The sequence below is a fragment of the Viridibacillus sp. FSL R5-0888 genome, assembly GCF_038009105.1.
GTDB lineage: Bacteria > Bacillota > Bacilli > Bacillales_A > Planococcaceae > Viridibacillus > Viridibacillus arenosi.
In genome coordinates this window covers 2,364,534-2,479,876 of sequence record NZ_JBBPAU010000001.1, presented here as the reverse complement: position 1 = coordinate 2,479,876, position 115,343 = coordinate 2,364,534, and the positions used below count along the sequence as shown (strand labels likewise).

106 protein-coding genes and 1 pseudogene (2 of these 107 cut by a window edge) are annotated in these 115,343 nt (G+C 33.8%); 83 read left to right on the top strand and 24 right to left on the bottom strand.

Annotated elements, in window-relative coordinates:
* The 17 genes from MKY02_RS12245 to MKY02_RS12170 all read left to right on the top strand — a co-directional run.
* Positions 1-858, top strand: partial view of an ammonium transporter gene (locus MKY02_RS12245; protein WP_038181111.1) — the 3' portion only. Its footprint begins 423 nt before the window's first position; the window shows 858 of its 1,281 coding nt (coding positions 424-1,281); its start codon lies off the left edge, out of view; its stop codon occupies positions 856-858.
* A gap of 59 nt (positions 859-917) precedes the next feature.
* On the top strand, positions 918-1,892 hold the full coding sequence (locus MKY02_RS12240) for a DUF294 nucleotidyltransferase-like domain-containing protein (RefSeq protein WP_038181113.1): 975 nt from the start codon (positions 918-920) through the stop codon (positions 1,890-1,892).
* A gap of 2 nt (positions 1,893-1,894) precedes the next feature.
* A complete protein-coding gene (locus tag MKY02_RS12235; protein WP_038181116.1) occupies positions 1,895-2,617 on the top strand; it encodes an exonuclease domain-containing protein in 723 nt (240 codons plus the stop codon).
* A gap of 659 nt (positions 2,618-3,276) precedes the next feature.
* Positions 3,277-3,993 (top strand): purine-nucleoside phosphorylase, encoded by a 717-nt coding sequence (gene deoD / locus MKY02_RS12230; protein WP_038181119.1) that lies wholly within the window; start codon positions 3,277-3,279, stop codon positions 3,991-3,993.
* Between the two features lie 151 nt (positions 3,994-4,144).
* The gene (locus MKY02_RS12225; protein ID WP_038181121.1) at positions 4,145-5,482 is read left to right on the top strand and encodes an MFS transporter; all 1,338 of its coding nucleotides are present in this window, start codon (positions 4,145-4,147) and stop codon (positions 5,480-5,482) included.
* 150 nt (positions 5,483-5,632) lie between these two features.
* Complete coding sequence (locus tag MKY02_RS12220; RefSeq protein WP_038181124.1) at positions 5,633-6,373, top strand: GntR family transcriptional regulator; 741 nt, start codon at positions 5,633-5,635, stop codon at positions 6,371-6,373.
* Between the two features lie 423 nt (positions 6,374-6,796).
* Positions 6,797-7,276 (top strand): metal-dependent hydrolase, encoded by a 480-nt coding sequence (locus MKY02_RS12215; RefSeq protein WP_038181128.1) that lies wholly within the window; start codon positions 6,797-6,799, stop codon positions 7,274-7,276.
* Between the two features lie 178 nt (positions 7,277-7,454).
* Entirely contained in the window at positions 7,455-7,799 is a 345-nt protein-coding gene (locus MKY02_RS12210; protein ID WP_076065111.1) for a hypothetical protein, read from the top strand.
* A gap of 46 nt (positions 7,800-7,845) precedes the next feature.
* Positions 7,846-8,154 (top strand): transglutaminase-like domain-containing protein, encoded by a 309-nt coding sequence (locus tag MKY02_RS22020; RefSeq protein ID WP_445329620.1) that lies wholly within the window; start codon positions 7,846-7,848, stop codon positions 8,152-8,154.
* The gene (locus MKY02_RS12205) at positions 8,093-8,674 is read left to right on the top strand and encodes a hypothetical protein (RefSeq protein WP_340711256.1); all 582 of its coding nucleotides are present in this window, start codon (positions 8,093-8,095) and stop codon (positions 8,672-8,674) included. Before MKY02_RS22020 ends, MKY02_RS12205 begins: the two co-directional genes overlap by 62 nt.
* Before the next feature lie 327 nt (positions 8,675-9,001).
* Positions 9,002-10,465, top strand: a complete 1,464-nt coding sequence (locus tag MKY02_RS12200) for a protein adenylyltransferase SelO (protein WP_340711254.1) — start codon at positions 9,002-9,004, stop codon at positions 10,463-10,465.
* Positions 10,466-11,088: 623 nt separating this feature from the next.
* Positions 11,089-11,763 carry a response regulator transcription factor gene (locus MKY02_RS12195; RefSeq protein ID WP_340711252.1) on the top strand — a complete coding sequence of 225 codons (675 nt, stop codon included), beginning with the start codon at positions 11,089-11,091 and terminating at the stop codon, positions 11,761-11,763.
* Positions 11,760-13,127 carry a sensor histidine kinase gene (locus MKY02_RS12190; protein WP_076065107.1) on the top strand — a complete coding sequence of 456 codons (1,368 nt, stop codon included), beginning with the start codon at positions 11,760-11,762 and terminating at the stop codon, positions 13,125-13,127. The genes MKY02_RS12195 and MKY02_RS12190 overlap by 4 nt, the downstream gene beginning before the upstream one ends.
* A 217-nt stretch (positions 13,128-13,344) precedes the next feature.
* Positions 13,345-14,331, top strand: coding sequence for an alpha/beta fold hydrolase (locus tag MKY02_RS12185; RefSeq protein WP_445329610.1), 987 nt, complete (start codon positions 13,345-13,347; stop codon positions 14,329-14,331).
* Positions 14,332-15,447: 1,116 nt separating this feature from the next.
* The gene (locus tag MKY02_RS12180; RefSeq protein ID WP_076034887.1) at positions 15,448-18,054 is read left to right on the top strand and encodes a cation-translocating P-type ATPase; all 2,607 of its coding nucleotides are present in this window, start codon (positions 15,448-15,450) and stop codon (positions 18,052-18,054) included.
* 297 nt (positions 18,055-18,351) lie between these two features.
* Positions 18,352-19,653 (top strand): NCS2 family permease, encoded by a 1,302-nt coding sequence (locus tag MKY02_RS12175; RefSeq protein WP_076034888.1) that lies wholly within the window; start codon positions 18,352-18,354, stop codon positions 19,651-19,653.
* A 257-nt stretch (positions 19,654-19,910) separates the two neighbouring features.
* Positions 19,911-20,816, top strand: coding sequence for an HNH endonuclease (locus tag MKY02_RS12170; RefSeq protein WP_076065105.1), 906 nt, complete (start codon positions 19,911-19,913; stop codon positions 20,814-20,816).
* Between the two features lie 48 nt (positions 20,817-20,864).
* Here MKY02_RS12170 and MKY02_RS12165 read toward each other — a convergent pair whose 3' ends face one another.
* Complete coding sequence (locus tag MKY02_RS12165; protein ID WP_340711249.1) at positions 20,865-23,750, bottom strand: DEAD/DEAH box helicase; 2,886 nt, start codon at positions 23,748-23,750, stop codon at positions 20,865-20,867.
* Positions 23,751-23,771: 21 nt separating this feature from the next.
* The gene (gene mutT, locus MKY02_RS12160; protein WP_340711247.1) at positions 23,772-24,167 is read right to left on the bottom strand and encodes an 8-oxo-dGTP diphosphatase MutT; all 396 of its coding nucleotides are present in this window, start codon (positions 24,165-24,167) and stop codon (positions 23,772-23,774) included.
* 175 nt (positions 24,168-24,342) lie between these two features.
* On the opposite strand from mutT, the gene MKY02_RS12155 reads away from it, so the two are divergent.
* Together MKY02_RS12155 and MKY02_RS12150 are read left to right on the top strand one after the other, a co-directional pair.
* Positions 24,343-24,930, top strand: coding sequence for a Maf family protein (locus tag MKY02_RS12155; RefSeq protein WP_076034892.1), 588 nt, complete (start codon positions 24,343-24,345; stop codon positions 24,928-24,930).
* Between the two features lie 450 nt (positions 24,931-25,380).
* A complete protein-coding gene (locus MKY02_RS12150) occupies positions 25,381-26,271 on the top strand; it encodes a patatin-like phospholipase family protein (RefSeq protein ID WP_038181160.1) in 891 nt (296 codons plus the stop codon).
* 74 nt (positions 26,272-26,345) lie between these two features.
* Here the strand turns inward: MKY02_RS12150 and MKY02_RS12145 are convergent, their stop codons facing one another.
* Positions 26,346-28,139 (bottom strand): S9 family peptidase, encoded by a 1,794-nt coding sequence (locus tag MKY02_RS12145; protein WP_076034893.1) that lies wholly within the window; start codon positions 28,137-28,139, stop codon positions 26,346-26,348.
* A 352-nt stretch (positions 28,140-28,491) separates the two neighbouring features.
* On the opposite strand from MKY02_RS12145, the gene MKY02_RS12140 reads away from it, so the two are divergent.
* Positions 28,492-29,073 carry a M15 family metallopeptidase gene (locus tag MKY02_RS12140; RefSeq protein ID WP_340711245.1) on the top strand — a complete coding sequence of 194 codons (582 nt, stop codon included), beginning with the start codon at positions 28,492-28,494 and terminating at the stop codon, positions 29,071-29,073.
* A gap of 200 nt (positions 29,074-29,273) precedes the next feature.
* Here MKY02_RS12140 and MKY02_RS12135 read toward each other — a convergent pair whose 3' ends face one another.
* Positions 29,274-30,248, bottom strand: a complete 975-nt coding sequence (locus MKY02_RS12135) for a hypothetical protein (RefSeq protein ID WP_340711243.1) — start codon at positions 30,246-30,248, stop codon at positions 29,274-29,276.
* 361 nt (positions 30,249-30,609) lie between these two features.
* On the opposite strand from MKY02_RS12135, the gene MKY02_RS12130 reads away from it, so the two are divergent.
* The 13 genes from MKY02_RS12130 (at position 30,610) to MKY02_RS12070 (ending at position 45,925) form a co-directional block, all read left to right on the top strand.
* Positions 30,610-32,262: a MutS-related protein gene (locus MKY02_RS12130; RefSeq protein ID WP_340711241.1), complete on the top strand. Its 1,653-nt coding sequence runs from the start codon at positions 30,610-30,612 to the stop codon at positions 32,260-32,262.
* A 372-nt stretch (positions 32,263-32,634) separates the two neighbouring features.
* Positions 32,635-33,111 (top strand): sigma-70 family RNA polymerase sigma factor, encoded by a 477-nt coding sequence (locus MKY02_RS12125; protein WP_038181170.1) that lies wholly within the window; start codon positions 32,635-32,637, stop codon positions 33,109-33,111.
* A 2-nt stretch (positions 33,112-33,113) separates the two neighbouring features.
* Positions 33,114-34,094 (top strand): anti-sigma factor, encoded by a 981-nt coding sequence (locus MKY02_RS12120; protein ID WP_038181172.1) that lies wholly within the window; start codon positions 33,114-33,116, stop codon positions 34,092-34,094.
* Positions 34,076-34,369 (top strand): hypothetical protein, encoded by a 294-nt coding sequence (locus tag MKY02_RS12115; RefSeq protein ID WP_038181174.1) that lies wholly within the window; start codon positions 34,076-34,078, stop codon positions 34,367-34,369. Before MKY02_RS12120 ends, MKY02_RS12115 begins: the two co-directional genes overlap by 19 nt.
* A gap of 631 nt (positions 34,370-35,000) precedes the next feature.
* A complete protein-coding gene (locus tag MKY02_RS12110) occupies positions 35,001-36,257 on the top strand; it encodes a glycosyltransferase family 4 protein (protein ID WP_340711238.1) in 1,257 nt (418 codons plus the stop codon).
* Positions 36,251-37,576: a glycosyltransferase gene (locus MKY02_RS12105; RefSeq protein ID WP_164491922.1), complete on the top strand. Its 1,326-nt coding sequence runs from the start codon at positions 36,251-36,253 to the stop codon at positions 37,574-37,576. Before MKY02_RS12110 ends, MKY02_RS12105 begins: the two co-directional genes overlap by 7 nt.
* 20 nt (positions 37,577-37,596) lie before the next feature.
* Positions 37,597-37,854, top strand: coding sequence for a hypothetical protein (locus MKY02_RS12100; protein ID WP_038181180.1), 258 nt, complete (start codon positions 37,597-37,599; stop codon positions 37,852-37,854).
* Positions 37,841-40,558 carry a glycosyltransferase gene (locus MKY02_RS12095; RefSeq protein WP_340709066.1) on the top strand — a complete coding sequence of 906 codons (2,718 nt, stop codon included), beginning with the start codon at positions 37,841-37,843 and terminating at the stop codon, positions 40,556-40,558. The genes MKY02_RS12100 and MKY02_RS12095 overlap by 14 nt, the downstream gene beginning before the upstream one ends.
* A 164-nt stretch (positions 40,559-40,722) precedes the next feature.
* Positions 40,723-42,000, top strand: coding sequence for a nucleotide sugar dehydrogenase (locus MKY02_RS12090; RefSeq protein WP_038182954.1), 1,278 nt, complete (start codon positions 40,723-40,725; stop codon positions 41,998-42,000).
* The gene (locus MKY02_RS12085; RefSeq protein ID WP_038181186.1) at positions 41,997-42,800 is read left to right on the top strand and encodes an ABC transporter permease; all 804 of its coding nucleotides are present in this window, start codon (positions 41,997-41,999) and stop codon (positions 42,798-42,800) included. Before MKY02_RS12090 ends, MKY02_RS12085 begins: the two co-directional genes overlap by 4 nt.
* 14 nt (positions 42,801-42,814) lie before the next feature.
* Positions 42,815-43,723, top strand: coding sequence for an ABC transporter ATP-binding protein (locus MKY02_RS12080; protein WP_038181189.1), 909 nt, complete (start codon positions 42,815-42,817; stop codon positions 43,721-43,723).
* 402 nt (positions 43,724-44,125) lie between these two features.
* Positions 44,126-44,926 carry an alpha/beta fold hydrolase gene (locus tag MKY02_RS12075; protein ID WP_038181191.1) on the top strand — a complete coding sequence of 267 codons (801 nt, stop codon included), beginning with the start codon at positions 44,126-44,128 and terminating at the stop codon, positions 44,924-44,926.
* 21 nt (positions 44,927-44,947) lie between these two features.
* On the top strand, positions 44,948-45,925 hold the full coding sequence (locus tag MKY02_RS12070; protein WP_076065092.1) for a sensor domain-containing diguanylate cyclase: 978 nt from the start codon (positions 44,948-44,950) through the stop codon (positions 45,923-45,925).
* Between the two features lie 161 nt (positions 45,926-46,086).
* On the opposite strand, the gene MKY02_RS12065 is transcribed toward MKY02_RS12070, so the two are convergent.
* The gene (locus MKY02_RS12065) at positions 46,087-46,518 is read right to left on the bottom strand and encodes a MarR family winged helix-turn-helix transcriptional regulator (protein WP_076065091.1); all 432 of its coding nucleotides are present in this window, start codon (positions 46,516-46,518) and stop codon (positions 46,087-46,089) included.
* Positions 46,519-46,636: 118 nt separating this feature from the next.
* Here MKY02_RS12065 and MKY02_RS12060 point away from each other — a divergent pair, with 118 nt between their 5' ends.
* On the top strand, positions 46,637-47,224 hold the full coding sequence (locus MKY02_RS12060) for an NAD(P)H-dependent oxidoreductase (RefSeq protein WP_076065090.1): 588 nt from the start codon (positions 46,637-46,639) through the stop codon (positions 47,222-47,224).
* A gap of 86 nt (positions 47,225-47,310) precedes the next feature.
* Here MKY02_RS12060 and pgeF read toward each other — a convergent pair whose 3' ends face one another.
* A complete protein-coding gene (pgeF, locus tag MKY02_RS12055) occupies positions 47,311-48,075 on the bottom strand; it encodes a peptidoglycan editing factor PgeF (RefSeq protein ID WP_038181204.1) in 765 nt (254 codons plus the stop codon).
* Positions 48,076-48,403: 328 nt separating this feature from the next.
* Between pgeF and MKY02_RS12050 the strand changes: the two genes are divergently transcribed.
* From MKY02_RS12050 to MKY02_RS12030, 5 genes are all read left to right on the top strand, one after another.
* Positions 48,404-48,982 carry a TetR/AcrR family transcriptional regulator gene (locus MKY02_RS12050; protein ID WP_076034902.1) on the top strand — a complete coding sequence of 193 codons (579 nt, stop codon included), beginning with the start codon at positions 48,404-48,406 and terminating at the stop codon, positions 48,980-48,982.
* Between the two features lie 56 nt (positions 48,983-49,038).
* The gene (locus MKY02_RS12045; protein WP_445329609.1) at positions 49,039-50,469 is read left to right on the top strand and encodes a DHA2 family efflux MFS transporter permease subunit; all 1,431 of its coding nucleotides are present in this window, start codon (positions 49,039-49,041) and stop codon (positions 50,467-50,469) included.
* A 307-nt stretch (positions 50,470-50,776) separates the two neighbouring features.
* Positions 50,777-51,988 (top strand): sensor histidine kinase, encoded by a 1,212-nt coding sequence (locus MKY02_RS12040; protein ID WP_038181211.1) that lies wholly within the window; start codon positions 50,777-50,779, stop codon positions 51,986-51,988.
* Positions 51,989-52,425: 437 nt separating this feature from the next.
* Positions 52,426-53,088 (top strand): formylglycine-generating enzyme family protein, encoded by a 663-nt coding sequence (locus MKY02_RS12035; protein ID WP_210402657.1) that lies wholly within the window; start codon positions 52,426-52,428, stop codon positions 53,086-53,088.
* Between the two features lie 290 nt (positions 53,089-53,378).
* On the top strand, positions 53,379-56,543 hold the full coding sequence (locus MKY02_RS12030) for a DEAD/DEAH box helicase (protein ID WP_076065087.1): 3,165 nt from the start codon (positions 53,379-53,381) through the stop codon (positions 56,541-56,543).
* 154 nt (positions 56,544-56,697) lie between these two features.
* Here MKY02_RS12030 and MKY02_RS12025 read toward each other — a convergent pair whose 3' ends face one another.
* Positions 56,698-57,324, bottom strand: coding sequence for a class I SAM-dependent methyltransferase (locus tag MKY02_RS12025; protein WP_038181217.1), 627 nt, complete (start codon positions 57,322-57,324; stop codon positions 56,698-56,700).
* A 374-nt stretch (positions 57,325-57,698) separates the two neighbouring features.
* Here MKY02_RS12025 and MKY02_RS12020 point away from each other — a divergent pair, with 374 nt between their 5' ends.
* Positions 57,699-57,899 carry a hypothetical protein gene (locus MKY02_RS12020; RefSeq protein WP_051448608.1) on the top strand — a complete coding sequence of 67 codons (201 nt, stop codon included), beginning with the start codon at positions 57,699-57,701 and terminating at the stop codon, positions 57,897-57,899.
* Positions 57,900-58,123: 224 nt separating this feature from the next.
* Here MKY02_RS12020 and MKY02_RS12015 read toward each other — a convergent pair whose 3' ends face one another.
* Both MKY02_RS12015 and MKY02_RS12010 read right to left on the bottom strand, forming a co-directional pair.
* Positions 58,124-58,282: a DUF1540 domain-containing protein gene (locus MKY02_RS12015; protein WP_076034905.1), complete on the bottom strand. Its 159-nt coding sequence runs from the start codon at positions 58,280-58,282 to the stop codon at positions 58,124-58,126.
* Positions 58,283-58,523: 241 nt separating this feature from the next.
* Complete coding sequence (locus MKY02_RS12010; RefSeq protein WP_038181222.1) at positions 58,524-58,853, bottom strand: DUF3889 domain-containing protein; 330 nt, start codon at positions 58,851-58,853, stop codon at positions 58,524-58,526.
* A gap of 227 nt (positions 58,854-59,080) precedes the next feature.
* On the opposite strand from MKY02_RS12010, the gene MKY02_RS12005 reads away from it, so the two are divergent.
* Genes MKY02_RS12005 through MKY02_RS11985 form a run of 5 tightly spaced genes read left to right on the top strand, consistent with a single transcriptional unit; the run spans position 59,081 to position 62,427 of the window.
* Complete coding sequence (locus MKY02_RS12005; RefSeq protein WP_038181225.1) at positions 59,081-59,728, top strand: TetR/AcrR family transcriptional regulator; 648 nt, start codon at positions 59,081-59,083, stop codon at positions 59,726-59,728.
* An 18-nt stretch (positions 59,729-59,746) separates the two neighbouring features.
* Complete coding sequence (locus MKY02_RS12000) at positions 59,747-60,571, top strand: substrate-binding periplasmic protein (RefSeq protein WP_038181228.1); 825 nt, start codon at positions 59,747-59,749, stop codon at positions 60,569-60,571.
* A gap of 9 nt (positions 60,572-60,580) precedes the next feature.
* A complete protein-coding gene (locus tag MKY02_RS11995) occupies positions 60,581-61,222 on the top strand; it encodes an amino acid ABC transporter permease (protein ID WP_038181230.1) in 642 nt (213 codons plus the stop codon).
* Between the two features lie 12 nt (positions 61,223-61,234).
* Complete coding sequence (locus tag MKY02_RS11990) at positions 61,235-61,981, top strand: amino acid ABC transporter ATP-binding protein (RefSeq protein WP_038181234.1); 747 nt, start codon at positions 61,235-61,237, stop codon at positions 61,979-61,981.
* A 20-nt stretch (positions 61,982-62,001) separates the two neighbouring features.
* Positions 62,002-62,427, top strand: a complete 426-nt coding sequence (locus MKY02_RS11985; protein ID WP_038181238.1) for an OsmC family protein — start codon at positions 62,002-62,004, stop codon at positions 62,425-62,427.
* An 80-nt stretch (positions 62,428-62,507) separates the two neighbouring features.
* Here the strand turns inward: MKY02_RS11985 and MKY02_RS11980 are convergent, their stop codons facing one another.
* Positions 62,508-63,851 carry a TldD/PmbA family protein gene (locus MKY02_RS11980; protein ID WP_038181249.1) on the bottom strand — a complete coding sequence of 448 codons (1,344 nt, stop codon included), beginning with the start codon at positions 63,849-63,851 and terminating at the stop codon, positions 62,508-62,510.
* Between the two features lie 3 nt (positions 63,852-63,854).
* Positions 63,855-65,243 carry a TldD/PmbA family protein gene (locus tag MKY02_RS11975; RefSeq protein WP_038181252.1) on the bottom strand — a complete coding sequence of 463 codons (1,389 nt, stop codon included), beginning with the start codon at positions 65,241-65,243 and terminating at the stop codon, positions 63,855-63,857.
* A 278-nt stretch (positions 65,244-65,521) separates the two neighbouring features.
* Here MKY02_RS11975 and MKY02_RS11970 point away from each other — a divergent pair.
* Together MKY02_RS11970 and MKY02_RS11965 are read left to right on the top strand one after the other, a co-directional pair.
* Positions 65,522-65,989: pseudogene (locus tag MKY02_RS11970) on the top strand (AraC family transcriptional regulator); the annotation flags it as partial.
* Positions 65,969-66,502 carry a DinB family protein gene (locus MKY02_RS11965; protein WP_244898243.1) on the top strand — a complete coding sequence of 178 codons (534 nt, stop codon included), beginning with the start codon at positions 65,969-65,971 and terminating at the stop codon, positions 66,500-66,502. The pseudogene MKY02_RS11970 and the gene MKY02_RS11965, both read left to right, overlap by 21 nt.
* Before the next feature lie 53 nt (positions 66,503-66,555).
* Here the strand turns inward: MKY02_RS11965 and MKY02_RS11960 are convergent, their stop codons facing one another.
* A complete protein-coding gene (locus MKY02_RS11960; RefSeq protein ID WP_038181254.1) occupies positions 66,556-67,509 on the bottom strand; it encodes an alpha/beta hydrolase in 954 nt (317 codons plus the stop codon).
* Positions 67,510-67,808: 299 nt separating this feature from the next.
* Between MKY02_RS11960 and MKY02_RS11955 the strand changes: the two genes are divergently transcribed.
* Positions 67,809-68,639, top strand: a complete 831-nt coding sequence (locus tag MKY02_RS11955) for a hypothetical protein (protein ID WP_340711236.1) — start codon at positions 67,809-67,811, stop codon at positions 68,637-68,639.
* A 119-nt stretch (positions 68,640-68,758) separates the two neighbouring features.
* On the opposite strand, the gene MKY02_RS11950 is transcribed toward MKY02_RS11955, so the two are convergent.
* Complete coding sequence (locus MKY02_RS11950; RefSeq protein ID WP_038181263.1) at positions 68,759-69,292, bottom strand: GNAT family N-acetyltransferase; 534 nt, start codon at positions 69,290-69,292, stop codon at positions 68,759-68,761.
* A gap of 322 nt (positions 69,293-69,614) precedes the next feature.
* Here MKY02_RS11950 and MKY02_RS11945 point away from each other — a divergent pair, with 322 nt between their 5' ends.
* Positions 69,615-70,229, top strand: a complete 615-nt coding sequence (locus MKY02_RS11945) for a histidine phosphatase family protein (protein WP_038181265.1) — start codon at positions 69,615-69,617, stop codon at positions 70,227-70,229.
* 93 nt (positions 70,230-70,322) lie between these two features.
* On the opposite strand, the gene MKY02_RS11940 is transcribed toward MKY02_RS11945, so the two are convergent.
* The 3 genes from MKY02_RS11940 to MKY02_RS11930 all read right to left on the bottom strand — a co-directional run bounded on the left by MKY02_RS11940 (position 70,323) and on the right by MKY02_RS11930 (position 74,022).
* A complete protein-coding gene (locus MKY02_RS11940) occupies positions 70,323-70,748 on the bottom strand; it encodes a ferritin-like domain-containing protein (RefSeq protein WP_038181268.1) in 426 nt (141 codons plus the stop codon).
* Between the two features lie 1,031 nt (positions 70,749-71,779).
* Positions 71,780-73,009 (bottom strand): MFS transporter, encoded by a 1,230-nt coding sequence (locus MKY02_RS11935; RefSeq protein ID WP_076065085.1) that lies wholly within the window; start codon positions 73,007-73,009, stop codon positions 71,780-71,782.
* Positions 73,010-73,161: 152 nt separating this feature from the next.
* Entirely contained in the window at positions 73,162-74,022 is an 861-nt protein-coding gene (locus MKY02_RS11930; protein ID WP_076065084.1) for a metallophosphoesterase family protein, read from the bottom strand.
* Between the two features lie 1,146 nt (positions 74,023-75,168).
* On the opposite strand from MKY02_RS11930, the gene MKY02_RS11925 reads away from it, so the two are divergent.
* The 8 genes from MKY02_RS11925 to MKY02_RS11890 all read left to right on the top strand — a co-directional run bounded on the left by MKY02_RS11925 (position 75,169) and on the right by MKY02_RS11890 (position 84,052).
* Positions 75,169-76,785, top strand: coding sequence for an extracellular solute-binding protein (locus MKY02_RS11925; protein WP_076065083.1), 1,617 nt, complete (start codon positions 75,169-75,171; stop codon positions 76,783-76,785).
* Positions 76,786-77,219: 434 nt separating this feature from the next.
* Positions 77,220-77,765 (top strand): helix-turn-helix domain-containing protein, encoded by a 546-nt coding sequence (locus MKY02_RS11920; RefSeq protein ID WP_076065082.1) that lies wholly within the window; start codon positions 77,220-77,222, stop codon positions 77,763-77,765.
* 363 nt (positions 77,766-78,128) lie between these two features.
* Entirely contained in the window at positions 78,129-79,127 is a 999-nt protein-coding gene (locus tag MKY02_RS11915; RefSeq protein WP_038181280.1) for an ABC transporter ATP-binding protein, read from the top strand.
* Positions 79,114-80,118 carry an ABC transporter ATP-binding protein gene (locus MKY02_RS11910; protein ID WP_076065081.1) on the top strand — a complete coding sequence of 335 codons (1,005 nt, stop codon included), beginning with the start codon at positions 79,114-79,116 and terminating at the stop codon, positions 80,116-80,118. The genes MKY02_RS11915 and MKY02_RS11910 overlap by 14 nt, the downstream gene beginning before the upstream one ends.
* A gap of 33 nt (positions 80,119-80,151) precedes the next feature.
* Entirely contained in the window at positions 80,152-81,750 is a 1,599-nt protein-coding gene (locus MKY02_RS11905; protein WP_076065080.1) for an ABC transporter substrate-binding protein, read from the top strand.
* A 103-nt stretch (positions 81,751-81,853) separates the two neighbouring features.
* Positions 81,854-82,867: an ABC transporter permease gene (locus MKY02_RS11900; RefSeq protein WP_076065079.1), complete on the top strand. Its 1,014-nt coding sequence runs from the start codon at positions 81,854-81,856 to the stop codon at positions 82,865-82,867.
* Positions 82,867-83,700, top strand: coding sequence for an ABC transporter permease (locus MKY02_RS11895; protein ID WP_076065078.1), 834 nt, complete (start codon positions 82,867-82,869; stop codon positions 83,698-83,700). Before MKY02_RS11900 ends, MKY02_RS11895 begins: the two co-directional genes overlap by 1 nt.
* 13 nt (positions 83,701-83,713) lie before the next feature.
* Positions 83,714-84,052 (top strand): cupin domain-containing protein, encoded by a 339-nt coding sequence (locus MKY02_RS11890; protein WP_083669554.1) that lies wholly within the window; start codon positions 83,714-83,716, stop codon positions 84,050-84,052.
* A 493-nt stretch (positions 84,053-84,545) separates the two neighbouring features.
* Here MKY02_RS11890 and MKY02_RS11885 read toward each other — a convergent pair whose 3' ends face one another.
* Positions 84,546-85,079 carry a GNAT family N-acetyltransferase gene (locus MKY02_RS11885; RefSeq protein WP_076065077.1) on the bottom strand — a complete coding sequence of 178 codons (534 nt, stop codon included), beginning with the start codon at positions 85,077-85,079 and terminating at the stop codon, positions 84,546-84,548.
* Between the two features lie 287 nt (positions 85,080-85,366).
* Here MKY02_RS11885 and MKY02_RS11880 point away from each other — a divergent pair, with 287 nt between their 5' ends.
* The 3 genes from MKY02_RS11880 to MKY02_RS11870 all read left to right on the top strand — a co-directional run bounded on the left by MKY02_RS11880 (position 85,367) and on the right by MKY02_RS11870 (position 87,215).
* On the top strand, positions 85,367-86,194 hold the full coding sequence (locus tag MKY02_RS11880; protein ID WP_038181305.1) for a DNA alkylation repair protein: 828 nt from the start codon (positions 85,367-85,369) through the stop codon (positions 86,192-86,194).
* 437 nt (positions 86,195-86,631) lie between these two features.
* Positions 86,632-86,853, top strand: coding sequence for a transcriptional regulator (locus MKY02_RS11875; RefSeq protein WP_340711233.1), 222 nt, complete (start codon positions 86,632-86,634; stop codon positions 86,851-86,853).
* Positions 86,850-87,215, top strand: a complete 366-nt coding sequence (locus MKY02_RS11870; RefSeq protein ID WP_038181312.1) for a hypothetical protein — start codon at positions 86,850-86,852, stop codon at positions 87,213-87,215. Before MKY02_RS11875 ends, MKY02_RS11870 begins: the two co-directional genes overlap by 4 nt.
* Before the next feature lie 214 nt (positions 87,216-87,429).
* Here MKY02_RS11870 and MKY02_RS11865 read toward each other — a convergent pair whose 3' ends face one another.
* The gene (locus MKY02_RS11865) at positions 87,430-87,651 is read right to left on the bottom strand and encodes a hypothetical protein (protein ID WP_038181315.1); all 222 of its coding nucleotides are present in this window, start codon (positions 87,649-87,651) and stop codon (positions 87,430-87,432) included.
* Positions 87,652-88,069: 418 nt separating this feature from the next.
* Positions 88,070-88,345, bottom strand: coding sequence for a hypothetical protein (locus MKY02_RS11860; protein WP_235175687.1), 276 nt, complete (start codon positions 88,343-88,345; stop codon positions 88,070-88,072).
* Between the two features lie 244 nt (positions 88,346-88,589).
* On the opposite strand from MKY02_RS11860, the gene MKY02_RS11855 reads away from it, so the two are divergent.
* The 18 genes from MKY02_RS11855 (at position 88,590) to MKY02_RS11770 (ending at position 105,092) form a co-directional block, all read left to right on the top strand.
* Positions 88,590-88,892, top strand: coding sequence for a hypothetical protein (locus tag MKY02_RS11855; RefSeq protein WP_038181316.1), 303 nt, complete (start codon positions 88,590-88,592; stop codon positions 88,890-88,892).
* A gap of 45 nt (positions 88,893-88,937) precedes the next feature.
* Positions 88,938-89,099 (top strand): terminase small subunit, encoded by a 162-nt coding sequence (locus MKY02_RS11850; RefSeq protein ID WP_143691032.1) that lies wholly within the window; start codon positions 88,938-88,940, stop codon positions 89,097-89,099.
* 539 nt (positions 89,100-89,638) lie between these two features.
* The gene (locus MKY02_RS11845; RefSeq protein WP_038181317.1) at positions 89,639-90,022 is read left to right on the top strand and encodes a GntR family transcriptional regulator; all 384 of its coding nucleotides are present in this window, start codon (positions 89,639-89,641) and stop codon (positions 90,020-90,022) included.
* Entirely contained in the window at positions 90,015-90,863 is an 849-nt protein-coding gene (locus MKY02_RS11840) for an ABC transporter ATP-binding protein (RefSeq protein WP_340709051.1), read from the top strand. The genes MKY02_RS11845 and MKY02_RS11840 overlap by 8 nt, the downstream gene beginning before the upstream one ends.
* On the top strand, positions 90,860-91,480 hold the full coding sequence (locus MKY02_RS11835) for an ABC-2 transporter permease (RefSeq protein WP_076065075.1): 621 nt from the start codon (positions 90,860-90,862) through the stop codon (positions 91,478-91,480). Before MKY02_RS11840 ends, MKY02_RS11835 begins: the two co-directional genes overlap by 4 nt.
* Before the next feature lie 9 nt (positions 91,481-91,489).
* Positions 91,490-92,113 (top strand): ABC-2 transporter permease, encoded by a 624-nt coding sequence (locus MKY02_RS11830; RefSeq protein WP_340709050.1) that lies wholly within the window; start codon positions 91,490-91,492, stop codon positions 92,111-92,113.
* Between the two features lie 610 nt (positions 92,114-92,723).
* Positions 92,724-93,746: a LacI family DNA-binding transcriptional regulator gene (locus MKY02_RS11825; protein WP_038181329.1), complete on the top strand. Its 1,023-nt coding sequence runs from the start codon at positions 92,724-92,726 to the stop codon at positions 93,744-93,746.
* A 104-nt stretch (positions 93,747-93,850) separates the two neighbouring features.
* Positions 93,851-95,002: a Gfo/Idh/MocA family protein gene (locus MKY02_RS11820; protein WP_340711232.1), complete on the top strand. Its 1,152-nt coding sequence runs from the start codon at positions 93,851-93,853 to the stop codon at positions 95,000-95,002.
* A gap of 27 nt (positions 95,003-95,029) precedes the next feature.
* The gene (locus tag MKY02_RS11815) at positions 95,030-96,031 is read left to right on the top strand and encodes an ABC transporter permease (protein WP_038181333.1); all 1,002 of its coding nucleotides are present in this window, start codon (positions 95,030-95,032) and stop codon (positions 96,029-96,031) included.
* Between the two features lie 12 nt (positions 96,032-96,043).
* Positions 96,044-96,922: a carbohydrate ABC transporter permease gene (locus MKY02_RS11810; RefSeq protein WP_038181336.1), complete on the top strand. Its 879-nt coding sequence runs from the start codon at positions 96,044-96,046 to the stop codon at positions 96,920-96,922.
* Positions 96,923-96,955: 33 nt separating this feature from the next.
* Complete coding sequence (locus MKY02_RS11805; protein ID WP_076065072.1) at positions 96,956-98,572, top strand: extracellular solute-binding protein; 1,617 nt, start codon at positions 96,956-96,958, stop codon at positions 98,570-98,572.
* A 70-nt stretch (positions 98,573-98,642) separates the two neighbouring features.
* Entirely contained in the window at positions 98,643-99,317 is a 675-nt protein-coding gene (locus MKY02_RS11800) for a YesL family protein (RefSeq protein ID WP_340711688.1), read from the top strand.
* Positions 99,314-100,507, top strand: coding sequence for an N-acetylglucosamine-6-phosphate deacetylase (gene nagA / locus MKY02_RS11795; protein ID WP_038181342.1), 1,194 nt, complete (start codon positions 99,314-99,316; stop codon positions 100,505-100,507). Before MKY02_RS11800 ends, nagA begins: the two co-directional genes overlap by 4 nt.
* Positions 100,508-100,572: 65 nt before the next feature.
* Positions 100,573-101,304 carry a GntR family transcriptional regulator gene (locus MKY02_RS11790; protein WP_038181344.1) on the top strand — a complete coding sequence of 244 codons (732 nt, stop codon included), beginning with the start codon at positions 100,573-100,575 and terminating at the stop codon, positions 101,302-101,304.
* Between the two features lie 75 nt (positions 101,305-101,379).
* Positions 101,380-102,222 carry a class II fructose-bisphosphate aldolase gene (locus MKY02_RS11785; RefSeq protein WP_038181347.1) on the top strand — a complete coding sequence of 281 codons (843 nt, stop codon included), beginning with the start codon at positions 101,380-101,382 and terminating at the stop codon, positions 102,220-102,222.
* The gene (gene pfkB / locus MKY02_RS11780) at positions 102,219-103,148 is read left to right on the top strand and encodes a 1-phosphofructokinase (RefSeq protein ID WP_038181350.1); all 930 of its coding nucleotides are present in this window, start codon (positions 102,219-102,221) and stop codon (positions 103,146-103,148) included. Before MKY02_RS11785 ends, pfkB begins: the two co-directional genes overlap by 4 nt.
* Positions 103,149-103,164: 16 nt before the next feature.
* Positions 103,165-104,181 carry an SIS domain-containing protein gene (locus MKY02_RS11775; RefSeq protein WP_038181352.1) on the top strand — a complete coding sequence of 339 codons (1,017 nt, stop codon included), beginning with the start codon at positions 103,165-103,167 and terminating at the stop codon, positions 104,179-104,181.
* A gap of 17 nt (positions 104,182-104,198) precedes the next feature.
* Complete coding sequence (locus tag MKY02_RS11770) at positions 104,199-105,092, top strand: ROK family protein (RefSeq protein ID WP_143691031.1); 894 nt, start codon at positions 104,199-104,201, stop codon at positions 105,090-105,092.
* Between the two features lie 40 nt (positions 105,093-105,132).
* On the opposite strand, the gene MKY02_RS11765 is transcribed toward MKY02_RS11770, so the two are convergent.
* Positions 105,133-106,230, bottom strand: a complete 1,098-nt coding sequence (locus tag MKY02_RS11765) for an ABC transporter ATP-binding protein (RefSeq protein WP_038181355.1) — start codon at positions 106,228-106,230, stop codon at positions 105,133-105,135.
* 92 nt (positions 106,231-106,322) lie between these two features.
* Complete coding sequence (locus tag MKY02_RS11760; RefSeq protein ID WP_038181358.1) at positions 106,323-107,237, bottom strand: PucR family transcriptional regulator; 915 nt, start codon at positions 107,235-107,237, stop codon at positions 106,323-106,325.
* A 323-nt stretch (positions 107,238-107,560) separates the two neighbouring features.
* On the opposite strand from MKY02_RS11760, the gene MKY02_RS11755 reads away from it, so the two are divergent.
* The 5 genes from MKY02_RS11755 to MKY02_RS11735 all read left to right on the top strand — a co-directional run bounded on the left by MKY02_RS11755 (position 107,561) and on the right by MKY02_RS11735 (position 112,327).
* Complete coding sequence (locus MKY02_RS11755; protein WP_038181362.1) at positions 107,561-108,598, top strand: hypothetical protein; 1,038 nt, start codon at positions 107,561-107,563, stop codon at positions 108,596-108,598.
* A gap of 276 nt (positions 108,599-108,874) precedes the next feature.
* On the top strand, positions 108,875-109,783 hold the full coding sequence (locus MKY02_RS11750; RefSeq protein ID WP_038181365.1) for a metal ABC transporter solute-binding protein, Zn/Mn family: 909 nt from the start codon (positions 108,875-108,877) through the stop codon (positions 109,781-109,783).
* A gap of 12 nt (positions 109,784-109,795) precedes the next feature.
* The gene (locus tag MKY02_RS11745; protein WP_038181368.1) at positions 109,796-110,569 is read left to right on the top strand and encodes a metal ABC transporter ATP-binding protein; all 774 of its coding nucleotides are present in this window, start codon (positions 109,796-109,798) and stop codon (positions 110,567-110,569) included.
* Complete coding sequence (locus MKY02_RS11740; protein WP_038181370.1) at positions 110,556-111,446, top strand: metal ABC transporter permease; 891 nt, start codon at positions 110,556-110,558, stop codon at positions 111,444-111,446. The genes MKY02_RS11745 and MKY02_RS11740 overlap by 14 nt, the downstream gene beginning before the upstream one ends.
* Positions 111,443-112,327 carry a metal ABC transporter permease gene (locus MKY02_RS11735; RefSeq protein ID WP_076065066.1) on the top strand — a complete coding sequence of 295 codons (885 nt, stop codon included), beginning with the start codon at positions 111,443-111,445 and terminating at the stop codon, positions 112,325-112,327. Before MKY02_RS11740 ends, MKY02_RS11735 begins: the two co-directional genes overlap by 4 nt.
* 276 nt (positions 112,328-112,603) lie before the next feature.
* Here the strand turns inward: MKY02_RS11735 and MKY02_RS11730 are convergent, their stop codons facing one another.
* The 3 genes from MKY02_RS11730 to MKY02_RS11720 form a co-directional block, all read right to left on the bottom strand.
* Positions 112,604-113,212 carry a hypothetical protein gene (locus MKY02_RS11730; RefSeq protein WP_340709048.1) on the bottom strand — a complete coding sequence of 203 codons (609 nt, stop codon included), beginning with the start codon at positions 113,210-113,212 and terminating at the stop codon, positions 112,604-112,606.
* A gap of 388 nt (positions 113,213-113,600) precedes the next feature.
* A complete protein-coding gene (locus MKY02_RS11725) occupies positions 113,601-114,425 on the bottom strand; it encodes a dihydrodipicolinate synthase family protein (RefSeq protein WP_076065064.1) in 825 nt (274 codons plus the stop codon).
* Between the two features lie 152 nt (positions 114,426-114,577).
* A protein-coding gene (locus tag MKY02_RS11720) for a sigma-54 interaction domain-containing protein (RefSeq protein WP_051448614.1) crosses the window boundary here: on the bottom strand, positions 114,578-115,343 show its 3' portion. Its footprint extends 641 nt past the window's final position; 766 of the gene's 1,407 nt are visible here — the last part of the coding sequence; its start codon lies beyond the right edge, outside the window; it ends in the stop codon at positions 114,578-114,580.

Here is a 115,343-nt window from a genome sequence, read left to right as displayed (position 1 = left end):
TGGATTTGGGGTGGTGGCTGGCTAGCTGAGCATGGAAAACAAGATTTTGCAGGATCAACAGTTGTACATTTAACGGGTGCAATGGCAGCTCTTGCAGCGACTATCTTGCTGAAACCAAGAATTGGAAAATATAATAAGGATGGTTCAGCGAATAATCTTGCCGGTCATAACCAAGTTTATACTGCTTTAGCTGTATTAATCCTGTGGGTTGGTTGGTTTGGATTTAATGCGGGTAGTACTGTTTCAGTTGATGGTGCTTTCTTCGGATTTGTTGCTTTAAATACCAATCTTGCTGCAGCAGCTGGTGCGGTGGCAGCGACTCTAATTTCGTGGGTAGTGTTAGGTAAACCTGATATTACAACAATTTTAAATGGTGCACTAGCAGGTTTAGTAGCAATTACAGCATCATGTGCGTTCGTAGATGTTTGGGCATCTGTAGTCATTGGGTTTGTAGCTGGTGTCATAGTATTCTATAGTACTAGATTTTTTGAAAAGAAAAAAATTGATGATCCAATCTTCGCATTATCCGTACACGGAACAGCAGGTATATGGGGTACATTATCAACAGGTCTCTTTGCTACACCTGAACTTGCGACAGTCGGTAAACCGGGCTTACTTTATGGCGGTGGTTTTGAACAGTTAGGTGTACAGATAATGGGGGTTGCAACATCGGGTGCTTATGCATTTGCTGTATCATTTGTCATCTTATATATCATGAAAAAAGTGATGGGTGGTATTCGTGTTAGCGAGGAAGAGGAAATCATGGGACTTGATATGAGTGAACATGGTAACTACGGCTATCCTGAGCAAATGTTGTTAGAAGAGTCGAACTTATGTCCAGTAGTAGAAACTAAGTAACGTTAATATGTCAAAAGCCCCTTTTAAGGGGCTTTTGGTGTAAAAAGGGAAGTGTTGCTGTGGAAACAGATGTTGAAACATATGAATCTATAAAGGAATGGAGGGATAAAAATATTACCGCCTACCTAGCTGATTCTGTTTCTCTCAATAAGTTTCATGATCAAGTAATGTGCAAAGTATTTGATTTAGCTATCAGTCGCGTGAAGAAGGGTAGCCCCCCCTGTGAATTCTCATGGTTTATAACAGGGAGTGGCGGCAGGTTTGAGCAAGGAGTTATCAGTGACCAAGATCATGGATTGATATATGAAATATCGAATGTAGATAATGATACTTATTTTAAGAAACTCGGTGAAGAAGTATCTTATGGTCTCTACATCGTTGGTTATCCATATTGTCAAGGTAATGTCATGAGCTCAAATCCACTTTGGCGTAAGTCGATGCATGAATGGAAAGAACAGCTTCTAAAATGGATGGATGATGAAAGCTGGGATGCCATTCGTTACTTGCAAATATTTTATGATGCAAGGGTTCTAATAGGAAAAAAATCGTATGTAAAAGAGTTGAAAATGGTTATTTACCAATATCAATTAAAAAATCAGACCGTGTTAAAGCGTTTTATGGCGAACGTCACACATGTAAAGAATGTCATTGGTCCACTTGGTCAAATTTTAGTAGAACAACATGGTATGTACCAAGGTAGTGTGAATCTAAAATATGCAGCATTTTTACCTTATGTGAATGCCATTCGAGTATTGTCTATAAAAGAAGGAATTTATGACACTTCTACATTAGATAGAATGAAATGCTTGAAGGAAACAAAAGAATATTCAAAGGCAATAAAGGATTGTGAAGACAATTTCTTAATGCTATTAAGATATCGCCTGACATTATTTCAAGTGGAATCCTATACAGATACACATTACTTGCATATCGAAAGTCTTCAAAAAGAACAACGCAAAGAAATAAAAAGAATTCTAAAAGATGGTAAGAAGCTGCATGATTATGTGATAGCACTTATCGAAAAAGGGTGTTAACAATGGTTTTTGAACCGTTTATTCAACTATTAAGAGGAATTCAAGGGAAAAGAAACACTGGTAGAATAGGTGATATTCAAAACTCACAGCAAATGGCTTATTTAAGGCATTTGCAAAAAGAGGTGAATCAAGATAAAGCATTAAATACGCCCTTACACGAACTAAATGTAGTAGTTTTTGATATTGAAACAACAGGCTTCTCTCCTGAAAAAGGAGACGGAATACTTTCGATTGGTGCAATAAAAATGAGTGGGGAAATTATTAAGGAAGAAGAGGCATTTTACTCGCTTGTTCATTTTGATCGGAACATTCCCCAGGAAATTATTCAGCTAACTGGTATCACAAATGAGCAATTAATAGAAGCGCCAAGTTTATCCGAAGTTCTCATCCATTTTCTTCAATTTAAAGGAGATTGTACGCTTGTGGCACATCACGCTAATCATGAACGCAATTTTATGCAACATGCTAGCTCAAAGTTATTTCGCACACCTTTCAAGCACCGGATTGTAGATACTTCCTTCCTATATAAAATTGTTGAACCAAAATCAAAAAATGTGAAACTAGAGGATTTATGTGAACAAAATGGTATTTCAGTGGTGAATCGTCATCATGCATTAGGAGATGCAAAGTTAACTGCAGAACTGTGGAGCTTATATGTAGCGGAAATTCAACAATTGGGTTGTAAGACGTTGAATGATGTTTATGAACGGTTTTCGAGGATATAAAAAATACGGTTCAAAAATAAAAAGAAAATAATATGCTATGGAGAGTACATTAGAAGATTTATTAATAACAACAGTGAAAAAATACAATATTTATTGTAATATAATGATGTTTTCATAAATGTTTTGCTTTAGGAAAGTTGATAGGTTTGAGCTAAGATCTACGAATATTCAACTTTTAAATAGTATGACTATTTATGTGAATAAAGTGAATTAGGTAGATAGTTATTAGAAATATGAAAAAGAGTAAATCATATAAAAAGGGGTGTCAGTAAGTTGTAGTTGGACTTATTTGGCAGCCCTTTTTTCATATTGTTGAAACAGGGCCAAAAAACTAAGTGCCATTAGTTGAAGGTGCTTATATATTTTTTAAGAAGAACTAGTCTATTTCTTTATAAATTAGGTGTTTCAATCAAATCTAGTATAAAAACCGAAAATCTTTTAATATTAAAATGTTAAATGTAAAAAATATATTGAAAAAAGAAATGAATATGTGGTATTTTTATATAATATCAATTAGACAACTTATTATACAAGTTGTTCGTTAGATATATAAGTTGTCTATTTTTTCTTGAAAAGTAAGCGCATTCAGATTTCTAAAGAAATAGAGTACTTTAATGTATAAACGACTTTATAAAACAATTACAAAGGAGACTTATTTGATGAGTACAAATCACAAAGAAACACCACACATTAAGCCTAATGGAGTAGAAATTGCAGAGACAATTCTATTACCAGGTGATCCATTACGAGCTAAATTTATTGCGGAAACTTATTTAGAAGATGTAGTACAGTTCAATGAAGTGCGTGGCATGCTTGGATATACAGGTACTTTTAAAGGGAAAAAAATCTCAGTAATGGGTACAGGTATGGGAACAGCTAGCATGGGAATCTATTCATGGGAATTAATCAACGTGTTCGGCGTTAAAAACTTAATCCGTATTGGATCAGCAGGTTCAATTCAAGATGATTTGAACTTGTATGATATCGTATTTGCAATGGGATCTGCGACAGATTCTAATTACGCACACCAATTTAATTTACCAGGTCATTATTCAATTACTGCATCATATGAGTTACTTGAGAAAGCTAAGAAGGTCGCTGATGAAAAAGGATCTCCTGTTCGTGTAGGGAATGTTCTTGCTAGTGATGTCTTCTATAATGCTGATCCTACAGCATTGGAAAGATGGAGTAAAATGGGCATTTTATGCGCAGAAATGGAGTCAGCTGCACTTTACATGAATGCTGCGCAAGCAGGTGTAAATGCTCTTTGTATCTTAACAATTAGTGATCATATCTTCAAACATGAGCAAACAACGCAATTAGAAAGACAAACAGCGTTTACAAAAATGATGGAAATTGCATTAGAGCTAGCTTAATAATTATTTAAGTGGAATATAACGAGTGTGAGTTAGAGGAAACAGTTAAAGAGTATTTAACTGCTTCACAATTTCGAAGTAGATTCCATGTCTTGAATATTATATTAAATAGTAGATTAAATTAAATTTTCTTAAGACAGGGAGCCATAAAATGGTCGCAATTAGTGAAAAATCATCAGCATCACAAAACCATAATGTAAAAAAGGCAGTACCTATAATTTTACTTTTCTTTGTATTCGCATTGACTATTGATAATTCGTTTAAATTAGTTTCAGTAGCAATAGCAGATGACCTTGGAATTTCAGTAACAACTGTTAGTTGGCAAGCTACTCTTGCAGGTCTTGTAATTGGTATTGGAGCGGTTGTATACGCTTCCTTAGCTGATTCAATCAATATCAGAACGCTTTTAATTGCTGGTGTTATTATGATTTGTGCTGGTTCTGTGATGGGTTACGTTTTTAAAGATTCGTATGCGATGATTCTTTTTTCGAGAATTATTCAAACAGCTGGTTTAGCATCTGCTGAAACATTATATGTGATTTACGTTACAAAGCATTTGCCAAAAGCAGAGCAAAAAAAGTTTTTAGGGTTTAGTACAAGTAGTTATTCTCTGTCACTTGTAATTGGTTCTGTAACAGGTGGATATGTTTCAACATATTTACATTGGACAACTCTATTTATAATTCCTTTAGTAACAATAGCTCTTGTTCCATTTATCATGAAATATCTACCGAAAGAAAAGTCTACAAAAAGCTATGTTGATGTAATTGGTTTATTTTTGATTGCAGCAATTGCTACATCGGTTATTCTCTTTATTTCAAACTTTAATTGGCTGTATCTAATTGGTTTTATCATTGCTATGACGTTATTCTTAGTGTATATAAGCAAAAGCCCTAAAGCTCTAATTGATATCTCTTTCTTTAAAAATAAGAATTTCATTAGAACTTTATCAGTTGCATTTGTCATTTATACAGTTCAATTAGGCTATATTTTCACTTTCCCATTTATTCTTGAAGGAGTATATGGCTTAAAACTAGATGTTATCTCATTATTATTAATCCCTGGGTACATTACAGCAATAATCGTTGGTATGCTTTCTGGGAAAATTGCAAAATATTTAAGCAGTAAACAGGCAATCTCTATTGCACTTATTGGTATTGCTGCAAGCTTGTTAATTCCAGGCTTATTTGTTGGAAGCACTGTTGTCATTTTTGTTATTTCTATGATGCTATTCTCAGGTTCATTTGCTTTCATGTATGCACCTATGCTTGAAACATGTATTAGAACAATACCAAAAGATAAATCGGGAACAGCAATCGGTTTCTACAATTTAACATTGAATGTGGCTGCTTCTATCGGTATCACATACACTGCAGCGATGCTTGATAAAGTAGAAATTTCAACTATCCTAATTGTTCTTTCAATTATTGCGTTTGTTAGTTTAGGATTGTTTGTGACTCTATTAAGTAAATTAGAAAAAACTAATTAACGGAAGTTAGTTCAGGTAAATGTGTCACAGATAATAAGCTGTGACACATTTTTTATGAAATAGATGTAATGATTTACTAACTTTATAATACATATTAATGAAATAAATTGATGAGGATCCTTAATCTAAAAATAGTATAGGTGTGTGAAGATGGAATTCAAAATTGCAAATATGGAAGAAAGAAAAAAACCATTGTATATAACTGTGTATGATGAATTATATAAACTCATCATGAATGGAACGTTTATGTTAGATAGCAAATTACCGGCAGAACCTGAATTAGCAAAAATGTTCGGAGTTAGTAGAATGACATTAAGACAGTCCCTTTCCCTTTTACAAGATGATGGACTGGTGAAAAGGGTACATGGAAAAGGGAATTTTATTACGAAGATAGCAATAAATAATGAAAAAATAGGTATAGAAAAAATAGGGAATCCTCTGTATAAATCTCATACGAAACAAATAGATGATGTTGAGATGAGTTTCAGAATTGATTTGGATAGTGAATATACCCAGCAAGTATTATGTAGGAAGTCCGCCGCCGTTGTTGCGTTTGAGAGGTGGTATAAAAGTGCAGGGGAAGTTGTTGCCTATGCCTTTACGAATATCGCAATTGAAGCAGTAGCTGAATTGAATTTAGATTTACAAGATAATGATCAATTATTAGAAATGCTTGAAACTAGAATTTATAAGCTTGCAAATAGATCTACGATTGACATAAAGCGTTCAGCTTCTGTTAATTCTTCTTCACAGAAACATAAAGTAGATGGTGGAGAAGACTGTGATTTATTATTAGAGAGTATTTTTATTCATGAGGATTATCCATTAGTTTACAATAAATTCTATATACCTAAAGAATATAGTTGCATAAAAGTAAATGCGGTGAAGTAGAGGTTGTTGATATAACTGCATGTTTTCAAGTTGCTAAGTAATACATAGATAAACCTATTATTATTTCTGATAATTCGAGGTAATTTTAATAAGTTAAATTGTATTTTAGAGATAATAAGATGTAATAGATAAGCTTATGGAAGAAGTAAAGACAACTTAATATAGAAATGCACCCTAATTGTTATACAAAAATAACATTTAGGGTGCATTTTTATTGTAGGGCTTACTATTTTCACTAAATTATAGCTATGCTAGCGTTGATTCAAAGAATATGATTCTTATTAGGAGATGATGAACTTAGGTAAAATAACACAAAACATTTGTTTGTTTATCAAAAAAACACTATTATATATATAATTATGACTACGATTAGTGTAATGTAAAAGGGCACACATATTAATAGAATTAAGGAGAATTACAAGCATGACAGGAAATACTCACATCTTAGGCGGCATTACAGCAGGTCTTGCTTTTGCACAAATTTCAAATTACGATCCATTAATACTCGTTGGTTCAAGTGTAATAGGAGCATTGATACCAGATATTTGCCACAGTGGCAGTAAAATAGGACGGACGTTCCGTATCACATCAAAAGTCGTCAATAAGATATTTGGGCATCGATCGTTCACGCATAGTTTACTATTTTTATTATTAATGTTCGTTGTTATGAATACATATATTTCGAATGAATCAATCACAGCAGGCGTATTACTTGGAATGGTCAGCCATTATCTGCTTGATATGGCTACAAAAAATGGTATTAAGTTATTCTTTCCACTAAAAATCACAGTGCGATTACCGTTTACAACTCGAACTGGAAGTAAGGTAGAGAATATTGTTGCTACTGTATTAACAATTATTAGCGTGTATTTTGCATTTCAAACAATTGTTCATTTACTCTAAAACAGAAATTTCCTCTTAAGTCTTTATTGACTTAAGGGGATTTTTTAATAAAAGGTAATTAATTAACTAAAATTACAAAAATGTTATAATATGGATTTGAGTGAAGGCGATCGAGTGAATTGAAAATATGTGTTGATTAATAGTTATCTTTAAAACAAAAAGTATAGGGGTGTGATGTATGAGGAAGCAAAATTTTAAATTGAAATATCAGTACGAAAATATTACTAAGGGAAATGTTGAAGTATGGTTTTCAGAACCAAAAGAATCTTCCACACAACAATATATCGTGACAAAACCTAATCTTATACCAGAAAAAATTTCTGAGCATTCCTTTTTGAATAATCTATGGTATTACAAGTTAGAGCCAGGTCAAAAATTAGAAATAACAATTGATTATCAAGGTAGCAGAAGAGGTAAAACTTATACATCTAACATAACAAAAGAAGAAAAGGAGTTCTTTTTGCGTTCTACAAATCTAATACCTGTAAGTGAAGAGATAAAAAAGAAGCACAAAGGATTGTAGAAGGAGTAAGTACAGATATTGAAAAGGCTGAAAATTATTTCTATATATTATAAAAACATACAAGTACTCCTCACATCTTTCTGGAAGAGGGGTTGCAGTTTTTAAAGAAAGGAAGAAGGGTGACTGCGGAGAGTTTGGTGCAATCTTCTGTTCGTATTGTAGAGCTATCGATATTCCAGCAAGAATGTTATATGGAACTTGGATACTTAAGAAATTTTCACCTCATGCATGGAGTGAAATTTATATTGAAAATGAAGGATGGATTCCAGTTGATCCGTATGGGGAGGATGAAAATGTATTTACACCCATTTATAAATATATCATCAGCTATACATTATGGAGTTTTCCCAAATAAAAAAAGATATTTTGGCGATCACGAAGGGAAAAGATTAGCATTTTCTATTGACCCGGAAAGATTATTGGATCCGAAATACATTGATAACCTAGAATATTCACAAGGTGTAACAAAAGAATGCATTGATGGAAATGAAATAGCATGGGGGTATGAATCAATAGAAGGTAAGGCTCCTTTTTTACAGCCTATTTATCCAAAATTACATAGTAAAGAAGATCGAATATCAATTAAAGCATTATTTGGAGAGTGGACTGGACAACACACCTCTATTCTGAAGAATTTAACTTATAAAGTAAAATTGGCAAGTTTCAATATTGGTTTTCTTCTCATAATTATAGAAATGATCAATGATTTCATTATGAAAAACGAAATGTTGCTTAATTTACTACCACTCTTAGCATATCCATTTCTATTATTAGGCACGATTCTATCCATTGTAAGGAATGAGGGGAATCTCCTTCTGTATGTATTAGGCTTTTTCTTAACGTTGTCATGTTTAAGTATACTTACTAATATATAAGGGAACCAGGCACCGATATTATATTTTATTTCAATAATACTAATAATCATGACAATTCATAATATGAGGTAATTCTAAAGTTATATAAATTTATGAGCATTGTCTAACCCATTGGAGTTGAAGTGAAGATAGATGGCTCTTAAATTCCGCAACACTGAAAATAAAAAACACTTAAAACTGTGCAAACGGTATAATTAATAAGCAGAAGTAAACATTAAAAGAAATGCATTGTGTTTTTATAGAAAGAAGATAACGAAAAAATATAAAGTGTTTTTCGTTATTACTTCATTTAAGAGAAAGTATATATAAAGACCAAAAGGAGAAACTATGACAAAAAATAATGAAGTAGGTTGGAACTTTGACAATAGCTATAGCCGTTTGCCAAAGTCATTTTTTTCAAGCATCAATCCAACCCCGGCCATTTCGCCGGAGTTGATAATTTTTAATAGTGAGTTGGCAACATCTTTGGGTTTAAACGTTCAAGAATTACAAAAAGAAGACGGTATTGAAATATTTGCAGGAAATCAGATTCCTGAAGGCGCTTCGCCACTTGCTCAAGCTTATGCAGGGCATCAATTCGGCCATTTTAATATGCTTGGAGATGGCCGAGCAATATTGTTAGGTGAGCACATTTCACCAAATGGTAAGCGAATTGATATTCAGCTTAAAGGTTCAGGTAGAACACCATACTCCCGCGGGGGGGATGGTCGTGCAACACTAGGACCAATGCTACGAGAATATATCATTAGCGAAGCAATGCATGCCTTTGAAATCCCTACTACCCGTAGTCTTGCAGTAGTAACAACAGGTGAACCTGTTTTACGCGAAACGGAACTACCGGGTGCTGTATTGACTCGTGTGGCAGCTAGTCATATACGTGTCGGAACCTTTCAATATGCTGCAAACTTCGGCACAATAGAGGAACTCCAGACTCTTGCTGATTATACAATTGAGCGTCATTTTCCTAATATTGAAGCTAATGAAGACAAATATCTTTCTCTTCTTCAAGAAGTGATTGAACATCAAGCAAAGCTTATTGCCAAATGGCAACTCGTTGGTTTTATTCATGGAGTGATGAACACAGATAACATGTCCATTAGTGGTGAAACCATTGATTATGGTCCTTGTGCTTTTATGGATGTCTATGATCCAGAAACAGTATTCAGTTCCATTGATACTCAAGGGCGCTACTCTTATGGCAATCAGCCGTTTCTAGCGGGTTGGAATCTTGCGCGATTTGCTGAAACCCTATTGCCTTTACTGCATGATAATCTGGAGCAGGCTATCGAATTGGCCCAAGATCAGCTATCAGGTTTTAATGAGTTGTATCAAACCAATTGGCTCGAAGGAATGAGAGCTAAGCTTGGGATATTTAATGAAGAGGCCGAAGATGAAGCTCTTATTAACGGACTCTTAAGTATGATGAAGAAGTATCGTGTAGATTATACTAATACTTTTCGCGCTTTAACTTTAGACGCGATGGATGAAACTGCCCTTTATGGGACTCAAGAATTCTCTCAGTGGTATGAACTCTGGCAAGCTAGGCTAAGCCGACAACAGCAATCTCAAGCATCATCGAATCAGTTGATGCGGGATAGTAATCCGGCGGTAATCCCACGAAACCATCGGGTTGAAGCTGCACTAGAAGCAGCAGTGAAGCAAGGTGACTATAGTGTGATGAAGCAACTTTTGACTGTGCTTTCAAATCCTTATGAGTATTCAGCAGAACAAACAGAATATGCCAAGGTACCTACATCAACAGTACCATACCGTACGTATTGCGGTACTTGATATATAGTCAAACAGTTGTTTAGCATTTAATGACGAGAAAATCCCGCTGGATACTTATCCAGTGGGATTATTTGTTTATTGTACTTGAAATTCTTCTTATTCTATTTATGAAATCAATTTGAATTCGTCATCTAATGATCGTTTAAAATGGACGATTGCTGTTTTGCAATTTCTATAACTGGAGATGATTTTGATGGCACGATAAATGTTGGGCAAAAGAAAAAATCGAAGCCTAATTTATCTATCTAAAGAGTTTTTGTATTTACTACAACTAAAAGTATAGATGTAATAGTTTCTACTTTTAGAGATTGGTTTTTTTGATTTAGAATGTACCTTATAGAAGAGTAGTGTATGAATTGACCATACTATTTGCTTAGGTGAGCAAAAATTATTATGGATGTAAAGGATGAGGGGGAAGATGAAAAAACAATTGTATATTTCAAATGCATAGAAGGCAGCATTTGAAAATCATAATATTCTTATACCTGATTGCTAAAGTCTAATAATTTATCCTTAAGTAAGGGACTTCTATTTACTCTCGCAAATAAAGGGAGAATAGGAGTAAATCAATTTTAATTATAGTATAATAGTTACTTCAATATGAGATGGAAAAGAGGGAACGGATGCCTACTATACTAGTTGCTGACGACGATGCGGTTATTCGCGAACTCGTTTGTTTATTTTTACGCAACGATGGATTCGAAACACTTGAAGCTGTGGATGGTAAGGAAGCACTGACTGTCTACGCCTCGAAGCATGCGGATCTTGTAGTACTTGATATTATGATGCCGATTATGGATGGTTGGACGTTATGCAAGGAGCTTCGAAGAGCCAATCCGGATCTTCCTTTACTTATGCTCACTGCGAGAGGTGAAACATGGGAGAAAGTGAAAGGATTCGAACTTGGAACAGATGATTATTTGACGAAACCATTCGATCCGTTGGAGTTGACGGCTCGTGTTAAGGCACTATTGAAACGATACCGCATTGGCTCCACACAAACGATCCAGTTTGGGAACATCATCCTTGATCGGCAGACATATAAGGTGATGAGTGGGGCAGATTCGCTTACTTTACCACTCAAGGAGTTCGAGTTGCTGTATAAGCTCGCTGGAACACCGGGGCAGGTCTATACTCGCGCGCAGTTGATAGATCAGATTTGGGGGATCGATTACGCTGGGGATGATCGAACGATAGACGTACATATAAAACGTTTGCGTGAACGGTTCTCTACTACAACAGATTTTCGTATCGAAACTGTGCGTGGACTTGGATACAGGCTTGAGGTGGACAAATGACCAAATCCTTATATACACGTGTTGTATTGACATTTCTGGTCTCCGTAATCGGTGGCACTATCATTGCTTTTTTTATGTCAACTTGGGTATTTAAAGATAAATTGAACGAAAACTTAAAATTCCCTTTACTTCACTTTGGTCAGGACATTGTCCGGATTTATGAAACACTTCCGTTACGTGAAGCGGAGTCATTCGTAAGTGGAATGAAGCAACTTGATTCATATCATATTCGAATTTATGATGAAACGGGGCAATTCCAGTCATATGGATCGCTTAACGGACACAATCCGGTGACTGTAACTAATGAACAACTAAAGGAAGTGCTTGATGGAAAAGTTGTTCAAGTCAATCCGAATGGTGTTGCTAGTTTTTTCTTAGGGTTACCGCTGAAAACGGAAATGGGAACGAAAGCAATGTTTGTAGAGCCGCTAGCACCACCTTCCACCGCATTCACTAGAAAGTGGGCACTAACTTTTTTGACTTATTCGTTGATTGCAGGAAGCTTATTAATTCTAGTCGCAGCCATGTTTCTAATAATGCCGATTAAAAAGCTGACGCAAGCAACCAGGCGTATAGCAGTTGGAGATTTCAACGTTAAGCTGAATATTAAACAAAAGGGTGAGCTTGGTACTTTAGCTCGCAGTTTCGAAGAAATGACTCATGATCTACATCAACTGGAGCAGATGCGTAGGGATTTCGTATCGAACGTGTCGCATGAAGTTCAATCGCCGCTTACCTCGATATCCGGTTATGCTTTAGCGCTCAAGCAAGTAGAACTCACAGATAACGAGAGAAGCCGTTATCTCGATATTATCATCGCTGAAGCAGATCGGATGTCTAAGATGAGTGATAGCCTGCTCAAGCTGAGTTTACTTGAATCACAGTCACAGCAACTGCAGTTGGTCACGTTTAACCTTGATGAACAGATTAGAAGAGTCATCGTTGCGATCCAGCCACAATGGTTCGCTCGTAACATTCATTTCGAGCTCAATTTAAAAGCCGTTCGTCTAATGGCTGATTATGATCAATTAAATCAAGTATGGACGAATATACTCGGCAATAGCATCAAATTTTCCGAGGATGGTGGAGTTATTAATGTCAGCATCGACCAAGATAACAAAAACGTGATGGTACGAATAACCGACACTGGCATTGGTATTTCACTCGCGGATCAGAAGCGTATGTTCGAGCGGTTTTTTAAGGCCGATCGTTCTCATAGTCGTAAGTATGACGGTAGCGGTATGGGGCTTGCCATAGTCAAACAAATTGTATCGCTTCATCAAGGGGACATTCGAGTGGAAAGTGAGCTGGGCAGAGGAACGACCATCATTGTCACCTTGCCAATAACAACGTCAACAGATTAGTTAAATTGATAAGTTATCAAATGGATTGTTTAAAAGTGGTTTCTGTATTCACCATACTACGACATTATTGCAAGTTTTCTTGCAAATAATGTCGTAGTATTTTTTTGCTTGTTCATATTCAGTTCATATTGTCGTCATAAGGAGTACATCTTCGTCATATAAGCTTTCCTAAACGGCTTGTTAAGGTAGCCCAATAAACAGATGAAGACAGGAGAAGATGAAAGTGAAACTAATAGAGACAATGAAAATGAGAATGGGTAAGAGAACAAGTAAAGCAACATCCATTCTACTTAAAATAATAGGAGCAATAATTATAGTGTTCGGAATTTTTTTGGTAACGGTTTATATAGTTAATATTGTCTGTAATAAATCGGAGCAAGGAAAAGTAGTACCCTATGGCCAGTCTGTAACAGTCGATGGGAAAAATATGAATGTTTTGATTCAAGGAAAAGGCGAAGAGACTGTCGTGCTACTACCTGGATATGGAACAGCTGCACCTGCACTTGATTTTAAACCACTAGTGGATGAGCTATCTCCATATTATAGAGTCGTCGTGGTTGAGCCTTTTGGTTATGGATTAAGTGACAATACCGAAAAAGAACGAAGCACAGAGAATATTGTAAGTGAACTTCATGAAGCATTGCAGAACCTGAATATTAATCAATATATTTTAATGGGTCATTCCATTGCAGGCATTTACGGGTTGGATTATGTGAACAAATATGAAAATGAAGTAAGTGCATTTGTCGGAATCGATAGCAGTGTTCCAACACAAGGCGGTATGGATACTAAATTCCCAATAAAAACGTTTCAATTTCTCAAAAAATCTGGTTTAGCTAGATTGGTAGTAAAAGTAATTGATGATCCATATGCTGGACTACCATATGATGACAAAACAAAAGAACAAATGAGAATTCTTTCTCTCAAAAATATGTATAATTCCAGTACCTCAAATGAAATGGAAAATTTTAATACTAATTTTATAGCTGCTGAAAATTTAACATTCCCCAAAAATCTTCCCCTGATTTTCTTTATACAGGCGAATAATACAGGTGTGAAAAGATGGATACCATTGCATGAAGAGCAAGTAAAAGATTCGGTACATGGAAAAGTGATGACACTTGAAGGAGAACATTATTTACACCATACCAAATCAAAAGAAATCGTTGAAAACTTTAGAAGATTTATGGAAGAAATAAAATAAGTGCACTGAAAAAGGTTCCTCCATGATTTAGTGCATATGGATAATAGATAAGTGATATAAAGAGGCTGTTCCAAAAGTCGATGAAAACCGCCTTTTGAGGAAAGCCTTTTTTAATAGAAAGTAAAGATATTTAAATAAGAAGAATAATTGTGAGTGGAATATAGTTGCAAACCAATCTTATCAAAAGAATAAGGATTTATTCTCGGAAAGAAATTGAAGAGCAGGGCGAATGTCGAATTTTGGAGTTAGAATGCAACTGACAAGGGACATATAGTAAAAAACCTCACCAAATTGTATGTTGGTGAGGTTTTCTCACGTTTAAATGTGTCACTTTAGGATTTTTTTGATTCAATTATACGTGACTGCCCAAAGAAATACGCAATTTTGCAGTAGGTAGATTAGAAGCTAATGAACGATAATCGGCTCTTATCGAATGTTTCTACTCTTCCACTAGGTATGATGTTTTGAATAAAATAGCCAATTGAAAAGTTGATATTATTAATGTCCATACAAGTGTACCGCTACTTCGACTTCGAAATTCCGCTAATTTTCAAGATGGCGTTCATTTGCTTTATGTTGGATAGAACGAGCAAGTTACTAAGTACAAAATAAAGGTGAATCTATTTTATATTTTACAATTAAATTAATTTCTATATCGATTATTATCATACTGGAAAGTAAATAGGAATAGTATTGTTAAAGTAAAAATATTATTGAGGTTGAGAAGATAGAGAACAAAATTGACATGCATTTCATTAAATTCTATTTCCAGGGGATATATGTAATTGAATTTACTAACTGTTTAAGAATGGGCATTCCAAAAGGGGGAAAGGGGTTGAAATCTAGAGTTTTTTCTACTGAATATAGATAGGGCTACTACAAACGATACAGATTTTTTAAGTAACACTAGCATACAAATTTGTACTGACAGGTTATACATTCGTTAACTACTGACACATAGTCCCGCCGTTTTTAAACTAACTAATTTCTATTCTGTTTTTCACAATAAATTGATTTATTCAAGTTTTGCGAGCCTCTAAGTTAAATAGGATAATAGTTTAAAGTTTCTTTAATTAGCATGATAGTCTAATAACTTCATACTGGAAGGAGAATCAGATGTCAGAATATCATCAACAATCATCAACTGAAGTCATGGATATGTTGGACGTAACAAAACAAGGGTTAAGTGATTATGACGTCGAAAAGAGACAAGAGGAATACGGCTATAATGAATTGGTGGCAGGAAAAAGAACAAGCGCAATTGCCGTTTTCTTCGGACAGTTTAAAGATTTATTAGTCATTATTTTAATGATTGCCGCTTTCATTTCATATCTATTAGGTGAAGTAGGAAGTACTATTGTGATTTTGATTGTAGTTATTTTAAACGCAATCCTGGGCACTGTACAGCATGTGAAGGCAGAAAAGTCTTTGGACAATCTGAAAGAACTGACTTCTCCAGTTGCAAAAGTGATGAGAGATAATCAGATTGTTGAAATTTATTCAGAAGATATTGTGGTTGGTGATCTTCTCTATTTGGAAGCCGGTGACTATGTAAGTGCTGACGGGAGATTATTAGAAAACTATAATCTTCGTATAAATGAAAGCTCGCTGACAGGGGAATCGTTGGCTGTAGAGAAAAGCACAGTACCCATTGTAGATGATCAAATTACTATTGGTGATAAAAAAAATATGGTTTTCACTGGGAGCTTTGTCACTAATGGACGTGGTATTGTAATTGTTACAGCTATTGGAATGGAAACAGAAATCGGGAAAATTGCCAATTTACTAGATACTGCAAAGGAGAAGAAAACACCTCTACAAGTAAGTCTAGATCAATTTGGAGAAAAATTAGCATTAGGTATTACGCTAATCTGTTTAGCTATTTTCACTATCGATCTTTTTAGAGGCCGTGAAATAGTGGAATCTTTTATGTTTGCTGTTTCACTTGCAGTTGCTGCAATACCAGAGGCATTAAGTTCAATTGTTACTATTGTGTTGGCTTTTGGGACACAAAAAATGGCAAAGGAAAATGCCATTATACGCAAGTTATATGCAGTTGAAAGTCTAGGTAGTGTTTCTGTTATTTGTTCAGACAAAACGGGAACCCTCACTCAAAATAAAATGATTGTTCAACAAGTATATGTTGATCAAAAAGTTATTTCACATAATCAACTCCATACAGAGAATGAAATCGAGAAGGATCTTATCTTAAAGGCGATCTTATGTAATAATGCCTTGGAGAGAGATCAAAAAGAAATTGGAGACCCTACTGAAATTGCACTAGTAAAATTAGGGAAGCAATACAATCTTGACGAATTAATCGTAAGAGATAAATTTCCAAGAACGGCGGAAATCCCTTTTGATTCAGACAGAAAGCTTATGAGTACAGTGAATCATATTAATCAACAAAATGTCTTGATTACCAAGGGAGCATTAGATGTTCTTCTAGCTAAAATTGTGAAGATCAAAACATCTCAAGGCATCATTGATATTACTGCAGCACATCGTAAAAAAATAGAAGAAGTAAATCGTTCCTTTTCCATGAATGGTTTACGGGTACTAGCGATTGCTTACAAAGAAATTAGAAAAAATCAAACGATTCATGCCTCAGTCGAAAATGATTTAACCTTTTTAGGATTAGTGGCGATGATGGATCCTCCTAGAGAAGAGTCAAAAGAGGCGGTAGAAAACTGTATAAAGGCTGGTATTAAACCAGTTATGATTACAGGGGATCATAAAATAACAGCAACAGCTATTGCCAAACAAATTGGTATTTTAAATGATCCTTCAGAAGCGATTGAAGGATATGAAATTGAAGAGTTAACTGACCAACAACTACAAGAAAAAGTTCCAGATATTTCTGTCTACGCCCGAGTAACACCAGAGCATAAGATACGTATCGTTAAAGCTTGGCAGGAGAAAGGGAATGTCGTTGCGATGACGGGAGATGGAGTCAATGATGGCCCTGCCCTAAAACAAGCAGATATCGGTGTAGCGATGGGGATAACCGGTACCGAAGTAGCAAAAGATGCATCCTCTATGATTTTAACGGATGATAATTTTTCAACGATTGTCAAGGCTATTTCGAATGGTAGAAGCATGTATACCAATATAAAAAACGCCATTCTATTCTTATTGTCGGGTAATGCAGGTGCTATTTTTGTTGTTTTATATGCAACAGTATTAGGTTTACCAGTTCCATTTGCCCCTGTTCATCTGTTATTTATCAACTTACTTACAGATAGTTTACCAGCTATTGCAATAGGTTTAGAGCCACATAATAAGAAAACAATGAAGGACAAGCCTAGAAATATTAACACTCCATTATTAAATAAAAAATTTACTACTCAAGTGGTGCTCGAAGGATTATTAATTGGTATTTCAACCATCATTGCTTTTCAAATGGGATTGTCAACGGGAGATACCCTAACAGCAAGCACAATGGCATTTACAACATTATGTTTGTCAAGGTTAGTACATGGCTTCAACTCGAGGTCAAAAGAATCGATCTTCACAATCGGTATATTCTCGAATAAATATACTTGGCTAGCATTTTTAATCGGATTTATAAGTTTACATTTAGTACTATTTGTTCCATCACTTACGGGTGTATTTGAAGTTGCAAAACTAAGTGGGGTACAATTAGGTATTATTTATAGCTTGTCTATTATGCCGTTTTTAGTGAATCAGTGGTATAAGCTTTTGTTCGTGAGAAATAAATAATATCATAAAGATTCAACAGACACTCTTAGCAGTGTCTGTTTTTTTGCGCTCAAATATTTGAATATTGGGATTCTTGATTTTTTGTCGAAAACTAGAATTAATTCCTATCATTAAAGAATTTATTCTATAGATATATTGCATAATAAGAAAATCATTGGAATAGCAAATAATTATATAAATATAATCAAAACATTTAGAGAATAATGACTTTGAGAAAAGGGGTTGCATTTCGCCTCATAAGCGAATATTATATTTAATGTTGCAAAAAATGTTCGTGTTTAAGAAGGAGGAATATTAATGTTTCGTTTAAAAGAACATGGTACGAATGTTAAGACTGAACTTATTGCAGGAATGACTACATTCCTTACTATGATATATATCGTTGTTGTAAACCCGATAATATTATCGGATGCAGGTGTACCACTTGATCAAGTATTTATGGCAACTATTATTTCTGCTGTAATAGGTACATTATGGATGGCACTTTGTGCGAATTATCCAATCGCAATTGCTCCTGGTATGGGGTTGAATGCATATTTCACTTATGCGGTCGTATTATCCTCTGATGGTAAAATTGATTATTTAACGGCTTTTGCTGCTGTTTTCGTGGCAGGGATAATTTTCATTCTTTTATCTCTGACTCCATTACGTGAAAAACTAATAACGACGATCCCGCAAAATTTAAAACATGCAATTACTGCAGGGATTGGTTTATTTATCGCATTCCTTGGCTTACGTATGGCCAAAGTGGTTGTCGCAAGTGATAGTAACTTAGTGATGCTAGGTGATTTAACTTCTCCTGGTGTACTCTTAACGTTGTTTGGTTTATTCATCACTGTTATTTTAATGGTACGTAATGTAAAAGGTGCATTATTTATCGGTATGATTGTTACTGGTATTGTAGCAGTGCTAACTAATCAATTACATATTGAAAAAGTGTTAGCTCTTCCTCATTTACCAGAAGGAATTTTAATCTGGAATCCAATTGAAGCATTTAGCCAAGTCTTTTCATTTGGATTATATGGCGTTGTATTCTCATTCATTTTAGTTACACTCTTTGATACAACAGGTACAATGGTTGGTGTCGCAAAGCAAGCAGGTTTGATGAAGGGCGATAAATTACCTCGTGCACGACAGGCGTTATTAGCTGACTCAGTTGCCACAACTGTGGGTTCTATGTTTGGTACAAGTCCAACAACAGCGTTTGTTGAATCTTCATCTGGTGTTGCTGCTGGTGGCCGTACAGGTTTAACTAGCTTAACTGTTGCTATTCTATTCATCGTTGCTTCATTCTTTGGTCCATTGGTGGGCGCTGTTTCTGGTGTTGCTGCTATTACTTCTCCAACTTTAATCATTGTTGGTACCTTAATGATTGGATCTGTAAAAGATATTGAGTGGAGTAAATTTGAAGAAGCGTTCCCAGCATTCTTAATCATTTTGATTATGCCACTAACTTCAAGCATATCAACAGGGATTGCTTTTGGTTTTATCACTTACCCAGTTTTGAAAATTGTTAAAGGTGAAGCGAAAGAAGTACATCCAATGCTTTATGTTTTTGCTATTCTATTTGCATTCCAATTACTATTCTTACCTCACTAATATAGGAAATGCTCACGGCACATTTAGATGCAGTGGGCATTTTTTTCTCGTTTTAGAATGATTGGTATTTCGTATGATATTACAGAAGGGTATTATGATACAGTAAAACTTTCTTTCAAATGGCTTAAGTCGTTTATTTCGGAAACCTAGTAGAGGAGAGACTGTCATATTAGAAATGTAGAGTAAAGCATGATTCTACAGTATACAGGTTCAATAGTGGTATTATTGTATTAGAATAATGTAAGAGGTGTATTGGTGTGAATTTTTATATAGTTATGCAAGGACAAACGTATGAAGAAGAGAAAAAAAATAATATTATTTGGTCTCACAAGTTAGATAAGAGTGGTCAAACTCCGCATTTCTGGGGCCGAATGAAAGAAGTAGAAGCAGGGGACTGTATTTTTCACTATGTTAAAGGTGATATTGTAGCAGTAAGTATCACTAAAACAGATTTCAGTGAATCGATAAATCCATATAAAAGTGAGAATAGTGTTGATGGTTTTACAGTTGAGACAGTCTATGAAGAATTAGAGAAGCCACTAAATATTAAAATGCATTTTGAAGAAATTCAGCCGCTCCTTCCTTTAAAGTATTCAGCTTTTCAGGAAAATGGTGATGGAAATCAGGGGTATCTATTTCCATGTAACGAGCTATTAGCAATAAAAATTCTGGAACTCATAAGTGATTTAAATATATATGAGGATGATCAGGAGCAGCTAGAGTTTGCGATCGGGCCAATAGTAAGTAACGAGCGCAATAGTTTAATTCCGATAATTGCAGAAACAGAAGCAGAAGCGAAAGTGAAAATCCGTAAAGGTAAGCAAAAGCATACAGAATCTTTAGCTCCATTATGGAATCATCAATGTGCATTATGTGGTATTGATTTACCAGCCATGCTTCTTGCAAGTTATTCAAAACCTTGGAAAGACAGCACGAATGAAGAGCGGTTAGATCCATACAATGGTTTGTTACTATGCTGTAATCATGATGCTTTATACGATAAAGGCTATATTGCTTTTGATGGTACAGGTAAAATTCATATATCAGACAGATTGAATGAAGGCGATTATGAGAAATACGGTGTTAATCCTAAAATGCGTGTAGTTCGAAGCGAACCAAATAAAAAGTATTTTAAGTGGCATAAGAAGAATGTGTTTAAATAGAGTGTTGAATAAAAAACTCGAAGCAGCGATTTGCTTCGAGTCTTTTTATTATTCTTCTACCAAGTAATGATAAATATCGTACTGTACAGGTTGTTCAAGAACCATATTCATAGTTACGACAGGAATTTCCTTCCCATCTTTGTCTACCATAGATTCTTCTTTAGGGGAGCTTTCAACAACAGAAATTTCACCTAAATAGTAGAAGTCAAATCCTTCACCATCATCTTTTTTTGTAAATAGATGAATAGCAGTATTTGTTTCTTTTGCAGATAATATTGCTTTAACTTCTTTTGAATCTAACGTTAACTTACTACGAGTGAACCAGCGGAATAAATCAGGAGCAATAAATTCATCACCATAATTCACACTTGAATCAACTTCATCCTTTTTATGATATGTTACAAAAATTGGAACAGTGTTATGTTTTACACGGTAACCATAAATTGTAGAAGAATCATCCTTCGCCCAATTTAATAAACGACATGCATCACGTCTTGAATATTTTTTTAAAAGGGTCAGTGGTTTTGAGATATCATATTGTTGATTTTTAATTTTAGCGCAATCAACAATATCTTCAAAAAAGGCTTTATAATAAGAATCCTTTAAGCTGTCTTGAATTTCTTCATTGAATTGATATACGTTATTTTTTAATTCAATAATAGGTTTTATTCCATATTTTTTCTGATCATTTGCAATATGGAATGATAGTGAAAATATATTCTCAACTGAGTGAAGTGTTGCAGCATCAAAATAAGTACCAAATTGCTTTAATAGTTCAATAAAATCAGGTTTAGTAATATATTCTTTTTTTAGCAAGGCGTCAATTAACAAAACTTCATGAATTCTTTTTCCGTTTAAAAATTCACGTGAAATCATAGATAAAACTTTAAATTCATATTCAGTCAATGAAGGAAGTTCTTCCTTCATTTTAAATAGAAATGAATAATAGTTATCAGAATAATTTACTATTACTTCTGGATCAAGAGATTCTTGATGCATGAAATCTAGCATTAAAGGAATTTTCCCTAAACGATTTTTAAGTTCATTGTATGTCTCTTTTAATATTTTTAAAGTAGATAAATTTGTATTATCAATTGCATCAAAAATACGTTTTTTAGCAATTTCTTCAAAGCTTATTGTTGAAACACCTTGTATATAATCTGTATTAACAGTTCTTCGGCGCACATTATCTTTATTCATTGAACGATCACCTGAAAGAGCAATTGGAATTAGATAGTTGTTTTTATAGTTACCTATAAAATCGATAATCGTAACATAATCTTTTGAATCATGTTTACGCAAGCCTCTTCCTAATTGCTGGATAAAAATAATGCTAGATTGTGTTTGACGTAGCATCACGATTTGATTTAGGAAGGGGATATCTATACCTTCGTTGAATATATCGACAGTTAGTATATATTCAAGTTCACCAAAGTTCAGTTTTTTTATGGCTTCTTCACGTTCGTTTTGTGAATGCTCCCCTGTTAAAGCACATGTTTTCAATCCTTGCTCATTTAATGTAGCTGATAATTGGCGTGCTTCCTCCTTAGAACTGCAAAATATTAAGCCACGAACTTTATCTCCAGAAAAACCATAATAGTTAATTTTTTTAATAATATGTTGTACGCGCTCATGTGATACAAGCTTCTGTAGCTCAGTAACTTCATCAATAATTACACCGTCTTTTTCATACTCTGTAACACCAAAGTAATGGAAGGGGCAAAGCATATCTTCTTCAAGTGCTGCTTGTAAGCGAATTTCATACGCAATATTGTAATCAAAAAGTTCATATATATTAAAGTTATCTGTTCTTTCAGGTGTAGCGGTCATCCCTAGTAAAAATTCAGGTTCAAAATAATCAAAGATCGTTTGATAAGATTTCGCTCCAGCACGATGCACTTCATCTATTAAAATATAATCAAACTCGTTGCTTTCAAATTGTTGAAGATATCGTTCAGACGAGATGGTTTGAATCGTTGCAAATAGATACCGAGCTTTCACTTCTTTGAAGTTACCCGATAAAATACCATAATCTTCTTTGTTTCCACCTAATATTTTACGATAATCTGACATTGCTTTTTTTAAGATTTGCTCTCGATGTACAATAAAGAGCATTTTTTTAGGCTGGTAATTGCGAACATCGAATGCAGATAGATACGTTTTACCAGTTCCAGTAGCAGAAATGATCAGTCCTTTTTTTGCTCCGTTTGCACGTAATGCTTTAATTTGCTGAAGTGCTTCATTTTGCATTTTGTTAGGTTTAATAGTAAGACTCTCTGCTAATGTGTTTGTAAGATATTCTGTTCGCATTTCTATAATATTAGAAGAATTAGTTTTAATGAAAGGGGCAGCTATATAATTTTGTGCATAAGCTGCAATCCACTCGTCAGTTAATAGAGTTCCTACATGCCAGGCATCTTCAAACTGATTTTTAAAATGGTGAATAACTTCACCTTCCTCTAGAGAAGTTAAAAACACATTCCATTCGAAATTAGTTTTTAAAGCGCTATCTGTTAAGTTTGAGCTACCAACTATAAGTGAATAATAATTTTCATGCTCGAAAATATATCCTTTTGAGTGGAATCCTTTGACGCTAGTTAAACGTACCTCAACATTTTCAAGTTTTAAAAGCTCTTTAAACATTTTAGGTTGATTAAAGCTAAGGAATGTGGACGTTAAAATTCGACCATTAATCCCTTTTTTATCTAAATCGTAGAGCATCGTTTTTAAAGTAGCTAAACCACCTTCAGTGATAAAAGCAACTGAAAAAGTAAAAGTCTTACATGTTTTTAGTTCCTGTAATAAAGTAGATAGCACATTTTCATGCGCTTTATTTGTGAGTAGTTTTGGTTTGAATTGTGCTGATACATGCTTGTTTTGATCGATAAAGCCCTTATGTAATGAACTTTCAATTTTACTTATTAAATGTTCCATTAAATTCACGCCCATAGTCTATTATTTTTGATTAGCTAGTTTATCTACCGCAGGAATATCTGCAGGAGCGAAATCGAGTTGTGATAGATTATGACGTTGCACCCATTTTGCATCAGCATGCTCACTAATTGTAGGAATACCAAGTATGATTTTCGCCATATATGTTTCTAAACGGACTATGACTTTTTCATATTCGTATGTTGTATCTTCTACTTTTTGACCAACTTCAATTTTACAGCTAAACTCCTCATTAATCTCACGTTCTAAAGCCTGTTGTGGTGTTTCACCTGCTTCAATTTTACCACCAGGAAATTCCCAGTAATTCGCAAGCGACATTTCTGGACTTCTCAACGCACAAAATATTTCTTTTTCTTCATTTTCAATTATTGCACCAACAACGTGTACTGATTTTTTCATATCGGTTAATCCTACTCCTTATATAAAAACTTATATCTTATTTTACAGTATTTAGTGTTGAACGTCATTAGATGGATAATTTAATCGACATATCGCTTTTTGGCATTCGCTTTTTTGTTGCATTACTTTGCAAATACCGACATCTTTTGTATGATACAAATGAGGAGTGAAGACTATGCAATTTCAAACAACAAGATCATTTATTTTAGCATCTGCATCACCACGTCGTAAGGAGCTTTTTGGCCGTTTAAATATACCATTCGAAATCGTTACTGCTGATGTAGAAGAAACGAGTGTACAAGCGTCAGAAGTGTCGCAATATGTTACTGAGGTTGCATTATTAAAAGCTCGTGCAGTTGCGAAAAAATCACAAGGTAAAGTAGTCATTGGCGCAGATACAATCGTAGCAAAAGACAATCAATTACTACATAAACCTAAGAGTCATGACGAAGCAATGGCACATCTTCGTACTCTACGTAATACAGCACACGAAGTTTTAACAGCTGTCGCAATTATTGAAGAGGACGGGACAGAGTCAACATTAGTTGAAAAAACGACAGTCATTTTTAAAAATGTTTCTGATGCATTGTTAGAAGCATATGTCGCAACTGGTGATCCTTTTGATAAAGCTGGTGGTTACGGCATACAAACTAAAGGTGTCTTTTTGGTCGATCGTATTGAGGGGGATTATTTAAACGTAGTTGGCTTACCGTTAGCATCGTTATGTGAGCATCTCATTGCTAGAAAACTAATCACATTATAAAAAGTAACTATTTCAGTTTTTGTTTCGAAAAGTTAATGATACAAACTGTACATAAAAAGAGGACTTCAATTTTGAAGTTCTCTTTTTCCTTTTAAAGTCTATATTTTTTAAACACTTTAGAAGGAGATAGATCATTCGTTTCATCGGGTTTATAACATTCTTTATCATGGTATGGAAGTTCTATGTCATTCCAATCGAAGTCATCTTCTACACATTTTATAAATAAGTCATATCCTTCTTCATCCTAAAGAATCTGCAAATCTATTAAATGAATGGAACGATTATTCACTGATGGTACCTTGTAGGATGACCTTAATACTTCCTTTTTCTAAATCTAATCAAAATAAATTAATTTAGATAAGAAACATTTTCACGGCATTTTCGACATAAGTTCTTAATAACGCTCTCATTTCTTACGGAGTTATCAGTACGGATGAAGGGGGAAAAGTATTGATTGTCGATGGGGTATTTTCTGGTGGGGGAATTAAAGGATTTGCATATTTAGGAGCGTATCAAGTGCTTGAGGAAAGGGACATTCATTTTAATCGAGTAGCTGGAACGAGTGCAGGTGCTATTTTCGCAAGTTTTATCGCAGCTGGATTTACCTCAACTGAAATAGAGAAGATGTTAGATGAACTGGATGTTTCTTCGTTGCTTGATCCACCTAGAACATTGTTTGGATTGTCATTTCTGAAATGGCTAAATCTATATTTTAAAATGGGATTATATCAGGGAAAAGCACTAGAAAAATGGTTTTATAAAAAACTAGCAATTAAAGGCATTTATACATTTGGTGATTTACCAAGCGGTTCTTTAAAGCTCATCGCTTCTGATTTAACGAATGGCAAAATGCTAGTACTCCCAGACGATTTAAAAAACTATGGGGTAGATGGGGAGTCATTTTCAGTTGCACGCGCTTTACGAATGAGCTGTGGAATTCCTTTTTTCTTTGAGCCGGTCAAACTAAAGATTGCAAATGAAGAATCAATAGTAGTAGATGGAGGAGTACTTAGTAATTTTCCGATATGGATATTTGATGATGATAGTGGTTGGAAAGAACGGCCAGTTATTGGATTGAAGCTAAGTCATCCTAGAGAAGAAATGGAACCGCAAAAAATTAATAATGGACTCCAATTATTTGAAGCACTCTTTACAACTATGAAAGATGCACATGATGAGCGATATATTTCTCGTAGACTTGAAAAGGACATTATTTTCATACCCGTTGAAAATTACAGCGCGACACAATTTGATCTAAATCAAGAAACAAAAGAAAGTTTAATCAGTATTGGAAGAGAAAGCACATTGCAATTTTTAAAAACGTGGCAAAACGTTTTTTAGTAATAAAGTTGTTTATTATAAATTTAAAACTGTAAAAACCTCCTACCAATTAATTTGATAGGAGGTTATTACAGTTATTTATTTATTTCTGTATTAAAGAATTCCAGTATCTTTTTATAAACGAAAATTTCGTTCGCCTTTTTCGTGAATCCATGTCCCTCATCCTCTAGCACAGTATATCCCACTTCTCGTCCTTTTTCCGTCAACGCAGCTACGATTTGGTCAGATTCCTTTTGTACAACACGAGGATCGTTCGCCCCTTGAATAACTAACATAGGCTTAGTCATACCGTCTAAATACGTAATTGGTGAATCAGCTATTAATTTATCTTTATCCTTCTCTGGATCACCTATCCATTGCTTCATAAATGGTCCCCAAAACTCCGGAACAGATTCAATAAATGAAAATAAATTACTTGGACCAAAAACATCGACAACCGCTTTAAAATAATCTGCATGACGGCCGTGTAGGAGAAGTGCCATATAGCCTCCATAGCTACCACCTAAAAGCAGCATTTTATCACGATCTGCATAGCCTTTTTCAATAAGCCAATCAATCCCCCTAATATTATCAAGACGAGGGCCATGACCCCAATCACCTTCAACCATTTTCATAAAGTTTAAACCATAATTCGATGATCCTCTAAAGTTAGGTGCAAAAATAGAGTATCCTTGGTTAACAAGGAATTGGAACATCGATCGAAATGATTTACGTTCATTAGCTTGTGGACCACCATGTGGCCATAAAATAACATAACCATTCGAATCTTCTTCCTTTGCCTTGAATAAGAGTGCCTCAATTTCTAAACCATCAAACGATGGATAGCGCAGCACTTCGGGTTCCACCAAATCCTCGTCTCGAATACCTGGTACTCTATAGTGCGTTAACTCTAACCAGGAACTTCCTGTTTCCTTTGAAACAAAAATATTATTTGGTTTCGTAGCCGTTTTCCCAAGCAAATATAAATGTCCGCTTGGCATGATAACCATTTTCTCAATAATATCTACAGGTATTTCGATTTTTTCATTTGTTCCATCTGCAATTGTATAACGATAAAGCCGATCCTCTACACCATAAGAACCAACAATATATAGTGCATTCTCTTTTTTTGAATAATAAATACTTGTAAAGTCTTCTTTTTCTAATTGAAGCACCTTTTTAAATTGTCTCGACTGAATGTCAAATTTCGCTAAATAGCTAAGATCGTCATCATAGTTTGTTAAAAAATAAATTTCGTCTTCAGAAGTATATACAAAATCGGATACTGTATGCTGCTCATCCGTTGGTGGTGTGAGCAATACATTCTCAACATCGGTCTGTACATATGCTAATGAATTCGTATTACCAAACGATTTAATATAAACAAATGATTTTTCTTCAGGGCTAACTGTAGCGATAAAAGTAGGCGCAACACTACCTTCTATAAGTATCTTTTCCTTACCACTCTCAATGTCATAAACTAGACTATTTAAATACTTCGCATTCCCATCAGTTGTAGAGTAATATAGATTTTTACCATTCTCGGTCAAATGTGCGTAGAGATGACGCTCTCCCTCTTTAAAGCGAATAGGTACTTGGCTTCCTCCCTCAGGTGCAATCGCATAAATTTGGCTATTTTCATCACCATCTTTATCAAATCCAGCTAAAAGGAATTCACCTGTTTTCGAATATGTAATAAAATTAGAGATTTGATTATTAAAAGTTAGTGGATATGGAAATTTTTTCTCTACATCCATTCCCCATAGATTAAAATGACCATTAAAATTCGTACATAATACAATCTGCTTTTCATCAGGACTTACGGCAAAATCACTAACGGTTAAATTTTGTAAAAAATTTGTTATATCCGGCTTTCCAAACTGAATCATAGCTATTCCTCTTTTCTTAAAGTTAATAAATACGAGTAACATCTCTTAATATGTACAATTATAAAATGCTCGAATGTAAACAAAAGAGATATCTAAATATTCTTACTTTATATTATACAAGATAAAATAAAAAATGTAATTAAATTCCAATTAAGGTCATCTTTTTAAGGGTTTACTTGTTTTTAAACGAATATATTGTCAATAAACTACTTAATCATGGAGCTGTAAGGGTTTGAGTTCAGTATTGTACCGAGCTCAAGCATTTTATTTTTGCCTTTTTACGTTATAATGAATGGGGAAAATTGAATGCTTCATACTAATGGGAATTATTTATAGAGGTGGACAGTTATACATGAAGAGCAGTATTAATTACATCTTAATTACAGGAATCATTATTATTATTATTTTTACTATTACCTTTAGTTTATTGTATAAATTTAGCCAAATAGAAGATGACAAATATGTTCTTCTTGGGGATGAGGCGCCAATCCCAACGGAGCTACATCCTATTGTGGAAGAGAATAAAAACATCTTATTAAAAAAAGCAGCTGAAATAGATATTGATGTCATGATAACAGAAGGGCTTAGACCATTTGAAAAGCAGGATGAGTTGTACAACCAAGGTAGATCTACTAAAGGCAACATCGTCACATATTCAAAGGGAGGAGAATCTTTTCATAATTATGGATTAGCCTTTGACTATGCCATTAAGAATATAAATGACGGAATAGAATGGGATATTGAATATGATGGCAATCACAATGGACAATCTGATTGGTTCGAAGTTGCTGAACTAGCAAAGGAGCTTGGATTTGAATGGGGTGGAGATTGGCGGAAATTCAAAGATTATCCGCACTTACAAATGACCTTCGGATTGAGTATTCCTATGCTTCAAGAAGGGTATCGCTTAGCTGAAGATCATAATACAAAATGACCATCCCAAATGTTTGCTTTGGAGATGGTCATTTTTTGGTCCGTTCTCTTAAAGAATGTTGCAACTAAGGTATTAAAAAAACAGAGTTTGAGCTTTAAGTCGTGTAAAATCAACCTTAATTTTTTTGTATTGAATAAATCATTTGTTTAATTAAAGCTCGCCATTAGTGAACTAAGGTAATTGATATTTACTGATTTTTCTTATTTCACTTCATGTAAAGTCTTAATAAATCCAGTAAACTTTTCTATATTAAAATTTACTGATGGACGAATAAATACTTGATAAATATATCTCCCAATCTTCCAATGAGCATACCAACCATAATATTGTGTATTTTGTTTATGTAATAATATTGTTATTTCTATATTTCCTATTAAGAATTTTTCTTTTTTAACATTCCAACTTTGTCTTACTCCTATATTTTCTCCTTCTTTATAAGAGAGATTTTCGATCATCTCTTCTGGAGCTAGCCAAAACCAAATACCATCAGTATAATTAACCTTTGATCTATATAGGAAATGAGTTTCTACACCAAATTTATATTGATTGAATCCTATTGAATCCAGGAAAAAATCTTGATATTCAAATGCTGGTATATAAATGTTTTGCAAAGAAATTTGTTTGTTGATATCGAAATTATTTTCATACCATTTCACCCTAGAAATCTCATCTTCTTGCCACTTAGGTATACCATATCTTGCTGTATAACTCGTAGTTGTATATGATTTTTCTCCCAATTTTTTAATAGCAAACGACCCCGTTGGTGTAAATGATTCAATAATTCTTATAAGCTCATCTTCTTCAAATCTTCCTTTTAAAACAGATAATTCTACATTTGTGAACCATCTAGCATAACAAGCAGCTTGATTTCCTTTGTAATCTATACCAATAAAACCAACAATCCCGTTAATCTCGAAAGATTTACCAGGTGAAACAAGGTTAGTATCTGCATATACAGTAGGAATTCCCCAATCATAATAAAACTGTTTTACTCTTACTACTCTATTTTTACTTGAAATTTCAAAACGTATCGAAGAACGAGAACTTCTTGTTTCTTCTTTTAGAGATATATCCTGAACTGAACAGTCATTAGGCAAGTTAAAAGGACATAATATAACGAAATTAACAGATTCTTGCGCTAGTTCAAATGTTGAAACATTAACATTTTGATTCAATATACCATACTCCATTACATTATATTTTTTCCGTTATTTAACTAATCTGCTTTAATTAAATAATGGAGAATTATAGTTTTTAAAGTTCTTATTTACAAATGCAACTGCTTCCTAAAAGTAGCTGAAAAAAGGATGCTTTTTTCCTATCGATATTATTTGCATTTGATCTAATCGCAATTCTTGCAATATTACTTATATGTTACTCTTTTTAGTTTACTTAATTTGTTGTATATTTTACAATTATTATGTATTGTGGTTAATTGTGGCTTTTAAGCATTTCTTATATGGAGAATTAAACTAATAAATATAGAACGAACAAACTTATAAATGAAAAAAGGTCAAAAAATAGAGGATAAAAGAAATGATGAATTTAATAATAATTCTTGTAATAGTTGCAATCGCTTTTTTTATCTATAATATTTTAATGATAAAAAAGAAAAGACTAAAAAAGTTTAGGAAAGAATGGGAATTAGGAAAGTTTAATTCAAAAAGTGAACATGATGAATCAGTGTCAATGTACTGGGAAAATAAAAAGAATAATGAACAAAGATATGACGGGATAGATCAGTTGACGTGGGATGATCTTGCTATGAATACTGTTTTCAAAAAGGTAAATTACACACAGACTTCTGTTGGATCGGAATATTTATTTAATCAGCTTCGAGATATTGATCCATCTCTTAAAAATATACAAGATAAAGAAAGACTTTACACATTACTGGAGAGTAATCAAGGATTAAGAGAAGACATCCTACGCATATTATCAGGGCTTGGAAAACAAGATTATACAAACTCGTCTTCCTTTTTTTATGAGAATCAAAGTAACTTAAAATATGTAGCTATATATGTATTGCTTGCTTTAATGCCATTTGCTTCAACCATTTTGATGTTTTTCAGCTTAAAGTACGGGATTTTTAGTATAGTAGGATCTTTTCTAATTAACTTATTTGTATACTATAAAAATAAACCAGCGTTAGAGAATAATTTATACTCCACATCGTACATAGCAGCTATCATCAATACTGGTAAACGCTTTGCATCCGTCAAACATTTGGAATTTACAACATTTGCGGACGAGTTCAAAGTCAAAGTTCAGCCAATCAAAAAAGTTCTAGTTTTAAGCAATATTACTTCAATAGGAAGAGGCAACGGAGATTTTGATATTATTTTTGAATACATTCGTATACTATTTTTGTTGGATTTTATTACCTATAACAATATTATTAAAACGATTTCAAAACATAAAGAAGAATACCGTGATTTATGGCAACTTATTGGTCAACTGGATGCAGGGGTAGCAGTTGCGTTTTACAGAAAATCATTAGATACATATTGTATCCCTACATTTATGGAGAAAGAGGAACTTTCATTTAAAAATATGTTTCATCCACTTATCAATGAACCAGTAAAAAACACGTCAAATCTATACAAGAGCACACTCATTACAGGGTCTAATGCATCAGGGAAATCTACGTATATTAAAGCAATTGCTATTAATACAATCTTGGCACAAACGATTAATACAGTGTTAGCAGAAAACTGGACAATGAAACCTAGCTATATTGTAACTTCAATGGCGATTCAAGATAATGTTTTAGATGGTGATAGTTACTTTATAGCTGAAATTAAGTCACTCAAACGTATTATCCAACTGTGTGAGCAAGGTAAACCATGCATCTCATTTATTGATGAAATACTAAAGGGAACTAATACGATTGAACGGATAGCAGCATCGGCTGCTATGATGGAATGGCTTTCTTTGAATAAAGGTATGAATATCATTGCTTCTCATGATATCGAATTAACCGAAATCGCCAAAAGTACTTATACAAATTATCACTTCAGTGAGTCGATTGAAAATGGTCAAGTTCATTTTGATTATACAATTCATTCTGGACCGTCAAAAACGAAAAATGCGATTAAGCTTCTTGAAATATTGGATTATCCACAAAGCATAACAAACAAGGCGAATGGGTTAGCCGAGTATTTCTTAGAAAAGCATGAATGGAAATAAATGGAAGAATTTAAAAGATTGTAAATTGAAAAAAACGCCCCGTCGAGAAATAGCCTATTAGTATAAATAACATTGCAAATAAGAATAATCACTATGTTTGAAAAAGACTCTAGAGCTAATCAATTGTATGTTGAGATAATATAATCTCCAATAACACAATATGCCGACTATCATTCAAGTTGATAGTCGGCTATTTGAGTTGTATAACTTATTATCTTATTACTTTAAATTTTGAAATTGAAGAACTATAAAATTTTATAATTCGGAAGGCGAATAGTTCAACATTGCATCAGATAATTATTTTGAAATTATTAAAATATTTTGCAACTTTTTTTAGTCTTTAAACGAGGATAGGGTGAAAGGTGGGAAAAGATGGAGCTAGAAACAATATATATCACCTATATGAATGATATATATCGCTATTTATATTCACTTACCAAAAATCATACTACTGCTGAGGATTTGCTTCAGGACACTTTTACAAAAGCGCATATCACTCTGCTTGGTCAAGAAATTCAAGATATCAAACCTTGGCTTTTTAAGGTAGCTTACTATACATATATCGACAGTACACGGAAAGAGCTCCGGTATATGATATCAGACAACGTTGATCAAATCTATTCGACTACACCGGAACAAATCATTGTAGAACAAGATGCATATCTAAAACTATTAAGCCTATTAGAACAAATTAAACCAATTGAAAAACAGATTATTTTGTTATGTGATGTGAATGACTGTACAAACGAACAAGCAGCAAACATTCTAAATTTGAAATTGAATACATTGAAAAGTCATTTAGCGCGAGGACGTAAAAAAATGCGAGCACTTATTGTGAAGGAGGAATAGAGATGGATTCTTATGAACAATTATTACAACAAGCAAAGGATAGTGAAAAGATAAATACACCTTCTACTAATGTTGTAAAAAAAGCCATTGCATCATCTAAAAGGAAGCTTATTTTAACGACGCTAACAATTGCACTTTTAATTGTTCCTACTTGCTACATGCTAACATTTTTGTATTATGCTTTTGGTACAAAATCCACAACATTAATGGATGTTACAAGCCAGACACTTTATGTAACAGACCCTAATACTACGTTAGAGGAACTTGAATTTGATATGGATTTTTCACTTTTTTCGATGCTATTATCTTTTGAGCAATATAAGCAGATTGGTGATGAGGTCTACCCGATTAAACATTATGATACACGCTTTATGTTGAATGATTTAGTAGAAAAAACGACTACTTCTAAGTTAGAAAAAACGTATCCAAAATACCCGACTATAACAAACCAGTGGTTAGTTCATCCAGAAAATCAAGCTGAATTTAATACATCTGAGGAGTGGCAAGTCTTAAAAGGATTACCTGATGAGACGGTTGTGGAAGCATATATTTCTTTAAACAATTTATTTACAGTTGAAGAAGTAATTCAGGAAATGCCGAAAGTAGATGTCACATGGGCAGCGATCTATACAGGTGTAGAAGACAAAATGCTAAGTGCTAATGGTAATGTTGTATCGCCAATTGGTTATCCTGTACAACAAGATTATACAAATTGGTCACCATTTAAAAATTCTACATCTCATGAACAAACTTTTTTGTCGATTCTTCACTTTTTAGCTAATTATGAGGATATTGCGACAGCTGTTTCCTCACATAAAAATTTGGAACTGAAAGAAAGAATATCTTATTTAGAGAAACAAGACATGAAAACCTACGCTGTCGTCATTACAGGACCTAAAGCAGAGATTGAACAGTTAAAAGATAACACAATGATTAAACACTTAAAACTTGGGGAGGTTAAATTATGGAATTGGGTGCGTTAAAACAATCGATTTTTAGCTTGTTTGGCTGGGCTAGTGTTGGCTTAGGCTTATGGATTCTTATTATGATTAATAGTTGGATTATCATTGGTTATGGCGCCCCTTTCATTAGTGGTTCTACTATCTTCATTATCTTGACATTTGCTTTCGGAATCCTTGCCATTATTTCAAAATCCAGCCGTTCTCTCGGGATTTTGGGCATTTTTCTTGGATGTTTTTTGGTGTTCTTTATGATTGTCATATTTTTTGTTGGTTGGGCTATCATTCCGTTTCCATAAGAAAAACTTTCATAAATGACTTTATGATGCCTGAACAAATTGATTGTTGGTTTTTTAATTATTATTCACTGAATTAAAGTGATGACGCGAAGTATATCACTACATAAAAAAAGTAGTCATTTAATTTAAGTAGTTAATTTCATAATCTAAAATGCCCTCCAAATTTATTGGAGGGCATTTTATTTTGTAAGCCCCAGTATTTTTCCTTTACTGAGGAGAGCTAAAAAAAACTACATTACAATCATCAGGTATGACAAACAGTACATCCAGTTTAAATGATATGTATGCCGTACTGCAGCTCACACATAAACAATTCATTTACAAATTTAATAAAATGACAATACTATTTAACTTTTAGATTAATGTTCACTCTTTCAATCGATGGATTATGTATTACAAAATCCAAAGAAAGCGTGAAGATAATGGATAATATGAAACAAATGCTAAAATGTATTGAATTTATTAATAAACCCCGATGATTTACGTTTATTAATAAAAATTTACAATTTGTTAATGATAAAGAATCATTACATTAACAAATAATGTAAAAATAAATGTTACAATGAACAGGCTATCAGATGTAATGAAAAACGGTTTCGATAAAACCATCTAATTTAGGAGGATACTCTAATTGTCAAAAACTAAAGTATTGATTATCACTCAAAATTTTCATCCTGAAATTGGTAGCCACGCAAATAGAATGAATAATATTTTTCAATTACTACAGTTAGATGACTATGAAGTCTCTGTCTTGACTACAGAACCTTCTTATCCAAACAAACACCTTTATGAGGATAGGAAGTTCTGGAATAATGAAACGTTAAATGATCATGAGAATATTCATAGAGTACATGTTAAAAATAGGAAATATGCATTTAGTATGTTAAATAGATTAATCCACTATATTGAAATCTCATTAAAAATGCTATTTTTTGTTTTATTTGATAAACAAAAATATGATGTAGTATTCGTTACATCGCCAGCTATATTTATGGCATTTGTTGGAGTCATAGCGAAAATTAAGTATAAATCAAAATTTATTTTAGACATTAGAGATCTTTGGCCCGAATCATTAAAAGGGGTTGGAGTTTTTAATAACAAGTGGATCATTAAGTTTTTTTCCATATTAGAAATTTATTTATATAGAAAAGCAAACTACATCGTCATTAATAGCATTGGTTTTATGGATTATATAGTGAAAAAGTCAAAAGTAGACCGCAACAAAATCACATTCATTCCAAATGCTGCCAGAGAATTTGAGGTAAATGCAGTAAACAAAAAAGATGAACAATTTAAAGTCATCTATACAGGAAATATTGGACTGGCTCAGGATGTAGATTTTCTCAAAAAATTAGTTTATCGCTTGGCCGAGAACCATATTATGATCACTATCGTTGGCTATGGACAAAAGAAAAATGAGCTATTCAAGTTTGTTAGCGATAACAAATTGGCTAATGTAACAATCGAAAATCCTACTACTCGACATGAGTGTTTAATGTTAAATGCAAAACATCATGTTGGTGTATTGGCATTAAATGATAAAGAGGTATTTGAAACAGTCTTACCAGGTAAATTAATAGATTATATGTCATCTGGATTGCCAGTTGTAGCAGCTGTTTCGGGATATTCAAAAGAACTTATAGAAAATAATCGAACAGGCTTTGTTTCTGAAAATCGAGATGCTGCTGAAATAGTAGAATATATTTTGAAGTTAAAAGATAATCCTGAAATACGACAAGAAATAGCTAATAACAGTACGAATTTGATAAAAAAACATTTTTTATGGGAAAAAAATATAAAAAAACTAACATGTTTATTTGAAAGTGATTATAAATTCAGAGAAATAGAGCCATTAAATAGAAAAATTGATAGGGATTTAACATTATGAGTAAAAACGTATGTATGTTTGTTTGGAACAATTTCACTAACGATGCTAGAGTACTGAGGGAATGTACCGCGTTATCAGAAGAGGGCTATAAAGTAGACCTTATTTGTATTCATGATCCAACTGATAAAAAAATGAAATTTGAAGAAAAGAGAAGTGAAAACTTTAATGTCTTTAGAGTTCGGAGATACCCCATTCTCTTTACCATACTTCAGTCATGTCTCAGATTTTGTTTGAAGTATAAATTAGCAGGAGGAGTTGCGGCATTCATTTGGGTGTTTTCAGTTTATTTTTTTCCTTTAGCAACTCTTTCATTAACTTTTCTGGGATTACTTCTTTTAAAGACAAAGGTTAAAACAGTGCTTATTAGAGGGAGTATAATTTGTCGGATGATTATGAAGGGCAGCAAAAAAAAGTATGATCTGTATCATTCCAACGACTTAAATACATTGCCCCAAGGCTTTATTTGTTCCAAATGGCGACTGAAAAAGAAACCACTTATCTATGATTCCCATGAAGTACAAACAAGTAGAACGGGCTATGATAGTCCAATTTATGGCATGGTGGAGCAGCATTTTATTAAAAGAATTGATTCTATGATAGTAGAAAATCATACAAGAGCTAAATACAATGAAGATTTATATGGATTTTATCCGAATGTAGTGCATAACTATCCATTTTTGCATACAGAAGTTTTAAATGAAAGAGTAAATCTTCATAAAATACTTCAGCTACCTGCAGATGAAAAGATACTTCTTTACCAGGGAGGAATACAAGCTGGAAGGGGCTTGAAACAATTAATACAAGCCGTTCCAAAATTTAAGGAAGGAATACTTGTATTAATTGGCGACGGTAGAATTAAACCTGATTTAGTCAAAATGGTGAATGAAATGAATCTTCAAGAGAAGATAAAATTTATACCAAAAGTACCACTCAGTGAATTACCGAAATATACAAAGAACGCTTATCTCGGATTCCAAGTATTAAATAACACAAATTTTAATCATTATTCAGCTTCTTCAAATAAATTATTTGAATATATGATGGCAGGTGTACCAGTAGTAGCATGCGACTTTCCTGAAATCAAAAGAGTAATTGAGGGAGAAAATACAGGAATATGTATCGATTCTCATAATCCAAGTGCCATTGCTGATGCAGTGAATAGACTATTAGAGGATAGGGAATTACATAACCAATTGAGTGAAAACAGTTTAAAGGCTAGTAAAATTTATAATTGGGAAAGCGAAAAAGAATGCTTCCTAAATGTTTATTCAAAGAGAATATCAGGTTATTTAGCGATGGAAACAACCATATCTCATTAAAAATAATAGGAGTGTTAATTTTGGATTTAAAAACAAATGACACATCTGAAGAGCTGGATCAACTAACGAAACGACTAATATATGAAAAGCAGTCGAAAATAAGCATTTTTGAAGAGCTTTTAAGAATTTATGAAAGTGAAGAAAAGTTACTTTTGTCGTATAAACAATTATCTGCCCAGCATTATGCAATCAGTAATGCAAAACTAGCAAAAGTTACTTATGCATATTGGAGATTATTGAAAAGAATTAAGCGAGGCAAGAAAAATGAAAATAGCTAATTTGGATGAGCAAATCAATCAAATCAAATCGAGAAAAGAACTAATCGAGAATGCTATAAAAAAAGAGAAATATGAGATTAATCACTTATTAGTAAATTGCAAATTACCTGATAATATAGCCATGGAACCAATTTCTTTATTCAATGACGAGACAGATACATCAATCAAAATGGATAAAGAAGAGTATTTATCTTATAGGGAAGAAGTTGCTGATTTCGAGTATTTTGAAAGTATAAAACCGCTACTTGAAATGATACCAGATAGCAACGGCAGTCGTTATTATCAAAAGTATAAAGTGAATGTTGGAATCATAGCGGATGAGTTTTTATATCAGTCCTACAAAGATGTAGCAAATTTTTATCCGATCACATTTTCTAATTACAAAAATTATAAAAGCAAACTAGATATTTTATTAGTAGTTAGTACTTGGAAGGGCTTGGATAAGGCTTGGGAAGGTTTAGGGAATCCTTCTTCACGAAAAAGAGAAGAAGCACATAAAATAATACATTTTTTTAAAAAGAATAAAGTTCAAACGGTGTTTTACTCTAAAGAAGATCCTGTTAACTATGAAGCATTCATAGGATTAGCAAGAAAATGTGAGTATGTATTTACTACAGCAGTAGAGAAGATTGAAAGTTATCAAAAAGACTGTCGTCATAACAACATCTTTGTATTAGAGTTTGGTGTGAATCCACTTTATCATAATCCAATTGGGATAAAAAATATTCAAAAAAGTAGTGATGTTTTCTTTGCGGGATCATGGCTTAACAAATATCCAGAAAGACAAAAGGAAACAATTGAAATATTTGATGGAGTAATCAAGGCTAATAGAAGATTAAAAATAGTCGATAGAAATTTTCAACTAAATAAGCCTAACTACTTCTTTCCATCAAAGTATTTACAATATAGTTCACCAGCTATAGAACATGAATATCTTCAAAAAGTTCATAAATTATATGATTGGTCTATCAACTTAAATTCAATTAAATTTAGTGAAACAATGTTTGCGAATAGAATTTACGAACTACAAGCAATAGGAAATATTATTATCTCTAATTATAGTGTAGGGGTAAATGATAAGTTTCCAAACGTATTTCTAGTGAATGACCGGAACGAGTTAAAAGATATTCTGAATGGGTTTACTAATGAAGAAGTGTATAAACATCAAGTGGTGGGCATTAGAAATGTCATGTCTTCTCATACTACGTTTGAAAGATTTAATTATCTATTAGACTGTATTGGTTTTAACAGGCAACTATATTCTAAGAAAGTACTGGTTGTTGCTAATTTAATGAGTGATGATGTTATACGAGATTTTGAAAATCAAACGTATGTAAAAAAGCATTTAATAACTGAAGCTGACTTTGATGAAAAAGTAAAAAAAGATTATGATTTTATCGCTTTTTTTAATTCAAAATACAATTATCAAGAGTATTACCTAGAAGATATGATAAATGGATTTAAATATACGAATTCTGATTATATTGCAAAAAATAGTTATTATCACGGCAGCGAGCTAGTCGAAGGTCTTGAACATGCTTATATAAATGAGATGACAGATAAATATAAAACAGTATTTTGGTCAGAAGCTTTTCAAGCAAATGAATTGTTGAATATGAAGCAAAAACAGATAAGAGAAAATGGCTATTGTATTGATCATTTTGAAATAAATACAGCATTTAAAAATGATCAATTAGAAAGTGATGTTAGAACGTATGAATTATCTGTCATCGTACCTGTTTTTAATAATGGAAAATACTTGTTAAACAAGTGTTTTAATAGTCTTAAAAGAAGTAGTATTTTCGAAATGATGGAGATCATCATTATAGATGATGGTTCTTCAAAAAAAGAGACGATCGCTACAATAAATAGAATAGCTAGGGAACATCCTAACGTCGTAACCTATTTCTATCGTGAAGGAGGAAGTGGGAGTGCTTCTAGAGCTAGAAATAAGGGAGCAGAACTTGCCACTACCGAATATGTGACGTATTTAGATCCAGACAATGAAGCTGTTAATGATGGTTATGACAAATTGTTAAATATATTAATAAATAATACTGAAATAGATATAGCCATAGGAAATATGATTAAGTTAAATAATTCTAAAATTGGTAATTTTAAATATTTTGAAACTGTAATTAATGCTTGTCGTAGCGACATTATTAATGATCCCAAAAAACTATTAATGGATACCGATTTAAGGACACAAAGTATTCAGGCATTAGTAGTGAAAAGGGAAATCATCATCGATAACAATTTGAGAATGGTTGAAAATGCAGGTGGACAAGATACGTTATTCTTCCAAGAATTACTGTTGCATTCAAGTAAAGGGGCTGTGATTGATAAGGATATACATATTTACTATGCAGCTGTGTCTGGATCTGTCACGAATACGGTAACGAAAGCGTTTTTTGAAAAGTATTATACATTAGAGAAAGAAAGACTACCGTTTTTGATAAAAAATGACCTGTTGGATTTATATATGGAAAGAAGATTTAACTTCTACTTTAGAAATTGGTATCTCATTAGAATTAAAAAAATTAAGCATGAGGAACAACAAGAGGCTATTGATACGCTCTACAAGATATATTCATTGTATAAAGAGTATATAATTCAAAAATCCGTGGATATAGAAAAATTTGCTGCTCTATATGAGAAAAGAAAATATAAACAGATTATAAAATATTTTTCTAGTATGAATTGAGATGTTGAAATTATTTTGAAAGGAAGTGAGATGTAAAAGATAACTTTTACTTCGCAAATAGCGAATACGAATAGAGGAATTTCAATGTCACTTGTCACTATTTTGCAATTGGTACATCATCAATCTATTGAACTTACTACCATGAATATTGGAGGGAAATAATGATGAAATTATGCACTATTGGCCTAGGGTATATCGGTTTGCCGACATCTATCATGTTTGCAAAACACAATGTAGAAGTAGTAGGAGTAGATGTGAAGAAGGACGTAATAGATGCACTGAATAATGGTGAAATTCATATAGAAGAGCCTGGATTACAAGCATCACTTGATGAAGTCATTGCAATGGGTACTTTTAGAGCGTCAATTACTCCAGAACCGGCTGATGTGTTTATTATTGCTGTTCCTACACCTAATAATCAGGACCTATATAGATCTTGTGATTTAACCTATGTTATTAATGCAATAAAATCTATATTACCCTATATAAAAAAAGGTAATATAATAATTGTTGAATCGACTATTGCTCCTCGTAGTATGGATGATGTGATCAAACCGTTAGTAGATCAAGCAGGCTTTGTTGTTGGAAAAGACATTTTCCTTGTACACTGTCCTGAAAGAGTACTACCAGGGCAGATTTTCCATGAGTTAGTGTTTAATAATAGGATAGTTGGTGGAATTACTCCTGCATGTGAAGAAGCAGGGGCTATCGTTTATAGTACTTTTGTAAAAGGTGAAATTATTAAAACGGATGCAAGAACAGCGGAGATGTCTAAGCTGATGGAAAATACATTTAGAGATGTGAATATAGCACTTGCAAATGAATTGGCGAATGTATGTCATCGATTAGAGATAAATGTATTAGATGTTATCGAAATGGCCAATAAACATCCACGTGTCAATATACATACACCAGGCCCAGGTGTAGGGGGTCACTGCTTAGCTGTCGATCCATACTTTATCGTTGCAAAGGCACCAGAAATTGCTCAGTTAATAAAGTTATCTCGTACGATTAATACCTCTATGCCTCATTTTGTAGTAGAGAATATCAATAAACTAATGAAAAATGTCGAAGGAAAAGTAGTTACTATTTTAGGTCTCACATATAAAGGGAATGTGGATGACATTCGTGAAAGTCCAGCTATTGAAGTGTTCAAACAATTGCAAGCAGAGCATAATTATGAAGTGCGAGCTTATGATCCACACGTTAAATTAGATTGGGTTTTACAAGATTTAGAGCAAGCTGTAAAAGACTCTGACCTCATCGTTGTATTATCAGATCATGATGAGTTTAAGGAATTTGGAGATCCTGATTTTTCTACTATGTCAAATATAAGGATTTTTGATACAAAAAATGTAGTGAAACGTGTTCCGAATTATGTTGAATATATTAATTATGGAAACCTTTATAACTATACTAAAAAGAAAGCTACTGCTGTATGAATTTTGTTTGGCAGATTTTAAAAGAACAATTTTCACATCTTAATTTGATATTTCGATTAAGTATATATGAAGAAAAAGGTAAGTATGCAATGCACTATTTGGGTGCTTTATGGCAAATATTAAATCCATTCATTCAAATTGGTGTTTATTGGCTCATTTTTGGTTTAGGAATAAGAAAGGGTTCTCCTGTTGAGGGAACCCCGTTTTTCCTATGGCTGATTATAGGGTTAGTACCGTGGTTATATATCAGTAGGACAATTACACAAGCTTCAAATAGTGTATACGCAAAAGTAAATTTAGTAGCTAAAATGAACTTTCCCGTAAGCGTTCTACCTACTATTATAATCGTTGGTAATTCAATATCATTTCTACCTATGATTATTCTAACTTTTGGGATTACTCTAGGATATGGTATTTTCTCTGGAATATATTTAATACAAATACTATATTATTTAGTTTGCCTGTATTTATTTCTGTTTGCATTGACACTGCTTTTATCAACACTTACAACTATTATTCGAGATATTCAGATAATAATACAATCAATTGTTCGGTTAATGATGTTTTTCTTACCAATCGTGTGGAATGTTCATAACTTCCCAGAATTGTTAGTCAGTATTTTGAAATTGAATCCTTTATTTTATATTATTGAAGGGTTTAGGTACTCTCTCTTAGGAGGGGGATGGTTTTTTGAGGATATTCCGTATACCTTTTATTTCTGGAGTATAACTATTCTAATACTTACAATTGGTTCTTATATACATTTAAAATTTCGTGATAGATTTGTTGACTACCTATAGTCGGAGGAAAAGAAATGAATCCGAAAATTCGATTTATGAATGTATCAAAAGGTTTCAGTTTATATAGTAAGCAATCTGAAAAACTATTTGATATCGTATCTCTTAAAAAAAATAGAGATCATTTTTTCGCTCTTAGAAATATTAGTTTTGAAGTGAATGAAGGAGAAGCAATTGGTCTTATTGGTTTAAATGGTTCTGGCAAATCTACTCTTTCAAATTTATTAGCGCAAGTAATACCTCCAAGTTTAGGTAAGGTCGAAATAAATGGAGAAACATCACTAATTGCTATTTCTGTAGGATTAAATAATTCGTTAACAGGTTTAGAAAACATTAAGCTAAAATGTTTGATGCACGGTTTAAGTAGCGCTGAAATTAATCAATTAAAATCAGCTATTATAGATTTTGCAGATATAGGGAAGTTTATTAACCAACCTGTAAAAAACTATTCAAGTGGCATGAAATCTCGTTTAGGTTTTGCAATATCAATTCATACTAATCCTGATATTTTAATTATAGATGAAGCCTTATCTGTGGGAGATCAAACATTCTACAAGAAGTGTCTGGATAAGATAAATGAATTTAAAAGCCAAGGAAAAACGATTATTTTTGTAAGTCACTCATTGTCCCAAATAGAAGCATTTTGTGATAGAGTGATGTGGATTCATTTTGGACAAATAAAAATGTTCGATGAAGCAAAAAAAGTGATTAGTGAATATAAAAAGTTTATAAACTGGTTTAATTCCTTAAGTGAAAGTAAAAAGAAGAATAGTAGAAGTGAAATGTTAGAAGAACAATATAAAGAAGTTTCAAACGGCCAAATTCAACAGGTGAAGCGTAAACGTGGGAAATCGAATTTGGTATTTATGCTACAAATTTTAATATTAATATTTATAATGATTTCAAGCGCTACTTATATGTTTTAACCACGAAAGATAAGGTCAAAAAAAACGTCTAGCCAATTATTAATAGGCTAAACTATAAATAGGGAGTTAATTGGAGAATCTGAATTCGAGGGCGTAACTCGCTTTTACTCTACGGGGCTTTTTGCGGGATTGATTTGCCATGTTGAATGATAGAACTGAAGCGTTAGTTTAATAAAAAAAAGGGGCGTTACATATTTCTAATAAAATATGTAACGCCCCTTCAATTATTTGGTTTCAATCAATGGTAGGGCTGTTTTTTTATTTCACCAAGAAAGAGAATAGGAGATATAAAAAACATCATCAGTTATTTGGTATTTTGATAGTAAATTTATACTAGATTTTTAAAGTGTAATCATTCAAAATGAATATAGTGAAAATAATTAGGAAGAGGAGGCATGTTACATGAATGATGTGATGACTCGAAATAATGTGAAGATAATGGGGCAAGGGGAGCAAACGATTATTTTTGCCCATGGATTTGGTTGTGATCAGAGCATGTGGCAATATATTGCGCCTAAATTTGCAGAGAATTATCGTGTAGTTTTATTTGACTATATAGGGTCAGGAAATTCAGATATTACAGCGTACCAATCCGAAAAATACAGTACGCTTCAAGGCTATAAGCAGGATGTATTAGATATAATTGAAGAAATGGACCTTCAAAATATACTGTTCATCGGCCATTCTATTAGTTCGATGATTGGTATGCTGGCAGCGATTGAGCGACCGGATTATTTCGATAAGTTAGTAATGATTGGGCCATCCCCTTGTTATTTAAATGATACAGATGGTTATAATGGTGGCTTTGAACAAAATGACATTAAAGAATTACTTACTATGATGGAGATGAATTTTGCAGGGTGGGCTAGTTATATGGCGCCACTTGCTATGGACCAAACTAAAGATCCTAAGCTAACTCATGAACTAGAGAATAGCTTTGTCTCAACGAACCCACGTGTTGCAAGAGAGTTTGCGGAAGTAACATTCTATTCAGATTTTCGAGAAAGAGTACCATTCTTAAAAGTACCAACACTTATTATTCAATGCTCGAATGATAGCATTGTTCCAATTGAAGTAGGGCAGTATTTAAATAAGCGTATAGAAAATAGTACGCTTCAAATTATAGAAGCTAGAGGGCACTATCCACATATAAGTCAGCCTGTAGAAACAACTAAAATAATAGTAGATTATCTAATGAAATAATTTATGTAAGGGAGTTCAATTATGGATGTACGATTAAGGGAGGCACCTTGCGGATTTATATCTTTTGACCACAATGGATATATAATAGAGGTCAATAATACCTTTCTTGAATGGATGGGCTTTAAACAAGAAAATTTAGTAGGGAAACATATTGAGTCGTTATTGACGATGGCCAATAAACTGATTTTTCATTCTTATTTTTATCCTAATATTAATTTACATGGGCATGTAGAAGAACTGTTCATTAACTTCACAAGCCAGACTGGTGAGTCCGTTCCTTATTTAATGAATGCTAGACGATTTGAGCAGGATGACATAGAAGTGATAGACTGTATTTTAGTTCAAATGAAGAAGCGAATTGACTACGAATTAGAGTTGCGCACGACTAAAAAACAAATGGAAGAGGCTTATTTAGAAAAAAATCGAGCTCTAGCAAAGCTAGAACAAATTTATATTGAAATTGAAAAGAAACAAATTGAGCTAATGGAAATCAATTCGGGTTTAGTCCAAATATCGAATACTGATAAGCTGACTGGCATTCCCAACAGAAGATTCTTTCAAGAAAAACTAGAAGAGCAAATTGTGATATACAGTAAAGAAGAAAAACCATTTTCTTTACTTATTATTGATATAGATCATTTTAAAAAAGTGAATGATACATATGGTCATCAAATTGGAGATATCGTACTTGTGAAATTGGCTAATATTCTAAAAAATCAGGTGCGATCAGATGATATTGTTGCTCGATTTGGAGGCGAAGAATTTACAATAATTCTTCCAAATACTGATGTTGACGAAGCAATATTAATTGCTCAGAAGTTAAATAGAGCAATTGAATTAGCTGAATGGACAGAGACAGGGAATCTAACAGTAAGTGTCGGGATAGACACTTTTACCGAGGATGATACAGAAGCTTCTATCGTGAAAAAGGCAGATCAAGCTCTGTATGTTTCTAAAGAAAATGGTCGAAATCGTGCTACACATTTTATAGATTTATAATGAAAAATTCAACCATACTAGAATCAAGTTCACCACACTGAAATGTAGTTTTGGTAAAGCGTTTATCTACATGGGTTCTTATTAAAATAGCTCCTCAATAAAAAGTTGATCAGCAGTTAACGACCAACTTTTTATTGAGGAGCTAAATTTTTTTATTACAGTTAGTAAAACAGTTTTGACTGAAGAATGTCTAATGCACGATCAATATCCTCTAAATCTTCTTCAGAAGCATGTTTTATGCGATTTAGGAAGCGAGATTCAACTAACTTAAATGTCTCGTTCATCATAGCTTCTCCATCTTTTGAAAGACGAATATATTGTTTCCGTCGATCTTTTGTATCACTTAACTTTTCGATTAGATTTTTTTCACTTAACTTTTTAAGTTCTCGACTTGTATTTGGCATAGATAAATGTTGGCACTCACTAATTTCACTAGGGGTAACAGGCTTTTGACTTACTGTAATAGATTCTAAAATGTTATATTGCACTGGCGTGATGGAGTCAGATTTAGCGCCTTTTGTTAATTCATGTGTCACACTATGAACAGAAGTTGTAAATGAAACCCATTTATTAAACAGAGCATTTTTGTCCATAAATTTCACCTCTTACTGTGAAGATAACAAAAATATTATCATATTACAATTATCATTTGACAACAAAATGAAACAACTGTATATTTTAGTTATCAAATGATAAGTGAAGAGGTGCAATATGAAAACATTGGTAATTTATACATATCCAAATCATAAAAGCTTAAACTATGCATTTTTACAAGAAGTCATTAAAGGAAGTAAAGAGAATCCTAACATCAAAGAATTACAGATATTAGATTTATATGAAGAAGGTTTTGATCCACTTTTAGTATTTCATGAGAATAAAAGAAGACGTGATATGTATCGTGATCCATCTTTAGAAAAATACCGTGATCAAATTACTTGGGCAGACAAAATTGTCTTTGTCTATCCAATCTGGTGGGGGAGACCACCAGCAATGCTTATGGGATACATTGATCAATTATTTGCAGCGAACTTCGCCTACAGGGATAAAAAGGGACTGTTCCCAGAGGGGCTTTTGAAGGGTAAGTCTGTTGTCTGTATTTCTACGATGAAGGGACCTGCAAAGTATCCACTTTTATGGTTGAATAATGCACATAAAGTATTGATGAAAAAAGCGTTATTTAATTTTGTGGGGATCAAAAAAGTGAAGTTTTTCGAATTTGGGAATATGGAAAGTCCAAATGGAAGACAAACAAAAAAATTAGAAAAAATTTATCAATATTTCAAAAAAGTAGAAATATAAGATTTCTCAGTTTGAGATAAATATTATAGTTTAAAGTAAGAAGCCGGCTTAAAGTAATAAATTTGAGCCGGCATTATTTATCTTTTTTAATTGTCCTTTTTCATTATAAAACTTATATGTCTGCCAGCTTGTTTATCCTGACGATAGGAGAATCCTTCGGGGCTCATAAAAGTGCATGTCTGATCAATTGTAATTCGATCAGCCGGGATTCCAGCAAGTTCACATTGTTTTTTCACTGTTTGCTGATTATCAATATGATACTTGTGAGTTTTATCATTAAAATAGATAAAATCATCTGCGTAGCCTAGGTTTTTGAATTTTACATTTACATCAGCATCAACTTCAAATTTTTCTTGGCTAAGAGCCATACCAATATGAATATGCAAATCATTAGGATTACAGTTTTCGATTTGTATTAAATGATTAAAAACGTTTAATGTTATTTCTTTTACTGTACCTTGCCATCCGGAGTGAATGACCCCGATTATACCAGTTACTTCATTATAAAAAATCACAGGTACACAATCTGCAGTAAAGGAACATAATAATAGATTCGGTTCATAAGTATACAGAGCGTCTGTATCCGTAATAGCGGTATCAGTACAATCTGCACCACGGCCTTTATCAGCAAGTGTTACCTTATGCAAATTCGAACTATGTGTTTGACTGGCGCAGACAAAAGTTTCAACCTCACAATTCAACGAAGCGGCTAATTTTCTACGATTCTCCATCACATAATCTTGGTTTACACATGCATGAAGAGCCATGTTGTTGCTTTCAAGTTCAGTTTCATCTTTTAAGGTTATTCCTGCAATTAATCTCTCATTGTTTAAATACATGTTTGTTTTCATACTTTCACCTCATTTTAATAAATATGAATCGTTTGATGATGTATATTATCCTTTGAAATTACCAATACATCAATGCTTCAGTGAGCTTTTTAAACGTTAGACGCTAATTATTACTATTTTAAAAAATTACTGCTTAACTTTCCTTGTCATGTATTAATTATTTTAAGTGATTTCTATAAGATTTACAGCAATATTATGTAACTAACAATTTAATTTTAAAATCATACTTGCTACGCAACCTACAAAACTATATATTGACTTTCGTTCTTCTTTCTATTAAATTCATTAAGTAGACCAATCGTTATAATTTTTATTTAGAGGTGATTCTATGACTAATAAAAATCAATCACGTGAACGAATTTTAAAAGCAGCTACTCGACTATTCCATTTAAATGGCTATCATGCAACGGGTTTAAATCAGATCATTAAAGAATCAGGTGCTCCTAAAGGTTCTTTATATCACCACTTTCCAAATGGTAAAGAACAATTAGCTATTGAAGCAATTCAAATATCTGCTTCTCGTATTGCAGCTGAAATTAAAGATCATCTTAATACAATTGAAGATCCTCTTGAAGCTTTCCAACATCATATTGACGTTATTGCAAAACGTTTTGATAATATAGAAGATGAGGATAGCTTAACAATTGTGCCTTTCGGTCTCATTGCATCTGAAACAGCTTTAGTAAATGAAAACATGCGTATGGTTTGTGAAGATACATTTCTATATTGGGAAAATTTATATAAAGAGAAGTTGTTGGCAAATGGATACAGTGATGAACAAGCAACAAATATTAGCACGACATTAAATGCCCTTATTGAGGGTGGGGTAACACTATCTTTAACACAAAAATATGGTGGACCACTAAATCGGGTAGGACAAATGCTTCCATTATTACTGAAAAAGTAAGGAAGCTTTTATTTATCAATTTTATATAGACTGGTCTATTAATTATAATTGAAAGGATGTTTATTTTGACAACATCTACACAAATGGAACAAGTAAGAAATCCAAAAGCAATGGCATTTGTATTAATGTTTGGTGCTTTTATCGGTTTGTTTAGTGAGACAGCATTAAATATGGCACTCACGAATATTATGGAGGACTTCTCTATATTAACAGCAACAGCACAATGGTTAACAACAGGTTATTTATTGACATTAGGTATTCTAGTACCTGTATCTGTACTTCTAATTCAATGGTTTACAACTAAGCAATTAGTTGTTAGCTCTTTAATTTTTTCTATTATTGGGACCATTTTAGCAGCATTAGCACCAAACTTTACTTTGTTATTGATTGGTCGTTTGATTCAAGCAATTGGTACCGGTATTTTATTACCTTTAATGATGAATGTCATTTTATTGATTTTCCCAATTCATAAACGTGGCGCTGTAATGGGTTTAATGGGACTTGTGATTACTACAGCGCCTGCAATTGGCCCGACAGTAGCGGGGGTAATTGTTGATACATTGGATTGGACATTTATCTTTTGGATTAGTTTAGTTCTTTATGCGGGGCTTATTGGTTTTGGATTGAAAAATATTGACAATGTATCTCGTATTACGAAACCGTCAATTGATGTACTTTCAATTTGTCTTTCGACTATTGGTTTCGGTGGATTAATTTATAGTCTTAGTTCGATTGCTGAAAAATCATTTTGGTCTACACAAGTATATATACCATTCTTTATAGGGTTTATTGCACTTGTTTTATTTATCCTTCGTCAATTAAAGATGGAACAACCTATGATTAATTTACGAGTTTTTAAATACCCTATGTTTACACTAGGCACAATGTTATTGTTTAGTGGAATGTTAATTGTTTTATCAACTGCTATTTTATTACCAATTTATTTAAAAGGTACACTGTTATTAAGTGCAGCGTTAGCAGGTCTTGTATTATTACCTGGTAGTTTATTAAATGCTTTACTGTCACCAATTGTAGGGAAATTATTTGACCAATTTGGTGCGAAGAAGTTTTTACCATTTGGCTATTTATTGACACTAACAGGCAGTATAATATTTGCTGTGACAATCTCTGCTGACACACCAATTTGGCAAATTATTTTGGCGAACATGTTTTTATTTATGGGAATCTCAATGATTATTATGCCAGCACAAACAAATGGCTTAAATCAATTGCCTCGTAACCTATATGGAGACGGATCAGCAGTCATGAACACATTACAACAAATTGCGGGTGCAACAGGAACAGCACTTGCGATAACATTGATGACTAGTGGTCAAAAAGGCTATATTGAGAACTTTCCTGACTCATCACCAACTGAATTCCTAGCTGCCGGTATCAAGTATACCTTCTATTTTATTTCAGCAATCTCTTTCATTGGTTTCATTTCGTCTCTATTTATAAAACGTGTACGTGTAAGTGGAAGCTGATTGATTGTTCTGAATATAAAAATACGATAAGTCACTAGTAGCTTATCGTATTTTTGTTAGAAAGCATGTTCAATTTATTATTATGTTTGACGTGTGTTAAGTACTAAAAAACTCCCTAATATCTTCATTTTTTACTAGAGCTTGGACAATAACTGGTGTAAACTTAATCAAGTGGAAGATTTTTTCTGTGATTTGTTGTGGTGAATGCATTTCACATAGAAAAAGGCTTCTTTTTTCTATGTGTTCGTTTAGATTAGACATTTTACGTCCTACTAGAAAAGTTGAAATATTAATAAAAGGAGTTTGTATGTTTAAGAATTATATAAGTAATAATCAGAAATTATATTATTTTACAATATTAATAGTAATAACGATTATGACCATGGGATTGTTGATTAAGAACCCCCTTATTGGAGAGTTAGGTGTTGGTTTTATTGTCCACCTTTCTATTGTTGTGATTATTTCCGTAAGCTTACTGCTCTATCCAAAGTATGGAACGCATCGTTTTAGAACAATCATTATTATTGAAGCGTTCATCTATTTTTATAACATTTTCTTTTTATATCCAGAGACTTGGTCTAATTTTATTTTCCTTTGTTTTATACCCGCAGTTGCGATTATGTTTTTTGATTCAAAACTCTTTTATTTTTCTTTAATTATTAACTCTATATTAGTATTAATTACTTTCGGTTTTATTGGGTTTGTTGATCACGGTAATCAATATATTTATATTAAACAAGACTTAGTAGGTAATATCTTTAACTATGTAGGTAGTCAAGCTCTCATATACTTTATCTTCTATCTAACAAATCTACGTGTGAAAAAACAAGAATTATATTATGAACAAATAAAACAAGCAGAGCGTTTGAAAACAGCAGGTCAATTAGCAGCTGCTGTTGCGCATGAAATTAGAAATCCGGTCACGGTTGTTAAAGGTTTTTTGCAGTTTTTTGAACAAGATCCTCAATTTAATGATGATGTAAAAAGCAAATTTTCTTTAATGATTGATGAATTAAATACAGCTGAAAGTGTGGTTTCTCAATTTTTGTCTATCGCAAAGCCAGATAAAAAACAAGATATTGAATCAGTGAATTTAAAAGTTGTTCTTCAAAGCGTAACAGACTTACTAAATTCTTATGGGCTATTAAATAATAATAATATCGAATTAGAAGTAAAAGAAGATTGTTACATAGCAGCTAACAAAATAGAGTTAAAACAATTACTGATCAATATTATAAAAAATGCAATAGAGGCTTCTGAAATTGGTGAGTCTGTTATTGTAACTGGTGGAATGAAGCAAGATTTTGTAGAGATTCAAGTAATAGATCATGGGCATGGAATGTCTGAAACGGAAATAGAATGTCTTGGTACACCTTTTTACTCTCTAAAAAGTAAAGGGACTGGTTTAGGTATGATGATTTGCTATAATATAGCAGCAAAATATAATGGAACAATTGAATTCCAAAGTTCAATAAATGAAGGAACTACTGTAACTATTCGCTTCCCATCGAAAAATTAGACTGTTAAATAAGATTGCATTGGATTACATAAAATGAGGAAACTTGAAATATTTTGATTATTATTTTATGGAATTCTCAACAATAACCTTTACTCAATTTAATCATGAAATAGACTTGTCAGTACTCTAAGCAAATGACTTGCCCCGTGGGTAGGTCATTTTCTCTTTATTTCTATGACTTAGTAATCGTCTGAAATAGGAAGGCTACTTTAATGGAGTAACTCCAAAGAAATTTGCAGCATTATTTGTTGTGGTCCCTCTAATTAGATAGTAGAGATACGAGAACATTTTGCATGTTTTCATTAAATGAGAACAACTTGATATTACAGGGTTTAACGTATTCTTAGTTGAACCAACTGACAAACATTTTCAAAAAATTACCATGATTTCTAACGTATCAAGATAATTAGGAGGTAGGTAAAGTGTCAAATAGAATAATGGATTCCATTGACTTTCCAATGGTGAAAATTCCCGGAGGAGAAATAGAATTAAGAGACGATAGATTAAAAAGCAAATGGAATGTTGAACTAAGTCCGTATCTTTTTGCAAGTTACCCTGTAACTATGAACCTTTACAATGCTATTACAAAATCGCCTATTTCCTTTGACGGGAATCTAAAACCGGTTGTGAATATTTCTTGGTATGATGCAATTTCTTTTTGTAATCTACTTTCACAAAAAGTTGGACTGAAAGAGTGCTATTCTAAAAGTAATGATGGAGAAAACATTATTTGTAATTGGGGATCAAATGGCTTTCGACTTCCTTCAGAAGCAGAATGGCAATATGCATGTAAGGCAGGGACTACGGGTTATAGATACGGAGAGCTTGATAAGATTGCCTGGTATAACGAAAATTCAGGAGGAAAAATCCATGAAGTAGGAAGAAAGGAACCGAATGCATGGGGACTATATGATATGTTAGGGAATGTTTGGGAGTGGTGCTTTGATTTATACGATGAACAAGTGTACGGCTCCTACCGAATTTTCCGAGGAGGTAGCTGGGCTGAAGAGGCAAGGGGATGTGGAGCAACATGTCGACGTCGTAGCCATCCTTCGTTTTTCATAGACGACCTTGGATTCAGACTTGCTAAGTCTTTGTAACTTCTACAAATAAGCCAACTTTCTAGGTTTACATCACAACTAACTGTCACTTTGTTGGCGGTTTTTTTTGACCCCAAAACAACATAAAGATTTAATAAAGCTATTAATTAACTTAAAGGGAGTAGGAATTGTTAATCGAATTTCATTAAAATCCTACTAATAGTTATATCCGTATATGTATGATAAGTAAACATGTTTTGCTCCAGATGATTTGTATGAGAAAATGAATAATAAGTTATTAAACATGAATGTGAGTAATGTATTAAAGAAAGTCTAGAAAGGACCGAAAGATGGATTTTTCAATGAATGAAAAAAAGATAAAGTTTTTATGTGGAGAAGTCGCTTTTAAAAAGGGTAAATCTTATTATCAAGCTGGAAAAGTAAATCTTCATACCTTTCAACAAGATGATTCGATAATCGAAGCTAGTGTAAAAGCGGGAGCTGATTTTGACGTCACAGTGAATGTAGATGCCGATGGAGAAATTGTAGCTCAGTGTAGTTGTCCACCAGTAGGGTTTGTGAAAACGTACTGTCAGCATATTGCAGCTGTCCTACTTGCTATTGAAGAGAAGCAGCAAATTGAAAATGCATTGACTACCAGAATGCTGGGCTTATTTGAAAATAAATTGAAGCAGCCAAGTGGCCAGGGATTACATTTTGACAATAGACAGTCACTTAATGTTGAATTTACTTGCTTACCAGTTTTACTTCCTAATATGGAATATGTGTTTGGAATTGAGATAAGGGTAGGTTCTAATGTATTACATAACATCTCGAAAGTAACCCAGTTTCTTCGTGACTTAGAGTTAAGAGAACCGTTTGAATATGCACAGGGATTGGTTTATGTACCTGAGCTCCACAGCTTTCCAAGAGAATCCGATGGTGTCCTTCAATTTTTGATAAGAAGTCAACGTGTAAAAAGTAATAGTGACATACAAGATGATTTGGTGTTAATTTCTGCGACTGATTGGGAGCAGTTGCTTTCTTTATTAACTGCTGCCCCGGGAGTACGATTCATGCAAGGGAATAAAATTTATAAAGGGGTACAAATTGGACAAGATCTTCCTTTAAGTTTTGAATTTGATGAAGCTAATACAGTTGACTACCGCTTGAATGTTAAAGGTCTTGAAGAGATAAACGTTTTAAAAGCTTATGGCTATGCTTTTTCAGAAGGCGTATTGTTCAAACTTCTTCAGGAAGATTGTCATCGATTAGCAGAATTAAAAGGAATGTTGAATGAGTCGGGAAAACACCAGCTCGTTATTTCAGAAAATCAAATCGATCATTTTATGAGGAATGTCATACCTGGCTTGATGAAACTAGGACAGGTAAATATTGCAGAATCCGTTTCAAAAAGAATGGGGGAAACACCACTTCGAGCCAAGTTATTTCTGGACCGTGTAAGGCATAGATTGCTTGCAGGTTTGGAGTTCCATTATGATCAAGTCGTTATAAATCCTTGTGAAGAAGCAGAGCAACCTTTTCCACATTTTCCAGGGGTTAAGCGACAGCGAACAAAAGAAGAACAAATTATCAAGCTACTACTTGAAAGCTCCTTTACTCAAACGTCAGGTGGATTTTACTTATATGATGAAGAAGCAGAGTATCAATTTTTGCATCATAACATCGCTGAATTAGAAAAATCAGTTCAAATTTATGCTACAACTTCAGTGAAAATGCGGATTCATAAAGGGTATACGGGACCAAAGATAAAAGTCGAAGTAGGTGAACGAACAGATTGGATTGCATTCCAATTCGACATCAAGGGCATTTCAGAATCAGAAATTCAAGAGATACTCACTTCATTGGAGGAAAAACGAAAGTATTACCGAATACCAAATGGCACGTTAGTATCATTGGAAACACCTGAATTTTTAGCACTCTACCAAGTTGTAAGTGATTTGGAACTGTCTGCTAGAGATATCATTGGAGAAGAAATCAGAATCCCATTAATTAAAGGAATGCAATTAATAGATTCTATTGATCAAGGTGATTTAGTCAATCCGGGTGAAAATTTCACCAAGCTTATGAAAAACTTAAAGGATCCAGAAAAGGTCGAAAATACAGTACCTAGTACTTTAACTACAGTACTTCGAGATTACCAAAAAGTGGGTTTCAGTTGGTTCAAAATGCTAGCCAAATATAAATTCGGTGGCATTCTTGCGGACGATATGGGGCTTGGAAAGACACTACAAAGCATTGCTTACATCGAATCAGTGCTACCGGATGTTCGAGAGCGAGAATTGCCCATATTAATCATCGCACCTTCGTCTCTCATCTATAATTGGAAAAATGAGTTGGAAAAGTTTACGCCTCATATAAAAGTACAAATCATTGATGGCAACAAAGCGACCAGAGTTTCCTTGTGGAATAAGTCTATTGGTGCCGATGTAATCATCACTTCGTATCCTTCATTACGAATGGATGTATCACTTTACCGCAAAGAGAAATTTCATACATTATTCTTGGATGAGGCGCAAACCTTTAAAAATCCAGTTACCAAGACTGCTAAATCGGTGAAAATGATTCAGGCAGACTATCGATTTGCACTAACGGGAACGCCAATAGAGAACTCTTTGGATGAACTGTGGTCAATATTTCATGTCGTCTTCCCAGAGTTGTTGCCAAATCGAAGAGCCTTTAGCGAATTAAGTAGAGAAAATGTAGCAAAAAGAGTACGTCCATTTATATTAAGACGTTTGAAAAAAGAGGTTTTGAAAGAGTTGCCAAATAAAATTGAAACTATGCAATTCTCGGAGTTACAAGAAGAGCAGAAAACATTATATGCAGCTTATTTAGCTGAGTTGAAAAATGAAGCTTTGAAACATTTAAGAAATGGCAGTTTTCAAAAAAATCGTATAAAATTTTTATCTGGTCTGACAAGACTCCGTCAAATCTGTTGCCACCCTGGATTATTTGTTGATGAATATGCAGGAGGATCGGCAAAGTTTGAACAATTGAAGGGAATTATTGAAGAATGCCGTATTTCAGGTAGACGAGTACTGATCTTTTCACAGTTTACTCAAATGCATAGTATTATCAGACACTATTTAGCCTACCAGGGTATACCCTATTTTTACTTAGATGGACAAACTCCTCCGGAAAATCGCGTAGAATTATGTGAGCGGTTTAATAATGGAGAAGGGAATATATTTCTTATTTCCTTAAAAGCTGGGGGCACTGGTTTAAATTTGACAGGTGCAGATACGGTAATACTTTATGATCTTTGGTGGAATCCTGCAGTCGAGCAACAGGCTGCAGACCGAGCACATCGCATGGGTCAAACAAATGAAGTACATGTAATTCGTTTGGTGGCTAAAGGAACGATAGAAGAGAAAATATATGAGCTTCAGCAGAAAAAGAAGCATCTCATTGACGAAGTAATTCAGTCGGGCGAAGATTCCTTGACTTCTATGACAGAACAAGATATTCGGGAAATTTTGATGATTGAATAGATGCATCTCTAAGAATTATTGAAAACAAATCCTCCAAATTCTGAGCGAATTGGAGGATTTGTTTGTGTTATTTAGATTGCGTAAATATACTCTTTAGTCATATTCACAATGATAGTAGAATGGATAAGCATCGCAACGTCCATTACATTATCATTTACTTTGAAATTACGTATAAACCTCCACAGTGAGAAATAGCTTGAAATTCACAATTAGCAACACCTAGTAATGAAGAATTTAGTTCTTCATAAACAAAATAAAATTCATCATCATCCCAATAGCCAATGCTATCTTTTCTGCAATTTTCAAGATTTTCACGTGTTTGAAAAGCAATATCGCCAATTAATATTTTGCCATTCTCAGAGAGCAAAGATAGTAAGCTCTTAATAAAAGCCATTTTTTCATCATCTGATAGATGGTGTAATGTATACGTGCTGACAATAAAGTCATATTTATTACCTTGTAACTGCTCAGGTAAACCATTAGAAATATCCCACTCCATCAGATTCGCCATCGGCATTTTAGATTGTGCAATTTCAATCATCTTTGCAGAAAAGTCTAATCCATCTATGTGATGATCATTTTCATATAGTTTATTTGTTAAAACACCTGTCCCGAACCCTATATCTAACACTTTTGCTTGATTTACCTGCATGATTTCATTAAATATAGCACTTAATATATTTTTATATCCTGCAAATGGATATAAATTATTATCTTCGCTTACTTGTACAGTTTTATCGTAATCATTTGCCCACAAATCAAATCCTTGTTTATTTAGCATGAAGCTCCTCCTATAATGTGAACGAGCATTCAAGCATGCCTATAAAAGTTAATGCTTGATTAGTCGCCCATCAGTTCTCCTAAGTTCTTATGATATTGAATAATAGTAATGTTTTTCATCATAAACCCCACCCTTCTTAGTTAAAATAATATTAACATAATTCTGAATATATTAATACCATATTTTAGTATAAGTTTTAATTGATTAATATATATGTAAGAAAAGAAGCAATGAATTTATTATTAGTATCAACTCATTAAATGCAATTGTTTGCCATATATTGAAACAAAATAAGTTGGTGTATTGAGGAGGAGTATATTATTCATACAAAAAAAATACGATTACGGAAGATACAGCATCTTGCCTATGAAATCATGGATGAGATAAATACTAATAAAGAGGAGAAACAGTTTGATACCTTGAGTCCTGTGATTGACAATCTATCTCGAGCAATCGGTGACTTAACAGATCCTTTAGGGAATTATTCGTTGGACTATATAGAAGAAAAAGTGAAAAATGCTCACTATCTATTATTTAAAAATGAAAATGTTAATGCTTATAAATATCAAAAATAAGAAGGGGGCTACTCCTAAAAATTCGATGATTATCGAATTTTGGGAGAAGCCCTATTCCTTTAAATTTTTTTATAAAAAATAGCTTTTCTTTTGCTAATTAATAAACTTTTAAAAGAAAAATATCGATTTGTTGAGAGGAAAACGTAAAAGGTTCTAAAGAAAAACAGTATGTTTTTCTTTAGAACCTTTATTTTAGGTATTTATTAGTCAGTCCCCTAAGAAAATTAGTTTTTCTCCGGATCGAATGTTTTACAATCCGTTTCTTCACTATTAGATGCTTGGTTACCCTTTTGACTTACTACATAAATTGCTTCAGCAGTACATTTATTTCCAGAGCCCCAATACGTACAGTTATTCACTTCGCAAAGAATCTGTTGAGCCATAGTATCACACCTCCTCTTTCGTTTATCTTTAACAAAAATGAAGTGATTAATACTTGATTCAGGAAAGGGAAGTAAAAACAATTTCTGTATTACGGTGGTTAGAGATGCTAACTCCTTAAGCCTTGAACTTCCAAAAACTAGAATAGAACAAAATGTATTTAAAAACGAAACTAAAGAATGATCTAACAATTTTCTATAAGAAAGAAGAACTATAAAGCGTATTTGACTCTACTGTGATGGCTTATTTAGAAGTTTCTTGAAGTTCAATTTTAACTACTTTTTCTGTATCGGTAGTAAACTCAATTTTTACAAAAACACCGAACTCTCTGTTTCCCTCTTTTAACCATAACTTAAACTTTTCAATTGTTGTATCTTTTTTCGATTCTCTACCTTGATGAAGGTAGTCAATTATTTTTGCATTGGGATATTTTGAATGAGTCTCTATTAAAGCGAGCTTTCCCCACTTAACGTATGTTGGAACATCTTGTTGCGCATGAGCGCTATTTAGTGTATGTATTGGTGTTGAATTAGCAATAATAAAAATTCCAAGTGCAATAAACGTTTTACGCATATTTGAACTCATCTCCTTTATTATAGAATGAGTAATTTGCTTAAAAGCATTCTGTATTTAGTATTATTTTTTGAAAAACTTTTTAGCTTTAGACAACAAATAAATGGACAAACTATGAGGGAAATGAAAGTAATACTTAGAGGGAAATAAAAAATATAAAAAAACTAGATAATTTAAGTAATAATAGTTGACTAAAACTTAGTAATCTTATAGGATTTAATTGACTGATGGATCAGTCGAGGGAGTTGACTAACATTCAAACACAAGATAAACGCAAACAAGAACGTAAACAACAGCTACTTTCGATTGCTTTAGAAATGTTCGCAACACAAGGCTACGATAACACAAAGATTTCTGACATTGTTGCAAAAGCTAATGTATCCCAGGGAACATTTTATTGGTATTTCAAAAGTAAGGAAATGATTGCTAGTGAAATGTTGAACGATGGACGGTTAGCAATTTTACATACAATATCAATGGGGTATAGAGTAGAAAAAGCTTCTGTTCAAGATGCATACATATCATCAAGAAATCTTTTTGAACAACTTTTTCACTTTGCGGGGAAAAATCGATATTTTATGGGAATCCTACTTAAAGGAATCCATTCTCAACCGATTTTGCAACAGCAAGTTGAGTTGATAAAAAAAGAGATGCAAGAAGCTTTTGCAAATAATATTCGAAGAGCTTCTGCCTTGAAAATGTTACCACGTCCAGTAGATCCCGTATTACATTCAGTTTTTGTTATGAGCTTGTTGGAAGGCGTATTGTCAAGATGGTTATTTCAATCTGAAAATGAGGAATGGCAACAATTAGAGTTAGAGCAGCTTGTTGAAAAGACCGTTCAATTTGAATTTTTTGGACTGTTTGGTATGTAATCAAAGGAGGAAAACATAATGAAAAAAGGTAAAATTTTCTTCGCTTTAGCTGCAACAGCGGCACTTATTTTAGGTGCATGTGGCAATAGTGAGACAAAAAAAGAAAGTAATAACAATACATTAAGCGCAATTCAAGAAAAAGGTGAAATGACAGTAGGGATTATGGGAACGTATGCACCTTATAATTTCATGAATTCAGATAAAGAATATGATGGTTTTGATGTCGATATTGCAAAAGAATTGGCAAAACGCTTAGATGTAAAAGCAAAATTTGTAGCACAAGATTTTTCGGGATTAATACCAGGATTACAAAAAGGAAAATTCGATGCTTTACTAAGTCAAGTAACGATTACACCAGATCGTGAAAAACAAGTTGATTTTACTGCACCATATATTACAAATGATGTGAAAGTTATTGTGAAAGAGGATAATACTTCTATTAAGGCAGTAGAAGATTTCAAAGGTAAAAAAATCGGTGTTGGTCTCGGTACGAATGACGAAGCATTTTTACGAAATGAATTAATGCCAAAAGTCGGAGACTTCAAAATTAACACATATGATGATGTCATCACAACGTTAAAAGATTTAGAAGCAGGCCGTGTAGACGCAACAATTAATAATGTATATGCATTAAAACCAATCATTGAAAAGAATGGTTTTAAAGTGAAAGCTGTCGGTGAGCCAATCAAATCTGATCAAGCAGCAGTTGCAGTGAAAAAAGGTAATAAAGAATTAGTTGAAGCGATGAATAAGGCATTGGCTGATATGAAAAAAGATGGAACATATAAAGAAATCTTCGTAAAATGGTTTGATGAAGAACCAAAAGCAGATTTAGGAAAGTAGGAAGTTTAGATGGATATAGTTATTGATAATCTTCCTTTTTTACTAAAAGGTGCTTATTATACACTATTAATTACAGTGGTATCAATGTTCTTTGGCTTAATAATCGGTTTAATAACGGCGATTGCTCGCATTAAGGGCAATCGTTTCTTCCGCGGAATTGCGAGAGTTTACGTATCGATTATTCGAGGAACACCACCACTTGTTCAAATAGTCATCGTCTATTATGGGCTTGTAGATTATGGGGTTGAATTAGATTCTTTAACAGCTGCTTATATTGCTTTAAGTATTAATATTGGTGCCTATGTTTCTGAAGCATTCCGTGGTGCAATTCAATCTGTACCAACTGGCCAAACAGAAGCGGCGCTAGCAACAGGGATGACTGAAGCACAGGCCATGCGTCGTGTAGTTATTCCACAAGCGATTCGCTATGCCATTCCACCACTTGGTAACACATTTGTTGGTATGTTAAAAGAAACATCTTTAGTTTCAGTCATTGCGGTAACGGAACTTATGCGTTCTGCTCAGCTACTTGTAGCACAGTATTATGTATATATGCCGTTCTATTTAGCAATTGGATTGATGTACTGGATTATGAGTACAGTCTTTACATTTATATTAAATAAAATCGAAAAAAGATTATCGGTCTATTAAGGGGGGAACGTAATGTTACAAATAAAAGACTTGTCAAAGAGCTTCGATCAAAATGAAGTCTTAAAGCACATTTCATTGACGATTCCTGCCCATCAAGTTGTTGCTGTTATTGGACCAAGTGGTTCAGGGAAAAGTACGTTTTTGCGTTGCTTAAACGGACTCGAAACTATCACTGGTGGTAGTGTTACTGTTAATAATCATTTATTGCAAGCAACAGACTCGAAAAAGGTTCGCCAAAAAACAATTCACTCCATTAGACAAGATACAGGAATGGTATTTCAACAGTTCAATCTGTATCCGCATAAAACGGTTATTGAAAATGTTATGGAAGCTTTACTAGTCGTGAAAAAACAATCAAAAGAACAAGCCGAAAAAATGGCTTCTGCATTATTAAAGCGTGTTGGCTTACAAGAGAAAGAAGATGCTTATCCTTCAAGATTATCAGGAGGTCAGCAACAGCGTGTAGCCATTGCTAGAGCACTTGCAATGGAACCAAAAATCATGCTATTCGATGAACCAACATCTGCACTGGATCCAGAACTAGTCGGTGAGGTTTTACAAGTAATGAAAGAACTTGCTGAAGAGGGTATGACGATGGTGATTGTTACACACGAAATGAAATTCGCTAGAGATGTGGCAGACCGTATATTATTTATGGCAGATGGACAAATTGTCGAAGATGCAGAACCAAAAGTATTCTTTACCCAACCATCGACAGAACGTGCTCAGAAATTTTTAGCAAAAGTAAATGAATTTTAATAGAAGAAAGGTTGATTAATATGCAAATAAAAGCAAAATGGCAAGGTGGACGTGCCTTTGAAGCAGTAGGGCCAACAGGATACCCAATGGTAATGGATGCAACTGCTAATTATGGAGGCGAAGGTAAAGCCCCTACACCAACTGAAATGTTACTTAGTTCTTTAGCAGGTTGTATTGGTATAGATGTTACAATGATTTTAAAACCACATTTAGATAAAATCGATTCTATCGAAATTACAGTAGATGGTGAACGACGTGAAGAACTTCCAACGGCTTTCACAGCAGCAACTTTATTATTTGATGTAAAAGGCGATATAGATGCCAAAAAAGTCTTACGTGCAATTAAGCTTGGAGAAGAGAAGTATTGTGCAGTTTCTGCCTCTTTGAAAGCTGAAGTTACTTATCGTTTAATGTTGAACGGTGAGGAAGTAGCGATAACTGAATAAGATTTATTTAGGAGCTGCCTAGGATATAGGCAGCTTTTTTTGTATTTAATGATTTTTTGTCTACATATTAGGTTGGCTTATTAATCAACTGTAACGGAAAGTTCCTTAACAAGTAGTGAAGGGGAACCGTAGCCGTCTGGAAGGAAGTAAAGGTCTGTACAGGTTTCCTCAATATCCTTCATCAATTCATAGAAGTTACCTGCAATGGTCATTTGCTTAATTGGCGAAGCAATTTTACCTTCTTTAATATGGAAACCAGTCGCCTCAACGGAGAAATCTCCAGAAATTGTATTCGTGCCTGAATGAAGACCAGACAAGTCTGTAATAAGGATTCCTTCAGATACTGATACGAGTAAGTTATCTAAAGTTCTTTCACCTGTTGCAATGTACATATTTTGTGGTGCGATAGAGAGCGTGCTTTTGTAAGAAGGTTTATGTGCATTTCCTGTTGTTTCGCAGCCTTCTAATTTTGCTGATTTCCTGTTATGGAGTAATGTTTCAAGAGTTCCATTTGAAATAATTGCTTGTTTTTTTGTAGCAACACCTTCTCCGTCAAAACTTGATCCAGACAGTGCCTCTGGGTGGAATGGATCATTTAGTACTGTCACTAAATTTGATGCAACTTGTGTTCCCACTTTTCCTTTTAAAAGTGACTGATCTTTTTGCGCGTTCTCTGCTGAGAAGATAGGCGTAAATATTGAAAGTAATGAAGCAGCCGCGTTATGGCGCATTATTATAGGATATTTTCCAGACGGAATGGATTTCTCACCGAGATTAGATAATGCTTCTTCTGCAGCTTCTTTGGCAATTTCATCAGCATCGAGCGATTGGAAATCACGAGTCATTTTCCTGAAGCTACCTGTTTTCATTTCTTCGCCGTCTTTAACGACTGTTGAAACGAATATGATAAGTCCATTCTTTTTCTCTGTTAATGAAAGACCTTTACTGTTTGCTAATGATTGTTCTCCTGAGAAATCATGAAGTACACAATAGTCGAGTGTTACAATACGCGGATCGTATGCACGTATTTTCTCTTCAATAGACTTTATTAACTTTATCTTTTCAGAGATTTGTACATTCGCAAGCTCTTCACTATAAGATTGATAGATTGTATATTCATTACTTCCTTCGAAAATATCAGTTCCATCATCCTCATCAAGCACGTCTGCATTTGCTTTTGCATTGTCTATTAAAAATGATATCGAATCCTCATCGGTTTTTTCTGTATAGGCATAACCCATTTTACCGTTATAAAGACCCCGTAAACTAAGTCCACCATCCACAGATGTTTCGTAGCTATCAATTTCTCCTTCAAAAATCATACATTGAAATGATTCAGCTTTTTCATAGAATACTTCAGCTTCTTTGAAACCGGCATCCATTGCTTTTTGTAGTAGTTTTTCTTGGAATTCAGTGATATTCATTACTTATTCCCCCTTTGTCCCACCGACAGTAATTTCACTGACACGAATCATAGGCTGGCCGACATTAACTGGGAGGCTGCCACTCATCGCTCCACACATACCTGCGCCGTGTGCAAGGTTATTCCCAACGCGATCAACTAACTGTAATGTTTTTGCTCCGTTCCCTATAAGTGTTGCTCCCCGTACTGGGTGTGTAATTTTTCCATCTTTGACGATGTATGCTTCTTCAACTGCAAAGTTGTAGTCACCAGTAGCTGGATTAACTTGACCTCCACCCATATATTTTGCGTAAATGCCATACTCTGTTGAAGCGATAATATCTTCTGGTGTTGATATACCTGGAGCGATATACGTATTTGTCATACGTGATGTCGGACTGAAGCGATAAGACTGGCGGCGTGAAGAGCCAGTTGATTCAGTTTTCATACGACGTGCATTCAATTTATCAATTAAATAACCTTTTAAAATACCATTTTCAATTAAGACATTTTTTCTTGTTTTCTCACCCTCATCATCAATATTAAGTGAACCCCATTCGTTTGGTAGGGTGCCATCATCAATGTAGGTGACGATTTCCGGTGCAACTCTTTCACCAACTCGATTTGCGAACACTGAATTGTTTTTTGCGACAGCTGTGGCTTCTAGTCCGTGTCCACAAGCCTCATGGAAAATAACGCCACCAAATTCATTGTCAATGATTACTGGGAATTTCCCACTAGGGCATTCTTCTGCATGTAGCATTGTTACTGCTATACGTGCTGCTTCTCCTGCATAGTGAGTCAAATCTAGGTTTTCCATAAATTCAAATCCGGCATGAGCACCAGGTCCGTAGAAACCAGTTTGCAGTTCATTGCCTTCTGAAGCAGTTGCTTGAATGGCTAGTCTACTGTGGACACGAGTGTCTTCCACAAACTTTCCTTCTGAGTTGGCAATGAGGATGTTTTGTTCTTCGTCCATATAGCGTATACCAACTTGACGAATGCGTTCATCATAATTTCTAGCAATTTCATTTGCCTGTCTCATAATAGAAGCTTTCCTTGCATGTTCTACAGTTTGAGGCATTTGTGCGATTTGATGAATTGGGTTAAATATCTCTTTTTGGAGCGGGTGAATCGTACCTGTTCCGCCGCCTTTTATAGCAAGTGCAGCCCGCTTAGCTGCGAGTAACAAGCCTTCTTCAGATATATCATTCGTATATGTGTAAATACTTTGAAGACCAGAAAAAATACGTATACCTATTCCAAAATCACGACCAGATATACTTTTTTCTATTTTGTTACTTTGTAATGCAATGTTATTTACATACTTATCTTCAATGAATATTTCAGAGAAGTCACCCCCCGTAGAAAGAGCCGCATTAAGCACGTTTTCAATAATAGATTGTTTGATCATTTACCTTGCCCCCTTTACTAAATTATAGCGTAATATGTAATATTTGGTTCGTATTTATTGAATTTTTTGTATAATTAAAATTAATTTTCAATAGCATTATTGATCACCATAGTTAGTAAAGTCAAGATACTAGAGATTTATTAGTAATAAGAAGAATTATAATAGACATAGATTGACGACAATATAACGTTAATTTGAAAAAACATCTTAACAAAAAAGGGTATTTATATTAAATATAGAAGTTAATGTTAAGTTGAATTTTTGGAGGTTATTAGAAAATGAAAATCATGATTAAAAATCTTCCAGACTATGAGGTAGCTTATATTAGGCATTTTGGAAGTTATTTTGAACCTAGTGATCATTGGGGAAGACTAGGGGAGTGGGCAGCGAGGAATGGATTGTTTCCACCCACTCAAAACTATATAGGATTGTCTATTGATAATCCTGAATTTGTAGCTCCGGAATTGTGTAGACACGATGCTTGTATTACATTACCAAAGGATTTTGTAAAAGAAGAGCACTCGGAAATACATTTTAAAACAATAACAGGGGGACTGTATGCTCTATACCAGTTCTATGATACACCTGATAAATTAGCAAACGCTTATCAAGCCGTTTTTGGAGATTGGATACCTCAAAGTGACTATGTTGCAGTTGATAAGATTAGCTTGGAATTTAGTATGAATAACCCTTTAGATGATCCTGAGGGGAAATGCAAAGTCGATTTGTATGTACCTATTAAGAAAAAGTTATCTAAAGATGAATTAATTACAGAATTTGAGCAAGCACAGGATTGGGTAATTAGCTTGAAAAAGCATTCTGAGAATGATTTTTTCAAACCTATTGCAAAAGATAAATGGTCTGTAGCAGAAATTATTGGGCACTTAGCATATTGGGATAAATATGTACTAGAAGAAATACTACCAAATATGAAACAGAATGCTGATATTAATAGTATAGACTTTCAAGAATTGAATAATCAGGCGTCTAACTATGCTTTATCAGGTATATTTGGTATGAGCTTAATAGATCAATTTGTAGAAGGCAGAGAGCGTCTAGTCGCCGAATTAAAAGGCAAATCTGACGCTGAATTTTATGTGCAATTTAAAATCAATGGAGATGAAGTTGACCCAGATTCAGGTGCGCCTTTTTCAATGTATAGCTATATTAGTAGTTTTATTTGGCATGATAACCATCACAAAAAGCAAATAATTGCATTTTTTAATAGTAAGTACTCTGAAGATTTTCAGGTGAAATAAGAAACAGGAGTTAAGCTGTGCTAACAGCTTAACTCCTGCTTTTTTTAGAATGCTTATATTAGGCTATCTTTTGTTGTAATTTCAAATGTTTTACTAAGCGTACTTGATACAAGTTTAATAGCATCTACACCTTCTTCAAGCAGACCAGCCATCCAGAAGAAACCATGAATGACACCATCGTAACGTTTTAGTTGTACAGGAATGTTTGCTTCTTGCAATTTTTTTGCATAGGCTTCACCTTCATCTCTTAAAGGATCATATTCAGCGGTTATAACTAATGCAGGTGGTAAGTCCTTTAAATTAGTTGCTTTTAGAGGAGAGACGTAAGGACTTTCTCCATCGCTGTCACTGTTTAAATAATGATTCCAAAACCATTGCATTGTGTCTTTTGTTAAGAAGTATCCATCTGCGTAATCCAAATAAGAAGTAGTTTTTAAGTTATAATCTGTCACAGGATATACCAATACTTGTTGAATAATATTGTTGACACCAAGATCTCGTGCTTTCAATGATACAACAGCTGCGATATTGCCACCAGCACTATCACCGCCAACTGCAATTCTAGAAGCATCTATATTTAATTCTTTTGCATGATCTATTAACCATTCGATTACCGCATAGCTATCATCAATTGCTGCTGGAAACTTATTTTCTGGAGCTAATCGGTAGTCAACTGATACGACAACACATTGCGACTCGGAAGCAATTTGGCGACAAGGATTATCCACTGAGTCAAGGTTGCCAATGACCCACCCCCCACCATGGTAATAAACAAAGACAGGTAGAGCCTCTTCGCTTTTAATTGGTGTATATATTCGAACAGGAACTTCTCCAACATTAGTGTCTAGAGTTCGATTGACAACACTCTCTAACTCTACACGCTCACCTGCTAATTCTTCTATAGCAATACCGTTTCGTGCTTCTTCTGGACTTAATTCGTGAGTTGGTGAAGTACCTGATTGTTCTAATTGTTCTAGCAATAATTTTACCTCTGGTTTCAATGCCATATTAAAATGCCCCTTCCTATAAATGAGAGATATAGATTACTATGAAAAATATCAATACTTTATTCTATCAATCATTTTATTTTAATATTTAAGTAATTCGGGTCTTTAACATTTGGATAAGGAAATGACATACTTACTCGCCAATTCTAGCTATACAACAAAAATTTATTAAATAATGCTAAAATAAAAATATCTCTCATACTATAGGAAACGACAAAAACTCGACAAGTTTATGTTGTTGAAGTTGAGGGTAAAACATATAAAAGAGTAGTTAATCCGTTAAAGGGAGGAAGATAATAATGAAAGCAATAGGAAAAGTGTCATCTCTGCTTGTTATTATCAATTTACTATTTGCCTGTTCTAATGATAAGGCAGAAGTAAAAACAAATGATGAGACTAATGAAAGTAAAACTCAAGTTCAAGAGGTAAAGGATAAGAACAATAATGGTGAAATTGAACAAAATGATACTGCAGAAAATGAAGTTGTCAAAACGAATAATGCTCTATCTGAAGAGGAAGTATTGAAGGCAATCAAAACACAGTTGAAAACGGATTTATCTAAAATATTACCAAGCAAATTACCTTTATCTAAGGGAAAGCATTTAACAGCAACAACTAAATCATCAGCTAATTATTATGAAGTGGTATTTATGGAAAGTGATAAGCCGATAGCTATTAATAATAAGGCGTTAAAAAATAAACAAAAAGCATCTGTGATTACTCGATTAAACGTTAAAAAGTACGCTAATTTGACAAAATCGAGTGAACAAATTGCATTTGAAGATTATAGCAAGCTCGGAGGACAAGAAGTGGATCTGGGTTACGGCATTACAGGGTATCAGGATGCTGGAGCTGGTTCAGTATTTACAAGTTGGAATGAAGGAAGATGGGCACTTAATACTCGCTCGCTAACAACGAAAGGGGAGCAGGGGGTAAAATTAGCGAAAGAAGCAACAAAATTCTTAGAAACTAACACACTCCCAATCCCGAAACCAAATGGACTCGTTCACCTCGACGTAGAGCGCTCAGGTAACAGAATTACTTGGCAAAAAGAAAAAGTCGTGTATACTATTGATCAAGTAAAAGATCCTATGAAAGCTTTAGAAATTGCAACTTCTTTCGAAAAATAAATCATTATAAGAAGTAAAAAATAGAGCTGACTCTACCATGAGGAGAATCAACTCTATTTTTTTATGGCATTTAGAGACCCAATAATTTAATGAAATCGTCAATACTTAAATAACACTATTTATTTTTGGTTTTTAAGTATTGAGTATATGAATGTATCATGAGCTTTATTATTTTGGTACATATAGTCGCGAAGAACGCCTTCTTTTTGAAACCCAACTTTAGTAAGTAACTTACTTGAGGCCACATTATCAACAAATACAATAGCCCCTATACGAGTTAAACTCATATCATCAAAACCGTAAGAAAGGATTTTAGATAAGGCTTCTAATGCATACCCGTTTCTCCAATGGTCGGGGTGAATTTCATAGCCTATTTCTGCTCGTTTATGATTAGGCGACCAAGCATGAAAGCCAATTGTTCCAATTATGCCCTTGAATCCTTTTTTTTGAATACCCCATCGTATACCTCTTTTTTCTGCATAGTTTTTTGAAAAAAGGTCGATGAATTTTTCTGCTTGTTTTATATCTTTTAGAGTATCTTGTCCGTAATAACGTGTAACATTGTCATCAGAAAAATAAGCAAAAATATCTTCTGCATCATCCGTTGTTATTTCTTTTAATAGTAATCTCTCTGTCTCTAATTTAGGAAACATCTTATTACACCCCTTTTTCTTTATTTAAATTTCTTCTAACATTCTAAATATTCCCATAAGGCTAATACAAATCCTTATCAAGCTTTAATGAATAACATGTTCTTATTCAACAAATATTTCTAAAATCCTTTAAATTAATAATAATGGTAACTTCAACCTTTGGTAATATAAAAAAACAATTGTTTCTTAATTGGATACATATAATTGATTTCTCCATAATTGTATGTATTTTCATATATGAATAAGTGTAAGATAAAAGGGAATTACAGCTAACTTTTATATCCGATTTAATATTTTAAACAACTATATTGGAGGAATAAATATGAGACTATTGATTATTCGACATGGAGAATCAGAAGCAGATATTCTAAACGTACATGAAGGAAGAGCAGATTTTGAACTGACAGAAGTTGGACAACAACAAGTGATACTTTTATCAGAATGGGTAAACAATCATTATAAATTAGATAAAATTTATAGTAGTACTCTGAAAAGAGCGACTCAAACAGCCTTATTATTGGGCAATAAACAGCAAATTGAAATCGAGTTTGATGAAGATTTAATGGAATGGAATAATGGGCTAATAGCGGGGTTGTCAAGAGAAGAAGCGGAAGAAAGGTATCCTTTAGTTATAGATCTAGCACCTCATGATGCTGTTTATGAACAAGAGTCCATTTTAGATTTTAGATATAGAGCAGAAAAGATACTATCTAAAATCATTTCTGAAAATCCTGATGATGCAACCATTGCGATTGTTAGTCATGGGGGAATGATAAACAAACTATATCAATCATTTTTAAAGCTACCATTTGATACAAATGTAATTTTTCATTGTGGAGACACGAGCTTACACGAATGGACCATTAAAGATAATCAAAGGCATATCGTATTTTCAAATCGCCTAGAGCATCTAAACAATTTAAAATATAATGGTTAAAACAAATAGTAGTATGAAGAGCTGCGAGTTTTTGGCAGTTTTTTTTTTTATGAATAGAAAAGAGAGGCAAATAATATTGCCTCTCTTTTTCAATTAGCTATTGTTCATAAAATACAAAAACCAAACAGCGTGATTTTGTTCATCAAATGATGCTTGCATAAATTGTTGCTGTATAAATGTATTATTAGCTTCTCTTGCAACCTCATGATAAAAGTCTACAGTTTCTTGTTCATCTTTAAAGGCGTGAAGAATGCCACTTCGATAATTAGTAGGACAATTCACATTCATTTTAGGAGTGTACTGTGTCCCTGTTAGTGAAAAATATATTTGTGAGAAAATTTGAAAATGTCTCATTTCATCACTTCTAATTTCCAAAATTCTGTCTCGAATTTCTTTATTTGGTGACTGTTTTGACAATACTTCATAACACCGAATAGCTGTGAATTCCCCATCAATGGCTTTAGCAATATCAGTTATTAACTTGTTCGGTAATTGTTGTTGTAACGAATTATAATTCAATATCCATTCACCTCGTTGGATATTTTATGTAAGGTAACAGGGGAATGTTACGAGCCCAAGTGTGTATAATAGCGCAAAGAAGACAAGTTTCTTTATCTAAATCGTGAGCTTATCTAGCTTAGCAGATATAAATCTTAGAATTTCGGTCTTTTCTTGCTGTAGTTTTTTAAAAAATATGCATCCATATTACAAATCCAATAGGTGATAAATGTGATATACGGATAATATAGGAAGTGTAGAAAAGGGGAGAACAGCCTTGTTGAGTAATGAAGTCGGGGTTTTGAATAGAAAGAAGTTAGATTAAGATAAGAAATGTAGCATAAGCCATATCAGGTTACGATAAAGGATGAAGATTTTATCTTTCATCCAATGTAAGAATCATTAATCTATATATGATGTATATGCCAAGGTACCCCCCACTGATCAAGAACAGAGGGTTGAGAAAAACCTTGTGGATTGCAGTCATAAAAACAGCATTGTCAACGATGATTTGGTAAATGGATGTTGATGCGATACTTCCAAAAATAATGGTTGAAACAACTGCAATTATATTAAAAAGCATTACGATCATCTTATTTTTATTCCGAAGAAAAACCATAATAATAGGTAAAACTATGGTAGACAAGACTAATAAAATCTTCAAAATCCCACTCCTTTAATTAAGGCTATAGTTAGTTAATTATTACCTTAAAGAATGGTGGATAAACAAAATTTATAATATTTCTTTCAAGAAGTAGGTAAGGATGTATTGAGGGATGGATCTAATTGTATTTATGAAATGCAACGGATCTTGGAGGCGGAAATAAAGTCGATAAATCTAGACATGGAGCGATGAGAAGAGAAGTGTAAATAAGCAAGTTACTTTACGAAATTGTTTTGATGACTTTTCAAAAGTTAGCAATTTGAGATGATTACTATATTTAAATTGCATATAAAGGTAATGAGTACATAAAAAATTGAAACAAATTCTCCTCTGTTGGTCTGTATAAAACAGGGGAGAATAGGTCACTTAAAATTTGACTCTGATTAATCTATCCATCCAGTAAATCTTCGCGGATGTTCACATTTTTATTAGTACGCATCCATTTGAAAGCAAGTATTAGTAGTAGTGAGCCAGTAATCCAATAAAGCCAACTAATACCTAGAAAATCCATCATGATAAAGGCTATTAATGCACCAAATGCCGCTCCTATATCTGAAGATAATGTGTAAAGAGAGAGGACAGTCATTTGTGACTTTCCAGTCGCCACATCAGTCGCGATTGAATCACTCATTGTAACTAAAAGTGTTATAGCTAATTGGAACACAAAAATAAAAAAGATAAATAGTATAGTAGAAAATTTCAAAGGTAAAATGAAAAAACAAACAGTTGCTATCAATAAGGCAAAGACTAAGACTTTGCTTCTTTCCCATTTTTGATCTGACCATTTTCCCAATAACGGAGCTAAAAAAGGTTCCCATCCAGTTCTTATTGCTTGGAATATTCCTGCAAGTGATGCTGCGCCTAAAGATAACCCGAGGACTAATAGATTTTCCTTAATTTGCATACCGATTAAATTACTTAAAGTAGAATTAAATACACCAAATATGACAAAGTAAATAATTATTCCTGTAGCCAACGATAATACGATACGTTCATTTTTCCATATACTTTGTTGCTTTTTCTTCTCCTGATTCATCGGTTCCTCTTCATCTTTTGTTTTTGGAATATATTTCAAAACAAAAGGAATGCTACAAGCGCCTATAATTGAGAACACTGTTGTAACTGACTGAATGCCAATTTGCTCAGCTAGTATTCCTCCAAACAGCATCCCAATTAGCGTACCTAACCCCCAAAGACCATTAAATAGTCCTACATATTCACCTCTTGTATTCTCGGTACTATATGTAATGATGGTTAAATATCCGCCTAAACGAAACAAAGACCATGAGAATCCCCATAAACACCTCGCTATGAGAAGAAACCATATGCCTTTTAAATATCCATAAGAAAAAGTAGAGATTACAGCTAATATGACTGCTAACAATATCCCCATTCGGGTGTTTACTTTACGATAGAACCAGGCAATTAATGAATTAATGACAATCCTGATGAAACGATTAACAGATAAAAGTAGGCCAACCTGCCATAATGCTGTTAACCCAAAGAATTTCCAATACAATGGAAGGACAATGAAAAGCATTTCGTTGCCCAATAAACAAACAGCCATTACGAGTGCGATAACAATAACAGGCTTCTTCGAAGGTACATTTTCAATCATTTGATGTAATAACCTTCTTTCTTATTAAAACAGTTTACGGGCAGTGATCCTCACATTCCAACCTCCACATAGAAGTGGGGGTTGGAATGTGAAAACCCGTTTGGACCAACTATCCATCTTGGAGATTGCTCACCATTGATGGAAGAGTTAACTTATAACAATATTTTATGGTCAAATTCTTGAATCCATTGCTTATTCGCAAAGTCACGTCCCGTTATTCGAATGCTATCGTCGAATACTTGCACATACAGTCCTTGACTTCCATCTGAGTTTACTACTGTGTCTCCGCCTTCTCCATCAGGTCCCCAAGTATTGTAAATTGCTCCTGTACTAACGAAAGTTGTACCTTGCTCTACTAACATATTCGGGTTGCGAAGATCCCAATGTGAATGTCCCGCAAAAAGAAAAGCGTGTTTCAATTCTGATAAGTGATTTCTTACTTCTTTATCTTGGATAACACCATTTTGATAATATTCTATATCCGTTTCGTATGTTGAAAAGGGTAGCGGTTGATGAAGGAATACGAAAACAGGTTTGTTATCCTGTTTTAAAGCGTTGACCTTGTCTTCTAACCAGCATAACTGTTGTTCGCTTAAAACAGCTGAATCTTTTGTCGGGCTACCGACAGGTCCCCAACTTTCCGTTCCTAAAAAAAGAAAAGGATATTCGTTTATCATTACATCGCCATATACGTTTTGAAGGTTACTGAAATCCAAAAAACGTTGAATAGAAGGATTATTTCCATCATTTTTGAAGAATTCGTGATTACCAATTGTATAATATGTCTTTTCTGGATGAGGATTTTCATCCATTATTTTTTTGAATATTTCATAGCTCTTACTTTCGCCATTATTTATTAGATCCCCATTAATAATTAATGCCTCCAATTGGGGATCTACTTCATGAATATCCTGTAAAGCAGAAGTAAGTTTCTGTTGTGACACAACATCAAGCTCAGTAAGCTGAATATCACTAATTACAAAAAATGAAAATATAGGTTTATTACTACTCATAGTGTGTATCCTCCTTGATAATCAATTGTCAATCTTGCTCCTATGAATGACTTCATCACTAATCAATGAATATAGCTCTCTTATGTATTAATTACTAGAAACTAATACTCAAAAATAGATTTAGACTTAGAAAGCCACTCAATAAAAATCCTTTCAAAATCTTCTAGTTTCGTTTTCACAATGCAGTCTGTTGAATCAGTAATCTGGTTGAAGAAGGGATGATAAATGACAGGAGTGTTAGACTGATTTAAAATGCGCAGTTTGTTTAGTTTCAAAAAGACAAAAGTTCATTAGTTAGAATATTCAATTTAATAGTAACACCAAAAGTTGTAGTGTCAACCCATTCAATTTTAATGCTGAGGGAGAATAAAGGTAGGATATGTTTTTAACTTCTATAGTTTTCTGATCCACATCCAATAAAGCCCCTTTCTTTATTATCTTTAATAATAAGTATTTAAAACTGCTACATGAAAATTACGATTATGTCTCGCTATATGATTCTTAGCATTCTCTGAGGTAATTTATGAAAGAACCAAAAGGTATAGGTTACACATAATTTAACGCTGTAATGCTATTTGTAATATGGTTGTAGGGTATACCAGCTGAAGTGTTATTCTTTTGCTGGTGCATAAAATGTTAATTTAGTTATTTGGGAAATTATGTTGACACTTGGTTTATTTAACTATATATTATCCGTAGTCATAATATTCAGATTACTATTAAGGGTTAGGGTGTTTGCTGTTCTTACTTGTACCTACAACCCGTTAGTGGTACGTGGAAAATGAGTGTTGTGAGGAGTGCAATAATCCATTAAATGAAAACGTTTGCAATGTTGCGGGTGATACAGCAAAACATACTTTATGTTGATTTTGCTAAGTGTTATTTTTCTCTTTTTAGTGAAAGAGATTATACTAACATTTTTACTTCTTAGACACATACATATTTAAGTTCAAACAGATATCATGATAGCAATTTTTGAAAATTTTTTCTCAAGAATGAAGAAGTGCTAGAAAATGTACTACTGTTTTGGTGAACTTGCAAACCCATTCGTTGCACCTGGTTTTACAATGTTACCTTTTCTAAGGTGTTACGAATGGAAAATTCAAAGGGGAACAAATAAAAGAGCTAAATGAGGGGGAGATTGTATTGAAGAAGGGGTATTTTGCAGGTATCGTAACAAGTTTATTACTAACGACTAGTATTTTAGGAGCTTGTTCAAGTAATGAGGGAGCAGATGGTAAAAGTGAAAATGTAAGTAACTTAAATAAAACGGGCATGCCAATTGTGAAAGAAAAGATAGAGGTTGATGGATTTGCTGCAAAGCGCTTTTCTTCACAAGATTGGAGAAAACTTATGCTTTGGGAAGAGTATGAAAAAATGACGAACGTTGAAGTAAACTGGGAAACAGTTTCTACTGAGGTATTGTCTGAAAAGCGAAACTTAAAGCTTGCAGCTGGCGATTATCCTGAATTTTATTTTGCTTCGGCTTTTCCAAAAACGGATTTAATTAAATATGGTCGACAAGGTGTATTTTTACCGTTAAATGACTATATCGATAAGTACGCGCCAAATTTTAAAAAAATACTAGATGAATATCCGTCGATGAGAAAAGGAATTACTATGGCAGATGGTAATATTTATGGTTTCCCTGCGATTTACGATCCGAATTTCGAAGCCTTACACATTGGGACACCTTGGATCATGCAAGAATGGTTGGACAAAGTAGGGTTAAAAGAACCTGAAACGCCTGATGAATTATACAAAGTATTAAAAGCATTTAAAGAAAAAGATCCGAATGGCAATGGAAAAGCAGATGAGCAAGGATGGGGTGGAGGAGACGGTATTGCCCCATTCATTGACTATTTACGAGGAACGTATGGTTTGAATAAACAAGGGACTATGAATAAAAACCTCGACTTTAAAGAAGGTACTAAAGAATTCCGATTTGTACCGGCTACTGATGAGTACAAGGAATTACTTACATTCTTGAACAAACTTTATACAGAAGGCTTAATTAACAAAGATGTATTCACGACTGAATCCTTGCAATTTTCTACAGAATCGTCTAAAGGGATCTATGGGATGCTAAGTGAGATTGACCCAGCAACATTGCTTCAACTAGATGGTTATGTTGGTGTGCCAGTGCTTGAAGGGCCAAAAGGAGAGCGTGCATACAATGCAATGACAAATGGTCTTGGCAACTTAGGTATGTTTGTCTTAACAGATAAAGCAAAAAATCCAGAAGCTATGGTTCGTTGGATGGATTACTTTTATGGAGAAGAAGGCAATAAGATGTTCTTTATGGGCTTCGAAGGTGTGACATATGAAGAAAATGGTGATGGGACAGTTAAGTATTTAGATAGTATTACAAACAATCCTGATGGAAAAAATTTAGACCAGGCCGTAAGTGAATACTTGACCTGGCCAGGTGGATATTATCCAGGAATCGTAAGAAAGCAATATTTCCAAGGTGCTGAAGGGAAAGAAGCCTCTGCAGTTAATGCTGAGAAAGCGAGACCATATCGTATAAAAGATGAAGATATTCTTCCAGGGCTAAATTATACATTGGAAGAAAACGATAAGATTAGTACAATTACTACGGATGTTCAAACATATGTAGATGAAATGACAGCCGGTTTTATTACGGGTAAACAAGATTTCGGTAAATGGGATGAATACAAGAAATCACTTGATAAGATGGGATTACAAACTTATCTTGAGGTTTCTCAAGAAGCATACGATCGTATGCAAAAAGAAAAGTAAAATGAAAGAACGCATACAGAGGTTCTCCTTTGTATGCGTTTTACTATGGAAATACGGGGTTTTAAATTTGGGGAATTATATTGGATATCTTAGACTAAAATCATCGAATCTATTATAGTATTGCTCCTATTTATACATCACCTATCAATTTTGTTCAACAAATTTATAGTGTAAGACCCATTCGAACAATGCAATTAATACGAGCAGCACCTCCTGTAGGATACTAGTATTAGGCAATAAGTTGACAATCTGAAACGCATCCTAGGATGCGTTTTAAATTTGACATTAATCAATTTAATAGAAGAGTGACACTATATAGCAAAGGAATCTTTAAATAATATTATATTATGAATATTGAGAATATTTTAGGTGAAATCATAATAAATTACAGTTATACAGTAATTATTCCTCTGTTAAGAGAAAGGAATTAAGTTATGGAAGAAATTTTTCAAAAAATAAAGCAATTAAGATTTGAACAAGGTATGACTTTAAAGGAATTGAGTGAAAAGACAGATTTGTCTGTTAGTTTCTTATCCCAAATTGAGAGAGGAACATCATCACTAGCTATCACATCATTAAAAAAAATTGCTGACGCATTTGGAGTGAAGATGATTCATTTCTTCGAAGAGACAGAAAATCTAAATTATGCAGTGAAAAAGCAAGATCAAAAACCTTTTAAAATAGAAAGTTCTGATTCTACTTATGTTAGGTTAAGCAATAATTTTACAGATAGAAAAATAGAGCCATTTCTCGTAACAATAAAACCTCACCAAAAAGAAAATGAACCATTTAAACATCCGGGTGAAGAGTTTTATTACGTTCTAAAAGGGGCTGTATTATTCACTGTTGACCAGACGGAATATTATCTGCGTGAAGGAGAAGCAATACATTTCCCTTCAAGTCTTCCTCATATATGGGAAAATCCTACTAATAAGGAAACTATATTACTTTCCGTAATCACTCCAGTTATTTTTAACTAAACAAATAAATTTCATAAATTAAACACATAGAGACTTAAGGTTTCCGTAAACAAATAAAAGGAAGATCTACCCAATGATTTTAAGATTTGATTTCCTCTATGGGTGTTAGAATTTCAGAACGGAACCATTTATTAAAGATTTATTAAAACACTTATAGAAATTATTTGATTTTTCGACAATCCAAGAAACTTGGCGAAAATTAAAGGAAGATTGCGAGCAATAGTTAATTTGGTGTTCCCCAAGTCAAATTTTGTGCTATAGATTAGTATGTTAAATTTTCTGAATTATAAGTTTATTTATATCTGTAGTATATCTATTCTTTAGCAATCATTTTTAACAATACTTTTGAAAGAGGTGAAACTGATGACATTACTAAGAGTGGAGGATTTGACGATTAAATTCAAGTCACGCCAGGGTGTTGTCAAAGCAGTAGATAAACTAAACTTTGAACTAGCGCAAGGTAGTTCATTAGGAATCGTTGGTGAAAGTGGTAGCGGCAAAAGTGTTACCTCCCTTACTATAATGGGACTTTTACAAAATGCTAACACTGAAATCACTGGAAATATTGATTTTGATGGCTTAGATTTGTTAAAACTCTCACCTAATGAAATGCGGAAGATTAGAGGAAATTCTATATCAATGATATTCCAAGAGCCAATGACCTCACTTAATCCTTTACATACTTGTGGCAAGCAAATTATGGAACCAATCTTGATTCACCAAAAAGATGTAAGTAAACAAGAGGCAAAAAATCATGCAATTGAATTACTAAGAATGGTAGGAATCCCTTCTCCTGAGCAGCGATTTCATGAATATCCACATCAAATGTCTGGTGGTATGCGACAAAGAATTATGATAGCTATCGCTTTAGCTTGTAATACCAAACTATTAATTGCCGATGAGCCTACTACTGCATTAGATGTTACTATTCAAGCGCAAATTCTAGATTTAATGAACAGTCTGAAGAAAAAAAGAGATATGAGTATTATTATGATCACCCATGATTTGGGTGTCGTGAAAGAAATGTGTGAGAAAGTAGTAGTCATGTACACTGGCCAAATTGTTGAAAAAAGTCCAACTGAGTTAGTATTTACTGATCCTCTTCATCCATATACAAGAGGATTGCTTAATGCTATACCTAAAATCTCTAGTAAAGTGGAAAGACTTGAAGCGATTGAAGGCACTGTCCCTGATGCGTTGAATATGCCAAGTGGTTGCAGTTTTCATCCTCGTTGTAAATATGCAACAGAGAAATGCAAATTGAAAGCTCCACCATTATTTCAACTAGAAGATGGTCGTGAAGTAAAATGCTTTATTTATGACGGATCTAAAAAGGGTGATGATGTAAATGCAACAAAATAAATCGAATCGTATAGCTGCGATATCAAACCACATTGGCACAGAAAACATTTTAGAAGTTTCACACTTAAAAAAGACCTTTCATATTAAAAGTCCAGATGGAAAAAAAGGCTTACTTAGAGCAGTAGATGATGTTTCTTTTACGATAAAAAAGGGTGAAACATTTAGTCTTGTCGGTGAAAGTGGATGTGGTAAAAGTACATTAGGTAGGACGTTACTTGGTCTATATACACCTGATCAGGGATCTGAAATTTTATTTAATGGCAAGGATATTACAAATTTCTCAAAATCAAAACGGAAAAATTTTGCCAAAAAGGCACAACTGATTTTTCAAGATCCATCTGCTTGCTTAAATCCACGTAGAACCATTAAGCAAATTTTACTAGAACCATTCAAAATTCATAAAATACAAAATGGTGAAGCAAAAATTAAAGAACTAATGGATGTGGTTGGTCTAGCAAGTCGCTTCCTCGATAGATTTCCTCATGAAATGTCAGGAGGTCAGAAACAAAGAGTTGGAATTGCTAGAGCATTGGCACTAAATCCAGATCTTATAGTGTGTGACGAACCTGTCTCAGCTTTAGATGTGTCAATTCAAGCACAGGTAATTAACTTACTAGAGGACCTACAGAAACAATTGAACCTTACTTATCTATTTATCTCCCATGATCTAAGCGTGGTACACCATATTAGTGATCGAGTCGCAGTTATGTATTTAGGTAAAATTGTTGAATTGACTACTCGTGATGAACTATATGAAAAAACGCAACATCCGTACACAAAGTCGCTCCTCTCCTCTGTTCCAGATGTTAGCGATGAACATCGAGAGAAGATTATTCTTACAGGAGATGTTCCAAGTCCATCTAATCCGCCTGCCGGATGTCGGTTCCATACAAGATGCCCTGTAGCAATGGATATTTGCAAAACACAGGAGCCTGACTTTATTCAAACAGGTAGTAAGCACTTTGCAGCATGTCATTTGCATACAACGTAATACTATAAAATTTTTTATAAAAGGAGAACGTAGATGATGAAAAAAATTTCTTTACTGTCTATCTTATTGGTATTGGTTCTATCACTTTTCGCCTGTAGCAATGATGAAGAAAAAACAAATGAGTCTGGAGGCACATCTAACACGGATACAATCGTTATCGGGGTTGCTTCCGACTGGAAAACCTTGGATCCAGCTCGTGCTTATGAAGTGTTTGGGAATCTCTATTTCTATGCAACATATGAGAATTTATACACGTTGGAAGGGTCAGAACTTACACCAAAGCCAGCCCTTGCAAAAGAATATACGGTAGACGAATCTGGACTTGCGTATACATTTAAGCTAGACGAGGGTCGTAAATTTTCAAGTGGTAATGCTGTAACTGCAGAGGATGTTGTATTTAGTTTTAATCGTACAATAAATTTAAAAGATAATGCTTCTGCCCTTGCAGAAGGAGTTGCCAAAGTGGAAGCGCCAGATGACAAGACTGTTGTCGTCAATCTTAAGGAAAAGGATGCATCATTTATTTCAAAACTTACAAGTAATGCCTTTGCAATTGTAGATAGCAAAGTTGTGAAGGAACAAGGTGGATCAGATGCAGAAGATGCAAGTACAACTGATACAGCTACTACTCACCTTGATGGGACATCAGCAGGCAGCGGTCCATATGTATTGAAGAAGTGGACTCCAAATACAGAGATGGTTCTTGAAAAGAATCCGTATTATAAGGGTACTGTGAATGCGAGTAAGATTATCATCAAAGAAATTCCGGATCCAAATACACAAATTCAAGCACTTGAAAAAGGTGAAATTGACGTAGCGTTAAGCGTTGGACCTGACCAAGTGAAAAATATCAAAGAGGGTGGAAATTCGAAGGTTGTATCTTCACCAACTTCAACAATTTCATTCTTACTAATGAATAATAGTACTGAAATAGGAAAAGAAATGGCGGATCCACTTGTTCAGCAAGCTGTTCGTTACGCACTTGACTATGAAGGCTTCCAGCAATTAGCAGGCGATGGCGCACTATTACCAATGTCATTTGTTCAAGATGGTTTTGTTGGTGCAAAATCTAGAGCAGATAATTATCAAAATTTAAAAAAGGCAAAGGATTTGATGAAACAGGCAGGGTATGAAAATGGTTTTACAGTACCACTAACAGCTGCTAATTACGATTCAGAAGGACTTTCATGGGTAACAATTGCTGAAAAAGTAAAAGAAGATCTTGCGAAAATTAATATTAATGTGGAAATTCAAACTGGAGATGTTGGGGTTGTTATCGAAGACTATAGAAACGGGAAAACGCCATTCCTAGTTATGCACTGGTCACCTGACTACTATGATCTAAGCAACCAATTAGCATTTATTCCAGGCGATATTGTAGGGAAACGTGCGAACTGGGAACCCTCAGCTAATGCTGAATTAGTAAGTTTATCTGAACAAGCGAAAGTGGAAATTGATGATACAAAACGTGCAGAAATTTCTGGGAAAATGCAGGAAATAATTGCTGAGAATAGTCCATATGCATTCTTAGTACAGCACCCTAAATCATTTGCTATAGGTACCAAACTTGAAGGTGTTACTTATAACGACCTTTATAAATTACGATTAAATGAATTAAAGCTTTCAAAATAATTTTTTACGATCAAGCAGCTATTCGTAGGTAGGTAACTATCTACTGTAGCTATTTATTGGAATTTACTAGGAAGCTGTATTTTAGTTGGGAGTGTGATTCAAATTGCTTAGATTTATTGCTAGGCGTCTATTGTTTCTGCTTTTCTTATTATTTGGTGTGGCACTTTTCGTTTTTATTCTTTCGCATTTAGTGCCAAGTGATCCGGTTGCTGCGAATTTGAGCCAAAGTGCCTTGAATAATCCTGAAATTGTTGCTGCTTTTAAAGAGACGTGGGGACTAGATCAGTCGCTTTTTAGTCAATTACTTCTGTACTTCCAACACTTATTGGCTGGTGATTTGGGTACATCAATACGAACAGGTAGACCTGTGTTTGATGATTTAATGCAGTTCTTCCCAGCAACATTGGAATTATCGATAGTAGCGATGGTGATTGCCTTAGTATTAGGTATTCTATTTGGAACAATCTCTGCCATTTTCAGAAATAAGGCTATTGATCATATCATTCGTACTGTTTCTATTAGTGGGGTATCTATACCAAGCTTTTGGTTTGCTTTAATCATGCTCAATATTTTTTCTTCAGTTTTAGGCATTACTCCTGGACCTGGACGAATTGATGCACGAGCAACAACTCCTGAAGGGGGAACAGGATTACTTCTATTAGATTCACTTATTAGTGGGAATTTTCAATTATTCGGTGATGTGGCTATGCACTTGATTCTACCAGGAACGGTGTTAGGATTCTTTACTATGGGATTAATTGCTCGTCAAACAAGATCTAATTTACTTGAAGTGTTGTCAATGGATTATATACGTACAGCTCGTTCTAAGGGTTTGAAGGAATCTGCGATTATCGTTCAACATGCGATTTCCAATGCAATGATACCGGTCATTACAGTAGCTGGAATAGGATTTTGTAATTTACTAGGTGGAATGGTGCTAGTTGAGAATATTTTTGCTTGGCCAGGAATTGGACAATATGCCTACCTATCTGCCGTTTCACTCGATTTCCCAGCTATATGCGGCGTCTCATTATTAATTGCTTTTATTTATGTTGTTATTAATCTACTAATTGATATCCTTTATGGGATTATTGATCCGAGGGTGAGGTATAAATAATGAGAAAATTTAGCTCTTTTATCTCTCAAAAAGGATTTCTTTTTAAACTGGGATTATTCATTTGTGCATTTTGGATTTTCGTTGTCATTTTTGTACCATTAATCGCTACACATAGTACAACTGCACAAGATTTGTCCATTCGATATCAGCCACCAAGCTTTTCACATTTCTTTGGTACCGATGAGTTGGGGCGTGATGTATTCTCACGTGTTATGTATGGCTCTAGAATTTCTTTATCAGCAGGTATTATTACTGTGATAATTGCCTTTTCTTTTGGTATTTTCTTTGGGGGAATAGCAGGATATAAAGGCGGGAAAGTGGACGAAGTAATGATGCGTTTCTCAGAGCTTATTATGGCATTTCCACCACTAATTTTAGCGATGGTAATCGCAGCAGCACTTGGTCCAAGTATCATAAACTCAGTAATTGCAATGTCCATTATATGGTGGCCAAATTATGCAAGATTAATGCGTTCAATGGTTATCTCCTTAAAAGAAAGTGAGTATGTTACTGCTTCTCGCGTGATGGGTGCTTCGCATATTCGAGTTCTATTTTTAGAAATTTTACCGAATAGCTTTGGTCCATTATTGGTTATGGCAACACTTGACCTGGGGAATGCAATCTTGATGTTTTCTGGATTAAGCTTCCTTGGACTAGGAACACAGCCCCCTACACCTGAGTGGGGTTCAATGGTATCAGATGGGGCAAAGGTTATTCAAAATTGGTGGGTATCTACCTTCCCAGGGCTAGCAATTTTCTCAATTTCTATAGGTGCTAACTTCGTAGGGGATGGTCTACGAGACTTCCTGGATCCAAAACTCCAAAAAGAATAGGTGGTAAAATGAAATGAGAAAAATTAATATTAATCAAGTCGAGCCCATTGGCATGCCAAATTATGAAATGAAGAAACTTTTTACAAAACAGGGGAATTTTCAAGAAGTGAGCATGAGTGTTATTTCTCTAACACCTGGCGAACGAATTCCTACTGTAGGCATGAGCTGTCATAATGAAGATGAGTATTCTTATATTTTCAGTGGAGAAATAGAAACATATTGTAATGGTGAATACAGTGTGGAAAAGGCTGGAGATGCAACACTAATCCCCGCTGGCGAAGAGCACTGGTGCGTTAATAATAGCAGTGAACCATGTATGCTCGTTTGCTTTATGGTGAAAAAAGCTGAATAATAATTGGCGCTTTCTTATTCAAAATTGGTCCAATAAGATATGCAACAAATTCCTCAAATTTTAATGAATCTTGAGAAATAGATTGGCTTGCTAGAGGTGATTTAAAATATTTAAAAGGCGCTACTGATACAAGAATTTTAGAAAGTGATATTTTAAATCGTTTAAAGTAAAATAATAAATATGTATTTCATAATAAACTCAACTAATTAGATTAGTTGAGTTTTATGTTTTTGTAAATCGCTAAAAAATATTAAAAAAGATGTGATGAGTCAAATGGGGGAAATTGCTATATTGGCTGAAAAACCATCTTAGGCAAGAGCTTATGCAGAAGCTTTTAAAGTTAAACAAAAAGAGAAAACATTTATTGAATTAGTGCCTTGTTCTACATTTCCTGATGGTGCAGTTATTTAGTAGTAATAGAAATGATCAGATGGTATTATAAAGGTCCTTTTCATGATTTCTCAGTGAAATAATCATGTATTAAATCTAGTCATTAATCTTTCGTTTTAAAATCTTTGAGGAAATATAGTACTAAATCATCATCATTTTCACATTTTGCATATTGTTCTAATTGTTCCCCCTTATACCAAACGCCGGAACCATCAGGAATATACCCTCGTTTTACATACATTCGTTGAGCTGAACCATATCCGTAATGCAATCCAACCGCTAGTGAAACAAAGTTACTTTTCTCCTTGGCAAGTCTCTCTGCTACATCCATCATTTTATTGCCTATACCTTTATTCTGAAATTTAATAAGTACATTTAGGTCGACGATTTCCGGTATGTTTTTAGATGAAAAAGGACCAACTTCAGTATTCGGAAGTAATGTAACGTATCCAGCAACTGCATTGTTTACTTCAGCAATTATTACAGCCCTTTCATTCTTCTCCTGCTGATTGAAATAGTTATGAAATAACTCAGATGCTTTCTCCCAATTTTGCTCAGCAAACGCAGTTACAAAATTTCCTACATCACTTTTTATCATGGAGCGAATAAGAACACTATTATCTTTATGATATATCATCATTTTCCACCTTTCTCTAATTCTCGTTTTATTTAAGTGAATGTTTAATCGTGTTAGCTTAATACTTCACCTGTTACATTTAATATGTATTATTTTAAAAAATTAATAATAATCTATATCATTTTACTACAATATTCTATTTATTTAAATATTTCCAAATTATGAAGTGTGTTGATAAGATTTTTTTGAATAGTTTAGTTTACAATAGTATTAATGAATAGAAAATTACCTAATTTATATATTTAAGGTATAATTCGGTCGTGTTTTGATTATAAGGAGGGTGTTTAATGACTGTTAGTGAAGATATATTAAACAGAAAAGGGGCTAGAAAAGCTAGTGAAATCCCCAATGAAGTTCTAGAATTACTTAATCAAGGTGAAATAGAGAGTGTAAATTTAACGGAATGGCTTTCTATTAATCATAGTTCATTAGTAAAGAGTATCTTGCCAGAGATTGGTTTAGAGGATAAAGTAGAATTTGTCATAGCTGAATTAGAGCTGCAGGAAGCTCATTCTGGCATGAAAGCTATACGTATGACAGGAGCTTTGTTAGATAAAGTAATGGCAGGGCAAGTTGAAATAAAAAGGGAAGAAATCATAATGAAATGCTCCATTCATATGTCAGATAGTGTAAGATGTTGGGCAGCATTTATGAATAAAAATTCCAATGACTCATTAGAAGGGAAATTGAAGTATATTGAGCCATTCGCAGCAGATCCTCATTTTGGTGTTCGGGAAATTGCCTGGATGTCTATTCGAGAAAACCTTTCAGAAAATATAGAGATGAGTGTGAATTTGTTAGAAGAATGGGCAAAAAGTGATGATGAGAATATTCGCAGATTCTCAGTAGAATCTATTCGTCCACGTGGTGTATGGACTAAGCACATTGAAACACTAAAACAAGAACCTCAACAAGCCCTACCGATTCTTAATTTACTCAAATCAGATTCGTCTAAGTATGTTCAAGATTCTGTTGGAAACTGGTTAAATGATGCTAGCAAAACCCAACCAGAATGGGTAATAAACCTGTGCGAAAAGTGGGAGAAAGATTCAGATACTAGGGAGACGAGTAGAATTATTAAAAAAGCCAAGAGAACAATAATGAAGGATAATTAAATTGAAAATCATATGCAAAAGTAAATGTTATAATTGATTATTATATTGTAGCTTTTTGAATAATATAATTTTTATATTTATGTGTTAACGAACAGGTAGGATGACGAGAATAATCTTGATAAGAATTAGGAGCAATTTAATTTGGCACAGTATTCATTTTCTTTTTCAGAGATCTTACAGAGTTGCCAAAAGTGAATACAGCTTGTTACCAATCCGTCAGATAATCAAAAATGAAAATCACCTTTCAATTCTTTTAGAAGCAGGTGACCTGATAGAAGAAACAATACAAAAGTGGAATTAGCAAAGATAGAGCGGATAATTTGCAGTAGAAAAGTAATACATAGTTTGGCCAGTTAGCAATTAAAAGCTAACTGGTTATTTTTTTATTTGAAATAAGAACAAATGTTCTGTATACTGATAAAAAAGGAGTGAACATAGTGAAAGAGCAGCTAATCAAAGCCATGCAGCGCAATCAAATTATTGATTCAATTTATATGTCGAAAGGTGGAAAGATAACTAAAAGGCGTGTGAAAATCATTAAAATGACCGATGGAATTTTCCAAGATTATTGCTTTGTGAAACATGCAAAAAGAACTTTCATAATAGAAAATGTTCTTGCTACTAGTTCAGTATTTCGAAAAGAGAATGTTGTTGTATGATTCATCAAGACCCACAAATTCATATTCATAATGCAATCATATTAGAACTTACACTACGTACTTTAGAGCGGGATAAAAAACATATGGATTCGTTAAAAACAAATTTTGCTTTTAAAGCGTGGATTGATCAAGAGTTGAAAAATTTAACGAGAGATCTAAGAGATGTGAGCCGAACATTGGGTATGCATGGCATGAAGGTATTGGAAGGTACAAAGGAAATTGACGAATATTTCGTCGCTTATACTATTAAGACTCGAGGAAATGACAAGGAATTACGTTACTCTAAAGTAGCTTTACGAAATCAAGTAAATGAGGAAGTAAAGAAAAGACTTGGATTGGAATATAGAGAGCAACTTAGTTAAGTTACCTAACTCTGCCGAAATGTAATAATAAAGGTAACTGTATGATAAAACTCTAATTACACAGTAAAACTCGGCATCCTCCGGGGTGCTTTTTTACTGTGGTAAAAGAGAGTTTCAAACTAATACTTATTGAATGTTCGTTTATTTGGTGATTATCGTCAATACCCTACTATGTTTAATTATAAACAAAAAAACATCCTAAATGGATGCTTTATTAATATAACTGTTGGTTATGACATGAAGGAAATCCATTGATATCTTGGATCATGTGGAGGTCGTATTGTTTGAGTGCGAATTGTGCTTGATATAGGTATTCAGTAACAAGAAGTTTTCCGCCTGATACACCACACAAAACACCTGAAGTCCCTTGACCATTTGTGAATGAGATTCCAACTGGTTGGCCTATTAAGTACCTAATTTTATAATGCCAAGGCATAATTATCAATCCTTTCAGCACAGTATATGTTTTTTGAGTTACTAGGTGCCTGTACGTTTTAGGATTTATAAGAAGGATGCATTGGAGGTTTGCTATGGAGCTATGTACTATATGTAACGGACCTTTGAAGTCGAAGAAATAAATTGAGAATGAAATCGATTCTGTCTGTTTGCAAGTGAAAGAAAGCAAATGAAGAAGATGAGGTTGAGAAATTTCAAACTAGTATGGGTGAACTACAAGCGTTGCAGAATAACTGAAAGTTAACGAAAACATACAAGAATGCGGGGGAAAAGTTCCGCTATAATTCACTTATACTAGAATTTAGATACTATTGTTGAGCACAACAACTGCAAAGCCCATGGAATAAAAATGAAAAGAATGACTATTTCAATTTTACACAGAGGAGTTAGTCAAACTACTACCTATAAGGTTTCTGTTTATTAACTTGATACTTTAGTTTTTCTAATTCAGAAGTTAAATAATCAATCTGTTTTTGCATATTTTTATTATCTTCTCTATCCTTTTTATCATTATTTATTTCTTGTCGTTCTGCCTCTAATGCAAGTATTGCTGAAATAGTGGATATTGTGTCACCGAGTGTAGATATTACTTCAGCAACGACGGCTAGCTCAGCGGCCTGAAGTGATAATTGGTTTCCATTATCTTGCCCTATGCTTTTATTATTTCCCTTCAAACTGTTAGCCTCCAGTAATCAATGTTTTGTCATAACTATTTTATGCTACATGTATTTTTTTATGAAGAATCGTTGATGTGTTTAATTTCTATTTAAGGAATTTATTGAAACAATGCTATTGAACATGAAGCAAAGTGAGGTTTAAGTAAATTCACGTATGTAATGTTTCTTTTATTAACATTGTGATTTACATCACAGACTTTTAGTCTTTTACAAATTATAATTGGTATGGGAGGCGAATATCATGTTAGATATAGATTATTTAGAAGATGAAGCATTTGAGAGTGTCGAAGAAGTTGTTAGACAATTTATCGTTAAAATTGGTGATCAGAAGATTAAAATAAGAATCACTAAAGATGCTCATGGACATTTTCAATTTGTAAACAGCCATTACTATCAAGGCAGTAAGCAAGCAGAATCATATATTGCATCTTTATCAAATTTTCCTTCTGAAAAAATAGCGATTATGAATGCAAAATTACAAATAGTTTCGTCTTATGATCCAGCAGATGAAAATGGTGTTTGGCTAGAAAACGAATCTTTCTAAAACTGAAGCATCCTTAGGGGTGCTTTTTTATTTTACTCTGACACAATGATATATTCGAGATGGTGTTATGGAAAGAGAGTTAACAAGGAATCCGAAACAAAGCAAGGACGTGATGGGATATCTATTAAACTTGCTGACAAAATAAAGGCACTCGACCTGTTAACGAAGCATATGGATTTGTTAGATAATCGTGGGTTGAAGATTTAAAAGTTGAGAAGCTCTTTACGTAGTATATAAACTTCAATGCGGTGATGGTGAAGGGGGAGTTGCTCCACACGAAAAGTAATAATAAAGGTAACTGCCCAATAAGACCATAACTATAAAGAATAAAAGAGTATCCTTCGGGGTGCTCTTTTTTTGAAAAATTTTCTTGTATGGTTGGTGTTTTAAAGTTTTAAATTTACAAACTGGATGTTAGCGTCAATAAAGATGAAAAGAGTGATAAATAGTCCTTTTTATATTTCATTTAAATAGAATGACTAATTCGTAATTAATTGAGTTTCTTCTATATATATAGTTAATGTATTATGTAAAACACCTGCCGACGTATAGTTTTATTGTGTTACAAGATAGGTCCCCAAAATAGTCCCGAATGTCCCCAAATTCATCATAAGACAATGAATCACGTTGAAGTAGATAAATGAAAAACTCAATGGTTATAGGGTTTTTATTACACAATGATAGACAATGAATTGTCATCCGTATATACTGTGTATATACAGTTAAGAAATCAGGGCGGTGTGACCATGAAAATAATCATAAGTAATGCAAGTGACAAGCCGATTTATGAACAAATTACGTTGCAATTGAAAAATGCGATGGTAAAAGGGGATTTAAAGTCAGGGGAAGCATTGCCTTCCATCAGAATGTTAGCAAAGGATTTGAAGATTAGTGTCATGACGACGAAACGTGCATATTCCGATTTGGAGAAGGACGGTTTTATTGAAACAGTACCAGGGAAAGGTTCTTTTGTAGCAGAACGTAATCGTCAGTTTATGTTAGAAGAATATCAACGAGAAATTGAGTCGCACTTGCAAAAAGCGTTAGATCTTGCAAAAACAGCAGGAATCGATCGTCAAGATTTAATAGAGATCCTAAATTTCTTGGGGGAGGAGAATATTCATGAATAGCATTGAAGTAAAAGGCCTATCGAAGAAATATAAAGAATTTCAAATCGAGGATGTTTCACTAACATTACCTAGAGGTGTCATTATGGGTTTCATCGGTGAGAATGGGGCAGGTAAGACAACTACTATTAAATGTATCTTAAATTTATTGCAAAACGATACAGGAGAAATACGGTTATTCGGAAAAAAATTAGAGGAAGCCGAAATTGAAATAAAAGAAGAAATCGGTGTAGTCTTTGATGATATTTTATTTCCGGAACCGTTAAACCCAACTAAGATAAATCACTTTATGAAGAAACTATATAAAAATTGGGATGTCAGTTACTATTTTGAACTACTAGAAAAATTCCATGTACCGCTAAAGAAAACAATGAAAGAGCTGTCACGCGGGATGCGTATGAAGCTATCCATTGCCGTAGCATTAGCGCATCATCCAAAACTTTTAATATTAGATGAACCTACAAGCGGTTTGGATCCGATTGTACGTGATGAGATATTAGAACTTTTCCAGGACTTTATGCAAGATAAGTCTCATAGTATTTTATTTTCATCACATATCACTACAGACTTAGAGAAAATTGCAGACTATATTACATTTATCCATGAAGGTAAAATTCAGTTCAGTGAAGAGAAGGACTATTTACTTGAAGAGTATGCCATTTTCCGAGGAGATGATCAGGAGCTTAAAGCGATACCACCAACCGCTATTAAAGGTATTCGTCGAAATGCCTATAGTGTCGAAGCGCTGGTGAAGAGATCTGAAGTAAATACTATCTTCTCTCTTGAGAAACCGACAATTGAAGAGGTTATGTTATTTACAGTGAAAGGGGGGGCTCTAAAATGATGGCATTGATTCAAAAAGATTTGATGGTCATACAAAAGCAAATGAAAGTAATGCTTGGCTTGTTTTGTTTAATGTTAATCGTAAGTTATTCGTTTCAAAATGTAGCTTTTTTCAGTACTTTTATCGTCTTCATTATGATGCAAGTAATGACTGCCTTCACTTACGATGACATGTCAAATTGGGGAAGATTTGCAAACACGATGCCAGTGAAAATGCACCAGCATATATTAAGTAAATATGTTTTAGCATTGATATTGACAGGGATAGGCTTAGTTTTCTCTCTACCGCTACTTTTTATTGGAGGGGACTCAATACTCAACGATAAAAAGGCAGCGAGTTTTATCCTTTTAGGGATCTTGACATTATGTATAATCCTATTTTCAATCGTGTTACCTGTGTTTATTAAATTAGGACCAGATATGGGGAGGATTATTTTAGTCGCCATTTTCTTGCTTCCAACTTTTATATACCCTTTAGTAGATGATTATTTTAATTGGACGATACCATCGATGAAAACGATTGAAACCTTTATCTATTTTGCGCCAATTGGTGGGTTATTAATTATGGTTATTTCTTATCTACTATCAGTACAAATTTATGTGAAAAAGGAATTTTAGGGGGTACCAATGAGGGGATTACTTCAGAGAGATTGGTATATAAATAGGATTCATTGGTGGTTTATAGTAGCATCTTTTACATTAATAATTTCTATAGCATTAATCAGTGAAGGGCCATTTGCAATATCATTATTTGGTGCTCCTTTAATGGGGCTATTTTTTATAGTAAATACATTTGCAATTGATGAGAAAGCAAATTGGCAGCAATTCGCTAACATTTTACCAATTACAAGAGAACTGTATGTGAAATCTCGCTATGTAATGTCCTTTAGGATTAATACAATTACGCATATCAGTACATTTTGCATTGCGTTTCTGCTCAATCTAATGGAAAAAGAGCTGTCACTATTTTTATTAATATCAGCAACTTCAGTAAGTTATGGTGTGTTTATATTTATATTTGTTTTTTATCTGCCTGTTGTTATAAATAAAAGCACTCAATTTGCACAGTGGATATTAATTATTGTGCTATTGATAATTAGTGCTTCTGTATTACCATTGTTATTATTACTAATTGTAGCTGAAACTGTTCCATCCATTTTTGTTTTTCTGACTGTACCAGTAATTGCACTATTACTGTTTTATATTTCTTATAGAATTTGCGTATATAAATATAACGAAAAGGATTTATAATAAAAGAATTTTCGTCAAAAGAGAATAAGAATACGAAATATTAAAGGGCATTTCTATTACAGGAGAATGCTCTTTTAATATATAGAAATGTTTAAAAAAACTAACCTTAATATAAAGACTTACTGTTCTAAATTAAATCGTCGTATTTAATAAAAAGAATATATTTTACAAACTAAAATCGATAAATATGATCTACAATTCTCATGAAATCCCAATAATGATTACGTACAAGATATAATTTTTAACAGTCTTTTTAATGGTTTTGGTAAACGAAAAATAAGTATTGTTAATATGCATGAATACGCTGATAGCTCTAGAATAATATTGTATTAACATTAAATAAACTCAACATTTAAACAGTGGTTTAATGATAAATTATGTTAATAAAGTAAATAAAAAAATATATTGACAATTAATATTTCGGATTATATATTGTATTTAGTACCAATTTTCAGAATATAAAAAAGGTATTGATATTTCTTTAATTTAACTTGTACCTACAACCTGTTGACCTAATATAGGCATACGTAAAAAATTCCCTATACTACTATAAAATATATTGTATAATAATAGGAATTGAAAACGGTTGCAAGGGAATGAGGTACATAGAATGGTTAGGTTAAAAGAAATAGCAGAACATGTTGGTGTTTCAATTACAACAGTTTCACGCGTTATAAAAAATGATCCGTCACGGAATGTGAACCCTGATACGAAGAAGAAAATATGGAAGGCAGTTAAAGAGCTAGGTTATATTCCAAATGAATATGCAAGACAACTCGTATCATCTTCAGCTCAAGAGAAGAAACGTACAAAGAGGATTGCTTGGCTCGCAAGTCCGCGTTTAGCGGAGACTAACCCGTACTTTTCTAAAATTTATTCAGGCATTAATGAAACATTAAATGACGCGGGCTACACTTTATTGTTAATAAGCAATGAAGATTTAGAAGATGATGTACTTTTTCATCAAATAATCCGAGAAAAAGAAGTAGATGGTGTATTACTAATTGATGAGGTTGACGAAGAAAAACTCACTGAAATTAAGGATTTGATTCCAGTCGTTGGAGTGGACTTTAACTATAGTGATCATGCAATTTCTACTGTGGATTATGATAGGGAAGAAGCTGCGTATCAAGCTGTTGAACATTTAATTAAAAGAGGTCATGAAAAAATTGGTTTCATCGGCGGTGGAATTGGAATTGAAATGACGAAAGAAAAACGTTTCAAAGGATTTAAAAAGGCAATGAATGATTTTGAATTAGCAATTGAAAAGCACTGGATCATTAATTCTGATTGGTGCATGGAACAAAGTTATCTGGCAGCAAAAAAAATATTAAGTGAGACAATAAATAACCGTCCTACCGCGATTTTTTGTGCAGGTGATTTACTTGCAATAGCAGCAATGAGGGCTGCACATGAACTTGAACTTAATATTCCAGGTGATATTGCATTCATAGGAATTGATAATAACGAAATGGCACAATACATTGTTCCTGCGTTATCTACTATATCGGTTCCACAATATGAAATGGGTGTAATTGCAGCAAAAACGTTAATGAGTCAAATAGAAGATAATCCGAATATGGCGTTAAAAACCTTATTACCATTCGAATTATTAGTTCGCCAGTCTACATAACAAATCGTCAATTAATTTTTAAAACTCTTTGGGAAAACGTTTTCCGGAAATCAGGAAATATTCCCCCGTTATTTAAATAATTAAAAAATAGATGAGGTGTAAAAATGAAAAAAGTAAGAATTGGTGTCATTGGTGCAGGTTTACGAGGTGGACTTGCTCAATACTGGCACAAACCAGAAGGTGAATCAGAAGTTGTTGCACTCGCTGATCTATCCCAAGAACGATTAGACAAGTTTCAAGAAAAAATCGGCTCACCGTTATTTTTAACAAAAGACTACAAAGAATTATTGACTCGTGATGATATCGATGCAATCGCAGTATTGTCTCCAGATTATTTACATGAAGAACATGTAATTGCGGCTCTTGAAGCTGGAAAACATGTGTATTCTGAAAAACCACTTGCTATTACGGTCGAAGGTTGTGACCGAATTATTGAAGCTTGGGAAAAATCAGGGAAGCATTTAATGGTTGGTTTCAACATGCGTTATATAAGTATGTACCAAACTATGAAAGACATTATTGATTCTGGTGCTATCGGCGAATTGAAAACGATTTGGGTTCGTCACTTCGTAGGATTTGGTGGTTATTTCTATTACCACGATTGGCACGGGAATTCAAAGAATACAACTTCTCTACTATTACAAAAAGGTTCACATGATCTGGACGTTATCCATTGGATTTCAGGAAAGTACGCGACAAAAGTTTCGGCATTTGGCTCACTTGATTATTACGGAGGGGACAAGCCAAACACTTTAACATGTCCAGAGTGTGATTTAAAGAATACATGTCCTGAGTACGTTCCACATACATTTACGGAATGTGCATTCCGAGAAGAAATTGATGTTGAAGACAACAATATGCTTATTATGGAACTTGAGGGCGGCATTAAGGCATCATATCTGCAATGTCACTTTACACCAGATTATAACCGTAACTATACGTTCATCGGTACAGAAGGTCGTATAGAGAACGATGATGTAAACGACAAAATTTACCTAAAAACACGTAAAACTAACACAGTGAAAGAGTTTAGTAATGTCACATACGAAATGAAACCTGAAGAAGGAAGTCATGGCGGAGCAGATCCGAAAATTGCACAAGATTTTGTTGAATTAATCTTACGCAATAAACAACCACTTACAACTCCATTTGCTGGAAGAATGAGCGTAGCAGTTGGATGTGCAGCTACTGAATCTATCCGTTCAGGTGGTAAAGTAGTCAACATTTCTCAAGAATCTACTATCGTACACAGTTAATATGTTTGTAAGAAAAGGGGTGTGACCATGACTAAACTGGATGAAGGTGTAGGTTATGTAGATGAAATAAAGAAAAGTGAAATAAAGAAGCCGTTAAAAAATAGACCTAAAGTGAAGAAAAACGCTCGAATTGAATGGAAAAAATCATTCAAGAAAAACTGGGAGCTTTATCTATTACTTACACCTGTTATTTTATACTTTCTTGTATTTCATTACTTTCCTCTTTATGGTCTACAGATCGCATTTAAAGATTTTATAGCGACGAAAGGGATTACGGGGAGTCCTTGGGTAGGATTTAAACACTTTGAGAGATTCTTTGATAGTTATTATTTTTGGAGACTTATTAAAAACACTGTAGGAATTGGACTATTCACACTTTTAGTTTCATTCCCAGTTCCTATCATTCTAGCTCTTATGCTAAATGAAGTGAAAAGCTTACGATATAAGAAATTTGTTCAAACAGTAATTTATGCACCACATTTCCTATCAACAGTTGTTGTCGTTGGGATGCTACTCTTGTTCTTGAAATCAGATGGACTTGTCAATCAAGTGATTATGTTATTTGGAGGCAATTCAATTGATTTTATAACAGAGCCTGGTTGGTTTAAAACGCTGTTTGTATTCTCTGATGTATGGCAAACAATGGGTTGGAGCTCAATTATTTATATTGCAGCACTCGCTGCGGTGGATCCCGCTCAACACGAAGCAGCAATGATTGATGGTGCTTCTAAGTTCCAAAGAATTATTCATATCAACATTCCAGCAATTATGCCTACAATTGTTATTCTATTCATTTTGAATGCAGGATCAGTTATGGCAGTAGGATTTGAAAAAGTATATCTTATGCAAAATGATTTAAATATGTCGACGTCTGATGTTATCTCAACTTTCGTATACCGAAGCGGTATCTTGGAAGCTCAATATAGTTTCTCAGCTGCAGTTGGACTGTTCAACTCGCTCATTAACTTCATCATGCTCATCATGGTAAATCAAATTGCGAAAAAAGTGAATGAGACAAGTCTATGGTAAGGGGTGACTAAATTGAGAGAAACGAAAACAGATCGCGCGTTTAATATATTCAACATTGTATTTCTTGCAATTGTCGCTTTACTAGTAATCTATCCATTGGTTTTTGTTCTCAGTGCATCTCTTAGTAACCCACAGTATGTTTTATCAGGTGAGCTGTGGTTATGGCCTAAAGAATTTACATTAGATGCATATGAAAAGGTATTCAAGAACGAGGATATTATTAATGGTTTTGTGAACACGTTGAAATATACAGTATTTGGTACTATCCTGAATGTTATCATGACCATTTTAGCGGCATATCCGTTGTCACGTAGAGATTTAAAGGGACGCGGATTCATCATGGCATTTATCGTTTTCACAATGTTCTTTAGTGGGGGGCTTATCCCGACATATTTACTTATTCGTGATTTAGGAATGTTAAATACGTTTTGGGTTATGGTCATTCCGAATGCTGTTGCAGTCTGGAATATTATCATAATGCGTACGTTCTTCCAGTCTATTCCTCATGAGTTAGAGGAGTCGGCAATGATTGATGGTGCAGGGAATTTCAAAATTCTTTGGAGTATTGTACTTCCTTTATCGTTCCCTGTAATAGCTGTAATGGTACTTTTCTATTCAGTAGGCCATTGGAATTCATACTTCCAAGCATTAATCTATTTGCAAGATCAAGATAAGTTCCCACTTCAATTGATTCTTCGACAAATACTGATTCAAGGTCAAACTGATGACATGATTAAAGCAACTTCTGAAAGCTTTTTAGCTCAACAACTAAGTGTTGAAGGGTTGAAATATGCAGTACTGATTGTGGCAAACTTGCCAATGCTTATGCTTTATCCGTTTTTACAACGATATTTTGTAAAAGGGGTTATGATTGGATCACTTAAGGGGTAACAAAGAAAACAGATATACGAGGGGGAGATTGTATTGAAGAAGAGGTATTTTGCTGGTATTGTGACAAGTCTATTATTAACATCTAGTATTTTAGGAGCATGCTCTAGTGATGAAGGAACAACTGGAAAAAGCGAGAATGTAGATAATGTTAATAAAACAGGTATGCCTATTGCTAAAGAAAAAATCGAAGTAGATGGTTTTGGAGCAAAATTCTTTGCATCACAAGATTGGAACAAATTGATGCTTTGGGATGAGTATGCGAAAAAGTCAAATATTGAAGTGAACTGGAAAACAGTACAAACTGAGGCTTTAGCTGAGAAAAGAAACTTAATGCTTGCAGCAGGAGATTACCCAGAATTATTCTTTGCATCAGCTTTTCCTAAAACAGATTTGGTTAAATACGGACAGCAAGGAGTGTTTCTACCATTAAATGACTATATTGATGAATATGCACCAAATTTCAAGAAAATTATGGATGAATATCCATCAGTGAAACAAGGCGTTACAATGGCAGATGGCAATATTTACGGCTTCCCTACAATCTATGACCCGAAATTTGAATCGCTTCGTGCTGGGACACCTTGGATTAACCAAGAGTGGTTAGATAAATTAAACTTAAAAGCGCCAGAAACAACGGATGAATTATATAAAGTATTGAAAGCATTCAAGGAAAATGATCCTAATGGCAATGGTAAAGCGGATGAACAAGCTTGGGGTGGTGGATATGGTATTCTTGAATTCATTAATTATTTACGTGGAACGTATGGCTTAAATAAACAAGGAACGATGAATATTAACCTCGACTTTAAAGAAGGAACTGAAGAATTCCGTTTTGTTCCGTCAACGGATGAATATAAAGAATTACTTACATTCTTGAACAAGCTTTATACAGAAGGCTTAATTAACAAAGATGTTTTCACTACAGAACCTCAAACATTTTCTGCTGAAGCATCTAAAGGTAATTATGGTATGTTAAATGAAGTTGACCCTAAAGAATTGTTGAAACTTGATGGTTATGTAGGTATACCAGTTTTAGAGGGTCCTTCAGGAGAACGTGCTTATAACGCAGTTACAAATGGACTTGGAAACCTTGGTATGTTTGTTTTAACTGATAAGGCGAAAAATCCAGAAGCATTAGTCCGCTGGATTGATTACCTTTATGGTGATGAAGGTACGAAAATGTTCTTCATGGGCTTCGAAGGTGTAACTTATGAAGAAGATAAAGATGGTAACTTCAAATATCTACCAGAAATTACAGATAATCCAGACGGTAAAAATATGGACCAAGCGATCAGTGAATTTTTAACTTGGCCAGGTGGATATTACCCTGGGATTGTAAAACAGAAATACTTCCAAGGTGCTGAAGCAAAAGAAAATACAATTAAAAACGCTGAGCAAGTTCGCCCATATCGTATTAAAGACGAAGATATTCTGCCAGGACTGAACTATACACTTGAAGAAAGTGATAAAGTTAGTGCAATCTTGACAGATATTCAGACATATGTTGATGAAATGGCTGCAGGCTTTATAACAGGTAAACAAGACTTCAGCAAGTGGGAAGACTACAAGAAGACTCTTGATAAAATGCAATTACAAGATTATCTTAAAACTGCTCAAGGAGCATACGATCGCACTAAAGGTGAAAAGTAAATTTAAAATTGCTCATACAAGGACCTCCTTGTATGAGTTTTACCCTTTAAGGGAGGTAGTATAATTGAACATGAACGGATGGAAAGGGAAGCTCTATTGGTTTGTAGAATTTATGACGATGTTGGCTGTGCTGCAACTAATGTGGATTGGATTAACTTTACTAGGTCTAATTATTTTTGGTGTATCACCAGCTACTGTTGGACTATTTTCGATAATGAGAAAAAGATTACATGGTCAGGATGATTTAAAAACACTTATCAAAAATTATTGGAAAATATATAAAGAAGAGTTTATTAACTCAAATAAGATTGGTGTTATTTTAATTGGTATTGGTTATTTTTTAATAATCAATTTGAAAATTGTTTTAAATATGAGTGGTAGTTATAGTATTTTAATGTTGACGTTGATTGTCATGATTACGATTTTGTATGCTGTAATGGTAATGAATATATTCCAAGTGTTTGCGCATTACGACCTACCATTCTCTCGTTATTTTTCGACATCTCTTCTATTAAGTATCTCATTTCCACTCCAAATGCTTGGTTCTATTATCGGTCTCTATGTTTTGTATCGAATTTTCTTATTCATACCAGGTTTACTTCCGTTTTTTGGAATAAGTGTAACGATACTATTTCTCACATGGATGTCATCCCAAATTTTTAAATTAAAAGGCGAATCGGATGGTTCTATACAGAAAGAAGATAAAAATAATAAACAGCAATTTGAAGAAGGTACTATATCATGAAAAATATAATATTAATTAACGCAACAGTTGTACTTGAAAAAACAATTGTTCCAAATGGATTTGTTTATATAAAAGGGGAAAAGATTGAGTCTGTTGGTAAGATGGAAGAATGTCCGAAATATAGTGATGTGGACCAAGTGTTTGATTGTACCGGAAAACAATATGTTATTCCAGGTATGATCGATATGCATATACATGGTGCTGCCGGATATGATTTTATGGATTCGACTAAAGAATCTTTTGAAGAAATCGCCTATGCACTTGCAAAAGAGGGTACAACTTCTTTTCTTGCAACAACGATGACAAATCCGATATTACATATAAATGAGGTTATTAAAAATCTAGCAAGCTATATGAAAGAGAATAATCTTTCGGGTGTGGCGGAGATGTTAGGTATTCATGTTGAAGGACCATTTATTAATAAGGAACAAAAAGGGGCTCAACCTGAAGATGCTATTCTAGTACCTAATGTGAGTTTATTTAAAGAATGGCAAACGCTATCTGGAGATAATATTAAAGTTTTAACATTTGCTCCTGAATTAGATAACCATTTTGAATTGCTAAAGGAACTTAAAAGTAACGGTGTTATTCCATCAATGGGTCATACAGATGGTTCTTACGATGAGTGTTTGCAAGCTATAAATCATGGAGTTGAACATGCTACGCATCTTTTTAATGGAATGAGAGGATTGCATCATCGTGATCCGGGTGTAGTAGGAAGTGCACTTTTAAATGATGATATTTTTGTTGAAGTCATTCCTGATGGCATTCATTTTCATCCAGACTTATTGAAAATGGTTGTAAAGATGAAAGGGCTTGAAAGGATGCTCGTAATAACCGATGGAATTCGTGCTAAAGGAATGTCCGATGGGGTTTATGATCTAGGTGGTCAAAAGGTGACGGTTAATGCTGGTAAATGCATTTTAACTTCTACGGGATCACTAGCAGGTAGTATCGTCACGATGAATAATGCACGATTGAATCTAATAAAATGGCTAGGACTTACTATTCACGAACAACTACAAGTCACATCGGCTAATCAAGCTAAGCGTCTAGGTATATACGATATTAAAGGATCTATTCAAGCTGGAAAAGATGCTGACATCGTAGTTCTAGGGGAGAATGGTGCAGTCGAATTGACAATTTGTAGAGGATTAGTTGCTTTTCAACAAAAAGATGTATTCAAATAATGTCAATCTTTGTGAAATGATGATATATTGAAATTATGAAGAAGTAAGAAGAGGATGAGTAACGTATGAAACCGTTAGATCAAAAAAGTATTATTCCATTATATCATCAACTAAAGCAACGTTTAGATGCGCGCATTAGAGGAGGTGAATGGAAGCCGGGTGATAAAATAGATTCTGAAAATCGTTTAATGGAATTGTTTCAAGTAAGTAGAAACACAGCGAAAAAAGCGATTGAAGAATTAGTTCAAGAAGGTACATTGTATCGAGTACAAGGAAAAGGGACTTTTGTTTCGAAACCTAAATTTGAACAGTCACTAGGTGGTTTTTATAGTTTTAGTCGAGTTTTACAAGAACAAGGTCTACATCCAAAAGATCATGTGCTTGAAGTGAAGGAAGTCAAGCCATCAGCAACTGTAAGGCAAGGACTACAGCTTCCAGAAGGTGAAATGGTCGTTGAAATAAAACGACTACGCTGTGCAGAAGACGAACCTATTATTCTTGAATCATCATTTTTGCCAAAATCGGTTATTCAAGATATGTCCGTTTTGCATGAAGTTGGAACGTTTTCTCTTTATGATTTATTAGCTGAACGATATAACGTGGTAGTTGTTCGAGCGAAAGAGGCTTTTGAACCGGTTCTAATTCGAGAGGAAGAAAGTGTACTTTTAGAGACAGAAGTCGGAAAACCTGCTTTACTATTGGAAAGAACAGCCTTTGACACGAATAATCGCCCTGTAGAATTTTGTATTTCAATTGTACGTGGTGATCGTTGTAGATTTTACACTGAGCTTCATTAATACTCATAGAATTTTCTATGAGTTTTTAAATAACTAAAGTTAACCCAACAACCCATCTATTAGGAGGAAGAAATTATGTCATTAGTTACAACGAAAGAAATGTTAAAAGACGCTTACGATAATCATTATGCAATCGGTGCATTCGGTGCGCACAATTTAGAAATTATTAAAGCAGTAATTGCGGGCGCTGAAGCAACTGGTTCACCAGTTATTCTGCAAACTACTGCAAGCACATATAAATATGTAGAAATGCCATATATGATTGCAATGGCAAAAGCAGCTGCCGAACAAGCAAAAGTACCAGTAGCACTACATTTGGACCATGGTGAATCATATGATGTTGTGATGGAATGTTTACGCGCAGGTTATACATCTATTATGATCGATGGTTCAAGACTACCATTAGAAGAAAATATTGCGCTTGTTCGAAAAGTAACGGATGCAGCAAATGCAATCAATGTACCAGTAGAAGCGGAACTAGGAACAATTGGTGGTGTAGAAGATGATCTTGAACTTGAAGAGTCTAAAGCATTTTTCACTGATCCGGTAATTGCTGAACGATTTGTACGAGAAACAGGAATCTATTCATTTGCCCCTGCTTTTGGAACGGCACACGGAAATTATAAAAAAGAGCCTAAGTTACAATTTGATTTACTAGAAGAAATTCAAAAATTAACAAATATCCCTTTAGTTATGCACGGAGCATCGGGTGTACCGGATGCTAGTCTAAGAAAGGCATTAGATTATGGTGTTGCAAAAGTGAACTTCTCAACGGAATTAAAAGACATGTTCGCAGAAGAAGTTCGAGCATTTTTTAAAGAAAATCCAAATGAAAACGACCCACGCAAATATTTCATGCCTGCACGTGAAGCGCTTATTGAATTAGTAAAAACAAAGATTGTTACTTTACAAAAATGATAACAACGATCACGTTAAATGCAGCAATCGATCAAGTCTATGAAGTTGATTCATTAGCTGTTGGAGGTACGAATCGAGTTTCAACCATAATTCAAGAAGCGGGCGGTAAAGGGATTAATGTTGCAAAAGTTCTCAAGCGTTCTGGAGCAGACGTTACTGTCGGTGGGTTTGCAGGTGGTATTAATGGTGAGAGAATTCGTCAGTTACTTTTGAAGAAAAGTATTCCAAGTGAGTTGATTCAAGTAGAGGGTGAAAGCCGTGTCTGCTTAACTGTGCTAGATTCAAAGAAAAGTAAAGTAACAGAATTACTTGAGAGTGGTCCAGAGATTACAAAGCAAGAATGGCAAGCAATGCTCAATTGGATAGATGAACAATCTAAAAGTGTGAAGTGGTTTGCACTATCTGGCAGTTTGCCGAAAGGTTTACCAACAACGGCTTATACTGAACTTATTGATATTATTAATGCAAACGGAGCAAAAGCGATTCTTGATTCAAGTGGAGATGCTTTACGAAATGGCATTAAAGCAAAACCTTTTGCGATTAAACCGAATGAATTTGAAATTGCTACAATTCTCGGCAAAGCAACAGTAAATGAAACTGATCTACTTGATGTAGGAAAACGTTTTGTAGACGATGGAGTTGAGCATGTCTGCTTTAGTTTAGGAGAAAAAGGTGCGATTTTTGTCAATAAAGATGGTTATTTCAAAGCAGATGCACCGAAAGTAGAGGTTGTTAACACAGTAGGTAGTGGAGATGCTTTTGTAGGTGGTTTGTTATATGGATTAGCTAATGGTGAAGAACCTTTAGAAGCTTATAAAAGAGCATTAGCATGTGGTTCAGTCAACGCAATGTATAGCAAAATTGGTTTCATTGATTCGCAACAAGTTGAAGAATTGATGGGGCAAATTACAATCATAAAATTATAGATAGGGGAAAAGAAATATGTATACTTATAAAGAGATAACTGGTCAAGGCGAACAACTTCAAAAGACTCTTGAGATTGTAGAGAATTTAAATCTTGAAATCGGAAATGTAGATCAAGTCTTATTTACAGGATGCGGAACATCCTATTACATAGCAGCTTCAGCAGCTAAGTATTTCCAAACAGTTACAGGAGTATTTGCTTCAGCAATTCCTGCATCTGAATTATTCCTTCATACTTCTTCATGTATAGTACCAGGTAAAAAGTATCTTATTGTTGCAATTTCAAGATCAGGAACTACTTCTGAAATACTTATCGCATTGGATCATTTAAAAGGCCATGCTAACCTTAGCACTATGGCAATTACATGTAACGGTGATACACCGATGGCAACTGCAGCAGATAAAGTAATCGCTCTTGATCATATTTCTGAAAAGAGCGTTGTAATGACACAATCATTCTCAAATATGTTGTATGGACTACAAGTATTTGCAGCAACACAAGTAAATTCAACTCACAATTTAAATGAGTTAAAACAAGTGCCACAATTGGTTGCAGACGCGTTAACAAAAGAAGACTTAACAAAAGTTGTTGCTGAGGATCTTACTAAAACTCGTATTATCTTCTTAGGATCTGGTTCATATAACGGTATAGCGAAAGAGGCAACACTAAAATTAAAAGAGATGACGCAAACAGAATGTGAAAGCTATTCTAATTTAGAATTTAGACACGGTCCGATTTCAATTGTAGACGAAACTACAGTTGTTATCTTGATGACTCAACTAGAAACAGCTGATTATGATCAAGCATTAGTTAAAGATATCCAAAAACTTGGTGGCCGTGTTCTTACTATTGGGCCAACACCTGAAGGCTTTGAAGCGGACCATATTATAAATTTGACGGATGAAATTAGCGATTTAAATAGACATGGAATTTATGTCCCATATCTGCAATTACTTGCGTATCAACGTGCGATTCATCTTGGATATAATCCAGATAAGCCTCGTAACCTTACTCAAGTTGTTAAATTGTCGTAATTGGATGGTGAATGAGAATGGAATACATTTTAGCAGCCGATGTTGGAGGAACTAAACTAGCAACAGCTTTATTTCGCAAAGATGGTACCATTGTGGAAGAGAGCGTAATACAAAGTGAAAAACAAGACGGTGAAAAACTATTCCATTCACTAGTAGATTCTTTTAAGAATCTACTAGTGAATTCATGTGTTTACATGGATGATGTGATGGGTATTGCATTGGGAATTCCCGGGATTGTAGACTCAGAAAAAGGCATCGCAGTTTTTCAAAATAATCTACCATGGAGAGATTTTCCACTATCAGATAGACTAGCTATTGAGTTTCCAGAAACTAAGATTAAAATAGACAATGATGTGTATATGGCTACTTGGGGAGAGTATACGAACCGAGGATATTCTAAAGAGTCCATGGTTTATGTGACGCTGAGTACAGGCATTTCTTGTTGTTCGATTCATCAAGGAGAGTTTTTACGAGGAGCAGGCATGGCAGGAGAAATTGGGTTTAGTCTCACAGACAATCCAGAGACAACGCTTGAACCTCTAGTTTCTGGTCCTGCATTGGAATCAAAAGGACGAGAGCATTTTAATAATACTACATTAAAATTACATGAAATGATGGAATTATATTATCAAGGTGACGATGCAACCGTTTCTATCATAAACGAGGCAGTTACTTCGTTAGCTAAAGAAGTACATCATATTATGGTTTTTTTAGATCCGCACTGTATCGTTCTTGGAGGTGGTGTTTTCAATCATCATCCTGAACTGATCAAGGCAGTTAAGAATGAGGTCGGAAAGTATCTTAGCCATCCATTACTAAAAGGCAAAGAAGAGCGTATTGAAGCAAGCATATATAAGGACGAAGCTGTATTACGTGGTGTTGCCTCAACAATAATAGAAGAAAAAAGATAAAAAATTAACCCCCATCCAGATTACTAGGTGGGGGTTTTTGTTATCTAATGCGACTCTTACTTTCTTTATCAAAGAAATGACTTTTTGAAATATCGAATGCAAGCTTAATTTTTTGTCCAGGTTGGATAAGTGAATCAGAAGATAATCGAGCAATATATTGTTGACCATCTAGTGCAGAATAGACCATTAATTCGGCTCCTGTTAATTCAGATACTTCAATATTTGCCTCAACAGTTGACTCTGTATGTTGAGCCAGTACTAATGGATCTTCAGAAATATGCTCGGGTCTAACACCAAGAATAATTTCTTTACCGTTATAGCCTTGACTATTTAAGATTGCTAGTTTTTCTTGAGGGATTTTCAACAATACACTTCCAGCTTTGAAGTAACCACTATCGATTGTACCTTCAAAAAAGTTCATTGCAGGTGATCCAATAAAGCCGCCTACAAATACGTTTTCGGGATTTTCATAAACATCTTTTGGTGTTCCGATTTGTTGAATTAGACCGTCTTTCATAACAACAAGACGTGAAGCCATAGTCATCGCTTCAGTTTGATCATGAGTTACATAGATTGTTGTCGTTTTCAAACGTTTATGTAATTTTGCAATTTCAGCACGCATTTGAACACGCAATTTTGCATCTAAGTTTGATAAAGGCTCATCCATTAAAAATACTTTTGCATCACGAACAATTGCGCGACCAAGTGCAACACGTTGTCGTTGTCCACCTGATAATGCTTTAGGTTTACGATCTAAATAAGGCTCAAGATCAAGAATACTCGCTGCATTTTTCACACGTTTTTCAATCTCCGTTTTAGAGAATTTTCTTAGCTTTAATCCGAACGCCATATTGTCATATACAGTCATGTGAGGATAAAGTGCATAGTTTTGGAACACCATTGCGATATCCCGTTCTTTTGGAGGGACATTATTCATAGATTTACCATCAATGCTAAATTCCCCTTCAGAAATCTCTTCAAGTCCTGCAATCATACGTAGTGTTGTCGATTTCCCACATCCAGAAGGACCTACAAGAACGATAAACTCTTCATCTTGCACACGCAAATTGAAATTAGAAACTGCTGTACTTCCGTCATCGTAAACTTTAAAAATATCTTCAAGAACCATTTTCTCCATATTAAGCACCCCTTTATTATCGCTTTATATATTAAAGTTTAACAATCATATACGAAACATCATATGTATAATGTGCACAATTTTCTGACGTATTAATTGTGCGCTTTGTCTTCTTCTTCACTAGCTATCAAACTCGCACAATATGAAACAAGAGCACCGTCAAAATACCGTACAGAAATACCAGTAATATCTTGGAACTTTGTAAGGCGATATTGAAGCGTATTTCTATGCACATGTAATTCTTTAGCAGTAACAGAAGCATTAAATCCATTTTCAAAAAAGAGTTGAACTGTTTGCAGTAACTCCATATCAAATTCAATTGGCTCTAATACTTCTTTGCGGATCATCTGTTTCATTTCGTCAGACATTTGTTCAATTAAACTAATAGGGAAAGTCTTTTCCATCGTATAAATTTGTTCAGAATGATTTCTTATAAGACCTTTTTTAAACCATTCTTTTTCTTTTATAAAATGACTAGAAAAGGGTGTAGCTGTCGAATAGAATTTTCCAATATACATTTTAACTTTTAAGAAAAAATCACTTTCAAGTGCAACGACAAAAGAAGAGAAGTCATCAAAAGTATGTATATATGAGGCTTTCTGTTCAATAAGGACGGCATCATGTGTAGAAATAAAAACAAGTTGCATAGCATCATTAAAATAAGCTTGAACAGCTTGATTCAAGTCGGACTTTAAGATGTCGTCAGCTTTAAAATGAAGTTGGATAATACGGATATCACAATCCTCTTTTAAAGGAGAAGAACCACTTTGTAGTAAAAATTGAATCCATTTTTCTGAGATGGAATCATTACTAAATGGAGTGGGTTGTATCTCTTTAAAAAGTGAAGTTAACAGAGCATAATCACGAGCTGTTAATTCTTTTCTGTCGACGGTCATCCAAGTATTGTTGAATTGGTTATGGAATATATGAATATTTTCTTCAGTATTAACGGGACATTCGGTTAGTAGATTGATAGAAGGAAATAGAGCTGCTAAGTTAGTTGACATAATATGTGATCTCCTCTCCTTAAGCTATTACAGCTTATGATAATAATAAAGTAATTTGATATTAGGAAATGCCAATTAAAAGTAAACATTCCTTTTTACTATTATAAATCACAAAACTCTATTTGACATAACTGAACAGTTGAAATATTTGAAAGATAAATAATAGTTATTTTTATTTAATGTTAATCATATCTATTAAGGTTAGAGGCGTATTAAAAATGACGAATTTAGCATTGAGAATGAAGGTATTATCGTAATTTTATAAATCTAATAATTTCAAGCAAAAGTCAATAGATATTTGTTTTAGGGAGGGGAGAGATTATTTGAAGAAGGGCATGCTTAGTTTCTTATTATTTATAGCAACCATTGCATTTCTTACACCAGTAGAAATTATGGCATCTACAAATGAATATTACATTTCAAATGATAGTGAAAATGTTTCCAAAGGGATGTATTATGCAAAACCTAATGCCAAAGCAAAAATGGTTGTTAAGTTTACTCGTTATAATACTAATAAAAAGGTGAAGAAATCTCTCGGATTAAAGGATATGACAGCTCAGTATAAATTATCTACGAAATCTGGTGACCTAATTCCTGATTTTGATCGTTCGATATATAAACTGCAAAAAGTAGGGTCTAAACTCTACCTCACTTCGCCTGTCTATCGAACTGAAAGTATATATGGACCAGCAGAAGGATATGCTCTAAAATTATATGAAATGACAGCTAACGAAAATAAAAAACGTGTGATCAAAGATTATATCCCATCGAATACTGTCACACCTTATAAAATAGAGGGCTATAAACTGTTTTACGTTACTTATAATAAACAGTCCATGAAGGAATATGATTTAAATGTATTTGATCTGAAATCAAAAAAGAAAAAGACTCTGAAGAGATTGGTAGATAGTTTTTGGATAAAGTCGGGAAGGATATATTACACGAAAAAAGGTAGTTTGTATTCGATGCAACAAGATGGAGAAAATATAAAAAAATATAAATCGATTGATTACTTATATAACTCTATTGGTTTTGAGGCAAGAAGTTTCGGTGTTACGATAAATGATGTTCTCATTTATTATAGTGGTAGAGATGGTAGGTACTATTATTTAAACACGAATACAGGAAAAAGTATTAAATTTCCTAATATTAATATTTATGAAGGCAATCAGTATATCGACTATTCTTCTCACAGTATTGTTTTTACAGATAAAGAAGGCTTGAAAATATATGATAGTAAAACGAGAAAGACTAAGTTGATTAAACGAACAAATAAAATTGTTTACATCTATAAAGTGAGAATGAGTGCTAAAAAGATTCAGTATATACAAGGTATTCGGTTGTATGAGGTTGGGTTTTAGATATAAACTTAATTATTTTTAATAATGAGAAAGCCCCAAATGACTTTTAAATAAGTCATTTGGGGCTTTTATTGTATATATTTTACAATAGCACAATCCAACCTTGATTTATGTACTAAATAATAATTCAAATAATTAGTTGACATAAATGGAAAAAGTCGATAAGCTAAAATAAAGTTTCCTTAAGGAAAAACAATTGTTCGAAGGAATTATTTTTTTACCTAAAAAGTTTCCTTAAGGAAAAACAATTAACATAGGGAAAAAGGGGAGAAGAGATTGAAAAAGTTAGTTATTTTTTTTGCTGCAATCTTATTTTTAGCTGGATGTTCAACGAAAAAAGAAAATGATAAACCAGTTGTTGTAACAACAATTAGCCAAATTGCAGACGCTGTATCTGTTATTGCTGGAGATCGTGTAGAAGTAAAGGCTTTGATGGGACCTGGAGTAGATCCACATTTGTATAAGGCGACACAAGGAGACTTGAGTAAATTAGAAAGTGCGGATGTGATTTTTTATAGTGGCCTTCATCTTGAAGGAAAGATGCTAGATGTTTTTGAGAAGATGCAAGAAAATGATAAAACTGTTAATGCAATAAGTGAATCAATTGAAGAAGAGAAATTGTTAGGAAATGAAATGGATGCAAAGTTATATGACCCTCACGTATGGTTTGATATCGATATTTGGAAAACTGCTGTCCATCAAATTACAGCTACATTAAGTGAAAAATATCCAGAATATAAGAAAGAGTTTAGTGAAAATGAAGCTATCTACTTTGAAGAATTGGATGATCTATCGAGTTATGCAAAACAAAGAATTGATGAGATACCTTTAGATCAGCGTGTACTGGTAACAGCACATGATGCTTTTAATTATTTTGGTCGTAGTTTGAATATAGAAGTACGTGGTTTACAAGGGTTAAGTACGGAGTCTGAATATGGTCTAAAAGATGTAAGGGACGTTGTTGACTTTTTAGTCGGAAACAATATTAAAGCTGTATTTATTGAATCAAGCGTGTCTGATAAAGCGATGAAAGCAGTAATTGATGGAGCTAAAGAAAAAGGACAAAATGTGAAAATTGGCGGGGAGTTATATTCAGATGCTATGGGAAAAGAAGGAACAGAACAAGGAACTTATATTGGAATGTATAAACACAATGTAGATACAATTGTAAACTCATTGAAGTAGGGGGAGGAAAATATGAATGCAATTGAAGTAAGCCATTTATCAGTGGCATATGAAGACAATCTTGTTTTACGTGATATTAATTTAAGTGTACCTGTTGGAAAATTAGTTGGGATTATTGGTCCGAATGGTGCTGGGAAATCTACACTGATAAAAGCAATTTTAAATCAGCTACCTAATAAAACTGGGAAAGTGGAGATATTAGGTCATTCTTTAAATCCTAAAAATCATCTTGTGGGTTATGTTCCACAACGAAATGCAGTAGATTGGGATTTTCCAACAAATGCATTAGATGTCGTTTTAATGGGACGTTATGGTCATATAGGATTATTTAATAGACCTAAAGCTAAAGATCGAAAAAAGGCTATTAAATGTCTGAAAAGTGTTGGTATGGGGGAATTTGCAAATCGTTCAATTGGTCAATTATCAGGTGGGCAACAACAACGCGTTTTTTTAGCTCGAGCACTTGCTCAGGAAGCTGAAATTTATTTTATGGATGAACCATTTGTAGGTGTTGATGCAGCAACTGAACTTACAATTATTAATATTTTAAAGGAATTAAAAGCAAAAGGGAAAACAGTACTGGTTGTACACCATGATTTACAAACAGTAAATGATTATTTTGATTGGACCGTATTACTGAATAAAACAATCATTTCTTATGGACCAACTAAGGAAATTTTTACAAAAGAAAATTTACAACAAGCGTATGGAGGAAAGTTATTCTTTATGAATGAAAAGCAAAATGAAGCGCTTGCTGAAAGGGGAGGATTGAATGCTATCAGGTAACTTATTGTGGGTTCTAGCTGGTGCATCTTTATTAGGAGTTGCCTCTGGATTAATCGGATCATTTGCATTTCTTCAAAAGCAAAGCCTTGTAGGTGATGCTGCTGCTCATGCAGCACTTCCAGGTATTGCAATTTCATTTCTGATATTTCAGCAAAAGGATTTACCATTATTAATGCTGGGTGCAATAATAACGGCAACTATATCAGTATATTTGATTCAAGGTATTATTAATCGCTCCAAATTGAAGTCAGATGCTGCCATTGGAATAGTATTATCAGTTTTCTTCGGAGCGGGTATTGTTTTACTAACAATTGTTAATCAAAGTAGTTCTGGCAATCAAAGTGGATTAAACGATTTTATATTTGGCAAAGCAGCAACTATGGCAAAAAGCGACCTAGTGTGGTTATCAGGAAGTGCTTTAATAATCATTTTGACTTGCTTAACTTTTTATAAAGAATGGAAATTAATCATATTTGATACTACATTCGCTAAAGGAATTGGCTTACCTGTAAATTTTCTTAGATTTATACTTACAGCAATAACAGTGTTAACAATTGTTACAGGTATACAGGCTGTAGGTGTTATATTAATGTCTGCAATGCTGATTATTCCGGCGGCTACAGCCAGAATATGGTCGGATAAATTAGTCACCATGATAATTATGAGTGCTTTGTTTGGTGCTTTTTCAGGTGCATGCGGAACTTTAATTAGTTCTTTAAAGACAGGGTTATCAACTGGACCAATCATTGTCATTACAGCATCTTTGTTATTTATTTTTTCATATATATTTTCTCCAAGACGAGGTCTGTTAGTGAAAATTCAAAGAAGACGACAAATAGCGAAGCGGGTTTTAAAACAGGAGGTGCAAGCCTCTTGAATGAGTTTTGGGTTTTAGTAACTGGTTCATTAGTTGGGATTACTTGTGGTTTAACAGGTGTATTTTTAATATTACGCAAAATGGCTATGATAGCAGATGCGATTAGTCATACTGTTTTATTTGGTATCGTCATGGCATTCATTATTACACAGTCATTAAATGGCATATGGATGATGCTAGGAGCTGGAATTGCAGGGGTTATAACGGCTTATTTAGTGCAAGTTCTACAATCGAATGGATTACAAGAGGATGCTTCAATTGGAGTTGTTTTTACTACTTTATTTGCGGTAGGAGTATTACTGATTACACTTTTTGCTGGAAATGTACATTTAGATGTAGAACATGTATTAATGGGCGAAATTGCATTTGTACCTTGGAATACGTGGACATTTATGAACTTAACAATGCCGAAAGCTGTATGGATGTTACTGTTTGTGTTGTTGATAAATATTCTATTTCTTTTAGGGTTTTATAAAGAAATAAAACTGTCAACATTTGATCCTATCTTTGCAATGAGTATTGGCCTACCTCTCGTTTTTCTACATTATGCATTTATGACGCTCGTATCGTTTACAACTGTTGCGGCATTTGACAGTGTAGGTGCTGTCTTAGTTGTTGCGATGTTAATTGTACCGGCTTCTACGGCGTATTTACTTAGTAAATCTGTAAAAAGAATGATTATTTTAAGTATGATAATTGGAATGTTGTCTGCTATTGGAGGCTATTATTTCGCAAAATTCTTTGACGCATCAATTGCAGGCATGATGGCTACTACAGCGGGAGGGATATTCTTACTTGTCTTTTTATTTAGACCGTATGAGGGTTTATTAATGAAAAAAAGGAAACTACTTAACTTGAACAATCTCACTATAAAATCATAGGTAGGTTTACCCGGTTTTTTAAAGCCTTGTTAAGTTTTAGGATTATTAGCTCTATGCTATTCCATAAAGTTGAAAAAAATTAAAAGTTGTTAAAAAAACGTTAGTATCGTTAAATACGATACTAACGTTTCTTTACATAAGATATAGATTTCATTGGACATGCCTCAAATAAATTTAAAAGAGATTTTAATAGAAGTATTTTGATCTAAGTGAATAAATTTCAAACTACTTACTTTCCTATGAAGAAAAATGAAAAAAATAGTATAACTGGATATATTATTTTACAGGAACTAAAACTTTATATTCCTCAGGTATGTGTAAAATTGTTTCGTAATATGCTTTTTTCGTATAATCTTTTGAGATATCTTTATTTATAGATTTATATGTTAAATAAGGTTCTTCAATAGGTTCTTTTTTAATAATAGTTTGAACAGATATTGTTTTAGAAGCGTTATTTTTATCTAGTACAACTAATTCAACCCAAATAGGTTTAACGTTATTATTAAAATAAATTGATTTTATTTTCTTGTTGTGATCTTTATGTATTTCTAATATTTGTGTAAAATCTTGTACATATGTTTTGTTTTCAGGTAATCCATTCATGTATGGCTCTAAATAATCAACTTTCCATTGTTTTTCGTTCATTAAAAAATCAGCTTTCATTATATGAATAGATGAGAGTACTACTAATGTTAGTGTGAACAAAAAGAAAATCCCTCTCATTATAAAGCCGGAAGATGAAATTGTTTTTTTGTTTTTTATGATATCCATCAGTGAATATATACCGATTATTATCCATAACAGTTCAGCAGGGATTAATATGAATGCTGAATCGGCTTGTATTATACTTTCTTGTATTTCAATTACTTTGTCAATACTAGGCACTTTTAAGTCCTCCAATTTTATGTCATGTATTATTTGTATGAAAATTAAATAATTTACACACTTTCCTTTTTAGCTATACAATATACTATTTCAAAGTTAATGTATATAATAATTTCCTTTTCTACTATATTTATATCGGAAATATATGATAGGAGATACGTCTAAGTTATATTTTGGGAGTAAAACTGCGCTAGATACCGTGGATTTGCACTGGTAAACGTAGAAAATAAAACGCCTATTAATTCCTTTCACAACACATGATCTAATTGAGGGCTTAAACTAAAAATAAAAAAGAAGCCAATAACCTCACTTGTCGTACTAAGGATATTGGCTTCTGAAATTTTACAAGTGGTTCTTTTAGTAGGATATGAAATTAAAATATAATGAATTAAATATTACACAAAGGACTTCTGCAAATACCTATGTCGATTCCATTTCCATTTATACCTTCTTTTAAATTTACTAAAGTAGAACCTGTATAAATTTGTTCGATTATGCTTGATATTTCTATCTTCTCATGATCAGTTATCGGTTGATTAGATAACATTTTCATAAACCAATTTTTGATTGTATCAGGATATATATTTGCTGCAATTGATGATAATCGATTAAACCCTATTTGCACTTTATCTTCTAAATCTATTTCTCCACCGGCATAATAATAAAAGTCATTTTTAATTTGATCCTTCAATTTTTTTATTTTATCTTTATGACCTGCTTCTTTTATTCCTATTACATGATCGTTCTTACTTAAGAAAAGGATGTTATTTATAGATAAATCAAATCCTGTTCTTTTTGGATTATTGTATATTATTGTAGGTTTGTTAGTTTGTTCAATGATCTTTTCAGAATATCTCAATGCTTCTTCTTGAGTCGGAAGAATATAAGGTGGATATCCAAGTAAAATCCCTGCAATCTTTGTCTTATTTATCGCCCTCCCAAACTCAACAGCTTCAAGCTGTCTAATAGAAGAAACACCAAATAATATTTCCATGTTGTTTATGAGTTCTTCTTCTATTGAAACAGCGTTAAGCAAATCCATCTTTTCTTTGAGATTTAAACTATGTTGTTCTCCAGTAGACCCACCGACAAGAACGGATTTTATCCCTTTATTATATAAATATTTTATATGGTCTATAGTACCTTGTACGTTTAACGATTCATCTTTAAAAAATGCGGTAGGCACAGCAATATGAAAGGGTTCTTTTAACATTTGTGTCACTCCTTGTTTCTTAGGGAATATTAAACTATTTTTTAGTATTAACGGATTTTGTCCACATTTAATAAATGATTAAATTTCTAATATACATCCATTTCAAGTTGATTGCCCTTTATAAAGTAAGTAGTGCTCGATTTAACGACAATTCATCTGACGGGAAAAGAAATATTAAATTTCTCCATTTTTCTGTATAGTGTGCGTACACTTATTCCTAATTGCTCGGCAACTAACTTCTTACCTTCAAAATCAAACCCATAACGATTGAAGGCTTGGATTATTCCATCCTTTTCCATCGTTTTTAAATCATTTTGTTCCAGCAGCTTCTTAGGTGCTTGAACGAGTGATGGATGTAAGAAATCTGGAAGTGAAGATTCTGTTAGTTGATGACTCCTCTCCATATTCATACTGTACTCAATGACATTTTCAAGTTCGCGAATATTTCCTGGCCAATGGTATTGCTGTAAACTTTTTAAATATCCTTCTGAGCATGTCTGTATGAATTTTCCTGTACGATTCTGAAGACGATCTATTAAGATAGGGACTAATGATTCTATGTCTTCTTTTCTTTCTCTTAATGCCGGTAAGTGGATTGGGATGACATTTAATCTATAATACAAGTCTGAACGGAATTGTTTAGCCTCCATCATTTCCTCAAGAGGTTGATTAGTGGCAGCAATCACACGAATATTAACTTTTTTAGGATTGATTCCGCCTACTCGATTAACCATCCCATCTTGTAAAACTTTTAATAACTTTGGTTGTAAATGGACAGGCAAATCTGCAACTTCATCTAAAAATAATGTTCCTCGATCTGCAAGTTCAAAATACCCTGGCTTGCCTTTTTTGTTTGCCCCAGTAAATGCTCCTTCCTCATATCCGAATAATTCACTTTCAAATAATGTTTCAGGAATG

Excerpts from the sequence above, each read along its gene's own strand:
- MKY02_RS12215 (WP_038181128.1), top strand. The coding sequence starts at position 6,797 with ATGACAGGAAATACTCACATCTTAGGCGGCATTACAGCAGGTCTTGCT.
- MKY02_RS12155 (WP_076034892.1), top strand. The coding sequence starts at position 24,343 with ATGCAATTTCAAACAACAAGATCATTTATTTTAGCATCTGCATCACCA.
- MKY02_RS11935 (WP_076065085.1), bottom strand. The coding sequence starts at position 73,009 with ATGATTGAAAATGTACCTTCGAAGAAGCCTGTTATTGTTATCGCACTC.
- MKY02_RS12025 (WP_038181217.1), bottom strand. The coding sequence starts at position 57,324 with ATGCTAAATAAACAAGGATTTGATTTGTGGGCAAATGATTACGATAAA.
- MKY02_RS11870 (WP_038181312.1), top strand. The coding sequence starts at position 86,850 with ATGATTCATCAAGACCCACAAATTCATATTCATAATGCAATCATATTA.
- MKY02_RS12200 (WP_340711254.1), top strand. The coding sequence starts at position 9,002 with ATGACAAAAAATAATGAAGTAGGTTGGAACTTTGACAATAGCTATAGC.
- MKY02_RS12225 (WP_038181121.1), top strand. The coding sequence starts at position 4,145 with ATGGTCGCAATTAGTGAAAAATCATCAGCATCACAAAACCATAATGTA.
- MKY02_RS11825 (WP_038181329.1), top strand. The coding sequence starts at position 92,724 with ATGGTTAGGTTAAAAGAAATAGCAGAACATGTTGGTGTTTCAATTACA.
- MKY02_RS11995 (WP_038181230.1), top strand. The coding sequence starts at position 60,581 with ATGGATATAGTTATTGATAATCTTCCTTTTTTACTAAAAGGTGCTTAT.
- MKY02_RS11765 (WP_038181355.1), bottom strand. The coding sequence starts at position 106,230 with ATGGAGAAAATGGTTCTTGAAGATATTTTTAAAGTTTACGATGACGGA.
- MKY02_RS11800 (WP_340711688.1), top strand. The coding sequence starts at position 98,643 with ATGAACGGATGGAAAGGGAAGCTCTATTGGTTTGTAGAATTTATGACG.
- MKY02_RS12175 (WP_076034888.1), top strand. The coding sequence starts at position 18,352 with ATGTTTCGTTTAAAAGAACATGGTACGAATGTTAAGACTGAACTTATT.
- MKY02_RS12095 (WP_340709066.1), top strand. The coding sequence starts at position 37,841 with ATGAAAATAGCTAATTTGGATGAGCAAATCAATCAAATCAAATCGAGA.
- pfkB (WP_038181350.1), top strand. The coding sequence starts at position 102,219 with ATGATAACAACGATCACGTTAAATGCAGCAATCGATCAAGTCTATGAA.
- MKY02_RS12145 (WP_076034893.1), bottom strand. The coding sequence starts at position 28,139 with ATGATTCAGTTTGGAAAGCCGGATATAACAAATTTTTTACAAAATTTA.
- MKY02_RS12050 (WP_076034902.1), top strand. The coding sequence starts at position 48,404 with ATGACTAATAAAAATCAATCACGTGAACGAATTTTAAAAGCAGCTACT.
- MKY02_RS12180 (WP_076034887.1), top strand. The coding sequence starts at position 15,448 with ATGTCAGAATATCATCAACAATCATCAACTGAAGTCATGGATATGTTG.
- nagA (WP_038181342.1), top strand. The coding sequence starts at position 99,314 with ATGAAAAATATAATATTAATTAACGCAACAGTTGTACTTGAAAAAACA.
- MKY02_RS12035 (WP_210402657.1), top strand. The coding sequence starts at position 52,426 with ATGGATTCCATTGACTTTCCAATGGTGAAAATTCCCGGAGGAGAAATA.
- MKY02_RS12115 (WP_038181174.1), top strand. The coding sequence starts at position 34,076 with ATGGAATTGGGTGCGTTAAAACAATCGATTTTTAGCTTGTTTGGCTGG.
- MKY02_RS11905 (WP_076065080.1), top strand. The coding sequence starts at position 80,152 with ATGATGAAAAAAATTTCTTTACTGTCTATCTTATTGGTATTGGTTCTA.
- MKY02_RS12010 (WP_038181222.1), bottom strand. The coding sequence starts at position 58,853 with ATGCGTAAAACGTTTATTGCACTTGGAATTTTTATTATTGCTAATTCA.
- deoD (WP_038181119.1), top strand. The coding sequence starts at position 3,277 with ATGAGTACAAATCACAAAGAAACACCACACATTAAGCCTAATGGAGTA.
- MKY02_RS11770 (WP_143691031.1), top strand. The coding sequence starts at position 104,199 with ATGGAATACATTTTAGCAGCCGATGTTGGAGGAACTAAACTAGCAACA.
- MKY02_RS12120 (WP_038181172.1), top strand. The coding sequence starts at position 33,114 with ATGGATTCTTATGAACAATTATTACAACAAGCAAAGGATAGTGAAAAG.
- MKY02_RS12195 (WP_340711252.1), top strand. The coding sequence starts at position 11,089 with ATGCCTACTATACTAGTTGCTGACGACGATGCGGTTATTCGCGAACTC.
- MKY02_RS12125 (WP_038181170.1), top strand. The coding sequence starts at position 32,635 with ATGGAGCTAGAAACAATATATATCACCTATATGAATGATATATATCGC.
- MKY02_RS12065 (WP_076065091.1), bottom strand. The coding sequence starts at position 46,518 with ATGGACAAAAATGCTCTGTTTAATAAATGGGTTTCATTTACAACTTCT.
- MKY02_RS12045 (WP_445329609.1), top strand. The coding sequence starts at position 49,039 with ATGTTTATTTTGACAACATCTACACAAATGGAACAAGTAAGAAATCCA.
- MKY02_RS12190 (WP_076065107.1), top strand. The coding sequence starts at position 11,760 with ATGACCAAATCCTTATATACACGTGTTGTATTGACATTTCTGGTCTCC.
- MKY02_RS12220 (WP_038181124.1), top strand. The coding sequence starts at position 5,633 with ATGGAATTCAAAATTGCAAATATGGAAGAAAGAAAAAAACCATTGTAT.
- MKY02_RS11890 (WP_083669554.1), top strand. The coding sequence starts at position 83,714 with ATGAGAAAAATTAATATTAATCAAGTCGAGCCCATTGGCATGCCAAAT.
- MKY02_RS11930 (WP_076065084.1), bottom strand. The coding sequence starts at position 74,022 with ATGAGTAGTAATAAACCTATATTTTCATTTTTTGTAATTAGTGATATT.
- MKY02_RS11815 (WP_038181333.1), top strand. The coding sequence starts at position 95,030 with ATGACTAAACTGGATGAAGGTGTAGGTTATGTAGATGAAATAAAGAAA.
- MKY02_RS12090 (WP_038182954.1), top strand. The coding sequence starts at position 40,723 with ATGAAATTATGCACTATTGGCCTAGGGTATATCGGTTTGCCGACATCT.
- MKY02_RS12075 (WP_038181191.1), top strand. The coding sequence starts at position 44,126 with ATGAATGATGTGATGACTCGAAATAATGTGAAGATAATGGGGCAAGGG.
- MKY02_RS12085 (WP_038181186.1), top strand. The coding sequence starts at position 41,997 with ATGAATTTTGTTTGGCAGATTTTAAAAGAACAATTTTCACATCTTAAT.
- MKY02_RS12130 (WP_340711241.1), top strand. The coding sequence starts at position 30,610 with ATGATGAATTTAATAATAATTCTTGTAATAGTTGCAATCGCTTTTTTT.
- MKY02_RS11855 (WP_038181316.1), top strand. The coding sequence starts at position 88,590 with ATGTTAGATATAGATTATTTAGAAGATGAAGCATTTGAGAGTGTCGAA.
- MKY02_RS12060 (WP_076065090.1), top strand. The coding sequence starts at position 46,637 with ATGAAAACATTGGTAATTTATACATATCCAAATCATAAAAGCTTAAAC.
- MKY02_RS11865 (WP_038181315.1), bottom strand. The coding sequence starts at position 87,651 with ATGCCTTGGCATTATAAAATTAGGTACTTAATAGGCCAACCAGTTGGA.
- MKY02_RS11835 (WP_076065075.1), top strand. The coding sequence starts at position 90,860 with ATGATGGCATTGATTCAAAAAGATTTGATGGTCATACAAAAGCAAATG.
- mutT (WP_340711247.1), bottom strand. The coding sequence starts at position 24,167 with ATGAAAAAATCAGTACACGTTGTTGGTGCAATAATTGAAAATGAAGAA.
- MKY02_RS12080 (WP_038181189.1), top strand. The coding sequence starts at position 42,815 with ATGAATCCGAAAATTCGATTTATGAATGTATCAAAAGGTTTCAGTTTA.
- MKY02_RS12040 (WP_038181211.1), top strand. The coding sequence starts at position 50,777 with ATGTTTAAGAATTATATAAGTAATAATCAGAAATTATATTATTTTACA.
- MKY02_RS11950 (WP_038181263.1), bottom strand. The coding sequence starts at position 69,292 with ATGTTTCCTAAATTAGAGACAGAGAGATTACTATTAAAAGAAATAACA.
- MKY02_RS11985 (WP_038181238.1), top strand. The coding sequence starts at position 62,002 with ATGCAAATAAAAGCAAAATGGCAAGGTGGACGTGCCTTTGAAGCAGTA.
- MKY02_RS11850 (WP_143691032.1), top strand. The coding sequence starts at position 88,938 with ATGATATATTCGAGATGGTGTTATGGAAAGAGAGTTAACAAGGAATCC.
- MKY02_RS11980 (WP_038181249.1), bottom strand. The coding sequence starts at position 63,851 with ATGAATATCACTGAATTCCAAGAAAAACTACTACAAAAAGCAATGGAT.
- MKY02_RS11920 (WP_076065082.1), top strand. The coding sequence starts at position 77,220 with ATGGAAGAAATTTTTCAAAAAATAAAGCAATTAAGATTTGAACAAGGT.
- MKY02_RS11725 (WP_076065064.1), bottom strand. The coding sequence starts at position 114,425 with ATGTTAAAAGAACCCTTTCATATTGCTGTGCCTACCGCATTTTTTAAA.
- MKY02_RS11895 (WP_076065078.1), top strand. The coding sequence starts at position 82,867 with ATGAGAAAATTTAGCTCTTTTATCTCTCAAAAAGGATTTCTTTTTAAA.
- MKY02_RS11760 (WP_038181358.1), bottom strand. The coding sequence starts at position 107,237 with ATGTCAACTAACTTAGCAGCTCTATTTCCTTCTATCAATCTACTAACC.
- MKY02_RS11885 (WP_076065077.1), bottom strand. The coding sequence starts at position 85,079 with ATGATATATCATAAAGATAATAGTGTTCTTATTCGCTCCATGATAAAA.
- MKY02_RS12165 (WP_340711249.1), bottom strand. The coding sequence starts at position 23,750 with ATGGAACATTTAATAAGTAAAATTGAAAGTTCATTACATAAGGGCTTT.
- MKY02_RS11830 (WP_340709050.1), top strand. The coding sequence starts at position 91,490 with ATGAGGGGATTACTTCAGAGAGATTGGTATATAAATAGGATTCATTGG.
- MKY02_RS11960 (WP_038181254.1), bottom strand. The coding sequence starts at position 67,509 with ATGGCATTGAAACCAGAGGTAAAATTATTGCTAGAACAATTAGAACAA.
- MKY02_RS11955 (WP_340711236.1), top strand. The coding sequence starts at position 67,809 with ATGAAAGCAATAGGAAAAGTGTCATCTCTGCTTGTTATTATCAATTTA.
- MKY02_RS12185 (WP_445329610.1), top strand. The coding sequence starts at position 13,345 with ATGAAAGTGAAACTAATAGAGACAATGAAAATGAGAATGGGTAAGAGA.
- MKY02_RS11745 (WP_038181368.1), top strand. The coding sequence starts at position 109,796 with ATGAATGCAATTGAAGTAAGCCATTTATCAGTGGCATATGAAGACAAT.
- MKY02_RS12210 (WP_076065111.1), top strand. The coding sequence starts at position 7,455 with ATGAGGAAGCAAAATTTTAAATTGAAATATCAGTACGAAAATATTACT.
- MKY02_RS11915 (WP_038181280.1), top strand. The coding sequence starts at position 78,129 with ATGACATTACTAAGAGTGGAGGATTTGACGATTAAATTCAAGTCACGC.
- MKY02_RS11945 (WP_038181265.1), top strand. The coding sequence starts at position 69,615 with ATGAGACTATTGATTATTCGACATGGAGAATCAGAAGCAGATATTCTA.
- MKY02_RS12205 (WP_340711256.1), top strand. The coding sequence starts at position 8,093 with ATGTATTTACACCCATTTATAAATATATCATCAGCTATACATTATGGA.
- MKY02_RS12000 (WP_038181228.1), top strand. The coding sequence starts at position 59,747 with ATGAAAAAAGGTAAAATTTTCTTCGCTTTAGCTGCAACAGCGGCACTT.
- MKY02_RS11910 (WP_076065081.1), top strand. The coding sequence starts at position 79,114 with ATGCAACAAAATAAATCGAATCGTATAGCTGCGATATCAAACCACATT.
- MKY02_RS11975 (WP_038181252.1), bottom strand. The coding sequence starts at position 65,243 with ATGATCAAACAATCTATTATTGAAAACGTGCTTAATGCGGCTCTTTCT.
- MKY02_RS12020 (WP_051448608.1), top strand. The coding sequence starts at position 57,699 with ATGGATGAGATAAATACTAATAAAGAGGAGAAACAGTTTGATACCTTG.
- MKY02_RS12015 (WP_076034905.1), bottom strand. The coding sequence starts at position 58,282 with ATGGCTCAACAGATTCTTTGCGAAGTGAATAACTGTACGTATTGGGGC.
- MKY02_RS11840 (WP_340709051.1), top strand. The coding sequence starts at position 90,015 with ATGAATAGCATTGAAGTAAAAGGCCTATCGAAGAAATATAAAGAATTT.
- MKY02_RS11790 (WP_038181344.1), top strand. The coding sequence starts at position 100,573 with ATGAAACCGTTAGATCAAAAAAGTATTATTCCATTATATCATCAACTA.
- MKY02_RS12070 (WP_076065092.1), top strand. The coding sequence starts at position 44,948 with ATGGATGTACGATTAAGGGAGGCACCTTGCGGATTTATATCTTTTGAC.
- MKY02_RS11880 (WP_038181305.1), top strand. The coding sequence starts at position 85,367 with ATGACTGTTAGTGAAGATATATTAAACAGAAAAGGGGCTAGAAAAGCT.
- MKY02_RS11740 (WP_038181370.1), top strand. The coding sequence starts at position 110,556 with ATGCTATCAGGTAACTTATTGTGGGTTCTAGCTGGTGCATCTTTATTA.
- MKY02_RS11775 (WP_038181352.1), top strand. The coding sequence starts at position 103,165 with ATGTATACTTATAAAGAGATAACTGGTCAAGGCGAACAACTTCAAAAG.
- MKY02_RS11845 (WP_038181317.1), top strand. The coding sequence starts at position 89,639 with ATGAAAATAATCATAAGTAATGCAAGTGACAAGCCGATTTATGAACAA.
- MKY02_RS11820 (WP_340711232.1), top strand. The coding sequence starts at position 93,851 with ATGAAAAAAGTAAGAATTGGTGTCATTGGTGCAGGTTTACGAGGTGGA.
- MKY02_RS12030 (WP_076065087.1), top strand. The coding sequence starts at position 53,379 with ATGGATTTTTCAATGAATGAAAAAAAGATAAAGTTTTTATGTGGAGAA.
- MKY02_RS11990 (WP_038181234.1), top strand. The coding sequence starts at position 61,235 with ATGTTACAAATAAAAGACTTGTCAAAGAGCTTCGATCAAAATGAAGTC.
- pgeF (WP_038181204.1), bottom strand. The coding sequence starts at position 48,075 with ATGAAAACAAACATGTATTTAAACAATGAGAGATTAATTGCAGGAATA.
- MKY02_RS12005 (WP_038181225.1), top strand. The coding sequence starts at position 59,081 with ATGGATCAGTCGAGGGAGTTGACTAACATTCAAACACAAGATAAACGC.
- MKY02_RS12235 (WP_038181116.1), top strand. The coding sequence starts at position 1,895 with ATGGTTTTTGAACCGTTTATTCAACTATTAAGAGGAATTCAAGGGAAA.
- MKY02_RS11785 (WP_038181347.1), top strand. The coding sequence starts at position 101,380 with ATGTCATTAGTTACAACGAAAGAAATGTTAAAAGACGCTTACGATAAT.
- MKY02_RS12140 (WP_340711245.1), top strand. The coding sequence starts at position 28,492 with ATGAAGAGCAGTATTAATTACATCTTAATTACAGGAATCATTATTATT.